Below are 115,343 nucleotides of genomic sequence, written 5' to 3' on the forward strand. Positions count from 1 at the left end.
GTACCCACGCTGTCGGTGTAACCGGCCACCGTCACGTGCACCTGCGGATAGCGCTTGAGCGTATCCACTGCCTGGTCCAGGATCGCCAGCGAATCGCTGCTCGGCACCGCCAGTGCCGGCTCGATGTTCGTCTCGCCCTTCTTCGGACGGTCGAACTTGAAGTTCACGCCCTTCAGGTCGATCACCACCTTCTGCGGGCAGCCATCCGGACCCACGATCGTGCCTTCCGGCAGGTCCGGGCACTTGTTGTCGCACAGGTTCACGCCGTTGCGGAACTGCTTGGAGCAGTCCGGCTGCTGCGGCGGCGGAGGCGGCGGCGGAGGCGCAGCCGGTTGCGGCGGCGGCCCCAGGCGGAACAACAGGCTGAAATCCACGAACTCGTCGCCGTAGCCGTTACGTGCCGGGAAGGTCTTGTCGTCCCAGTCGTAGCGATACATCGCTTCCACACGGAAGTCGATGTTCTCGGTCACGGTCTTGGAAAGGCCCACGCCAGCCTCGGCAGCGGGGTCTACGTTGTGATTGAAGGTATCGATGTGCTGGCTGGCCATGACGCCACCGACCAGGTAGGGACGCCATGCATTCCAGTCGCCGAAGAAATAGCGCGCCGCGACGCCGAGGTCGTTGCTCGCCCAGCGGCCGCCACCGACATAACCATGGAACGTGCGCCGGGTACGATCGGCAAAAATGTCGATCGAGACGTTAGGCGTAATGAATTTGCCCACATCGAGGCCGTAAAAAATCTGGTTACGGTTGGTGAGCCGCTTGACGTCGTTGTGGTAATAACCCACGGTTGGCCCGATGTACCAGCGATCATCGAATGTGGTGCTGGTAACGTTATTGTCCGGGCTGCCTTGGTCCGTACCACCTTGGGCAGCTGGCGTGTTGTCCTGCGCATGAGCGACGCCCACGCAACCCAGGGCCATAGCTATCAGAACTGACAAGTTCCTGTACTTCATGGACATCTCCTCTTAGAGTCATGCGAACGTCTCTTCCCCCAAAAGGACGCCGTTCGTGCAACGCACACACGGGCAAAAAGCGGTGTCATCAAAAAACTTTCAGCCGACCCCGCAATAACGTTCAAGTCGATTTGCCAACCTATAGATGACAAAGCCGCACAGGCGCGTGAATATCTCCGTTAATGGAAAAAAGCACGCATGGATTTAGTCCATGAAATAACAGGTTCGCAAATCTGCCTTGCAGCCGTTAGTTATCAATCATTCGGTGGAAGGGGGGTGAAAACCTGATTATTCAAATGCGAAAGCTGTCATGTTTTCCATACCTTGATAATTCGCGACGCTTGCAACCGTGCCCCCTATGCGGACGTCTCCTGATGAGGCCGCCCGGTTAATTCACCGGTATTGCGCGCAGGGGCGCCCCGGCGCGGCAACCGGGTTGTCATCCCCATTGAAAGGGAGAAACCGGCCGGTGAAGATGCCGCGAATCCATGGCACTCAAGCAAATCCAAATCCTGCCGATAAGACCTCCGAGAGGCTTGCTTGCCACCGCGGAGGATCGCGTCATGACCGTATCGATCGTTGAGGAATTGATGCTGCACAACCTCACCTGCTCCACGTGCCGGGCGGGCGAGCCATGTTTGCTGGCCGAGCACATCGCGGACAGCTGGCCACGGCGCGTTGCGGCTGAAGCGGCCGCCAATCTCAGGGAAATCACCACTCCGGTCGATCAGCAGGCAGCCGCCTAGGGATACTCTGATCAATGCTACGCAGGCGGCATGATGTCCAGAAGGCTCGCAGAGTGTGTTGTGCGGCGCCGGGAAGACTGGCCGTCTTGCCAAGCCGCGCGGCGCACTCTGCGAGCCTTCTGGACATCACCCCATCGCTTTAAATTCAACATGTTGGGGCCAGCTCTGTCTGTCCGCATCCCTTCCTCGCTCCTCAAAGCCGGGTACATCCATGTACCCTCCCCGCGTGCGCCGACGAACCTATGGTCTGCGAACAGACCGAGCTGGTGACGCCTACGTAGCATGGATCAGAGCATCCCTAGCGAAGCGGCCCAGGCTCGACGAGAGGGCGCGTCGCATCATTTTTGATGAGGCGTAGCCCTCTTCGGCCGCATCGAGCAGCCTTCATCATTACGCATCGTGCGAACCGGCCTGCTCGAGGGCTTGTTCGTCCAGCGCCTTCGCCTTTTTTTCCAGCGAGCTTACGTTGAAGCGCATGCCGACGCCGATCAGTGTTGCCAGCAGAGCCAGCACGTGCCAATGGAGGCTATATAAGGCTGCGGCAGCAAAAAATACCGCGATGAAAAGATCCTCCAGCAGCCAGCCCCAGGCACGCGGGTGTGCCACGCTTGGCGCCAGGTGGCGGATGAAAGCGGCGTAACCCCACCCTATCGCCAGGCAGACATAGATAGCCATCAGCGAGAGTGCATAGACCAGCATGCCGTTGTTGGAGGATGCGTTCTGATCCTCCAGCAGAACGCGGATGAAGACCGGCACCAGCGCCACCAGGCTAAGCAAGACCAGCGTCGCCACAGTCACTGGCGCATCTACGCGATACAGATGCGCGAGCGTGCGGCGATGGCGCAGCCACACCACGCCAATCAGAAAAAAACTCAGGAAATACACCGCCAGCGGCCTGGCCCATACTTGCAGCAGGCTTTGCCCAGGCAGGGCTTGCGGGTGCAGTTCTACCGCGGACAAGGTCAGCGCAATGGCAAAAACGCCATCGGAAAGCATCACCAGCCGGTCGAAATGGCGCTGGTGAACGTGATGTTCCTTCACGTGATGCGGTATCCCCGGATCCATATCGCTCCCCTCTGATCGGACCGGCATATTCTGCCGCATCCGGCGGCCGGACTATGCGGGATAGGCAGAATCCACCGAGGGAACGATGCTTGTGCGCTTCCCGTCTTGGCAATAGGCCGCAGAGAGGATCCGCATCAGCATGGTGACCCGCATCGACGCCACGTCCGTCGCTTCAATGCAAGAAAAAGCCCCGCTTGCGCGGGGCCTCATGGGTTCAGGCGGAAACCGCTTCCATACATCGGCGTTGGCGATAGGTGGTTTCCATCTCCCGGTAGAGGCCGGACCAGGGGTCGAGCACGTAGCCTTCCTGCGGCGCGAACGATACGCGACGAACGTCGTCGGGCGACTCGATCGCAAGAACATCATGGGCAACGTGGTCCATAAGCACTCCTCTGTCGTTCATGGCTGATGGTCAGGCTATCGATCCGGTCGTTGGCCGGAGGTTAAGAGCAGCGTTCGTTCCGTAAACAGCATCTTTATATGACGGCAGGCTGTCGCGACACCGCCGCATCCAGACCGCCCGTTGACTGTTTCGCCACGTTTCATGCAGGTGCGTGTGGCTAAGCTGTAGGCGCATACCGCTCCCGGCGCTCGCCAGCCGCCAGCGGCCCCACGCGCTATCAGGGGGCGAGGCTGCAGAGGCATCCGCTCATGATCGATGCGCTGAATCCAAATGTGCCTGCACTCGACGACGAGCAGCAGGCCGTCTTGCTGCGCCTTGCCGACCTGACCCGTCCGCTTTCCGATCCCGCCGAGATCCAGCAACAGGTGACCCGGTTGCTGGGCGAGCGCCTGGCAGCCGACCGCGTCTATTACTGCGAGATCGACCAGGCCAACAGCCAGGTGATCGTGGCACACGACTTCGTGCGGCCCGGCGTGCCGAGCATGGTCGGGCGCTATCCCCTCGCCGCTTTCGACTGGGTAGGCCCTTCGTTCCACATGGGCCAGCACATGGTGGTGGACAATACCTATACCTCACCGCTGATTCCGGACGACCAGCGCGCGGCCGTAGTCTCGATCTGCATCGGCGCGTTCATCGCCATTCCGTTGATCAAGGACAATCGGCTGGTCGCGGCGCTGTGTGTGACGGAACTGCAACCGCGTGCCTGGGCGCGTTGCGAAGTCGAACTGGTCGAAGAGGCTGCCGAACGCACCTGGGATGCCGTCCGCAGAGCCAAGGCCGAGGCCGCCCTGCATGACAGCGAGGAACGCTTCCGCCAGTTCGCCGACGCCTCCTCGAACGTACTGTGGATCCGTGACGCCAGGACGCTGGAGCTTGAATTCGTCAGTCCGGCATTCGAAGCCGTCTATGGCATGAAGTGCGACGCAGTGATGCATCCGGGCGATGTGCGCCGTTGGGCTACGCTGGTGGTTCCCGACGATCGCGATGCCGTGTTGGCACAGTGGGAAAAAGTGCGGAACGGCCAATCGGTGGTGCATGAATTCCGCATTATGCGGCCATCGGATGGCAGCTTCCGCTGGATTCGCAACAACGATTTCCCGCTGAAGGACGAGCATGGCCAGGTGCAACGCATCGCCGGCGTCGCGGCAGATATCAGCGAACTGAAGCAATCGGCCGAGCACCAGGCGATCCTGTTGGCCGAACTGCAGCATCGGGTACGCAACATCATGGCGATGATCCAGTCCCTGGTCGTGCGCACCGGGCGGCATGTGCAGGACATCGAGGAATACAGCAGCTTGCTTACCGGAAGGCTGATGGCGCTGGCGCGCACACAAACCTTGCTGACGCGCTCGGCGAACCGTGGCGTGGACATCGAAAGCATCGTGCGCGACGAATTGAGCGCGCAAGCCATGTTCGCCGGGCAGTACACAGTGGCGGGCGCTTCGCTGGTCATTCCGCCCAAGGCTGCCGAAGTGCTTACGCTGGCAGTGCACGAACTGACCACCAACTCGCTGAAATACGGCGCGCTGTCCTCCTTCGAGGGGCGCGTGACCGTGAAATGGGATGCGATCTATCGCGATGAAGAGCCATGGCTGAGCTTTCGCTGGCACGAAGAGGGCATCCCGAAACCAGCGGCCGGCATGGTCACCGGACCGCAGCGGCGCGGCTTCGGAACGGAACTGATCGAACGGCGCATTCCTTATGAGCTGGGCGGCAGCGGCGTCGTTGCCATCGAAGGCAGGCAGGCCCATTGCCGGATCGAATTTCCATTGAGGCAGGTCGCCAGCATTCTCAGCACCGACGCTCCCGCCCGCGCTACCATCTTTGGCGGCGCACTCGATATGGCGGGCGAAATGGACCTTTCCGGCGCCAGCGTGCTGGTGCTGGAAGATGATTTCTATCTTGCAGGCGATGCGGAGCGCGCACTGAAAAAGGCGGGCGCCGCCATCCTCGGCCCGTTCGCATCCGAGGCGGTCGCGTTGGACGAGATTGCCCGGGAGCCACTGAGTGCCGCGCTACTGGATATCAACCTCGGCAATGGCCCGACTTTCGAAGTGGCCCATGTGCTGCATACCAGCGGCGTGCCGTTCGTCTTCATCACCGGCTATGACGACGCCGCGATTCCGTCGGAGTTCTGTCGCATCGAGCGCTTGCGCAAGCCGGTCGACCTGAAGCAGATGGTTCGCACGCTGGTGACGGCATTATCCTGAGCTTGAAAATATGCGCCGCCCGCTTTCTTCACGCCTCCATCACGGCGCTGGCGATGAGCTAAACCATAGCGACCCGGCCAGCACAATTACCCACGCTTTATTTCCCCCCGCCTGGTGCTAAATTCGCCGCAACCCGTCAACACCTACCGCCATAGACTCAAGGGGAAATTCCAATGCAGATGTCATCTCGCCGTGCCGTTCTTGCCGCAGTGCTGGCCGTGTGCATGTCGGGGGCCGCTGTCGCCGGCAGCCCCGCTCCCTCCACCGGCCTCGGCCAGGCATGGCCCAACGCCATCGACGTCAGCGTCAATCCGGACTACCACGCTTACGTGTTCGTGCTCGGTGGCATGCAATACATCCAGATCAACGATTTGAACGGCAACGTGCTGGGCAGCGTGGGCACCGCTGGCGGCCAGTTCATCACCCTGCCCATGGGCAGGTTCGCGCAGTACGTCTCCACTCCGCAGCAGCCGGCATCGGCAAACAACAATGCCACCCCCACCGCCTCGCCTGCCCCGGTCTATGACGATGGCACGACGGTGATAACCGCGACGCCGATGAGCGATGCGAGTACGCAGCTGAAAGCGGCGATGTGCGTGCCGTCCATCTGCGATGCGCATGGATCTTGAGCAGCGTTCAACGTTTCCGGGAACAGTCCGCGAATGCTGGGCCTTTTACGGCTCCAGCATCAGGCAGCTGATACGGCGCCCTTCTGGCAATTCACGTTCGCTGACAAGCCCTTCGAACGTGGCTACCCGTGCCTGCAACGCCTTGATCCCCAGGCTGCTGGTGGAACGTGCAAGCCGTAGCATCAACTCGTCCCACTTCACTTGCGCTAGACGAGCAGGCTGCCGACCAAACGATACCCTGATGGCGACCCCGCGGCGTTCTCCGACTTCGCCACTGCGCACGTGCAAGACAATATCGCTGATGTCCCTGCGCTGGCATCCTTCCGCGATGGCTTCGCAGATCACGCGATAAATGACCATGTGCAAGGTCATCGAGAGCAGGCTGATCGGTCCACGCAAATCACACACATAACGGATACCCGCTTCATCCAGCGCGCGAGCCACGGCGCCCTCGCGCAGGGCGGCCGGCAAGCCTCGCTCACGCCACGTGACCGGATGCAGACCGTCTGCCAGGCGGTATATCTGATCTTGGGCCACCAACGCCACGCGCTGGTAACCGCCGTCGTCGATGGCTGGCTGCAAGTGGCGCAAGCGGCCGAGCATCATCGCATAACCACTTCGCACCGTTTCGCGGATTTGCTCGAGGGCTTGCGAAGTCGCCCGCAACTGCAGCTCTCCCAAGTGTAAATTGTTCCGGGCGAGATCGAGTGCAACGCATACATCCTTGCGCTCCTGCTCCGCCCGCCCGTTAAGTACACCGATGCGCGCACCCACCAATAGCATGGTCGAGATGGCGAAGGCGATAATCACTTCAGCCTGCACGGTATGGTGGTCGAAAGACGAAACGTAGTTGCTGGCGAATTTCTCCGGCATCAATGCCAGGTTAGCCAAACTGGCCAGCGTGCCGCCCCATGCCGCGCCTTGCCAACCATGCCGCAAAGCCAGCCAGACGACCGGCAGGAACAGGCAAATCTGCGCGGCACCGCGCGCATGGGATACAGTCAAACCAAGCCATATCAATAGTGCAAATACAGGTAGGACCAGGAAGATCCCTTCGAATACGAAACGGCTCTCCGCCGCCCTATGCAATAGATTTTTCCATCCATACTCGGCCGATGCCTGATACAGAGCCAGCGCAAGCGGTGCCACGGTCAAGATGCCAATGAAGTTGCCAAGCAACCACTGTGATGCCATTTGATGATAGGGATGAATGGAGAGATATCCATCTGGAAGTGCTTCAACGGAATAAAGCAGCAGGTTGTAAGCAGTGCTTGCCAGCGACACAGCAAGCGCGCAAGTCAACAACACGCCGACATGCACCTGCTTCTTTCGAGCTTCCAATAGCTGGTGCTGGCGGGCGAGCCAGACGAAGGAGCCGACATACGTCGTCGCCGGAATCAAGTTAAGCAGCCCCCACAGCACCCCGAACTGCGACCAACATTCGACGGTCAGGGGAACCAGCCAGATTTCTTCGCCCAGTATGAGCGCAGGCCAGTAGCGATAGGGAGTCAACGCCAAGGTGGCGACACGCACGCCACTGAATAGCAAATAGTGCGGGAAAATAACCTGGCGACACAGAAAAATGCCAAAGCCATAGACCATGGCAACAGCAGCGTGCTTGCACGCGCCCTTGGCGATCAGTCCCAGACTCTTCCGCATCGTCTCCCACTCCCCAGAAGGATATTCCCCTAACGCCGGAACAAAGATCTCGTCATTCCGGGTTGGCCGATGAAAACCGTAGTGAAACCCCGGGCCCTCGCCGCATTCGGCGCCATCTTACCTCGGTCCAGGCGCCATGAAGGGCGGGCATCCCAGGCTGTGCGGTAGGTCGTGAATCGGCCATCACATCGGGTATGCGATAAAGAGGACGTCGAATGCTCCGCGCAATCCGGAATACCCCTGTTCCTTGCCGAAGCCGACAAAGCCGCCGCCATGGCGGCTTTCTTTTTGGCCTGCGCCGCTTGACCTGCGCCGCGCCGGAACCTGCCCTGGCGACTGTCGTTCCCGACGAGCCGGACTGACCGCACCAGCTTGGCGTACCAGGCTGGTGCGGATGATTGGAGATGCATCACACTTCTGCGCCGCGGAAACGTTCATCGTAGCCGCCACAATTCATCGCCAGCATCGAACACAGGGGGGCCTAATGATCGAGCTGGAAATCCAGGCTCTCTCGTTGACACGAGAGGGTCTTGTCATCGACGTGGGCCGGTCCATTGTCGCCAGCGGATTTACCTTGCAGCGGCAACGTCTGGCGCAGGACGCCAACGGCATCTTGCTGACCATGGTCGTGCGCGGTCCGGCGCGCAAGCGCCGGGCTCTCGAAACTGCCCTGGACGCCAATGAGCGGCTGGTGAGTTTTGAGATCGCACCGTTCGAAGACGGGCCGCCCAAGCCGCATTTCGCGGCGGCGCGCACTTATGTACATCCGCTGGCCGCGCCCTTGCCTGCCGTGCCCAGCGCACCCGCGCCGGTGGCCATGCCATCGGCCGAAGCCACTCCTCCGGTTGCGGTCGATGCAAGCCGGTCCAAGCCGATCTTCCAGGCAGCGCCGGAAATGGAGGTGGAAGCGGAGCCCGAATTCATTTTCATACGCCCGCCCACGCCGGCTCCGGCGCCAGCGCCGAGCCCCGAACCGTTCGTCGAGCTGATGGCGCTTGGGCCGGATGTGGATGCCGTCGACCAGGCGCTAGCGCGGTTGGCCAGCGACTATCCGCAGGTCTTCCCGCGCCTGTTGACGCTGGACGGCTCCGTGGCGCCGGCGGCGCGCGAGGCATCCCTGCTGCTGGCCGGACAACGCACCGGCACCTGGGTATTCGGGCGCGACTATGCGTCCCAGGCAAAGCTCGGGCTAGACGAAGCGATCGGGCGTATCGGCGCGCCCGCGCTGCGTGCGCTGGCCGAGATCGACTACAGCGCAGGCCAGTTGCATATCCGCCACAGTCCGCTGTGCATCCACGACGGGCGTTCCGGTTGCGCTTTCTTCAACGGCTATCTGGAAGGCTTGCTCGCCCCGGTCGTCGCTTGCCGCAGCCTGTCGATCTTCAACGTCTGCTGCCGGAGCTACGGCGCAGACGAATGTGTGCTGGCGATTACGGAAGGCTGAGCTTCTTTACGCGCAATGCCTGTCCGCTTGGCAGGACAAGTTGCTTGCGGACATGCGCCGCGCCGGGAAGAGCAAGCTGCCTGGAGCGCCGGCCACGGCCCATCGGCATTCCGGATGCGGCAATGACCAACGTTGTCATCGCATACGGCGCACATTTCCACCGCATGCATGACTTATGGTGATTGATCGCATTCGCGCCGCGCACTAAACAGTCCGGATACCTGATGCGCGCGATGGAGAAAACGATGGACAAACAGTTTGTGCCCTGCATGCTGGCACTGGCGACGTTGAGCTGTGCAACGAGCCTGTGGGCGCAAACCGAACCGGTGCCGTTGCGCTGGAATGCCGATCGCCTGGGCAACCATCGCTATAGCGTGCAAGTGGACGCACCGGCGACGGCGGTTCGCGTCGTCCTGCCGTGGCGTCGGCGCGACGTCCATCCTGAGCAGGTCGCCGCGATCGTGATCGGTCCCGACGGTCAAGTGGTGAACAACGTCGTGCGCGTGCATATCGACCAGGCTGATGGCGAGCTGGCATTCGAGGCAAAGCAAACCGGCGTGTATGCCATTTACTACCAGCCATACGTGACCGGCGGCCACCCCAACTATCCGACTGTGACCTACCCGACGCCGGCGAATACCGCCGATGCGCAATGGCTGCGGCGCAGCGGCGCCGCCGATCCTGGCCGCGAACGGACGCTGCCCGAGGCACATGTGCTGGGTTACCAGGCGGTAGACGATTTCGATGCCTATACCGACATGGAGCGCACGGCGACACCGCAAGAACGGCAGGCCTTGCTCGCCGCACATCCCGGCGCGCCGTGGCTGCTGTTTCCCGAAACCCGCGAACATCCCGTGCGCATGTTCCAGCAGATTCCCGAACGCTGGGCGCAACGCGGTGCCGGCGGCACGTTCGCCGACAGCGCCTTGCGCGGCGAATACCTGAGCTTCCAGGTCGGCATATGGACAGCGCGCGCTGCCATCCACCATGTGCAGGTGAGCTTCGCCGACCTGCACGGCCCCGGTGGCGCCACGATTCCTTCTTCCGCCATGACCTGCTTCAATCTTGGCGGCATCGACTACGCTGGCCAACCGTTCACCACCCACGTGGATATCGCGCAGGATCGCGTACAGCCACTATGGATGGGCGTGGACATTCCCACCACTGCGAAACCTGGCGTCTACCACGGCGTGGTGACGATCGGCGCCGACGGCATACCCGCGCAACAGGTACCGCTGACCATTACCGTGGGGGCGGCGCAAGCCGTCGCGCACGGCGATGACGACCCTTTCAAGCTCACGCGCCTGCGCTGGCTCAATTCCACGCTGGCGCAGGACGACAGCCTGGTCAAGCCGTTTACCGCGATAACGGTACATGGCGCCACGCTGGGCCTGCTCGGGCGCGACCTGACGCTGGCCTCAAGCGGATTGCCCCGACAGATTGACAGCCGCTTCGACGAACGCATGACCGGCTTTGCGAACAAGCCGATGCCCTTGCTGGCTGCCCCCATGCAATTACTGGTGCAGGACGGCAGCGGCACCCATGCCTTGCACGCACCGGAAACACCGAGCGTGCATAGCGACGGTCCGGCTAAAGTGCATTGGCAGGTGGACGGTCGCGCCGGCCCGCTGCATGCCGCCGTCGACGCCAGCCTGGAAGCGGACGGCACGCTGACCTATTCGATCGCGCTCACCGCGACGCAGCCAACCTCGCTCGACGACATTCGCCTGGAAATCCCGCTGCGCGACAGCGTGGCGCAATACGAACTCGGCCTGGGACGCACCGGTGACCATGCACCGGCGGATTTCAACTGGCGATGGAACGTCGAGAACAATCAGGATGGCGCGTGGATTGGCGCCGTGAACGGCGGCCTGGAATTCCACCTGCGCGACGAACATTATCGCCGCCCGCTCAATACCAATTTCTATCACCAGCAACCGCTGGTCATGCCCAGCTCATGGGATAACGACGGCCACGGCGGCGTGACGTTCAAGCGCGACGACGCGCGCTACCTGGTCCAGGCATTCAGCGGCCCGCGCCGCATGCAGGCGGGACAAACGCTGCATTACGACATGGTCATGCGCGTCACCCCGTTCAAGACCATCAAGCCGGCCGAGCATTTCGCCGAACGCTATTTCCATGCCTACGGCGACCTGGATGCGATCAAGGCGCAGGGAGCGAACGTGGTGAACATCCACCATGCCACGCCGATCAACCCATGGATCAACTACCCTTTCCTCGAACCGGCGAAAATGCGCGCCTACGTCGATGCCGCTCACCAGCGCGGCATGCAGGTGAAGATTTACGACACCATCCGCGAGCTATCCGACCGCGCGCCGGAACTGCCCATGCTCGAAAGCCTGGGACACGAGATCATCAGTGGCGGCAAGGGCGGCGGTTTCTCCTGGCTGCAGGAGCATCTCGACGGCGACTACATCGCCGCCTGGCACGTACCGGAGAACCGCGATGCCGCGGTGATCGATGCCGGCCAAAGCCGCTGGCACAACTATTACGTCGAAGGCCTGGATTGGCTCGCACGCAACATCGGCATCGACGGCCTCTACCTCGACGACGTGGCCTATGACCGCACCACCATGAAGCGCGTGCGCAAGGTATTGCAGGCACGCCGGCCGCATCCCTTGATCGACCTGCATTCGGCCAATCAATTCAACCCGCGCGACGGTTACATCAACAGCACGCTGCTTTACATGGAACTGTTTCCGTACATCGACCACCTGTGGTTCGGCGAGGAATTCGATTACCAGCACACCTCCCCCGCCTACTGGCTCACCGAGATTTCCGGCATTCCCTATGGCTTGATGGGCGAGATGCTGCAAGGTGGCGGCAATCCGTGGCGCGGCATGGTTTTCGGCATGACCAACCGCCTGCCGTGGACCGGTGGCGATCCGCGCGAACTGTGGAAGCAATGGGATGCTTTCGGCATCGAGCAGGCCGACATGATCGGCTGGTGGGTCCACGATACCCCGGTCAAAACCGGTCGCGACGACGTACTCGCCACCAGCTACGTGCGGCACGGCAAGACACTGATCGCGCTTGCCTCCTGGGCGCCGGCGAAGACCCAGCTGCGCTTGCATATCGATTGGAACGCACTTGGCATCCAGCCCCGCGCGGCGACACTGCGCGCACCGGCCATCGCCGGATTCCAGCCAGCGGCAGTGTTCAAGCCGGATGACGCGATTCCAGTCGAGCCAGGCAAGGGATGGCTGTTGATCCTGCAATGAAGGAGACCCGGCCTGCCATCGGGCTCGCATGGTGGTCATGGCGGTGGCGATGCCGCCAGCGGCCATGGCATCCGGCAACTTTCTACTCGCATCCCTTCGCACGCTTGCTGCACCGGTTGCCATGGCATTCGGGAGGCCGCGCCGCGAGACTTGAACAATATGAGGATATCCTCATATATTCGGCGACATAGTCGAGACAGACCCGGCTCGGCCTCAAGGCGAATCATGACCTCAGAAAAACCAGGCGACGCTGTCCATGCCACGGCGCGCGCTGCCGCAACCATGCCGGCACGACCCAACCTGATCCTCGGCATCTGTTGCATGAGCCTGCTGCTGGTCGGCATGGATGTCACCATTGTCAACGTAGCGCTTCCTTCCATCCAGCACGATCTGCGCGCGCCGCTTTCGGATCTGCAATGGGTGATGGATGCCTACACCATCGTGATCGCAAGCTTGCTGATGCTGGCCGGCTCGATGGCCGACCGGTTCGGCAGGCGCCGCACGTTCCAGCTGGGCATGGTGCTGTTCTCGCTGGGATCGCTGCTGTGCAGTGTGGCATCCAGCATCGAGGTGCTGATCATCTCCCGCGCGCTGCAAGGCATCGGCGCATCGATGCTCAATCCGGTCGCGCTGTCCATCATTACCAATACCTTCATCGAACCCAAGGCGCGCGCGCGCGCCATCGGCGTGTGGGGCGCCGTCGCGGGCATATCGATGGCGGTGGGCCCCCTGATCGGCGGCGTGCTGACGCAAACCCTGGGCTGGCGTTACGTCTTTCTGATCAACCTGCCGATCAGCGTGGCGGCGGTGATACTGACCGCGCGATTCGTGCCCGAATCGAAAGCCGCACGCGCACGGGCCCTTGATCCGATCGGGCAATTGCTGGTGTTTATCGCGCTCGCCTGCCTGATGTCGGCGATCATCGAAGGGCCGCGCATCGGCTGGACGTCCGGGCTGGCGGTGAGCCTGTTCGCCGCGACCGCCGCGTCGGTAGCAGCATTGCTGATATACGAACCGCGCCTGGCGGAGCCGCTGCTCGATCTGCATTTCTTCCGAAGCGTGCCCTTCAGCAGCGCCACCTTGATCGCGATCTGCGCTTTTGCCGCGTTCTCGGGTTTTTTGTTTCTCAACACGCTGTATCTGCAACAAGTGCGCGGCCTGTCGGCGTTCGAAACCGGCCTTTGCACCTTGCCGATGGCGCTGATGGCCATGCTATGCGGGCCGTTCTCCGGGCACCTGGTAGGTCACCACGGCACACGCCCTTCCCTGCTGATCGCGGGAACGGGATTCCTGGTGAGCGCGCTGATGTTGACGAATCTGGACGGCAACAGCGCGATGAGCATGCTGCTGCTCGCCTACGCCATTTTCGGCATCGGCCTTGGCACGGTAAACCCCGCCATCGCCAATACCGCCGTCTCCGGCATGCCCAAATCGCAGGCAGGCGTGGCGGCGGCCATCGCCTCCACCAGCCGCCAGATCGGCGCCGCGCTAGGCGTCGCCATCGCCGGAACGGTGGTGAATAGCAGCCGCGCCAGCGGCATGGCGTTCACGCGCGCCACGCATCCCATCTGGTGGCTGGCCGCAGGATGCGGAGCCATCATCATCCTGCTCGGATTCGTGACTCACACCGCCTGGGCACGCGCGAGCACGCATCGCGTGGAAGCGTCGCTGTTACGTGCCGAGGGTTAGGAGTTAAGCCGGGGCTGCATTTTCCGGGTTGGCGCTGCGTCGAAGCTCATCGCGAAGATCTAGCGCATGCCCCCAGGCCGTCATTCCCGCAAAAGCGGAAATGACGGCACCGGGCCATGGAACGCGCACGAAAACGCGGGGCATCTTGGACGCAACACCGTTACTCGTCCTTCTTGACGTTAACGGTATGCATGGGACGGCACTGGCCGCTGTCGCAATCGATCAACACGCCATAGCTGCCGCAAGATGCTATGAACGTTGTCGCGCTATGGGCTTGAACCGCTCCGCAACCCAATTGGATTGCGACGGATTGGGCAAGCGGCGTGGTCGCCGTGTCAGCAACGAAGCCCTGCGGAGCGGTTGCAGTCGCAACCGTCGAACCCGTGGCAACCGCGGCCGACGAGGCGGAAGGCGCAGGCGATGGCATCACTGTCGCCGGCGTCGCTTCGGCAACAGGCGTGGGCTTTGGCGCCATCGGTTCGGTTGCGGAAACATCGCCGGGAGCAGAAGCCTGCGAAGACGCGGAAGCTACCGGCGCCAGCCCGGCCGAAGGGGCGGCAAGCGTGTTCGCTGCCGTCTCGGAGATATGGGAACCGTCAAGGCCCCGCAGCCGGCGTGTCACTTCGGCGCGATAGGCATCCAGCCCCTGATCGACGACTTTTATCCAGGCGTCATCGGTCGCCGCCTGGCGCTTGTCTTCAACGTGGGTGCTTACCACCACCGGCGCCCCTGCGCCATGGAAGATCAGATCGGTCGCAATATTGTCATTAAGCGTGATCGCCCAGAAGCCCGGATCGAACCAAGCCCAGAACTTGGTGATGCGGACATCCACCACGAGCGGCGCAGGACCCGCGTCCCCAACACTCTTTACCTGGTAGCCCGCTTGCTGGAACGCCGCCATGAGGTTTTCCCGAATGACACTTTCAACGGTTTGTCCCGGCTGCAACAACACATCGCCCAGCGCCTTGCCATAGGTATTGCGCTTGCGGGCAACGGCCCGCGCCTTTACGTCATCGGTCGCCTTGCCTACGCCACCGAAACCCAGGGACGGCGTGCTCGGTTCGTCCGGCGCGTCCTCGAACACACGATCGTCGGTGATCTTGCCGATCACGACCACCTGCTGTGCGGACGTAGCCGTCGTCGCTGGCGCGACAATCGCCGGACTTTGAAGATTGATCTCGCTACGCGATGTGGCGCATCCAGCCAACAGCACGCAAGAACACAAAAGAACCGGCCTCAAATATCCTTGGATAAACAGATTGCCCTTGTTTATCACGACTTGCGGCGCCGCCGATTTGCGCGGCTTTACACCCGAAGCAATCCCGCCAAAGCAAAAATGGTGGGTAGCCGCCATGTCGTGGATGACCACCCCGTCTTATTCGAATTCCCCATGAAACACTCCTTTTCGAATGACTGCCGGCCGATGCCGGCGATAAAACCAAACATGGACGGAGCCACGCCTTCATCCCGCGTCAATTGTTGTGACGCTCATCGAGAGAACGGCAGCCGCGCGCCACTCATGCACGCAACCCATGGCAATGCCCCGCTACTCTTTAAACGGCATGACGGTTGCGTAATGAAACAGGAATGTTTTTCCGTCGCGCCAAACTTGCGCGAATCTGACATTCCGAGCGACGCCGGCAGAATGCGTTGCCAACGTGCCGACGCACCGCGCCATGAATGCCCTCTTCAGCCCCCTGATTCGGTCATGACCCCTGCGCGAATCGTGAAGGGCGAAACGATTCGGGTCAAGGCGCTTTCCGCACTTCGATGCCGCCTTGATCGGCCGGTAGTAAATCGTTCGACGTGCCCTCCCGAACCAACGGCAAAGCTCGAACCTGGACACCACCACGCCTTGTGCGGCCCTTGCTGATCGTGACCATCAGATCTCGCCTTCACCAACATCAAACCCATAGCGACTTCAGCAACCGCTGGCCATCCTTTTTCCACGACGATCGCGGCCTGTCCGTGGGCGCCTGCTCGATCGACTGGGAATTGATGCGGTCTATGGCCCTGCCGAGGTCAAGCCATATTTGGCGGCATGTGCGGCAATGTTCGGATTAATGGCGCGGGCGGCGGCCAGATCGGCGTTGCCGGCATCGGCCTGGCCGCTGCGAATTTCCGCCAAGCCAAGGCCATAGCGCGACCACGCCGAACGCGGCATTTGCGCGACGGCCTGCTGGTAGGCTTTGATCGAATCGGAATAATGTCCCAGCCGCAACTGCACCAGGCCAAGGCTGTCGAGGTAGGCCGGGTTTTCACCATCGCGCTTGATCGCCTTGCGGCAGTCATGCAACGCATCGTCGAGCATCTGGTTGGTCAAGCCGCGTGCCCAGCAGCGCTCGTTGAGCGCCGAACCAAGCGTGGCGTCATTGTCATGCAGGCGAATCCAATCATCGAGCAACGGCAGCGCCGCCGCCGGTTGATCGAGTTCGATATACATCGTGGCGATCGAACGGGCCTGCGGAGATCCGGCAGGCGCCAATGTACTCGCCGCAGTTATGTCGGCCGCCGCGCCCGTGCGGTCTTTGTGCATGACATGAAGCCTTGCGCGCAGCAGCAACGCTTCGAGGTTCTTCGGATCCAGGCCCAAGGACTTGTCCAGGTCGGTAAGCGCCGCGTCGGACTGTTTGTCCGCCCACAGTGCCTTCGCGCGGGCAACATAGTAATCGGCTTGCTCGGGCGCCAAACGAATCGCCTCGTTCAAATCGGCTATGGCAGCCTTCGGTTCACCGCGAGATAGCGAGGCTTCGCCACGCAGCGCGTAATCGGGCGCGGTCTTGGGTGCCGTGCCGTCGTTGTCGGCAGCAGCGCCGGCGCCGGGTTTGTCGCTATCGCCGGTCGCTCTGGCAAAGGCAAACACGCGGCCACCGTTATAGGTGAAATAAGCTTTTCGCTGGCTGTTGGCGATGAACATATGGTGGGCGAGGATGTAATCCAGGCCAAGCAACATGTCGGTCCTGCCGTCGCCAAGCGTTCCGTCGATGACCTGCACCTGGCTGTGCTGGATGGTTTCCGTGCCGACTGTAAATGAATCGATGGGCACGATCCATGCCCTGACCAACTTGGCGCCAAAGCCAAAACTGGTGAAGCTCCGCTTTACGTCCAGCGCATCGAGGTCGATGCCGGCGCGTTCAGCGGCGTGGCGGGTCAGCAAGGTAGCATAGGCTCCCGAGTCGAGCAGCGCCCGCATCTGCTTGCCGTTTACCGTCACCTTGATAAAAGTACGTCGATCGCTTTGCCTGTCGGATGGATCGAGATCGGCCATGAAGTAATTTCTACCCGTGGACCAATACGCAAGCGCCCGCTTGTCGCAGCCCTCCACCTGGAACAGCGTCAATTTGCCATGCGCCATGTCGATTTCCAGATCGGCCAAATCAAGCAGGTTGGCGCCCAGCAATCCATAGCCCGCGTCGGTACCGCCGACCAGGAAATCGATGTTCTTGAGTGTCGTGCCAAGGATGCCGAATTCCTTCACGCGCGTGTACTGGACGTCCGCAGTACCTCCGATACCGCTAATGCGAAAACCGAATGGCATGGCTCGCAGCCTGAGTCCCAGCGACGACGCGGCGGCATTCGACATGATGTTGAAGAAAGCCCCTGTATCGAGGGCGAAGCGTGTATCGCTCCCGTTGATCTTCACCATGGTCGTGGCGCGCCCGCCGTCCATGTCCACGGGCAGGGTGCCATAACGTTCCAGTTGGCAGCTGTCGGCCCAGGCCTGGCTTGCAAGCAAAAGGCCGATGCCCAGGCAGCACAAACGCAACATCTTCATCGCCCATGCATCTGCGATGGCTCGTATGGCACAGATCATAGCTTCCCCTGAAAAATACCCTGCCGGTCGCAGCTTGCCTGAGGTCCGCCATGTCTCAAAAGCGGAAATCGACTTAACTGCCTCTATCCTAATTTATCCAGATCGCACGAGGGGGCCGATGATCGAACGCCCGGCCCGCTGTCCTGCACGGGCTTCAGCAAGATCTGGCTGCCGATGAATCATAGGTCCATGCCTGGCCAATTTCAGCAACGGCAAGCCTCCTGCTGATCACCGGGTCACCGATCGCAAGTTGCTACGGCAACTGACTTGTCCTTGTCTCAAATTCGTCACGTGTTGCTGCTCCCATGGCCGCTTTAAACGCACAGGAGGGCAAGGCCATGGTAGTGAAGACGAAGAAACTTATCGCCGCGTCAATCGTCGCTATGGGCATCTGCGCAGGTGTGCACGCGCAAACCTCGCGCCCAGCCTGGGTCGTCAACGACGTCTATACCTACAACGAGCCCTATGCGGCGACGGATAGCGCCGATCTGGCGACGAAGATGCAACTGATGAGTACCAGCGCGTTCTATTTTTTCCGCGGCACTGCCGACATCTTCTATCAAGACATGAATACCTGGCCGGCATCCAACTATATAAGCGCCGAGACCGGCCTTACCTGGCTTCCCGGCGATGCCCACCTGGATAACTTCGGTGCGATGCAGGACAGCGCCGGCAATTATGTTTTTGCATCGAATGATTTCGACGAGGCGCATCTTGGTCAATACGTATGGGATTTAAGGCGCGCGGCGGTGAGCATTGTGCTTGCCGGCCAGGAAAATGGCCTGTCGACCAGCCAGATCACCAAGGCGATTGATACCTTCGTCGCCGCTTACGTCTCGCAGATGAATGGCTTTGCGCAGAACAATGGACAAGCAACGTTCCAGCTCACCACCAGCAATACCAGCGGTGTCGTCAAGGACCTGATCCAGGATTCGGAAGGCGACTCCCAGTCAAGCTTCCTGTCCAAGTACACGAGCACCAAGAATAGTGTGCGCAGCTTCCAGACCACGTCGGATCTGGTGGCGGTGAACAGCGCCACCTATACGGCCATCGCCAACGCAGTTGCGAACTATATACAGACACTCCCGTCCACCACCAAGAACGGTGCCAGCTACTACAGCGTCGAAGATATTCGCCAAAAGCTCGGTTCAGGCTGCGGCAGTCTGGGCAAGCTGCGTTACTGGGTACTGATCGAGGGCCCGGGCACGTCCGACAAGGACGATGTAATACTTGAACTGAAACAGGAAGCCACCAGCAACGTAGCGCTCGCTTCGCCGGGCAGCATGCCGGCCACCGACTACGGTTCCCATGAAGGCGAACGTGTCGCGATAAGCCAGCTTGGCATGCTTGAGAATCCCGACCCGCTGGCGGGCTGGACCACGATCAACAACGTGCCGTACTACGTTCATCAGAAATCTCCTTACGAGGAAGACTTCGACTACACCCAACTCACCAGCAGCTCAAAATTCGACACCGCCATGACCTATTTCGGCCAGGCATTGGCGAGCGCGCATGCGCGCGCCGACCAGGCTTACGACGCAGCGATCGTTCCTTACGATACCCCCATGCAAATCAGTGCCGTGGCCAACAGCAGCGGTTTGCAAACGGAGATCTCGAGCTTCGCCTTCAGCTATGCCCAGCAGGTAAACCTTGATTGGCAGGCATTCGTGGCTGCGTATAACGCGGGTACTCCGCTTTATTGATCCAGGCGTTTTCGGCTCAAACGCATGGCCTGGGCGAACCTCGCCCAGGCCATGCCTGCGCCACATGCCGATAGCGCACTCGCCTCCCTTGCCGGCGCCGGCCAGGCCCTGCAGTCCCTGGCGCGGAACGTGGTAGCAAGAAATCGACAGCTGGAGAGTGTTCCTATGCCAGACGCTCAGTCGACCTGTTTGCGAAGCCAGCTGCGGAACGCCTGCCGCGGGTTGAAGCAAACGTCCCTCAGGCATCCGCCTTGCCGACACGCGCCATCAGTTGCTCAAGATGGGAGAGGAATAGCTGGAGAATCGGTGACCGATTCGATGCGCTGTAGCCCACGACCAGGTCGATCGTGGGGGCGTCGTCCGCCAGCGGACGACTGACCACCGACCATGGCATGAGAGGCTCTACATAAGACGGTATGAGCGCGATACCGCGCGTGGACGCCACCAGGGACATGACCATCGCGGGATTGTCCACCAGCTGGGTGGGCGTGATCTGGACTCCTGCACGTTCGAGGTATTGGTCGATGACCGAACGCAGCACCTTCGCCTTGTTCGCCATGGCGATATAAGGCAGGCCGATGAGATCCTTGGCACGCACGGCGGTGCGCGTCGCTAGTGGATGATCGCTAGGCATCAGGGCCACCAGCGGTTCTTGCCGGACACGCTGGTAGATCAGGTCCACATCCGGTTCGGCACGCATGAAGGCAACGTCCAGCCGGCCGCGCGCCACCGCTTCGCCAAGGTCGGGCGAATAATCGCTGGATACCGTTACATCGATATTCGGCAGTTCCGCGCGAAGCACGTGCATGGCCTCTGGCAGCCATGTCATTTCCTGACCGGTCAGAAATCCCATGCTGAAACGCTGCTTGGCGGGTTGCGCGGCACGTCGGGCGGCCTCCATCGCGGCCTCCACCTGATTGAGCGCCAGCCGCGCGTGATCCAGAAAGGCCTTGCCGGCATCCGTCAGCGTGACACCGCGCGCACTTCGGCTGAGCAATGGCGTGCCGACCTGGTCTTCGAGGTCCTTGATCTGGCGACTCAACGACGGCTGCGAGGTGTAGAGCTTTTTTTCGGCGGCCACCGTAAGGCTGCCCGTCTCGGCGATGGCAACGAAATACCGAAGATGGCGAAGCTCCACGACGCCCCCACTCGCCCATGCCTCCCGGGCATGGGGCGGAGCTTACAAAGTCTTATTCAAAAGCGCCAGACAAGCTTAAATTTCGCGTCACCAAGCAACAAACGGCCCCAGGCCATACCTGGAAGGCCTTTCCAGGAGAGCTCGAGCATGAATCAGCAAGTGCACGTCCCCGCCCGTACCATCAAGCAACCGGGGCCGGATCATCCCATCGCCATCGTGCAGCATTCCCGCCGGGTCGTGGTCACCGTCGCAGGCCGGGTAGTTGCGGATACGCGGCGCGCCTTGACACTCCGCGAGGCCAGCTATCCGGCTGTCCAATACATCCCGCGTGATGATGTCGACATGTCCCTGCTCATTCGCTCCGATCGCAGCACGTACTGTCCGTACAAAGGCGAATGCAACTACTACAGCATCCCGTCCGGTGGCGAGCAATCGCTCCATGCGGTATGGACCTACGAAGATCCCTATCCCGCCGTCGCCGCCATCAAGAACCACGTCGCGTTCTATCCAGACCGCGTCGATGCGATCGAAGAGATCGCGTAAAGCCACTCCTCCACAACCGGACTTTTCGCTATGACCAATCTCACTGGCAAGACCGCCCTGGTAACCGGGGCTTCCCGCGGTATCGGCCGTGCCGCGGCTCTCGCCCTCGCCAAGGCGGGCGCGCAGGTGATCGTCCACTATGGCAACGCGCAGAAGGAAGCCGATGCCGTCGTAAAGGAAATCATTGCCGCCGGTGGCCGCGCGCAAAAGGTAGCGGCTGACTTGGGCAAGCCCCACGGCGCGCACGAACTGGCCAGACAGGTTCGCGACATTGTCGGCGATCGGCTGGACATTCTCATCGCCAACGCCGGCATCTCCAAAGCGGCATCGATCGAAGAACTCACCGTCGACGACTTCGATCAGCTGTTCGCCGTGAATGTCCGCGCGCCCTACTTCCTGGTGCAGCAGCTGCTGCCGACCCTGTGCAAGGGCAGCACGATCATTTTCACTTCATCACTGGTGGCACGCGCCGTGGCCGGCTCGCTCTCTGCCTACGCGGCAACCAAGGGCGCCGTCGACACGCTGGTGAAGCATTTTGCCGCCGCCCTGGGCGAGCGCGGCATTCGCGTCAATGCGGTAGCCCCGGGCGTGGTCGATACCGACATGTCCAATTTCACCAAGACCGAAGAAGGTCGCGACCGCGCCTTGTCCATGCAGGCACTCAAGCGCCTCGCGACGCCCGAGGATATTGCCGACGCCATGGTGTTTCTTGCCTCCGACAAGGCGCGCTGGATGACCGGCGAGACCATGCGGGTCGACGGCGGCTCCAAGCTTTGATTCTCGCCACTGGCACCCTTGCGCACGCATCAGTCGGCAAACGAAGCAACCCATAGTTCACGAACGTTTGAATGTTCCCAGTTGGACGAACCCCTTTCATCTACCCAGAAACCCAAGGAAATCCCATGTCCAAGTTAGCCCGGAAAGTTGCCCTGGTTACCGGTGGTTCGCGTGGCATCGGCGCGGCGATCGCCAAGCGCCTGGCCGCCGATGGCGCGAGCGTCGCCATCACTTACGCGAAAGACGCCACCATGGCATCGGCCGTCGTCCAGGCGATTGAAGCCAAGGGCGGAAAAGCGCTGGCGATTCAGGCAGACGCTGCCAACGTCGACGCCGTGAAGAACGCCGTGGAAAAAGCGGTAGCCGCCTTCGGCCAGCTCGACGTGCTGGTGAACAATGCCGGCACCGCCATCCCCAAACCGTTCGAAGAAACCACGCTCGACGAGTTGAATCGTGTCATCGACATCAACGTTCGCGGTGTCTTCGTAACGACGCAGGCAGCGTTGAAGCACATGAATGACAATGGCCGCATCATCATGATCGGTTCGTCCGTGGGCGAACGAGTGCTTACGCCCGGCCTCGTGCCGTACTCGGCGACGAAAGGCGCGGTAAAGATGTTTACCCAGGGCTTGTCCAGGGAAGTGGGAAGCCGCGGCATCACCGTCAACAACGTGCAGCCCGGCCCGATCGATACGGATTTGAATCCCGCCGCAGGCGATTGGGCGGTACCGCAAAAGGCGGCCACTGCGCTCAACCGCTATGGCCGGGTGGATGAAGTGGCCGCGCTGGTGGCGTTCGTCGCCAGCCCCGAGGCTTCCTACATCACCGGGGCGAATCTGACGGTCGACGGCGGCACCAATGCCTGAGCGCAGGCTCATGCGTCTTTGGATCTGAACCTGCTTGAGAATCGGCAAGCCGCCGATGCCGCTCTCAAGCAGGACGGCCGGCACAAAACCAACCAGACAAAAAGACCAAGGCTGAAAAACTCATTGGCGACTTTCCTCCGCCCCACCACAGAACGAGCTTATGATGCTCCTCGATCGAGATCATGCGGACAGGCAGCCTTACGCTAGGCGTGATCGATCAATGTGGTAAGCGCCATGTGCGTCAACGCTAAATCGGGGAGTGCGTCAGCGCTGCGACCGAAACCGCCATTGCCCGTTTGGCAGCTCAATATAAAAGCGGTAGCTGCTTGCGCATACGGAACGGGCATGTCCATGCGAGAACAACTAATCACACCCGCACACGTGGTTTCCAAATTCGGGGAAAGCGCACCTGCCGTAAGTCGAAAGCCAAAATTGGGCTCGGCCATGACTCGCACGAAATCCATCGTGCGAGACGCGATCGGGCGATTGCAGAGCTTCAACACGCCAATAGCCGCTTCCGTGTCTAGCACGTTGGGCGGCGTGCCATAACCGCCTTTCTCGCCTTCGCAGTTCAGCAGTGCCTGGATTATCTCATCCACCTCGAAAGGCATTTCGAAGTGCTGCTTCAACCAAAGGGTGCAACGCAATCGCTGCAGGCTCAAGGTAAGCGACGCATGGACAGCCGGATCGTGCCGGCGGATCTGCAACGAGCCAATTGCCCACCGTACGTCTGCGGCCATGGGATCGGCCACTCCTAGCACGCCGAGCGCCCGTACCCGGTAATACAGCGCAAAGGGTTGAGGTTCGACGGGCTGGGCGATGACAAAGGCTGCGTGACTATCGCCCTGCCATGGAACAGCACCCAAAGTACTCAGCGCGGCGAGGCCATGCCATGTATCGGCCAAGCTTGGTTCTTCCAGGTAGTAGCCGCGATAGAAGCAAAAGCCGCCATTTGGCGATTGCTTCTCAAGCACATAGGCCTGCGCTCGCGCTAACGCACTGGCGACCGCTTCGTCTGGGACTCTCATAGAAGCGGCCGGCATCATAAATTAGCCCCGCCGAATGGGACTGCCGTAGAAATAAAGAGGGATGCAACGAACCGGCGCTCGAGCATGGACATGAAATCACTCCTGGCTATAGGGCAACAAAGAAGCCAACAGGAGTCATTAGCCCAACGGGCGGTTCAGGTGAACTCCATCACCTGCGCCATAACGTAGCACGCCCGCGCATGGCAGGAAACCGGTCTATTCCTCTCGCGGGCATTCGTTACCCGCCGTGGAAATTCCGCCCCGAACAGAGGCCAGCGGCCTGGCAAGCGCAGCGCTTTGATCTTTTCGCGACAGGCACAAGCCAGTACACCCGCGGGCAGTCCTCGATGAGGCAGCGGCCAATCCGGATACAACGCCCAGTGAGGGATCGCCAGCGACAACAGCGACACCAGGAAAGCTGGCGCGCACACTTTCCTGCAGCAGTGGCGAGCGAGAGCTGCCGCCGGTCAAGAAAATACTGCGTGGCATCTCCACCATCCCATCCCTTGCTTGCGCAAGGAGTCGCCGCAAACGCTGCAGAAAGTCTTCCGCAGCCAACAAAAGATCAGGCTGTCCGACTTCTATGGTCAGGCCTTTCTCAATAAATGCGAGATCCACACCTGCGCGCGCCTGGGCGCCAAGCTCAATCTTGATGCGCTCAGCCAGTCGATTGAGGCGCGTGGTGGCACCTAGTTGCTGGAGCGAGCGTAATCGCGAACCGAACGGTTCGTCCACCAGGCGGTAGTTTTGGCGTCGGAATTCACGCTGCTTGGGAAGAATATGGACGCTGGCAGCTTCAACGAAGTGATGCACGGGAACCGGTGACACATCCTTACCCAAATGCGGCATGAAACTGTGGAGGCTGACGCCTATATCCAAGTCCGTTCCACCCTTGGGCAAGCCCCAACTGTGGTGAATGACAGGCTCCAAACCACCACCAAGCTCGGCATAAGCGACGTCCGTCGTGCCACCACCGATGTCGACAATTAATGCAAGCTGCCGCTCCGGCAAGCTCATGTGATAGTGCATGGCTGCGGCAGCCGGTTCTTCCAGGAACGACACTTCGTCAAAACCAGCAATCGTTGCCGCTTCGCGTAACAGTTCCAACGCCTGCTCGCCTCCGGCCGGCCCCATGGAACTTCGAAACTCCACGGGACGCCCGATGACCGCGCCACGCACGGGCACGCCCAATTGGCGCGTAGCGGTGAGACGGATATGCTCGAGAATATGCGCGGCAATGCTGACGATGATCCGACGCACCGGCGGGTCGAGCCGGTAGCCAAGCATCGATTTTGGCGACTCGATCAAGTGCCCGGTGCCTTCCACCAAATACGCCTCGACCGCATCTTCACCGAACAGCGCATCCTGAAAACTGGCAATCGATGCGGCGGCTACGCGCGTCTGCTCCTCCATCCATTGACGACGCACCACGCGAATCGCATCACGGCAACGTTGCGCCTCTGAGACCTGCGGATGTTCGCGGCGCATGCTTAGGAGAAGCGTGTCCACTTGTGCTTCGAGCGCCGGGGTCAACCTGAAATCATCCGGATTCGGCACCACTTCGGGAAAGAAAACGGCAGTACGGAATTGATAGGCATCGCCGAACTGAATGAGCGTCAATTCCCCGTTGACCATGGCGGCGGCAGCGGAGTAGCTAGTTCCGAAATCGATTCCGATACGCATGAAGACACCCAGATCTAAAAAAAAGCCGAATGCAGCCGCGCATTATGACATCCTGACGCCCGAGCCCGAATACCGCTTTCCTAGAAAGCTTGCTGCGGCCAGGCAGGCCGCGTTATCGTGTAGCAAGGGAGATGGCATTCCTCCCCGCACCACGAACCGCCCCCTCGGCTGATGATGCCTACCGACCGCGTCTCTCGTGTGTCGGCCATGTATGGGTGGCTGGCATACGGAACGCCGATCGACAGGCATCGATCACCGTGGCGTCGCCGTTTCTTGCGGACTGACCCAAGGCGCGCTGCCTTGCCTGGTGCGCCACCAGGCCGATCGATGGGCCATGGCGTCTTTTTGCGGTTCATGCATGTCTTCTCCCCCGTCAGCTTCCGCCATCTGGCATACCTATCGCCGACTGCTCCGGTATAGCGCCGCGCATGGCCGTATGGCTGCCGTGGCAGTTTTTGCCATGATCGTCGACGCATCCTGTATGACACTGTTTGCCAAACTGATCAGACCATTGCTGGACCGCCTGTTCATCGACAAGAATCCGTCGATGATCTTCTGGATGCCGATATGGATTATCGGCATTTTCGTCTTGCGCAGCTTTGCGTCGTTTGCGAGTGATTACGCCATGGCTTACGTCGGACGCGGCGTGGTCTATGCGATGCGCAATGACGTTTTCAGAGCCTATCTGTATACGCGCGTGGATGTCTGTACTGCCGAGGGCAATGGCATGCAGATCGCGCGCATCACGTACACTTGCGAACAAGTAGCGCAGGCAGCAACTGACGCGGTGAAAACCGTCTTGATTGACGGCATGACTACGATCGGTCTCGTCGCCGTCATGATCTATTACAGCCCGGAACTCGCACTGGCGCTATTAGTCATGGTTCCCAGCATTGCGTTAATCGCCACACGGGTGAGCCTCTCCTATCGCAAGATCAGCCAGCGCCTTCAAATTGCCATGGGGGGCGTCACGGCCATCGTGTCCAGCGCGGTGACCAGTTTCCGCGAAATCAAAACCTATGGCGCTCAGTCCTACGAAAAAAAAAGGTTTTATGAGATCAGCGAGCGAACACAGCGGCTCAATCTCAAGGTGATCGCTACCAACGCGCTTGCGACATCGCTCGTGCAATGCGTAGCGGCTTGTGCATTGGCGCTATTGATCTTTCTTGCCACGCAGCCCGCACTCCTCGACTCTGTGACACCCGGCACTTTTTTCGCGGTATTGATGGCCATGGGCGGCATTCTGCCATCGCTTAAGCACCTGACCGGCGTGCAGTCGAACGTTCAACGCGGTGTGGTGGCTGCCGAAGACTTATTCGCGGCGATAGATGTTCCCGCGGAGCCCGATCATGGTAAGCAAGTCGCCCGCAAAGTTCGTGGCGAACTGCATTTCAAGCATGTGCAATTTACTTACCCCAATGTCCCCATGGCTGCCTTGAGCGACATCACTCTGCACTGTAAACCCGGCACCATGACTGCATTAGTAGGACGTTCTGGCAGCGGCAAGAGCACCCTTTCAAGCTTATTGCCGCGTTTCCACGATCCGAGCAAAGGCAGCATCACGCTGGATGGCATCGAACTTCGCGACTACACCCTTGCTTCGTTGCGGCAGCAGATGGCCTGGGTGGGCCAGTCCGTGGTCCTCTTCGATGATACGGTGGCAGCCAACATCGCCTATGGCGAATTAAGCGGAGCTAGCGAAGCCGCCATCCGGGATGCGGCCGACGCGGCCAATGCGCTGGCTTTCATCGAACGCCTGCCGCATGGGTTGCATACTCGCATAGGCCAGGACGGCGAGTTACTTTCCGGCGGACAACGACAACGCATTGCCATTGCGCGTGCCATCCTCAAGGACGCACCGATACTGATCATGGACGAAGCGACCTCGGCGCTCGACGTCGAATCGGAACGATTGATCCAGGACGCACTCCTGCGCCTGATGCGCAACCGCACTACGCTGGTCATTGCACATCGTCTCTCGACAATCCAACATGCCGACCACATTGTCATGCTCGATCAGGGCAGGATCATCGAACATGGCACCCATACGGAGTTGCTGGATGCCGGCGGCGCCTATGCCATGCTTTATCGGCTGCAATTTTCATGAAACGAACGCCTCGGCTTCATGCGGAACCATGGCCGGAAGTGCCTGATTTGGCTTGAAGACAAGGCGCTGTTCCAGTATGTTTTCCCCGGGAGATGGCATTCCTCCCCGCACGATCAACCGCCGCAAGGCTAATGATGCCTACCCAATGCGCCATCCGGCTCGCGATGGTTGGGTAGGCGTGACTTTCCTCCCAAGTCCGACCCGGAGCGCGCTTTGACAGGTTGCGCTGCGGAGATCGTCATGAGCGACAAAAGCTGCCTTGACCCGATTCGGAAAACCAACGGCGGGCATTGCCATTTGCCTCGTCCAGTCGCGGGCATCGACCGTCCTCGAACGACGATTCCGAGCCATGGCTAGTCGGTTCCTGGTTGTCTACGATGGTTCGGCAAGCACTCGCAAGGCAGTCGAACATGCATTGCAACTCAGCCTGGAAGTGCATGCGAGCCTCTTCGTGCTGGCCATTCGATCGGATCCGGCGGCATCGCCCATTGCAGTGGGCCATCGACTGACCAGGGACCTGACGGCATTTGCGCAACGTGGCGTGCGGATGGGTACCGAGGTAGATGCCAGCTACCTGGATGCGCCCACGACGGACCTGATCCAGCAGGTGCTGCTGGCTCACGGCATCGACCGCGTTGTCATAGCGCGACCGGAAGCGGACGATGAATCGCCGGCTACCGCCATGATGCTGCATGCCCTGGGACAAGGTTGTCCGGTTCCAGTGACCGTCATCGGATGAAGCCATGGCCATGACCTCGCGACCGAATATCCAGCCATCAAATCGGACAGAAGAAGCGCGACGCCTGCTGATGGATGCTATCAGGCAATTGCCGCTCGCGTCGCATTTCAGCCGCGCCACGCTCAAGGCGGCCGAGGCATTGGCGCCTCGTAGCAAGGATTGGCAAAAACCATTGGCGTGGTTTCAACCCGATGGCAGCCAGGCCCAGGCGCTGCAGTGCGCGGTTATCGATAGCGACGGCACCCTTCAATGCGTCACCGTCTATCTGTTCACGCTATTCGGTCAAGGCATGCTCGAGTCCCAATGCAGTTGCAACCAACCGCAATGCCTGCACGCTGCCGCGATGCTGATACGTTTGCAGCAGCTGCTCGACTGGCCCCGGGCCATGACCCCGCTGCAGCGCTGGCAGCAAAATATCGGGACGCTGCACGAACTGCCGCCACCCCAAATCGAGCCGAGCGTGGGACGGGAATCGTGGCAGCTGGTATGCGTGTTACAGCCCGATAACGACCGCTCCCCGGCGAAGCTGGCCGTGCAATTGATGCTGACTCACGGCTCGGACTCCCAGCGCTGGCTATCTGCCGAACAACCGCGCGCGCAGCCGCACTTGTCGCGACAAGCGATGCTGTGGCAGTCGCAGCTGGCCATGACGCAAAAAAAACGACGCCCGAACGAGCCGTCCTATCTCCTGCACGGCCATGGCGGCGCCAATTTATTGAGCGAGTTTCTACAGGCCGGCATTTGCCGCCATACCCACACGCTGCAGGACATCCGGGCGGGGGAGCCGCGGCAGCCCCACTGGCAATGGACGCATGACACACAAGCCCGCGCGCGGATCGCGTTGCGATGGCCCGACTCGCCGGAGGTGCAACTGATCGAGCTGGACGGACTGCATTACCTTGATCTTGCGGCAGGCGAATTCGGGACATTGGATCTCTCGCGCACTACGTGGGAAATCGTCCAGCACATGCCTGCCGTACCACCCGCCGAAGCCATCGCCTTGGCTGAGGCGTGGCCGCCGCATCCGCTGCTGGCCTCGGTACCGCCACCGCCGACACCGCCGCCTGCGCGTCCGGTCAATGCGGCGTTGCGCCCGGTCGCGGTCATCGGCGCTTCCCGGCACGAACAACGGGGTGACTACGCTTTTTACGTGCACATCTATGCTGACTATGGCGGCCATCGATTGCCGCTTGCCGATGAGGCTTACCAGCAGGAAGTCATACGGCAATCGGGTCGTGGGTATGTCCTTATCCAACGCAACGTTGCTCAGGAAACGCTTGCGCGCCGCGCATTGGAAAAGGCCGACATCGTCGATATTGCCTCGCTGCTGCCGGATGCGCGCCGCAAGTTGACGCCTGCACCGGACGCTCATGCGTTCGTGCATCGGGAACATTGCCTGGGCGCCGCCGAGACCTTTGCCGCGCTGGAAACGGTGTTGCAATCGCTCACGGACGCCGGCTACGTGATCGAATATGATCCGGAACTGCCCTTTACCGTATTGCCGCGGGAAACAAGGCTGAAGGCGGTCTTGGACCAAGGCAAACGTCCAGGCTGGACGCAATTCGAGCTTGCCGCCACGATCGATGGCGAGCAACTGGATGTATTGCCGATCGTGCTGGGCGGCCTTTCGCGCCGCGCCTTTTCGCTGGCACCCACGCCTGGCGAACCCACCGATGCGCATTGGCTTGCTCCTGTCGGCAACCAGCGCTGGTTGCCGTTGCCGCTGAAACAATTGCGCGAATGGATCGGCCCTCTCGTAGAGTGCCTGGATCGTCCGCTGCGGAGCGATCAGCGCCATATCGACGTATCACGCTCGCAAGCGATGGCGTTAAGCGGCTGCCTCCAGCATCAGGGCATTGCCGTTGAAGGCAGTCAGGCGGCCAGCATTGCCGAGACACTCGCTGCGTTGCGCGCTGCGGCACAGATGGCTCCCACGATAACCTTGCCCGATGCCTTTCATGGCACCTTGCGTGGCTATCAGCGGGAAGGCCTGCAATGGCTGCAAGCGTTGCGTCAAGGTCAACTGGGCGGCGTGCTTGCCGACGACATGGGATTGGGCAAAACGGTGCAGATCATTGCCCACCTCTTGCTCGAGCAAGAGGCTGGCCGGCTCGAACATCCGGCCCTGATTGTCGCGCCCACCAGCCTGGTCTTCAACTGGCTGGATGAAGTGGCGCGTTTTGCCCCGGTACTGCGCTGCGTGAACTTTACCGGCCCGTCGCGCGCTGCGCTGCGCAACCAATTGAAGGATGCCCATGTCATCGTTACCAGCTATGCGCTGCTGGTCAACGACCTGTCGGTGTGGGAAAACATCGACTATGCGATGCTCGTACTCGATGAAGCACAGTGGATCAAGAATCCGCTGACACAGACCGCACGGGCCGTGCGGCTGTTACGAGCCAAGCATCGGCTGGCAGTCACCGGCACGCCTCTGGAAAACCACCTGGGCGAACTGTGGGCGCACTTCGATGCGGTGCTGCCTGGATACCTGGGCGACTATCGTTCGTTCAATCGCAGTTTCCGCCAACCGATCGAACAGCAGGAGGACGATGCGCGTAAAGCGATACTTCGCCAACGCATCGCGCCATTCCTGTTGCGACGTAGCAAGGCGGCCGTCGCACCCGAGTTACCGCCCAAGACCGAGACGGTGCTGCGTGTCGCCATGGGCGAGTCACAACGTCGGCTCTATGAATCGCTACGCCTGGCGCAAAATGAGCGGGTCCGCGAGGCCCTGTCCAGCTACAACAACGAACAATCGCGGATTGTGGTGCTATCCGCCCTGCTCCGCTTGCGTCAGGTATGTTGCGACCCGCGCTTACTCGACAACCTGGACGATCCACCGGAGTCGGCCAAGCTCGAAGCACTGTTGGAGCTGATCCAGTCACTACGCGAGGAAGGCCGCCAGGTGCTGGTCTTCAGTCAGTTCACTTCCATGCTTACACTGATTACCGCAGCGCTGGACAAAGCCGAGCTCGGCCATGCCGTACTGACCGGCGACACTGCCGACCGCGCAAAGCCTGTGCGTGACTTCCAGTCCGGTGCATCCCCCATCTTGTTGGCCAGCCTGAAGGCGGGCGGCGTGGGACTCAACCTGACGGCAGCTGATGCCGTGATTCACTACGATCCCTGGTGGAATCCGGCAGTCGAGATGCAAGCGGTCGACCGCGCGCATCGGCTAGGGCGTGAGCATCCCGTATTCGTCTACAAGCTATTGTGCGACGACACCATCGAAGAAAAGATCGAAGCCATGAAAGACCAGAAGAGCGACCTGGCCGGAGCGATGCTGGGTGACGCCGCATCGCCCTTGTCAAGGTTGAGCGGCAACGAACTTCGCCAATTGTTCGACCTGCCATCGTTGTGATGGCCTGAATTTTTACTAACGGAGCGAAACCCATGCGGATCACCCATATTGACGCGATCGAAGTCCTCGATTCTCGCGGCAACCCCACCGTCGAGGCCGCATTGCAGCTGGAAGACGGTTCCGAAGGCCGTGCCATGACGCCGTCCGGCGCTTCCACGGGCATGCACGAAGCCGCGGAATTACGCGATGGCGACTCGCATCGCTATGGCGGCAAGGGTGTACAAAAAGCCGTGGCGGGCATACGCGATGAGATTGCCGGTGCCCTGGCGAACAAGGACCCAGGCGAACAGCGCGCGCTCGATCGGCTGCTATGCGAACTCGATGGCACGCCAAACAAGGGCCGGCTCGGCGCCAATGCGATACTCGCCGTATCGATCGCCTACGCCCGTGCGGTGGCCGCGTCGCGCAAGTTGCCGCTGTATCGTCATTTGGGTGGGGACAACGCGGTAACCTTGCCCGTTCCCTGCCTCAACGTCATCAATGGCGGCCGCCATGCGGACAATACTGTCGACTTCCAGGAATTCAAGATCGTTCCGCATCATGCGGCCAGCTTTGCCGAATCGATACGCATGGGCGAGGAAGTCTTTCACGCATTGAAAAAGTTGCTGCAGAAACACGGCCTTTCCACTGGCGTGGGCGACGAAGGTGGCTTCGCCCCCAATTTGCATAGCAACGAACAAGCTATCGAGCTGATCATTGCCGCGATCGAAGCTGCTGGGTACCGTCCAGGAGAACAGGTTGCGCTGGCCCTGGATCCGGCTGCGAGCGAGATGTGGCATCACGGCCGCTATCGCTTCTTCAAGTCGAACCAGTCCGAAATCGATAGCCAAGCCATGACTGCCCTGTGGAGCGACTGGCTGCAGCGTTATCCCATCGTTTTACTGGAAGATCCGCTCTCCGAACATGACTGGGATGGATGGAGCGAGGCAACCCGGCAACTGGGCAATCGCGTGGAACTGGTGGGCGACGACATTTTCTGTACCAATCCGGAGCTACTTCAAAGAGGTATCCGCGAGGGCGTCGCAAACTCCATCCTGATCAAGCCCAATCAGATCGGCACGGTCACCGAGACGCTCGACTGCGTGGAACAAGCGAAAGCAGCCGGCTACGGGTGCTATGTATCGCACCGCTCCGGCGAAACTGAAGACACTTTCATCGCGGATCTGGTGGTGGCGATTGGCTGCGGCCATATCAAAACAGGATCAGGCTGCCGGGGCGAACGAACGGCGAAGTTCAATCGCCTGCTGCGCATTGAGCATGAACTCGGATCGCGCGCCCGCTTTGCCGGTCGCGCAGCTTTCGTGCGCTAGCTGGCCGAGGGTCCCGCAGGCGCTGGATGGTTGCCTGCGGGATCATGAAGCTGCTTCATGAGACGCCGAACGGCGTTTCATGGAAAACTTCCTGATACAGGTCCTGGCCGTAGCTCGTTTCCAGCGGCTTCCCTTCGACCAGCCGAAAAGTTCGCGTACCGTCGTCCAGCCGCTGCGCGCGCAAAAAAAGCGCATCTTCTCGCCCACTTTCAAAAAGACTGTGCGCAAACGTATACAGGTGCGTGACGAAATAAACCACGATGCGCCGCTCCAGCAGTGCCTGGGTGATCTGCCTGGCAATCTCGGCGCCTTCGCGTTCGTTGGTCGAGGCGAATGATTCGTTGAAGAGCATCATGGCATCCGGATGAATGTCCTCGGCAATGACATTCATCCGGCCTAGCTCTTCATCCAGTTTTCCGCTGATCATGCCCGGGTCTTCTTCGCGTTTGTAGTGCGTATACAACCCGTTGCACACAGAACCCGAAAAATGATCGGCGGAAACAAACATTCCGCTTTGCAACATGATCTGCGCCAGGCCGATGCTGCGCAGGAAACTCGACTTGCCGCCCTGGTTGGCACCCGTAATGACGACGATGCGCTTGTGCTCCATCGACAAGGTATTACCCACGACGGCATGCCCGCGCCCTACGCTAAGCGCCAGGCACGGATCGTACAGGCCGCTGAAATGCCGCGGACCGACCCCGTTCCTTGCAAGCTCCGGCATGGCAGTCGGCATGCCAGCCGACTCCAGGCGCTCGTGCAGATTCAAGCAGCCTACGTAGAACGCCAATTCCGTTCGCAACATCTGGAAAAACGCGAAAATGTGCTCCATCGATTGGGCAAGCGCGTTAGCGACCCGGTTGATACCTTGGTTTCTCATGGCCGCCACGGCCTTGGCGCCGGTCTCGTCGCGCTCGCTGAGCCGAAAGGTATAGGACGCCGGAGCATTACCCAGGATGCGCTGCAGGAACCCGGGGCCATCGTCGTTAGGCCGAAGCAGCACGAAATCGGTGCCTTCGTTGCCAGGCCCGAGCACGGCACTGAGCAGAATGCCTGCATCGAATTTCAGTTCCCTCAAATAGCCGTCCACGCTGGCAAAATAAGCGTCGCCAAATTCCACGCCAAGCATCGCTATAAAATCGGATACTCCGCTGGATTTGAACTGCCCTTCGCGCTGTTGATCGGCCAGGGCTTTCATTTTCTTGAGTACCTCCATGAACATCCGAAGCACATCGATCGACCCATGCAGGACCGACGAAGGATGTTCACTGGCAAAGCTCCAGTAGCTTTTCCGCTTGGCTTCGACAGCCTCCACCGAAAAAGCATACATCTGGCGAATCAGCGCAGGATATTTGAGGCTATCGCGCAAGACATCGTGCCGGTACAGGATCGTTTGCACATCGTTGCCGAAACCCAGGAGCACGACTTTGCGCGCGACCTCCAGAAGAAACTCGTCTTCGCCGGCCATCGCCTTGAGCAATAGATCCAGCTCCAGGTCCTGGCGCAATATCGCTGCATGACGCGGCAATGCCTGCGTCAAGTCAAAATTCACGGTGGGATGAAGCAAGAATGCTTTCACGGCCTTATCCGCCTGGCCAGCCAAGCATAGGTCACGCGATATTTTTCGGCGATCGCCAACGCATAGGCCAATCCGTCGGCCGGCTTGCGCTCTACCTTGAAAGTCCTGACCGCAGGATCGCTCGGGTCGATCGTACTCATCATGCTGACGGTCTTTTCGTTGAACGAGGCCAGTTCGGCGAGAAAAGTCACACAGACGCCAAGCGTATCGCGCTGCGAGAGCCCTGCCAGCACTTTTTCGCCGAGGAAGGTCGCATCGTCGAGCGTGGTGGAGGAAAAAATCTCGTTCATGATGACGATGCTGCGGGACGTGGCCTGGTCCAGCACCTGGCGAATACGCACCAGGTCGTCCTTCAGCTTGCCCCGCAAATTGGCGATGTCCTCTTCTTTCTCAAAGTGGGTCAGCAATTGGTCGAACAGGAACAGATCGGCTTCCCATCCGGGCACCGGACAGCCGATATTGGCGAGCCAATGAATCTGGCCAAAAATCCGTGCAAAAGTGGTCTTGCCCCCCTGGTTCGGCCCGGAAATGACATACAGGCGTTCGGGGTCGTGAAGATGGAAATCGTTGCGCACGATAGCCATGTTCTCGCGCAGCAGCCGGTCTGCGAGAGCCAGATCGAAAACCTCATTGCCGACCAGCTCCTTGCTGGTCTCCGATAGCCTCGGATAACAGAAAACCAGCCCCCGGGCGCGAAACTGCCCGATATAGCTCAAATACGCCACATAGAACTGCACTTCGCGATCGAACCGGACGACGGCGTCATCGACGAACTGCGCGTGTTCGACGCCATAGGCTTCCAGGGATCGAAAAATTTCCGGATAAAACAAGGCGACACGCTCAAGCACTTGCGCGTCGATATGATCAAGTCCTACCCGATGACTGAACTTGGCCAGATGGCTGTGCACAGCACCCTGGCGGAATTTCGCGAAAGTTTCCTCGATGGCGATGCTGGCATCAATCTCATTGTCATAGCGACGAACGGTTATATTTCTTCCCTTGATATGCAGCGCGTATCGGATACGCGACAACTCCGAGATAAGTTGTCGTGTATCCGCGACCAGCCTTTGGAAAGTTGCCGATTGTGCATAGTCGTCCAGGTAGTGAGCGAGCGCACGCAGACCACGCGAGTCTGGCTTGGCTTGCCGCAACGCCTGGACAAGCTGCTCCACGGCCATGCCATACAGATCGATGGCTCCCAGCAGCCAGCGCTCCTTTTCATACCGGTAATGCAGCTTGTTCGCCTGGAACAGGCGCTTGCGCATGTCTGCCATAGCGCTGGAGAACGCCGCAATTGCCCGCATGATCTCGTCGCGCTCCAGGTCGCGCATCACTTCCTGGCGGTAATTGATGCCGTCCAGCGTTTCGATCTTGCTGTAAAAGAAAGGCTCGAGGTTGTATTCCTCCCTGCCGGCGATGACAGCCGCCACGATCCGATGCAGATTCAGATCCTGAAAGCACGCCGGCTCGTCGGCCGCTTCGGTCGCATCGCCCGCTCCCGTTCCTGGAAACAGGATGCTCAGAAACGGCAGGTGATCATGGCAGGCATCGTTCATGGCGACATCAAGACGTTCAGTGGGACTCGCGCAGGTACGCTTGATAGCGATCAATGCAGGCCAGCACCTCTTCCCGTGCCGGGCCTACGTCACGCCAGCCTTCGAACCGCACCCACTTGCCTTTCTCCAGATCCTTGTAATGCTCGAAGAAGTGCTGGATACGGCCGCGCGTGGTTTCCGGGACGTCGCTGAGTTTTTCCCAATGGGCATAGCCGGCGAACGTCCGGGTGACCGGAACGGCGATCAGCTTGGTGTCTTCCCCGTTTTCGTCCGTCATGTCCATCACGCCCAGGGGGCGGCACACGATCACCGAGCCTGGAATAAGCGGCATGGGCATCACGATGAGCACATCGAGCGGATCGCCATCGCCGCAGAGCGTGCCCGGCATGTATCCGTAATTGCAGGGATAGCGCATCGGCGTGGACAGCACCCGATCGACGAAGATCGCGCCGGTCGCCTTGTCCACTTCATACTTGACCGGTTCGGCGTCCATGGGAATCTCGATGATCGCGTGGATGGCATCGGGAACCTGCGGACCGGGAGAAACTTTATCTAGTGCCATGACGCCTACTCGCTCTCGTTTAGATGCTGCGTTTCGTTAATGGAGCGGATCGTGAAGCGATCCTCGTGGAAATGAATTTCGCTGATGCCGCACGGCGATGGGGCTGTCAGCCAATAGCTCGCTGGCGACAAGCCCAACGCATGGCACAGGAGTAACCGGATGACGCTGTCATGGGTAACTAGCGCAACGGTGCCGTGGTGATTGGCGTGCAGGATCGTTTGCAAGGCATCCGTAGCACGCGCGAACACTTCCTGCAGGGACTCCCCGCCGGGCAAGCGCATCGTATGAGGCGCGCTATGCCATGCCGTCAGTTCGTGTGGCCATCGCTGCGCGACTTCCGTAACAAGTTTTCCCTGCCAGGTGCCATAGTCAATGTCGTTCAGCCCGTGATGCGGCATCACATCCAGCTTGAACGGGCCGGCGATAGTGTCCGCAGTCCGCACACAGCGTGTCAGCGGGCTGCAGTAGATCGCATTGAGTACCCATCGATCGCTGATGGCGTCACGTGTCAGTTCGGCCTGGCGTATTCCGCGCTCCGTCAACAGCAAATTGGCACGGCCACGAAAACGGGGCGGAATGATGCCTTCCACCTCTCCATGCCGAATGAGCAACAGGATAGTCATGGCTGTATCTCCTTCGTGGAAGTTGAGAGACCAGGAGCTCGCGCAAACAACAGCAACGGCACGCCCAGCACTTGCAGCGCAACGGATAACACGACGATGTTCCAGAGCGAATGCTCATAGGCCCATCCCAGCGCGAGGCTTCCAAGGAACCAAGCCACCCCAAATACGGTGTTGAAGACCCCAAATGCGGATGCTCGCCGATGAGGCGGAAACAATCGTGCTACCGCGGCGCGCATGACCGATTCGTGGGCCCCTACGCCGACACCCCAGAGCACGGCTCCGATGGCGATCCAGGTTGCGTCGCCGAGGAAAACACACGGTGCAAATAAGGCCGACAGTATGGTCGCACCCACCAGGGCGCCCACGCCGTAGCGATCGAAAAGCCGTCCGAACGCCAATGCACTGACGCCAGCAGAGAGCATGGCCAGCGCGTACAGCGGCGGAATCCACACATCGGGAATCAGATGCAAAGCGTGTGCATGAAACGCAATCAGCGAATAGTCCGCAAACCCGGCGGCCACCAACGATGTGCCGCACAAATAGAACAGGAAGCGGCGGTTGGCGTCGATTACGGGCACGTGCGATGTTCGCTCCAAATCTCCGGGCGTGGGAAATGCCAGGCGTGCCAGCATGAGTGCGAAGAGCGCCGCCACCGCGGGAAACAGCAGGAACGCATATGCCATGTGGTAATTGCCGCGCCAGAGCAATACTGTCGCCATCAGCAATGGGCCGATCGTGGCGCCCGCCTGGTCCATCGCTTCATGCAAGCCGAAAGCCCAACCACTGCCGAGGCTGCGGCCCGCATAAGCCAGCATCGCGTCGCGCGCCGGCGTGCGAATGCCCTTGCCCACGCGCTCGCCAACGATCAGGACACCCGCTACCTGCCAATGTCCGGCCAGAGCCAGGAGCGGGACCACCAGCAGGTTTACCGCAAAGCCGATCATGGTGATCAGCCAATAGCGCCCCGTGCGATCGGCCAGGTACCCGGTGAACATCCTTAGGCCATAGCCGGTAAGTTCGCCTACCCCGGCAATGGCCGAGACCCAGAAGCCGCTCGCGCCAAGCAGTCCAAGAAACTGTCCGTTGATGCTTCGAGCGCCTTCATAGGTCATGTCGGCGAAGAGACTGACAACACCCACCATGACGACGAAACGCAATGCACGACGTGCATGAAGGCCGCTGCGATAAATAGGCAGCGGCAATGCAACAGCGTCGTTGCCGGTGTCCATCAGGAGACGCCGTGGACCACGATGGCCGGAATACCGGTACTCTGCACGACGGCGTCGAGCAGTCGGCTGATCTCGTTATCCCCCTCCTGGCCGTCCGGTTTGGCAGTAATGATGCGATCGATCTTTCGCTTTCGAATTTCAGCGTTGATACGCTCGACACTTGGCTCGGCCATGACATCACCGTCCAATGCAATGCCATATCGCTGACCTATCCGTGCAAAAGCGATCAAATCGTCGGCGAGACGTTCGCACTGCATGGCATCATCGGCAATGCCGGGAACGGCCAATACGTGCAACGTTGCGTCCGCCTGTTCGCGGGCGACCTGGAACCCTGTTTCGACAGCCAGGTCTCCCAAGGCGGAGCGATCGTATAAAACTAGGATTTGTGTGGTCACGAAGCGTGCATCCAGCCTGGGGAAGAAAGAAATCGATGCCCGGCGCCCCTGTACGCCAGCCGGCACGATGCGGATACGGGAGAGAGGAACAGAGGACACGTGCGCACGTCGGCGCATGGCTGCGTTGCATACGCGCCAAGCTGCTGCAGTCCCGCCGAAGAGATGCATGACCCGACTCCAGAATCGCCGCCAATCGGACGCCTGAATCGCAGAATGCGTTGCGGGGGAATCGAGGACGCCCACCAAAACGCGCGCTACGGACAAGCGCGTTCGATAGGCATCATCAGCCTTGCGGCGGTTGGGCCAAGCCCAGGAGGAATGCCATCTCCTTGAGCCAAACGATACCGATTCCCGCCTTCAACGGCAAGGTGGCAACGATGGCATTCACTGCCCAAACGACGATGTTTTCACATCCAGCATCTCCGGATAGCGGACGTTCCCCAGTCGCGGAAACCGTGCTACCGTCCACGCAAAAGGGTGATGGTGTCCGCCTCAGACCGCCCGCAGGGCTGATGACACCTACAGGCAATTGATGGCTTTTTCCATGTCTGGAGCCGTGTCATGACCTGTATTGTCTTATCCTGCGTTTTCGTTCTATGGGGTGCCGCATTGGCGGCCAGCGTGTGCCGGCCCAAAGCGGCAGCAACGCTCTTGCGCATCAAGTCGTCTCCACATCGGCCGCAGCGCTGAGGGCGCGCCGTGATGTGGCGGGATATCGCCGCGCAAATCGCACAAGTGCTCGCGGCGTTGCTGCTATCGCCCCTTTTGCAAGGTTTCATTCATCGCTATGAGGAACGCGCGCAGCGTGCGCGCGGTCCTTCTTTGCTGCAGCCCTATCGCGATCTACGCAAACTGTTTCGCAAGCAACTGGTCATACCCGATACCGCCGCATGGATCTTCTGGACAGCCCCGGTGGTGGCATTTACCGCGATGCTGACGGTGCCCATCTTGATTCCGGTGTTGACGGACTATCCGCTGCCGCTTTCGGACATGGGCGACATCCTGGGCGGCGGCCTGATCTTGACGCTGGGCACATTCTTCATAAATCTAGCCGCGCTGGATACGGGAAGCGCCTATGGAGGTATCGGCGCGAGCCGTACCGTGATGATTACGATCCTGGCCGAACCCACCCTGATACTGGTATTCGTCGGCATCACGCTGATGGCGCACGCGATGCTGCCATTTGTCGTCAATCATCTCCTGGTGGCGCACCCGGAGGTCTACCTGGGTCCTACCCATCTTTTTCTGGTGGCGGCATTCTTCGTGCTGTTGCTTACCGAAACGGATCGCTTGCCGATCCATTCGAGCACGCACATCGAGGTCTACATGATCGAGGAGGCCCGCATCCTCGAGTATTCCGGTCCATTGCTGGGATTGCTGAAGTGGGCGTCCATGATGAAGCAATTCATCCTGTACACCATTTTCTGCCACGTGCTGTTGTTGCCGTGGGGGCTATCGCATCATGGAACCGTGATCGGCATCGGCGGTGCGGTGCTTGGAATACTCGTGAAGTTCGGTGTAGTGGCATGCGCCGTGATCGTGGTCGAAACCGCGCAATCGCGCCTGCGTTTCTATCGCTACCAGGAGCCGCTTGCCGCTGCATTCATGCTCGCCGTCCTGGCGATCGTGGCCAACCAGATACGGTGACGTCGATGCTCGCAGCCCATCTGGACCCCCTCGCCGCCGCCCTGTTCAGCCTGTTGGCCATTGCCAGCCTTTTGCTGGCTTTCGTGATGCTCGGCTCGCGCTGGCTGAAAGACTACATGTTCGCCTTTGGCGCGCAATCCTGGCTGATCGGAATCCTTTCCGCATTGATTGGCTATTACGGCGGCTATCGCGAACTGTACATGGTCGCGCTATTGACCGTGCTGTTCCGTGGCCTCGTGCTTCCCTGGCTGATCCTGCGCATCCTGCGGCAGATGCCGGCCCAACGCGAAGTGCATGAAATCGTCAGCCCGGCGAGCAGCCTGATTATTGGCGCCGCACTAGTGATTTTCGCTTTGCTGGTTGCCATCCATATCACGCAAAGCCTCGGCTTGAATTCGAATGTCGTGGTGCTCGCGCTCACCGTGATGTTTTCGATGAAGCTCATCGGGTTTCAGATGCTCACGCTGCGGCATGAAGCCATCAGTCACATCCTGGGCATCCTCGTGCTCGAAAACGGCATTTTCCTCGGCAGCCAGATCCTGGTCCCGGGCATGCCGCTGATGATCGAGCTGGTGCTGCTGTTCGACTTACTCGTGGCGGTGGCGTGCTTCGGCGTGTTGGTACGTTACCTGCTTACGCACATCGGCACGACGAGCAGTCGCGAATTGCGGCGTCTGACGGGATAAGCATGGAATCGCACATTGCCATCTTGCTGCTGGCTCCTTTGTTGCCGATCATCGTCGGCCTGGCATTGCGCCGACCGCGCGCGTCGGAATACTTGAACCTGCTGGCCAGCTTGATCGTATTAGGCGTGGCATTGCCGCTCCCTTTCACGATCCAGACGCCCCGGAAATTCTTGCACGGATATCTCTTGCTCGATCCGCTCGGTGCGTGGGTCGTGATGTGCGTAGCGATCGTTTACGTCCTCTCCTCGATCTATGCCATCGGCTATATGCGCCACGATGAAGCCGGCGAACGGCGGCTTCCTGTCTTCTATGCGCTGCAGGCCGGCTTTGCCTTGAGCATGCTGTTCGCCCCGCTGGTCAACAGTATCGGCGTGTACTGGATCGCCATCGAGCTGACGACGCTCGTCAGCACTTTCCTGGTCGGCTTCGAACAAACTCCGGAAAGCATGGAAGCAGCCTGGAAATACATCATCGTGGTTTCCGCCGGCATCAGTCTGGCCCTGCTCGGCACCGCACTGTTGTACTGGGGCGGCAGCTTCGTGCTGGGGGAAACCTACAGCCTTACCTGGCAATCGCTAACCCAGGTCGCCCCCAGGATGCCGCCGGTACTGCTCAAACTGGGCTTCCTGCTGACCCTGATAGGTTACGGCACCAAGGTTGGCCTGGCGCCGATGCATACGTGGCTGCCGGACGCGCATAGCGAGGGTCCTGCGCCAGTGTCCGCCATGCTTTCGGGCGCACTGCTCAATACCGCGATGCTTGGGATTGTACGTTTCCTTGCCGCGACAGACGCTGCCGGACAAGGACGCTTGCCACGCACGGCGCTTATCGTCCTTGGCGTGCTGTCGCTGCTGGTTGGCGCGCTCTTCATCGTGCGGCAACGCCAGATCAAACGCCTGATGGCCTATTCGAGCATCGAGCATATGGGCGTGCTTGCGCTGGGGTTCGGATTTGGTGGAACGCTCGGCGTAGCCGGCGCGCTCTATCACATGCTCAACCATTCGCTATGCAAACCGCTGTTATTCTTTGGCGCCGGCAACGCGATGCATCGCTACCACAGCAAGCGCATCGAAGACCTGCGCGAGGTCCTGGCCGTCTTTCCCGCCTCGGGATGGTTGTGGTTGTGCGGTGCCGTGGCCATCACCGGCGCGCCGCCGTTCGGGCTATTTCTCAGCGAGATCACCATTCTTCGCGCAGGTTGGGCCAGCCAGAATCTGTGGGCCGCCATGGTGATGCTGATCCTGTTGATCGTGATCTTCATCGCCTTCCTCAATCACTTTCGAGCCATGTATCTGGGTGCCCCCCTGGCCAAGTCCGCCGTCCCTGAACCTTCCGGGACAGCATGGCGGGTTTGGCCCATGGCGCTCGCTCTAGCGCCGTTGCTGGTGCTTGGCGTGTGGTGGCCCGCTGCATGGATGTCACTGTTTGAACGCATTGCCGCGACACTGGGGGCATTGCCATGAGCGGAGGCTTCGAGAAGCTGTCGCTGGAACCCGCCGCGCTGCTTGAGCGGGTCGAGGCCCTACTCTTGGCAGAGGGACGTATGCAGATGGCCTACGCCTGGTTTGTTCAGCCCGATCGCGTAGAGGTGCGTTACCTTGCCGCGCCCGGCGCCGGCCGTCCCTTCCAGATGTGGTGCTGCCTGGCACACGACAACACACTGCCCAGCCTCGCCACGCGCGCACCTTTGCTTGGCTGGTATGAGCGCGAGATCCGCGACCTGTATGGAGTGCAATTCACGGGCCATCCAGAGCCATACTCGCTGGTTACCGACGGTTGGAGCGGAACGCAGCCGCTGGTACGTGTGCGAGGCCTGCAGCAGCAATTGCACGCCCCGAATCATGTCCCCGACGTACATGGCGATGATGTCCAGCTACTGAGTTTCGGCCCGGTGCGTGCCGGCGTCGTGGAATCGGCCCAGTTTCTGTTCCACTATGTTGGCGAAGCGATTGTGCGTTACCAGCCGCGACTGTTCTTCAAGCATCGCGGCATGGAGCGCGCGTTCGAGGGGCGTGACCCTGCTACGGCCGCCACGATAGCCGAGCGTGTTTCCGGCGTGGGCAGCGTGGCGCATGCGCTGGCCTATTGCCAAGCGGTCGAGGACGCGGCGGGCTGCGAGGTGCCGCAGCGTGCGCGGCAATGGCGTACCGTGTTGGCCGAACTGGAGCGCCTTTACAACCATCTGCATTACTTCGGTCACCTGGCCGATACCACCACGCTGAAAGTGGGCCATGCCGAAGGGGCGTTGTTGTCCGAGCGCGCCAAACAGCTCAATGCACGCATTACGGGCAGCCGTTTCCTGCGCAACCTGCTCATGCCAGGTGGCCTGCGCCGTGACATCGAGATGACCCATGACTGCCTCAACACGCTGTACTTGCTGCGCAAGCAAGTCGACAGCTACCTGGTGCAACTGGAGCGCACCACCAGTTATCTGGATCGCCTCATCACAACCGGAGTGCTGACGCGGCAAGTCGCCTTCGACCAGGGCGCCACCGGCCCGGTTGAACGCGCATCGGGTCTGGATCGCGATCTGCGCCGCGATCATCCCTATGCCGCCTACCCACGACTGAAACTGGCCGTGCCCATGGCCGACGAAGGGGATGCCTACGCGCGGGCCAAAGTCCGCGCCGCCGAACTGCGCGCCAGTTTCGACCTGCTCGATGCGCTGATACCTTCCCTTGCCGCAGGTTCCGTGCGGACCGAGTGCCGGCCCAAGCCCGGATCGGAAGGCCTGGGCTGGGCCGAGTCGCCGCGTGGATCGTTGTTCTACGCCGTACATATCGGTACTGACGGAAAGCTCGCCCGGGTGAAGATCAAGTCGCCGTCATTCTCCAATTGGCGCGCGTTTCCGTTCACCGTGCACCGAACCAACATGATGGATTACGCCATCAACCAGGCCAGCTTCGGCCTCACCATCGCCGGCTGCGACCGCTAGGAGAACCCCATGCCGCTGTGGACATTGCGAGGATTGGGTCAAGGCATCGCGACCACGAACTGGCCGGATCGCTCCCAAAGCGATACCGGGCAGCAAGGGGGTTACGGCATGCCGATGATAAGCGCCGTGCCTTGCCACGATACTTGCCGCGCGTGCGCCGAGGTATGTCCCACGCGGGCTATCGAACTCGATACGCGCGGCCACCTCGCAACGCTGGATTATGGCCGGTGCATTGCCTGCCAGCTGTGCGTCGAAGCGTGCCCCAGCGACACCTTGCAGACCGGCACCGAATGGGCTTTCGGCGTGCGCGAGCGCGAGGATCTGGTGTGGTCGCTGGATCCCGATATGCCTTTGGCGCGAGCGCTGACGTCGCATATTGAAGCGAGTTTCCGCGGCAGCCTGCATATCCGCCACGTCGACGCGGGTTCGTGCAACGGATGCGAATCGGAGTTGCAGGCCCTGGTCAACCCCTTCTACAACCTGCATCGATTGGGCATTTTTTTCACGCCCTCCCCGCGTGCAGCCGATCTGTTACTGGTCACCGGCACCGTTACCGCGGCCATGCGCGAGCCATTGCTGGCCACCTGGGAAGCAATGCCCGAGCCGCGTCGCGTGCTTGCCTGCGGCACCTGCGCCGTGTGCGGCGGGGTAAGCGCGGATACTTACGCAGGCGGGCACGGCCTGGATGGCATTCTTCCGGTCGATGTGTGGTTGCCGGGTTGCCCGCCCAATCCGGCGGCCATCATCGAAGCACTTCTGCTGTTGCTGGAACGCAAACCGCAACGCATCCAGGGAGGCCGCGCCCATGCGTCCTGAATGGCTAGCTCCCCTCGCCGCAGTGTCGTGGTTGTTGTGCCTGTTACTGGCCTGTGCCGGGATCGGACGCATGCTCGCGCGCATCTGCCTGGCCGTGGGCGCCTTGTTGCTCATTATCGCCGCGCTATGGCAATTACCCACGGGGCTAGCGATGCCCGTCCTTGCCGCACCATGGGGACCGATGGGCAGCATGCGATTCATGCTTGCCCCCGACGCTCTTTGGCTGCTGTTGTTCGGCGCGATCGCCGCCTTCTTCGCCACGGCGCTGGGCACGACGTCATTTCGTTGGCGCAGTTGGTGTGCGGGCGCCGCGTTGTCCATGCTGGGCGCGCTGGGCTGCTTCGGTTTACAAGATGCGGTGAGTTTCCTGGTGGCCTGGGAAGTCATGAGCCTTGGCGGCGCCGTGTTGTTGATCGGCGAAAAACTCGGCGACACGTGTGAAGGCCATGGGCTCTTCTTCATGTTGTCCCTGCTGGAAGTCGGGGCAGTGGCACTGCTTGCCGCCATGCTTATGCTCATGCATAGCGCCGGCGCTATCGACTTTGACAGCTTCGTGGGCGTTGGCGCGGCTTTCGCGACATGGCGGCGCGTGGTGATCGGCCTGCTGCTCTTGATCGGTTTCGGTGCCAAGCTGGGACTATTGCCATTCTACGAATGGTATCCCGGCGCCTACGGGCAAGGCAGCGGCGCCAGTGGCGCGCTCCTGTCGGGCGTGGTTTTGAACGCGGCTTTCTTCGCCTTGGCACGGGCCTTCACCAACTGGCTTCCCAGCGACGTGGCGCTCGCCATCATCACCGTAGCCGTAGGCGTATTCAGCGCCATCCTTGCGGTGCTGTATGCATTCCAGGAAAGCGACTGGCGTCGCCTGCTGGCCTTTTCTTCGGCCGAGAATGCCGCGATCGCGGTGACCATGCTGGGCGCCAGCCAACTGTTCCGCGGCGAAGGGCTTGCGGCACTCGCGGGCCTCAGCTTTGCGGTGGCGCTGCTGCATCTGGCCGGCCATGCCCTGGCCAAGGGTGCTCTCATGCTGGCGGCCGATGGCGCTTATCGCGCAAGCGGCAAATACGAACTGATCCAGCGCGGATTACTGCGGCGCAGCCCCTGGCTCTACGGCATCGGCGTGGTGTTCGCCAGCATGAGCCTGGCGGCGATGCCGCCCCAGGCAGGTTTTGTAAGTGAATGGTTTACGTTCCAAACGCTGTTCCAGGGCTTCCATCTGGCTGGCATGGCCGGACGGCTTACCTTGTCGCTCGCCGGAGCGGGCATGGCATTAACGGCGGCGATTGCGTTCGCAACGTTCGTCAAGCTTGCGGGACTCGGCATACTCGGCGATGCGCCAAAAATATCGCCGGGTGCGGGACACGGCCATGCATGGGCCACCGGTTTGCTCGGCCTGGCCGTCCTGGCCCTGGCCGTCGGCATGCCTTGGTGGTTGAGCGCGGTCGACAGCGCGGTACATGCGCGTTTCGCCGATGTATCGGCGGTGCCTTTGCACGACGGCCTGATCCTCGTTCCGCTGACCAATACCTTCGCCTTTATTTCCCCCACCAAGCTGGTCATTGTCTGTCCGCTATTGGCGCTCCTGCCTCTGGCCTTGCTCGGACTTTCGCGTCGACGTCATCGTCTGCGCCGGGTCGGCGTGTGGTTTGGAGGCCTGCCCAAGCCCGCCCATGGCACCACCACGCCGCTGGCGTTTTCCAATGCCATGCGCACGTTCTACGCCTTCATCTATCGCCCCACGGACGACGTGGAGCAAGAGCAGAACCACAGCGAATATTTTGTCCAGGAGATGCGCCATAGCGCCAGGGTGTCACCACTATTCGAGGCCGCCGTATTTCGCACGCCAACGCGGATCGTACAGAGCATGGCCAAGGCACTTGGACCGCTGCAATCGGGCCATATGAACATTTACCTGGGCATGGTAGGGGTATTGTTGGTGCTCATCCTTGCGCTCGGCCTCACCTGAATCACCGGCGGGGCATGTTTTCCGATAACCACCGCCGCTATCTCGCCACCACTCTGCGCCATATCGAACGCGAGGTGGACGAGTCGATTGCACAACTGCGCGGCGACGACAAAGACGCGCTGTTCCGCCATTACCGCCATTTCCCTCCGCAAGAGCGTATCGACACCTTGATGGCCCATATGGCGCGGCTGCGAGCCGTCATGCGCCGCTTCATGGATACGTATCAGATCGATTACCAGCATGACGACCTGATCGAGGCGTCCTGGAATTTCGAGACCCGCCTGGCGCTAATCCGCAATGCGGTGTATGAGCTTCGCCCACGCAATTTGCGCGGTTACGGAGAAATAAGCACGGAAGACGAGCAAGCCTGCCGCGCCTTGTCCGCCGAATTGGCCATGCTGCTTAAAACCATGGGCAGCGAGCTCCGCCGGGAGCCATTGCGGTTACCGACAGGCACCGATGACGCCCCGCTTGCCGCGCTGGCGGAGATCATCGAGCGCCATCGATTGTTCGAATACCGCAGCCGCCTTGAAGCCTTGCTGGCTCGCGAGCAAGGCGATCGCATGGAAGTGGCCTTGCTCGGGCGCGTCAGCAGCGGCAAGTCATCCCTGGTCAATGCTCTGCTTGGCCATCCGTTGCTTCCCGTGGGAGCCGTGCCGGTGACGACGGTGGTCACACGCATTCGTTACGGAGAAACCCTTGACATTCGTGCCATGGATGTCGAGGGCGTAATGGAAACCGTTGCGCCTGAGAACCTGCGTAGCTACGTCGATGAAGCGGGCAATCCTGGCAATCGTCGTCGCTTGCGCGAAGTAAGCATCCATTTTCCCGCGCCGATACTTCAGGATGGGATCGTGCTGGCCGATACGCCTGGCCTCGGATCGCTGCATACGCACGCCTCCGCCCATGCGCTGGATTATTTGCCGCGTTGTGACATGGGCATCGTCGCCATCGACGCGGCAGCGACCCTGATGCCGCAGGACCTGGATATTGTCCGCGCACTTCGCGATGCGGGCGCGCATTGGCTGGTCGTGCTCACCAAGGCCGATACCGTAGCGGGCAGCGCGTTGGAACAACAGCGCGAGTACGTGACGCAGGTGCTTGGCGAGGCCTTGCAAAAACCGATAACCGTCTGCGCCGTCAGCGTAGAGCCTGAGCACCGCGCCGCGCTGAAAACATGGCTGGACAACGCATTCCGGAAAAATCTCCGGGAAGCCGCGGAGCAAGCCGGCATCCGCCACCGGCACCGCGTGCTGGATCTGGCCAATCGAGTGCGCACCACCTTGCAACAGGCGATCGCGGAGCAACCTGCATCCGCTTTCGTGAACGATGCACCGGCGGTCCATGCCGATATCCTGGCGGATCTGGAAGAGGTCCAACCCGCACTGCACAGCCTGATCCGCCGCCTCGCGGAACGCGGACCGGAGGTCATTATCGAAGAAATGGCGACGCAAACCCCCGCTGGCGTGACCCTGACAGAGAAAGACCTGTCTGATCGTGCGGCCGCCCTCGCCGATGCGGTGGTCCGTGATGTCCTGGATGAGCTGCGCCGCGTAACCCGCGACATGGATCCGGATACCGTTGCCCAGGTGCTACGTGGCGTGCCGCCCTTCGCCGCGGCGTTGCCAAACAAATTCTGCGTATCGGCAGGTTCGGGGCCGCGTCTATGGCGTCGTCCGTTGCTGCGGCGGCACCTGCAGCGTGTACTGGATGACCGGTTGACGCAAAGCTTCGATGGGTACGCCAACGAACTGAATCATTGGTTGGATCAAAGCGTGCTGCAGCTACGTCACCACGCCATGGAATCGGCGGACGCCCCGCTTTCCGAACGCCAAACCGACATCCATGTACTTCAAGCCGATCTCGAACGGCTCGTCACATGGCTAGGCGAACCGGATCCCCGAGCATCGGCAAGCATTTCGCAGCGCCCTGGCTAGGCCATGGCCGCCTCGAACGCTCTCCTCTGCCCCGAATGCCGTGCGGCGATCGCGCCGTGACGCGCCACGTCGACGCATTGCTGGCGGCAACTCCATGAGCGATCCGACTACTCCGGACGATACCGCCCAGGTCGCTGCATGGCTTGACGATTTGGCCCGGCGCGAAATGGCCATCGAGGCTATCGCCGCCCTGGGCTCTCGCGCCATCGACCCGCTGGCCAGCTACCTCGAGCACGGTCCCCAGCCGGTCTCCCAATCACGTGTGCTGGCAGTGGAGATGCTGGGACGCCTGCACGATGCGCGCGTACCGAAGCTGCTGCGCAAGCTCCTTCGTGCCCAGCCCTTGCACGATTTGCCGCCCGAACTGTTCGAATCCGAATACCGAGTCAAGGATGCGGCGATCAAGGCGCTGGTGACGCAACAGAATGCTACCGAAAACGACGTTGCCTGGGGCATTCAAAGTGAGCGATTGCCATCCGCCGTTCGTGCGGCGGGGACCTTGGGATTAGCGAGCTTGCTGCCATCGATAGTCGGCTTGCTGACCGATGATGTGCTCGCCGCCCCTGCCGAATCGGCGCTCCAAGCATTGCGACCAGAAAGCATCCGGCCGTTATTGGCAGCAATCCAGGCCTGGCTGGATCCTTCGCAGGACACGCCACGCATCCGTCTGGCGCTCATCCGTGCGTTCCGCTGGCTGGCCGCCGCGAACGTAACCGTAACGGAAAACCTAACGGACCAGGCACTCGACCATGCTAGCCCGATGGTGCAAGGTGCCGCGGCGCTGGTCGTGCGCGATAGGCAGGCTCCCTCCATCGTGGCGGCGCTTTTACATGGTGCGTTGAGCAAAGAGCCGCTATTGGCCTTCGACTGCCGTGATCGCCTTCAAGAAGTGGAGCAGCCGTTGGTTGAGCCGGCATTGGAGGCCTTGCACATCGATAGGGAAACAGACGTCTATGGCAATGCCCATGCTTCGGATATCTGGGGACGCTATTGGCTGTTGACGCGGTTGCTGCAATTAACCCGCCACGATGCCGCCAGTTTGTACCGCGTGATGGCTGTCGTTTCAGAAGGTGAGCTTGTGGCAGGCCTGCATCGATGGACTTCCCCCAGTGCGATCTCGCTCAAAGCGTTGCTACGACACCCCGATTCGCACGTGCGCGCCGCCGCCGCGGCAGCAGTCGAACGGCTGGAACCCTTCGAAACGGGACACTGGCTTGCCGATCGACTGGGCGACCGTGACCGCCATGTGCGGCGGCAGGCCTATGCCGTCTTGCGGCACCGCATCCAGGCGCGGCATATCCGCCTGTCCCGTGCGGACATACCGCTCTGGGCATGGTGTCTTCATCCCCTGAAATGCATGCATCTGCTACTGCTGTCCCGATGCCCATGACGTGGCGACGTCGGCCATTCCTGCAGCGGCGTTATTCCGCCGCGCCGGCGATACCGAATTCAGCCGGGAACTTGGCCCAGAACAAGGGCGCCCCGTCCTCGTGGACGATCTCCAGCAACTTGGCCGCGTCGGTGTCGTCCACGATGAACTCCACCAGGACCGTCATATCACCCGCCAGTTCGAAGAAATGTTGCTCGTGCATCACCCCGTGGCGCCCAAAGCCCGCGATGGCCTTAAAGACCGATCCACCGTGGACGTGGGTCGCCTTGGCCTTCTCCAGAACCCATTCGTAGAGCAGCATGCCGCGGTGCTTCTGGTTCTCGTGCATGTAGAAACGAAGGGAATAACCTTTCATAACGAGCGCCTCCAATGACGAAGTCAGCCAAAAACGCACCGGTATGCCGCGTTGCACCACGCACACTCGTCATGCCTGAACGCGCTCGCCAATCCACACCGGCTCAAGTCGGCATCAGGCAAAAAAGGGATAAAAGTCGGCATATCCAGGGGCGTGCAATACTCGGTGACAATAAACAGCGGCCGAGCTCACGGGTAGCGTCGATACAGCGCCTCCACCCGAAAGCACGGGTTGGTAGGCATCATCAGCCTTGCGGCGGTTCAGGGAGGCATGCCATCTCCCAGGTGCGTCCATAGTCGAGCAGCAAGACGGGATTACGTCAATAGCCGGGCCGTCTGCCGCGGCATTACTGGTTTGCCTGATCAATAATCCAGGGAGCCATGCCTGTATCAACAGCGCCTGTGCCCCCGGATAGACTGAGCAATAGTCGGTGATAAGGCTGCCTGGTTATCGCTTCACCAAGTTGCCGGCGCGCTTTCGCTGGTGTGGCCTGGGTACGCGGCCCTGCGGGGCAATGCAGGAATGCAACAGGGCTTAGCGCGGCTTTTTTGATTTTTCGCCAGTCGCAGGTTTCCTAACCGGCCTATGCGCCTTGCGAGCGCCAGCCGATGGCTCGAGATCCTTCCTTGATGACGAGCCCATATAACCCACCAGCTTCTGCCGCAACTCGTTGACGCTGCCGATACGCCCCATGACATTGCCGCTTTGTTGGATGGCCGACGCAATCAGCAGGCTGAAAAGACTGATCAGGCCACTGTAACTATGCCAAACCCAATTCGCCCGAACCATCAACACATGCGGGGTAAGTTCGCGAGCCCAGTAACAGTCGGTGTCCGTGATCAATACCAGCGGAATACCTCTCGCCGCCACCTCCGTGGCGAGAGGACGGAACTGCTTGAAGTAACGGCGCACATCAATCAGTACCACGCAACTTTTGCGCGTTGAATCGAGCAGCATGTCCAGATAAGCGCCATCGCTACCGGAATGGAACGAGACGTTGGGCCGGACCTGTTGCAGCATCTTGGCAAGCCCCTGGCCCAGGAAGCCCGCATGCTGAAAGCTCGCCACCGATACGCGATCGGCCGACACCAATTGCTTCACGACAGAGTTCCATTCATGCGTCCCCACCAGCGCATGGACTTCGGATAACGCGCGAATTTCTTCTTGCAGGTGCGCGGCCACCGCGTCGCTATCCTTGGATGGCGCCGGCTCCGTGTAGAGCTGCTGCCATGTGCCTTTTCCGCGCAGCGCCTCTTTCAGCTCGGCGACTCCGTCGTAGCCAAGGTTGCGCAAAAACCGCCCCACCGTCATCGCGCTGACGCCCACGTGCTCGCCCAGGGATACGGCCGTCTCGAACGGCACATCATGGATGTTTTGCAGCATGTAGCTGGCGATCTTCTGTTCGGACGCTGTAAAACCGTCCCAGCGGTCTTTGAGCTCTTGCTGCAAGTCCTTGATCATGGCCGTTCTTTCATCCGGAAGGCAGGGTGGTCAGGCCGGCGCCCGGAAGCTTTTCGGAATAGCCCGCGCGCAAGCCCACGACATATAAAAGCGTAGCGGCAAGACCCGCCACTGCGCCAATCATTGCGAAAAACCAGCCATGCGACAGTCCGCTCCACAGCGTGCCCAACACTCCCGCCAACAAATTGCCAAAGAAGCCGGCGAAGAACCAGATCGCAATGCAGGTAGCGCGAAAGCCATCCGGCGCCATGTGGCCGAACAGTCCCAGACCCACGGGCAAGATATACAGCTCACCCAGGGTCATCAGCACGAACCATCCAGCCAGCCAGGCCCAATGCGCATGGGTGCCGTGTGCTTCCGACCACGCTGCCACGAGCGCCAATAGCAAATAGGACACGCCCACTGTGGTGGCGCCGAATGCCATCTTGTGCAACCAAGGCGTTTCGATACCCCGTTTCGCCAAACGTGACCATCGCGCAAGCAGCAAAGGTGTCGCGATGAAAACCAAGAGCGGGTCCAAGGCCTGGAACCAGGTCATCGGGATGCTCCAGGTGGCGGTGACATGGCGATTCACGCCTTCGTCCGCCCACAGGGCAATCGTGTTGCCCACCTGTTCGTAGGCGCCGCGAAATACCACGACGATGGCGGCGATCCCAATTAGAAACAGAAGCCGTTGCATCGCACTACGGTCGAGCGGCGCGCGCGCGGGTATGGCCGGACCGCTTATCCGGATCGTCTCTGCCGGCAGATAACGGCTACCGGCCACATAGATGACCAGCGAAAGCAACATTCCTATGCCGGCCGCAGCGAATCCCCAATGCCAGCCATACGCTTCACCAAGGCTGCCGCAGACGAACGGGGCCAGGAAGGCACCGAGGTTAACGCCCACGTAGTAGACGTTATAGGCGCTTTTGCTGCGCGGATCGCCTTCCCGATACAAACCTTCGATCTGGCTCGCGAGGCTTGGGAGGAATAACCCGTTGCCGAGCGCGATCGTGGCCAATGCCGGATAAAACAACGCTTCGGAAGCCATCATGAAATGGCCAAGCGCCATCGTGGCGCCACCGATGATGACGGCTTTGCGCTTGCCCAGCCAGCGGTCCGCCACCACGCCGCCAAAAACCGGCGTGAAGTACACCAGCGCCGCATAAGCCCCGTAGATGAGCGAGGCGGCTTCCTGGTGAAGATCCAGCCGCTTGGTCATGTAATAGACCAGCAAGGCGCGCATGCCGAAGAAGGAGAACATCTCCCACATTTCGGTCAGGAACAGCACAGTCAGGCCGGGCGGATGTCCAAACCAGTTTCGTTGCCGCAGCGCTGGACTGGTGTTGGACATGGCGGCCGTACTCCTTGAAGACATTACGCGACAGCCGTGGCCGGCCCGCCCCACACGCTATCCGGACACCAGATGCGCCCGTCCCGGTAGCTGACCGAAGGCGTGCGATCTGCACTGATGAAAACCGGACCATCCAGATCCACCACCGAACACATGGCTCCCACCACGAACGCCGGCGCCATCGACCACGATGACCCCCCCATGTTGCCTACCATCAGCTCGAACCCACGTTCACGTGCGGCGTTCGCCAGACGCATAGCCTCGGTCAAGCCGCCGCACTTGTCGAGCTTGATATTGATCACCTTCACCCTGCCCTCCAGCTTGGGCAGATCGTGATGATCCTGCACGCTTTCATCCGCGGCGATGGGTATGGGACTGTCCAGTCCATCCAGCCAGGCTTCCTGGCCGACCGGGAAAGGCTGCTCCACGACAGCGACGCCGGCTTCCACGAAAGCGGGCATGGCCGCGGCAAGCGAATCGGGCGTGAAGCCCTGGTTGGCATCGGCCATCAGCCAGACATCCGGACGCGCCGCGCGCACCGCCCGCACGCGCTCCGCATTGCCGTCATCGTTGGTCAGCTTGATCTTGATGGCGCGCGCATCGAGGAGCTTGCGCGCTTCGTCGGCCATCACTTCCGGATCGTCCGCGCCCACCGTGAACGTGGTCAGCAACGGCCTGGGTGCCTGCATGCCGAGCAATTGCCAGACGGGTTGACCTTGGCGCTTGGCCTCAAGGTCCCAGAATGCGCAGTCCAATGCATTGCGCGCGCCGCCCGCCGGCAGCAGGTCCAACAATTGCTCACATGTGACACCCGACTCGATGACATCGCGCAAGGCTTCGATTTGCGGCTGCATCGTCGAGGGCGTGTCGCGGCGATAATAGACACCGATGCCTTCCCCGCGGCCGCAGACTTCGCCGTCATCGAGCTCCACGATAAGCATTTCGAACTCGGTGAAGGTGTAGCCGGTGATATGGAAGGCTTGCACCAGCGGCAATTTTTCAATGCGCACACGCAACTTCAAGCGGGCGTTCCTGGGCTCTGTCATGGTCGTTCCTCGTATCAGAAGTGCGTGTTGAAGCTGACCAGGCCAAAGGCCAGGATGAACCAGCCCAGGTACAAAGCCGCCAGCCCCAGCAGGGTTTCGCCCAGGCGTACCCACCAACCGCGCCTGGCAAGCCAGGCACGCACTGTGTTCAGCACGATCGCCACGACGCCCACCAGTGCGATCACGCCCACTACGTAAAGCAGACCCATCCACGGCGCTGCCGTACCGTGCAGCAATAGGTTCTCGTTCACGCCGGCGGCGACAATCAGCACGATCCAGCCCAGCAGAGCGACCAGCAGCGCAAGCGCGCCTAGCCGCGACAGCTGGCGCGTGACAAGAAGTTCGGCGGGCACGTTGAGGGATACGCGGTAATGGCGGCGCACGAACCAACCCGCCAGCCAGGTCACTACAGTCACCAGCAGGGTCGCCAGGGCCAGTCCCGCCAGCAGGCCGCCACCACCCAGACTCCTGAGCGTGGATACAGGCTGGAAGACTTCGATCGCGGGCAGGTAATCGGTAGCCCAGTAGCGAATGCTTCCGTCGGGACGGGTGACGAAGTCCAGCTTGTCCTGGCCGTTTACCTCGCGGTACTGCAAGGGACCCACTTCGCGCCAGTGAAGCGGCTTGCCAGCATCGTCCGTCAGCATGGATACGGCCAAGGTGCCGTCCGCCTGCGCCGTGACGCTGGTCTGCGCCAGCATGTAAAGCATGCGCAAGGCGCTTTCATTGCGGCGCGTGGCCTGGTACCAGCCCGCCACACGTTTGGCATCTTGCCTGGCCGAGGGCCACGCGGGTTGTGCTGCCGGCGCATAAGGGAAGTACCGGTCCAGGAAATCGTGGAAGATCGCCGCGCGGATCATCCGGGTTCCCCCCGCATCAGGGCTCCCGGCGCTGTTGAACGACATGAAGATACCCACGTGCTGGTCGAGCAACAGATGCAGGTCGCTATGGAACAACACCGTGTCACCGCCGTGGCCAATGATACGAAGGCCATTGCGGTCTTCCTGATAGAAGCCCAGGTCGAACCCGTTCAAGCCCGGCGCCGGCGTGTATTGCAGGCTATGCATCAACTGGACAGTCGACGGTTGCAGAATTTGCGTATCGCCGTAGTGTCCATCCTGCAGCTGCGCGATCATGAAATGCGCCATGTCCATCGCGCTGCTGCTCATCGCGCCGGCCGGCGCAGGATCGACCAGCTCGAATGGCTGGGCGACCCCGCCGGAGGCGGTCTTGTAGCCTTTGGCCATCAGTGGCGCCAACGCAGGCGGCAACGGTTGCGCAAAGGTGGAGTGCGCCATATCCAAGGGCTTGAAGATGTGCTGCCCGATGTAATCGTCGAAACGCTCGCCTGATATACGTTGCACGATGTAGCCGGCCAGACCGCAACCGTAATTGGAATAGGCAACGATCTCACCGGGCGGGAAAATGCGTGCCGGGATGTGGGTCTTGAGGTAGCGCTGCAGATCCACGTCCGCGATCGAAGCCGGCAGCAGGTCCCTGGCCTCGTCTTCGAAGCCTGGCGTATGCGTCATCAGGTTGCGCAAGGTAATGGGCTTGCCCTGGTAAGGCGGAATCTTGAAGTCCAGGTAATCGTTGATGTCCCGATCCAGGTTCAACCTGCCCTGCTCGACCAGTTGCATCACCGCCGTCCACGTAAACAGCTTGGAGGTCGACCCAGGACGAAACAGTGTCGCCTGCGGCGATACCGGCGTGCGTTGCGCCAGGTCGGCATAGCCATAGCCTTTGGCGAACAGCACGCTGCCATCCTTGACCACCACCACGACGCCGCCGGCGATGTCGCTGCGGCGAAGGGCAAAAGGCATCAAGCCGTCGAAGAAGGCGCCCAGGTCCTGTGCGGTCATGGCGGGCGCGGCGCCAGCAATGGCGGCAGGAGGCGCCTGCCCGTTCGTTGGCGATGTTTGCGCCGCGACGAGGCTGGTACTCAAACCGGCAAGCAATGCCACAAGGCATCGGACGTGACGATTCATCGTAATACTCCGTACTTGGATACGTTGATGGCGTGGATGCCTAGAAGTCGACGCTGGCCGATACACCGATCGTGCGCGGCCGCTGGTAAGCCGCCGAATACGGGCTTGCCAAGGGGATGATCGACTCCGACGAGACCGAGGTGAGTTCGCGCTCGTTGGCCAGGTTCTTGGCGTAGACCTCGAACGTCCAATTGTCGTAATTGGCGCCTACGTGCAGATCGACATTGCTGTAACTGGGCAATCGAATGCGCGGCCCGGGCACGGCGTTGAAGTCCGAGTAGCGTGTGCCGACGTAGCTGACATCGCCGCCCACGAAACCGGACCAGCCGCCGCCGATCGGAAAGTTGTAGTCCGCACCGATATTGCCGGACCACTTCGGCACGTAAGGCAGCGGATCGCCCTTGAGCCCATAAATGCTTCCGGTTGGCGTATTCGACGACAACTGCGCATTCGTGTACGAAGCATTGGCCCACACCGTGAATCCCGCCAGCGGGGTATAACGCCAGCTGGCTTCCGCACCGGCGCTGGTCGCCTTGCCGCCGTTGCCCAGGAAACTGATGCCATCTTCGGTGGTGGTGAGCTGGACCTTGCTCCAGTCGATGTAGAACCCGTCGACATCGAAACTCATGCGATGGTCGAGCAACAACGCCTTCAAGCCCGCCTCGTAGCTGACCAGTTTGTCGGGATCGAAGGTCAACGGCGCACCCAGGTCAGGCGGCACGCCCATGTTAGGCCCGCCCGGACGATAACCCGACGCTATGCGCACGTAGGCCATCAGGTCGTCGGTGAACTTGTAGCTGGGATTGAGCAGGTAAGTGACCGGATGGTCGGAACCATTGCCGTTTGTATCGAGCGTTCCCAGCAACAGGCCGCTGCCTATTTCCGAATAAGACGTGCTGTCGTTGCTGTAGCGGACACCCGCCTGGATACTCAACTTCGACGTTGCATGCCAGGTCAGGTCGCCGTAGCCGGCCCACTCGGTGAAGATGGCCGGTCCTACCGATACGAGGCCCAGTGCAGGCAGCGCGAGCGGCGCCCCGGTATTCGCGTCAAAACCCAAAATATCCTGCGTGTCGACCGTGTGCTCGCGCGTATAGAACATGCCCACGCGCCATTCCCACATCTGGTCCTGCGGCGATTGCAGGCGAAGCTCCTGCGTCACTTTATTCAGCGCGATATTCTGGAACTCCGAATAACCACCGTCGCTCAAGCCAAATACCGGGTTCAATACCGGCCCATAGATATCGGTAAGGTCGGTGTTTTCACTGAAACGCTGCGTGCCGTAACTGGTGGTGGATATCAATTTGGCCCAACCGAAATCCGCATTCACCGACAGGTCGTACAAGCGATACTTGACCTTGAACAGGCCTGTGCCGGCTGCGCGTGACTGATCCTGCCAACCATAGAGCGGTTGCAGCGTGCTTGGGTTGATATCCACCCCGCTGTTGGCCAGGCCGTTGCTGCTCAGATTCTGGGCGAGCGTCGAAAAACGGACAGACACTTTGTCGCTTGGCGTCCAAAGCAACTGGGCGCGGGCACCGCTTACCTTGGCCTCGTTGACGTTCGTCTGGCCGGTTTTGATGTTGTCGATGTAGCCCGGGTCATCGCGATCGTAGACATTGATGCGCAAGCCAAGGGTATTGGCCACCAATGGAAGGTTGACCATGGCATGGGTGCCGTAGCCATTGCCGCCGCCTTCCACACTGTTGGTATCGAAACCCACGCGCGCGCTGGCTTCCGTGGTATCCGGCGGCGTGGTGACGAATTTGACGAGCCCGCCCAGGGTATTGGCGCCATACAGTGTGCCCTGCGGACCGCGCAGCACCTCGATGCGCTCCAGGTCGCTGGGATCGATATCCGGCGTAAGCATGCTGCCGGCTGCATAGATGGTGCTTGAGCCGTAGGGCGTATCGTCGATATAGGTGCCTACCGTGGCATTGGGCTGCATGCTTCCGGACGTGATGCCGCGAAGCACCAGCTGCGTCCAGCCATCGCCAGAAGAAATGGTGTTAAGCCCCGGAATCTGCGCCGCGTAATCGGCAAAGCCGAGCGCATTCTCACGCTCGAGCTGGGTGCTGCTGAGCACCGACACCGCCATCGTTACGTCCTGCAAGCGTTCGGTGCGCTTGTTGGCGGTGACCACGATGGTGCTGAGCTGCGTCGATGCCGGACTGTTGTTTGCCGCTTGTGGTTTGGCGCCGGGCGAACTGCTGGCGGAGGCAGATGGTTGCGGCGCTCCGTTCGAGTTGCCCTCGGCGGGCGACACGGCTGGGTCGCCATTGCCGTTCTGGACTTGGGCCGCCATGCACGGCGCTCCCATCAATGAGAGCGTTACAGCGATGCAAATGCGACGACGCATGCACGAAGATCGACTCGTATTCACGACACCTCCCCCTGGCGAAATGGACAACCCGTGGAAGGATTGTTAGTTCATTCACATTTTTTTGTCAATGTTAATTTACTAACATCGCAGGCCGGGCGGATAAGGAGCTGGCGCAAAAGGCCGATGGCTTCCGCATGGATAGCAGGGGCAGGCAGCCGGCATGCCCCCGCGCAACACGTTCGGCTGATCCGCCCTGCCCCGGAAATCGAAAGGCCCGGTGCGCGCGCAAACGCGGACCGGGCCTTTCCAGCGCCGAAGATCTGATTGCCGGGCTGTGGGTCAGTCGCTGCTGGCTGCGCCCGACACCACCGGCAAAAGGACGGCGCTTTGTCCATCGGGCCCGTGCTCGATCGTCACTGTCGCCTCGCGGTAGTCCGATGGCTTGGCGAAGAGAATGTTGGGCACATAGGTCTGGGGATTGCGGTCGTAGAGCGGAAACAGGCTCGACTGGATCTGCACCATGATCCGGTGACCGGGCTTGAACTCATAGTTCACGGTCGGCAGGCGGAACTTGTATTCCTGTACTTTGCCCGCCGGGATCGGCGAGGGGTCGGCGAAGCTCTGGCGATAGCGCCCGCGGAAGATGTCGAGCGAGACCGGCAGCTCATAACCGCCCATCGCGGGATCGGTCGGGTCGACGCCGGGATAGACGTCGATCAATTTCACTACGAAATCGCCGTCGGTGCCGGTGGTCTTGGCCAGAATGTCGGCGATCGGCGCACCCTGGACCCACACCGTCCTGGTCAGCACCGGCGTGGTGTAGGACAGCACATCGGGCCGGTCCACCACGAAGCGCTGGTCATGGACCAGCCAGGTGCGCCACCGGTCCTCATCCTTGGCCGAGATCGGGCGCGGCAGGTAGGGCACGGGCTTGGCCGGGTCGGAGACGTAGCTGTCGCTGCCGCCGCCCGGGGCCTGGAAACCCAGGCTCATGTTTGCCTGCAGATAGAGCGGAGTGAGCTTCTGGTCGCTTGCCACCTTCCAGTGGGAGAAGCTGCCCCAGCGCTTTTCGACCGGGTTGTAGATCATCGCCCCGGGCAGCGGTGCGGCCAGCGGCGTGCCGCGCAGGTAGTGGTTGAACCAGGGGATCATCACCTGTTGGCGGAACTCGGCGGTGGTATTGCCGGGCCATTTAAGCGGCCCGATGTTCCAGCCGTCGCGGTTGACCTGGCTGTGCCACCAGGGACCCATCACGAGATGGTTGTTGGCGCCGTGACCGGCCTTCTGGAGTGCTTCCCAGGCGTGGACGGCGCCGTAGATATCCTCCTGGTCCCACAACCCCTGCAACCACATGGTGGGTACGTTGGAGGGGTGCGCGGCGAGCAGCTTGTCCAGTGCCTGGAGCTGCCAGAAGGCGTCGTAGGCCGGGTGCGCAGCGAAGCGGTTCCACCAGGGGAGCTGCCTGAAGCCGTTGGCATCGGCATAGGTACCGGCCGAACCCGCGTCGAGGAAGTTGGTGTAGTCGTCGTAGTTCTCGCGCGGAATGCTCTCTCCCGTGCCTTTCACCGTCGTCTGGTCGGTGAAGTAATCGAGGTTTATCTGGCGCAAGGCGCCGTAGTGATACCAGTCGTCACCCATCCAGCCATCGATCATCGGGCTTTCCGGAGCCGCGACTTTCAGGGCGGGATGCGGATCGAGCAGGGCCATGGCGACTGTCCAGCCGTCGTAGGACGAACCAATCATGCCAACGTTGCCGTTGGATTGTTCCACGTGTTTCACCAGCCAGTCGATCGTGTCCCATGCGTCGGTAGTATCGTCGGTCTTGGTCGGATTGAGCGGCCCCATCGGCGGGCGCGTCATGATGTACTTGCCTTCCGATCCGTATTTGCCGCGCACGTCTTGCCAAACGAGGATGTAACTGCCGTCGGCCCAGTCCTTGTCGCCGGACCACACCGCATCAGCCATGTGCGGACTGTTGTTCAGCACGAAGCCATCGGCGTTGTAAGGCGTGCGTTCGAGCAGCATCGGCAGGTCGCGTGCGCCCTTCGGGATCAGGATAACGGTATGCAACTTCACTCCATCGCGCATGGGGATCATGACGTCGCGCTTGACGTAGTCGAAGTTGCCCTGCGGCGGTGTCCAGCTGGCCGGGATGTCGGACCCGGTCTGGATCATGTCGGGCGTGACCTTTGCCGAATCCTGGACCGAAGCGGGCGCCGCGAACGAGACGGCTGATATAAGACAGGCAAGCGAAACGATCGCTGGGCCCCGAGCGGCTGTTTTCATGTCCAGAGGATCCTCATGATGCTGGTGGTGTCGGCAACCCGTCATGGCTGCGCATTGCACTATGCGAATGTCCGCAAGGAATTTGCAACCCCCGCTACCTAAGCATGCCGCGCAGCGCGGATGAAGGATCTTCTCGACAGGTGGCTAGGGCGCACGGCCGATGATCTGTCCTTGGCTGTCGTAGCAGATAAGGTTGCACTTGAGCCCATACTTTCTGATATCTGACGGATTGACTGGAAACATCTCCTTGGCGACATCGGCCACCGGGCCGAACGGCGTACCCGTGCCGTTGACGCACTGGCCGTTCTTCTCGCACTCCAGCGAATAGGCCGGATAGCCAAGGTAGTCGACATCATCCACGCTGAGCGAGGAGCTGATCTTGCTCAGGCCATCTGTCAGCGCATCCTGAGCTGATTCACCGGGAAAATAAGATGCCACTGCGTTACCGTAGGTATCGCGGGTCAATAACGGCGCCTGTCCCGGTGCTGCCGGCGATGGCAACTGGACTGAGGCCTGTGCTGGCGCGGGTGTTGGCGTCGACACCGCCTCCTGTTGGGACATTTGCTGCGAAGGGGCGCCCTGCTGGAACCGCGACGGCTGAGCCGGGGCCGCTGGCTGCTGACCGGTCGGCGTCGAGTCATCCGATAAGAGACTGGCGAGACTCGGGTCGTCCTGCGCGAGTGCAGCGGAGCCGTTGCTGCCATCGCCCGCCCAGCGAGGATAGGTGTTCGACAGACTGGAGAACGAACCGACCAGTACGAAGACACCGACCGCCAAATAGATCAACTGCTGACGTTTCACTCCCGCAGGATTCACCAGGCGCAGCGTCTTGGCCGGATCGATGCCAGGAGCACACGCTGCCACGCTGCTCCAGCCCAGGCGGACACCCACAATGGTCAAGAACACGCCGAAGAACACGGCTCCGCTCACCGCTACCTGGAGTGCTTGTGGCGCAGCCGTGTCGCCTGCGTCAGGCAGCAGGGCAGCGATCACCCCGATGTATAGGATGCCGACAACGCATGAAAGGAGGTACAGCACCTTCGTTGACAGACCCATGTATTTCGGCGCGGAAGAGGCCGGCTGGAAACCATCGATCGCTTGCAGGCGATGGCTATTGCTACCCAGGTTGAACCCCATGTAGAGCACCCATGGCAGAACGATGGGTGCCGTGAAGCCGAAGACTCCGCCACTCAATGTGAGCGACAGGAGAAGCAACGGAAGCACGATCACATTGCGAACAACACTGAGCTTCTGCAGACCCGTCATTTGCGACAGGATTTTCAAGAAGGACTGCATCATGGATCCTTTATTCGTTTAATGAAAAAAAGTGCTCTCTGTTCTTGCGGGTGCAAAAGGTCCGACACGATGAGCCACAGTTTTTTGAACTGGCCGCATCCAGGCAGTTGATTTCGAAGGCGCAGTGACTACACCAGGGCAGAACGCCCACCGATCCCACCGTTTACTGAATCATCAAGTCCAGGACAAAGCAGACGATCCACGTGATGAAATACGCCTTGCCCTGATTGAGATTTTTGGCGCGTTGAAACAAATAAACCGGAACGAGCCACGTCCACCCGCTGAAGCGACTCGTATCCCATCCGGCACGCTTCAACCGATGCTCATCGAGGTAGGAAAGACCGATGTTCAGCGCAAGGGTGACGAACCAGTAGCTGTTCGCATGGAACGCCGCATCAGCCATGCCGCCATCATTGAGCGTATGGGCAATGATGTTTTCCAGGAGCATGCCCAGGATTGGCGCGAAGGCCAAAACCCAGATAAGGGTATTGTTGATGTGACGCCCGGCAATTGGCGGCGGCACAGCGCTGTGAAGATGCGTATTGAGCGCTGTGTTTTCCAGCTTCAGCCACTCGGGAAATCCCTTCTTCCACACAAGTGTTCCGTATGTGATCCGCCCGAACCGGATGAGTTCGATCATCTGCGATTCTGAAACAGGGCCTTTCCTTTGCCCGCCTTCTTCGTAAAACCAATCACCATCACTTGTCTGCTCCGTATCCATACATTCCCCTGTTTGATTCACATCGACGATGTATTTTTCCTGATGACGTGCGCTATCGAATCGAACACGCACATCTGTCCTGGCACCGTTCTCTTCCGCATAGTGGGCGGCCGTTGATGACCGCCCTTCCCGCGCTTCGTTGTCAATAAGCACTCGTGCTTATGCGACCGAACGATGGATAGCCAGATGCCTATAAGGAACCAACGCATGCAAGGATTGAGGGCCCGCATGCGAGATGGATTCCTGTTATTCGGCTCGTGTTTCGAGATACGTTGCCAGGCCCAACAGGGCAAATCCGTAAACAACAACAGCGCCAATGATCTTGAACATAGCCAGACCTCTCTCTTGGAAACCCTTACCAGGGCGGTTAATGCGAGCACCGGTGGTGTTGCATTGCATGGCATCTTAGGAGGAGGCACTGACAGGTCATGTCAGCTTGAATGCGAGCGAGGTCGAGTCATTGCGACCCGTGCATGAATAGTTGTCAGCCACTTGCTCAAAGCAAGAGGCCACCTTCAGTGGAAGGCGGCCTCTTTCAAAATATCACCGCTTTGCAGCAGCGAGGATGACCGAACGGATTGACAGAAAGCTCCGGCCGAACGCGCCCGACTGGATATTTTCCGCACAAAAAAGCGCAGTGTTGACGCCTTTTCCAGTGAACCGGCCTGAGGCGACCCAGCTTGCGATGCGGTACCTCAATGCACGAAATGCAGTGCGATCGCCACCACACCGAGTACCAAGGCAACCGCCGGCAGAGCCTGGCGCTTGAGCCTGGCCTTTACGCTAGCCATGTCCCGCAGCTGCCCTTCCAGGAATTCCAGCCGCGTGATCCACTGCTGCTGGACGCGCTCGACCTCGGCGATCTTCTGCTGCTGCGCCAGCACTTCGCGCCGCAGTTCCTCGGCGGCCTGGTTCACCTGCGTAATGCGTCCGGCATGCGCGGCGTCGACGACGGCCAGTTCCGCGTGCGCCGCCTCGATCCGCGCATCGAGCGCCCTGTCCGCCTCGCCCAGTCTGGAAAGGTCGCTCTCCATGGCCTCCATGCGCCCGTCACGCGCGTCGTCGCCCGCATCCTTCGCCTGCGCATAGGCGGCAAACTGCACGAGCTTTTGCTCATGCACGTCCACCAGGTCCTGATAGCTGATCTGCGCGGCAACATGATCCTTCAGTTCGGAGATGATCAGGACGGCCGCTTCGCGCTGGTTGCTGTCGAGCGTACCGGTGTCCTTGCTCAACTTTTCGAGCTTGTCGGCCAGCGCCGCATGAAAGCCTTTCAGCACGCCATGCTTCTTGATCTGCAGTTTCATCACCAGCTGTACCGCCAGCTGGGTCGTTTCCAGGCTGGCGCCGAGATCCTGCACCATCCCCGACAGGTCTTTGGTATTGCGCCCAGTCATCCCACCCCATGCGCTTTGCAACCAATTGCGACCGGCAAGATCCTTGGCCAGTTGCCCGGCGTGGCGCGTTTCGCCAATCGACTTTTCCAGCTTGCCAAGCGTCTCATTGAAATCGGCGAGATGCTGCTCGGCACTTATCAGGTCGCCGGCATGGCTGTCGTGCGTATCGTCGATGATAAAGACCGGATCGGACTGGTTCGGCTGTTCGATATCAATGATCATGCAAGGGAATCCTTTTTACCCGGAAGTGCGCGCAGCATCGCTTGAATATCCAGCGGCTCGATGGCGCGATGCTGGCGCAAGGCCTCGGTATGCCGCTGGGTGTCTTCGATAAAGGCCTTGGTCGATTCAAAGTACTCGTAGGCCACGCCAATCAGCTCGATTTCCCGCTGCACCAGCACCAGCAGCTGGTCGCAGGCCGCCCGCTGCGCATCGAGCGCGTCGTGCCAGCCGGTACGCAGGTTGACGAGGTAGCTCACGATCGCCGGCACGGCCTGGCGCAGGAAATAGCTGGTGACGCCGAAACCGATCGCCGACAGCGCGGCCGCGAGGTACGGTGCCGCAGGTCCGACCAGCGGCACCAGGTTGGATTCCAGCAGCGGATCCAGCGCATCCCAGAACACCAGCGATGCGCTGATCAGGATGGTCTCGGAGATCTTCCTGATCAGTTCTTCCTTGCTCATGGTCTGCGAACCGCGGTACAGCTCCCACGCCGTGCGCGCCAGGTAGAACAGGTTGCGGGCCAGCATGTAGATTTCGCCGATCGCCTTGGACAGCGCATTGACCACGAACTCGACCGCCGCGCCAAGCAACTGCAGCGGTGCGCTGACCAGCGCCTTGAGCGCTTCGAACACCTTTTTGAAAAAGCGCTCGATGCGCGCACGCAAAGTCGTCTTACCGCCACCGACGATATCCACCAATTCGTCCTTGAGGGCAAAGCAGACCGCGTCGGCCATTTGCTCCAGGCCGCCTGCCAGTGCATGGATGCCCGCCTCCGTGGCCGCGCCCAGCGCCAGCGACGCGGTGCTGCCCGAGGCGTCCTTCATTTTCTTGGCTTCGATATTGCTGCGCTTGCCCTGCTCGGTCTTCAGTTCCTCGCGCGTATTGATCGGCGGTTCCTCGGTCCTGATCAGGTGCGCTTCCAGCGCGGCGGCGGTGGCTTCCGAGTCCATCACGATGTATTTCACCGTGCAGCCTTCGTCCAGCGCCGTTTCCAGCTTGTAGCTTTCGCCGGATTTCTTGCCCTGGCGATAGGCATTGAGATGGCCGGCCACCCAGCGCGTTTGCAACTTGGTGCTGTCGCCCACATAGAGCGGCTTCTGCGCCTTGTCGTAGACCACGTAGACGCCGGGTTGCTTCGGCACGTTCTCCAGGCCCTCGGCCTGGCCGTTCGTGACGGTGAATTCGCCATCGAACTTCATGCTCGACAAGGAGGAAATGCCGCTGCTCAGGCTTTTCTGGATCATCTCCTTCCAGGCTTGGCCGCGTTGGCCGACCGCCAGCACGCTGGAAGCGGAGGTGGCATCCAGGGTATCGGACAGTACTGCTCCCGGGTCGGAGGTCTTGGCGTTGGGCCGGGAATTTTTCTTGTTGCGATAACCGGCGACCAGCTTGCGCCGCATATTGCTCATGGCGCGTTCGACGATGGTATTGGCCAGATCGGGAAGAACCACCACTTCCCCGGCCTGGGGCGTTGCAGGTGTGCTCATTGAATCGTCTCCATAACTCTCTGCGATAATCGTCGGCAAACAGTCGCCGCGGCGACTGCATGACCCTGCCTCGTCATTTCAGATACTCTCTCAGCTCACCGTCCATAGCTTCCTTGAGCCACACCGGCTCGAGGATTTTCACGTGCGGAATCCAGTAGCGGATCGACGGCAGAATCTGGTTGGCATGCCCGATGTGGCTGCTGACGATGAGACCGCCGTTTTCGAGAGATTTGACCGTGGTTTGCTGTGGCAGCAGCTTTCGGCGCTGGAAGTAGTACGCCGCCTGCGGGGCAACACTAAGCAGCACCTCGGTTTTTTCTTGAGTAAACCAGACATCATCGTCGTCGTCGATTTGCCGATGGATATCCTGGCGAGGCGCGAACGTCTCGTCGTTTACATTGAGGTTCACGATACGGCTCAAAGCGTAGGACTTAAGTTGCCCATTTTCGGACGCCGCCAAGTACCAGATGCCTTTGTTATTCACTAATCGATAAGGCGCAACCGTGCGACGCTTATCCGCGTAAGTAAAAGTGCAACACTTGTGCTGACGAACCGCATCTTCAAGCTGCTGAAACTGCAGATCATGCGGCTTCAGTAATTCGTAGTGGTGTCCTCTAACGAGGATGCTGCCTTGACTAAGCGTCTCCAATAGCGCCACCAGAAAACGAGGGGTGCTGTTCGGAAACAGCTGATCAACACCCGTAAGCTTGGCAAACGTCGCCAAGTCTTTCGGCTTCAGCCGTCCACGATAGGTTGGCGCCAGCTGGTAACGCCCATCGCCTAGCGGCTCGGCGATGCCAGCCAGGCGATTCATATCGCGGTAGATGGTGCGCTCGCTGACGCCGAATTCGACAGCCAACTCCTCCAAGCTGAAGGATTCTTCCTGGTTCAACTTGATAAGGATTTCGGCCAGCCGGTAGGCCAGCGTGTCGTGCCCGGATGATTTCATTGCGATTCCGCACTGTCTTCGATGGAATCAAGCTTGGGGCATGGTTCTGACAGGGTATGACACAGCACGCCCATCTTGATCCGGCATGCTCGCCCGCCTCGCGACTTAACAGCGGGCAAGCCCCCATGGACTTGAGAAGCAACAGCGCGAATCCGTGGGTTACGAGTTTCGCGGGCACGCCCCGATACCCTGTCTGCTGAAGCCAACAACATGCCTGACACTTCAACCCCCTGTCGAAGGATTTGTATTGCTTCACTCTCTCGCAAACGATCCTTGATGCGGATTCGTGCAATTGAATCGGCAAAGATCCGGTAATCCCCCTTTCTTGCTCGACAGACTGCGCTCCAGATGGAGCACAACCCAGGCAGAAACACGCGGTATCGCTCCGCATGTCGTCCTTTAACTTACCGAATGACTGACGGCAACAACGCTCGAATCAGCAAGTTACATGCCATGGACGCAAGTGAATAATTTTGCGAGTAAATCAGGGCTTCCGCCTTGCACGGACGCTGCCCTTCTTTCCACTTTGTTGCCGCTGTGCGTCAGTCGCCCGCATGCCTGCGAGCATTGCCGTAACGGACGATCTCATCGCTCGCAAACGTACCGGCGACGCCTGCGCCCTTCTTTAGTTATTACCGAATGAGCCGCAAGGTCCGGTATGCGCATAAGCAGACCCGCCACCAAACCCAGGCAGAACCATGCTGCCTATCGGAAGTTTAATGTGGTGCGCGCCTTATTAATTGCATCCAAATGAGCCAGCGTCTCGCTCATTGTTGGAAGCCCCATAGCCTGCTGTTAAGCATCGGAAACAGCATTAGGATCGGTGGGAGCGTACCTGATAGCAGACATGTGAGATTTGAGGATACGCGGGATCCTGATGCCCAATTCGGTCAGACTACTCCGTACCAGAAGTGCCCACGTCCCGGACGCGGCACGGACTAGTCGGTGAGACCGTACCGCTGTCCTAGAGCGGTTCTAACCTCAAAATCGAGATTGTCAGCTACCCCAGCGCGCGGTGACGTCGTACTCGAACAGCGCCTTGTTGCTATTCCTCTTGCGGATGACCGTCGACTCGATCTTGTCGTAGCCCAGCATCCGCATAGATGCCCCTAAGATTGTCGGTGTATCTACCATGTGCCCGAAGAACGTCGAGTTGCCAACGATGTAGTGAAGCTCCGCCCCCGGCGCCAGCACGTTGGGCAGCGACGACAAGTGCAGGTGCATGTCGTAAAAATACTTCAGTACGTAGGTTGCAAGGATGCCAGCGTTCTTCGTGTCAGTGGCTGCGATCCGGCTCACCGTGTCGGTGAGGATGTCAGGGAGCAGATGGCCTTTCGACTCCCAAGTAGCAAGTCTACTGGTCGCAATACCCCACGTACCACCGATGGCCTTCCAATCCATCTCACCAGCTTCGCGGGCCTCCTCAAGGAACTTCATCCAATACATGTAGGGACGAAGCTCTCGGATGTAGCTGATCCGGTTCGGGTACGGTGGCGAGGTCACCACGAGCCCGAAGCGCCGCCCCATGTCAGGTATAGCTCGGGCGTCCACTTCCACGACCTCGCCCACACCCGATAGCGGCGAGTTGCAAGACGAGAGCACCGATTCCAGGATGGCCGAGTAGAGATGAGTTACGTGCTCGACCTCGTAGTGGGCAGTCTCCGATGAGAAGGACATGGAGACGTGGTTGAACGCCGCCGAGGACGTCTCGATAACCAGACGGCAGAATGCAACCCAAGCTAGTCCATCAGCACGATCCTCAGCAGGTTCCCCGAACTGCTCCACGAGCGCAACACGGAATGCCGCGAGTACCTCCAGGGTTGTCGAAGACCACCATCGCTCAATGTTGAACAGCGGTGGGCGCCAGTTGTCCAGCTGAAGCAAGGCCTCAGTCCTGGCGATAGCAGCAGCGCATCCTTTCCGAACCTCTTGCATCTGGATGGCCTTGTAAGACCTGCACTTGACGTTACCCAGCCAGATCAGGAAGGGATTGATGTCGAATGAGACCGCCGCGTTCCCGTGCTCAGCCGCCGTGAGTGTGGTGGTGGCGGTGCCGGAGAACGGGTCCAGGATATCCACACTCGTATGTGAGCCCGCGATAATCTCCTTTACGAGTTTCACCGAGTAGGCAGGTGTGAGGCGAAGCCAACCGTGCCGCCCAAGCGACTTGTTGTACTTGAAGGTTAGGTCCGACCGTTGACCTACGAAGTCGCGTTCGGCATTAAGCATTCAGCAATGCCTCCAGCGTCTCGTGCATCTCTTTCTTGATCGCAGGAGAGTTACTGCGGAAGAAGTCAGCGAGGTCGAATCCGAGCACCTCACGGCAGAAGGTAAACAAGGATTCCGTCGAAGTACCAGCGGTCTGTCCTACGAGGATGCCACCACGGCTGTTCCTGTACCGCAAGACAAGATCCCCGTCGATCTGACCTGAGAAGATAGCGAACACGGGCATGTACCCCTGCGCCCATGCCACGGCTATGTTGTCGATGTCCCCATTTTGCCGCTTGCTATCCTTACTTTTGTAGCCTTGGCGCACCTCGAACACTGCACCATGCACAGGCATTTCCGCTCCGAGGATTTTGCAATAATCAGCCACCCACGATTCAACCCGTTGCTTTACTTCACCATTTCGGATGTCATCAAACAATAGACGTCCATCCAAAGACAGCGTTTTGTCCTTACCTGCCCCGGTTTTCGTTTTATAGGACCAGGCAGCGCTGCTCCTATCCTTGTAGCCGGTGGCATTGATGATGATCTCGCGAAAGAGATGCTCGCACCCAATGCCGATTTGCCGATAGACCGAGGTCATGCCGCCAGCAGCCTTGTGTGCAGCGTACATGAGTTCGGAATTCAGGCCGCACCAAGCATAGAAAGGATCAGCACCGTACAGGTCGGTGAACTGCCGGAGGGAGACCCCCTCCTCCTTGTTGCCCTGGCCGAATTTTGGCTTGTAGCGCTTACAGACCTTAAGCGGATCTAGAAACTTCTTGAGTAGCTCCTTTTCTGTTGCCACAGCCTTTCCTCTCATCATCGGTCTAGCCCGGTAATCTCGGAATGTTACTGTAGCCAGAAGCAAGAAGGGCGAATGCTCCAGTAGTACTACGGTCGCCCGACGACTGCGCCGAAGGTCCCGGCGCAGCTCGTTGGACGTTCGTCAACCGCATTGGCAAAATGCCGACGCTTCCTCGCCAAATATCGAGATAAGCCGCCAAATGCCTTCGCTCCGCGTGTCGTGAAAGTGCAAGTCCGACACGGGCAGCTTGTCACGCCATTTGCGCCAGTTAGCGTCGCGCTGGTCGTCATCCATCGCAAAGCACGGCACACCATCCATGCGCGGGAGCGCTTTCAATATCTCAATGGCAAAAGGCGATAGCGGCACGTCCCGCTTATTGCCGTTTTTCGTTTTCGGTAAATGCACGTAGCGCTTATCCAGGTATACGCGCGGCCACTCAAGCGCACATATCTCGCCCGATCATGGCTGTCTCGATGGCAATCAAAAACGCCAAGCCTAAGCGGTTCATGATGATCACCGCTGCGAGTGATTCGCCCACTGAGCGCGTGACGAACTAGCTTGATTTCGTCTTCGCTCACCCGGCGCATGCGCGGGTCGGCGAAGCGCGGCGCCTTGAATCCAACGAAAGGGTTATGCGTCATCCATGACCATTCCTTCCGGCTTCGGCGAAACATTCCGCGCGTATCAGGTTTATCTCGCGCAGCACGGACACCGCCTCGACCTCCTGTTGCCGCTGTCGCGGTATTCGGCCAAGTGATCCTTAGTCACGTCCACAGGCGCAGGGCGGCGATAGGGTCATCCTGCAAACGCTTGGCACGGGAAAGGAAAGGCAAGACCGGCTCTTGCCTTCGTTGGTGTATAGGCTATGCACTTCTTTCAGCGCGTCACTCACCAGCTTGCCTGGCACGTTGAAGCCCCATACCCGCCTCTGCCGCTAACGCCCACTGTGAGGCAGCGGCCTTCGTCCGGCACACCTTGCTCCGACGCTTGCCGTTCACCAGTACTTGAGCGCGCCAGCCTTTTCCTATGGGTAGATCGTTGCCATGCATGGGCAATTCGTGGGCACAAGGTGCGACTTTGGGCAATTCACTGCAACCAAAAGCAACTTAGGCGCCCCTTGCGGAAGCGCCTAAGTGCTTGTTTCTTCCTGAATTGCGACTTTTAGCAACCTGTCGCAATTTCTTAATGGTGCCCAAGGGGGGACTCGAACCCCCACGACTTGCGTCGCTACCACCTCAAGGTAGTGCGTCTACCAATTCCGCCACCTGGGCAGGTGTTTTTCTATTTTAGTGCTTGCTGGTCGATGCCGCGGCCGGAGCCGAAGGGGCCGGAACCTCGCCCTGCTGCGCCTTGGCCGGTGCCGGCTGGGCGGTTGGTACTTCGCCATTACTACCGTTGCCTGCTGCCGGCGCGGGTACCGCGGTTTGCGGCTGGGCCGGAGCGGCGGGCTGTGCATTTTGCTTCGCGGCAGGCGCGTTGCCAAGGCCAGCCATCACGCCGAGGTTGCTGGTGGCCTGTTGCTGGCGGATCGCGCCGCCATTCATTTTCAGGTACATGCCCATGCCGAGGCTGAGTGCGAAGAACAGCGCGGCAAGCACGGCCGTGGAGCGGGACAGGAAATTGGCCGAACCGCGAGCGCCGAATACCGTTGCCGAGGCGCCGGCGCCGAAGCCGGAACCTGCGTCTGCGCCGGCACCGCGCTGCATGAGGATCAGCACGATCATCGACGCCGCGATCAGGATGTAGAACACGCTGAAGATGACGAACATGGTGTCTCGCGTAGGGTTCGGTACCGCTCAGTGGGCGGCGTTGCAGATGGCCAGGAAATCGGCTGCGATGAGTGCGGCGCCCCCGATCAGACCTCCATCCACGTCCGGCTGCGCAAAAAGCTCTGCAGCATTGGCCGCCTTGACGCTGCCGCCATAAAGCAGCCGGGTCAGACGGGCAATCATAGCATCCCCTTGCGCGAGTTGGCTACGGATGAATGCATGCACCTCCTGCGCCTGCTGCGGGCTGGCCGTGCGGCCGGTGCCGATGGCCCAGACCGGTTCGTAGGCCACGACCGCGGTATCGAAGCTGGCGATGCCATTGAGCGCTACCACGGCTTGCAACTGGCGGGCGATCACGGCCTCGGTTTCGCCGGCTTCGCGCTGCTCCAGGGACTCGCCCACGCACAGGATCGGGGTGAGTCCGGCGGCGCACGCGGCGGCGAATTTGCGGGCAACCAGTTCGTTGCTTTCCGCGTGATATTGGCGGCGTTCGGAATGGCCAACCAAGGCCCATTGACCGCCCACGTCCGCAATCATGGCGGCGGCGACTTCGCCGGTGTATGCGCCCTGCCCTTCGTGTTCGCTGAGGTCCTGGGCGCCGAAGCCCATCCCTGAACTCGCGTATGTCGCACTCAGCGCGGCCAGGTACGGAAATGGAGGGAACACGAGCACGTCGACGTCGGCCGGCTTGGCTTTAGCGATCTCCTGCACCAGGGCTTCGGCCATCGAGCGGCTGCCGTGCATTTTCCAGTTACCGGCGACAAGCTTCTTACGCATGACTGCATCCGCTGCAAAAGGAAAGCTGGCAAGCTTAACCATCACCAAGGGGCACGGCAACGCGCCGGCCCTGTTCTCTCACTTCCCGGAAGCACACCATGACGCAAGCCCGCCCGCTCAGCTTGATCACCGGCGCGTCCGCCGGCATTGGCGCCGCTTTCGCCCATGCCCTGGCCGCGCGCGGACACAACGTAGTGCTGACCGCCCGACGTACCGATCGGCTTGAAACGCTGGCGGCAGAATTGCGCGCGACGCACGGCATCGACGCCACGGTGCTGACCAACGACCTGGCCGAGCCGCACGCAGTGGAACAGTTATGCCGCGCGCTGGATGAACGCGGCTTGCAGGTGGACTGGCTGATCAACAACGCCGGCTATGGGGTGCCCGGCCGCTTCGACGAGAACGACTGGCCGGTACATGCCGATTTCCTGCGCGTGCTGATAACGGCGCCGACCGAATTGGCATGGCGGCTGATCGGCGGCATGCGCCAGCGCGGTTACGGGCGCATCATCAACGTGGCATCGCTGGCGGGACATGTGCCAGGCACCGCTCAACACACGCTGTATGCCGCCAGCAAGGCGTACATGATCAAATTTTCGCAATCGCTGGCGCTGGAAAACCAGGCGCTGGGAGTCCAGGTCTGCGCGTTGTGTCCCGGCTTTACGCGCTCGGAATTCCACGATGTCACCGGCACTCGCGCCATGATGAACAAGCTGCCGGATTTGATGTGGCAAAGTGCGCAGGCGGTCGTGCAGGAAGGCATCGACGCCGTCGAACGCGGCGAAGCCGTGCATGTCACCGGGCGCGTGAATCGCACCATCAAAGCCCTGTTCAAGCTGATGCCGGACCGCCTGGCATTGAAGATGTCGGCGCGGCAGTCGAAGCGTTATCGCGCGCAGGATTCTTCGACCTGACGCGGCGACGACGGTTGCGCTAACGCAACCGTCGTGCCCGCTGCGGATCAGCTGCTGATCCAGCGTGCGAGCAAGAAGGCGGCGGCGGAAGCAAGGCCACCGATGAACACGGTTTGCACGGCGCCGCGCACTATGCCGATACCGGTGAAGCGGCTCTTGGCCGCACCGAACAGCGCCAGCGCGATCAGCGTGCAGACGACGGAGACACGCAACGCCGGCTGCCATCCTTCGATCAGCATGTACGGCATCAGCGGCACCAGGCCGCCGACGATATAGGCACCACCGATGGTCAGTGCGCTGCGCAAGGCGCGGCCCGGTTGCGGTTTTTCCAGGCCAAGTTCGAAGCGCATCATGAAATCCACCCACGCCTCGTGATCCTGGTGGAAATGCGCCAGCACGGGTTTGCACGCTTCGCGGTCGAGGCCATATTGCGCGAAGATCTGCACGATCTCGCGCTCCTCTTCGCGTGCCAACTCGCGCACTTCGCGTACTTCGCGCTGGCGCTCGGCGTCATAGTGCTCGGCGTCGCCGCGCGCGGCGAGATAACCGCCCAATCCCATCGCGATAGCGCCCGCGGCGATTTCGGCTACGCCCGCCACCACTACGACCCGGCTGGCCACGGCCGCGCCGGAAAGGCCTGCCGCAAGCGCGAACGGCACGGTAAGACCGTCGGCCATGCCAATGACCAGGTCACGAACGACCTCGGAGGCGGTGAAATGCTTCTCGGTATGGTGGTGCTGCTTGGCGGCCATGGCTGGGTTCCTTGGGATGCGCGCCAATGTAGCCGCTTGCATCGATGAAGGTGCACAATGAGAAACACACGCATTGCGTTTTGCATCCGGCTGCGAACGGAATGCGCACCAACTCGCACGTTTTATCCGTTATCCCGGCAGGCGGAATAACGGACAGGAACTAGCAAGGCGTTCCTTCTCGCCGCAAGCGGCAAGCACTTCAGATCAGCTTGATCTCGCGCAAGCGCTGCATGAGGTAATCATGCGAACTGATCGGAGCGTCATAGCGGCGCGGGTTGTCGGCACTGATGCATTGGGGCAGTGGATCGAGCATCACATCCGGGTTGGGATGCAGAAAATACGGCACCGAGTAGCGCGGCTTGCGTGCGTTGTCGTTCTGCGGATTCACCACGCGATGGGTGGTGGATGGATACACATGGTTGGACAGGCGCTGCAACATGTCGCCGATGTTCACCACGATGGCATCGCCCTCGGTGGTAATGGGCAGCCACGCGCCTTCGCGGGTGAGCACTTCCAGCCCTTCCGCGCTGGCGCCGACCAGCAGCGTGATGAAGTTGATATCTTCATGCGCGCCGGCGCGCACGTTAGGAATGCTTGCCTCGGTGATCGGCGGGTAATGGATCGGGCGCAGGATCGAATTGCCCTGGTCGATCTTGTCCTCGAAATAATCTTCCGGCAGGTCGATGTGCAGGGCCAGCGCGCGCAACACGCGGCTGCCGAGCAGATCCAGCGCCTGGAACAGCTCATAGCCGAATTCGTGGAAACCCGGCACCTCTGCCGGCCAGAGGTTGGGCGGCATCACATCGGCGAAAGGCGAAGCGCGATCGATTTCGCGGCCGATATGCCAGAACTCCTTCAAATCGGGATACCGGCTGTCCTTGGCCGTTTCGACCTTGAACGGCGTATAGCCGCGCGCGCCGCCGGAACCGGGCACGTGGTACTTGAGCTTGGTTTCGGCCGGCAACGCGAAGAAACGCTCGAAGGCATCGTAGGCGCCGTCGATCAGTGCCTTGGCGATGCCGTGTCCACTGATGCAGCAGAAACCGAATTCGCGGTAAGCCGCGCCAAGTTCAGCCACAAAGGCTGCACGGTCGGTCTCGTAACGGCGGATGTCGAGGGTAGGAACCTTTTTGAACGGTGTATCCATGTCATTTCCACAGGTTGGCGTGCGGTCTATTTGTGTTCCGCCACCGCAGGGGCGGTGCACGTCGGGCCTGGAAGTCTGTCTATGCAAATGTCAGACAGGCTCCATTCCATGGCGACCTGGGGATCTGGGCGTAGCGCCGGCGATGCGGCGCTATTGGTTCACGAGCGTTCGGTGACGGATTTTACGACGTTCGCCAGGTGTTCGGCCATCTGCCTGACTTCGGCCTCGTCTGCCGCCTCCACGGTGACACGCACCAGCGGCTCGGTGCCGGAGGCGCGCAGCACTACCCGGCCGCGGCCGCGCAAGGCCTGCTCGGTTTCTTCCAGCGCCTTGCGCACGGCATCGCTGCCGAGCGCCTCACGTGCGCCAAGGGCACGCACGTTGATCATCACCTGCGGCATTTTCTGCAGGCCCTGGCGGGCGGCTGCCAGGTCTTGGCCGGCCAGCTTCAGCGCCTCGAGCACGGCCAGCGCGGCGACGATGCCATCGCCGGTGGTGGCGCGGTCCAGGCACAGCAGGTGGCCGGAGGTCTCTCCGCCCAGGATGCCGTCGTGTTCCTTCAGTTTCTGCAGCACGAAGCGGTCGCCGACGTTGGCGCGGATCAGCTCCACGCCCAGGCCGGCCAGCGCCTGTTGCAGCCCGAAATTGCTCATCAGGGTGCCGACTACCGGACCTTTGAGCAGTCCGCGTGCCTGCCAGCTGCAGGCCAGCACATAGAGCATGTCATCGCCATCGCCAAGCATGCCGTGGCGATCGACCACCTGCACGCGATCGCCGTCACCGTCGAAGGCGAAGCCGATATCGGCCTGCTGTTCCACCACCGCGCGCTGCAAGCCTTGCGGATACATGGAGCCGACGTTGTTATTGATGTTGAAGCCGTCCGGCTCATCGCCGATGACGTAAAGCTCGGCGCCCAGCTCCGCGAAGACCTTGGGCGCGACCTGGTAAGTGGCGCCGTGCGCGCAATCCAGTGCGATCTTCATGCCGGCCAGGCTGAAATCCTCCGGCACGGTGGCCTTGCAGAACTCGGCGTAGCGCGTGACCGCATCGGTGACGCGCACGACCTTGCCGAGATTTTCCGAATCCACGGTGGTGAATTCGGCGTCGGCTTCCTGTTCGATCGCCGCTTCGATCTCATCGGAAAGCTTCTCGCCATGGGTGGAGAAGAATTTGATGCCGTTGTCGTGGTGCGGATTGTGCGAAGCACTGATCACGATCCCCGCATCGGCACGCAGGCTGCGCGTCAGGTACGCAACGGCAGGTGTCGGCATGGGGCCAAACAGGCGCACGTCGGCACCTGCCGCGGCCAGGCCGGCTTCCAGTGCGGATTCGAACATGTAGCCGGAGACGCGGGTGTCCTTGCCGATCAACACCAGCGGGCGCCGGTGCGATTTTCTTTTCTGCCGGCCAAGCACGACGCCCAGCGCACGGCCCAGCCGCAACATGAAATCGGCACTGATCGGCCATTGTCCCACCCGGCCGCGGATGCCGTCGGTACCAAAGTATTTGCGTTCGCTCATTGCCACATCCTGCCTGCATTCCTACATCGCCACCGCGCGGTGGTTGATCAGCACCGCACAGCGAGCACATCACATTGTCGCGCCGGGTGGCGCCCACGCCGCCACCCGGCGCTCAATCATCGTCCGGCCAGCGCGGGGCCTTGGGTTCGTCCCGTCGCTCGGGTTTGTCGCCCGCCTGCACGGCATGCCATACCTTCAATGCATCGGCCGTGATGGCCACGTCATGGACCCGCACCATGCGCGCACCACGCTGCACGGCGATCAGTGCGGCCGCTGCCGATCCTGCCGCGCGCCCAGCCGGATCGCTGCGGCCGGTAAGCGTACCGATCATCGACTTGCGCGACAGGCCCACATAGATCCCGCTGCCCAGGTTGGCGAAACGTTCCAGCCGGCGCAGCAGGGTGAGATTGTGTTCGAGGTCCTTACCGAAGCCGAAGCCGGGATCGACCATCACCCGGCGCCGATCGATACCTGCCAGCTCGCAGGCAAACAGTCGATCGGTGAGGAAACGGTGTACGTCGCCGACCACATCGTCGTAGTGCGGGGCTTGCTGCATGGTGCGCGGCTCGCCTTGCATGTGCATCAGGCACACCGGCACGCGCAGCTCGGCGGCCGCGTCCAGGGCGCCCTCGCGACGCAGGGCGTAGATATCGTTGATCATGCCGGCGCCCGCGGCGACCGCAGCGCGCATCACTTCCGGTTTGGAGGTGTCCACCGCAATCGGCAGCGAGGTGCGCGCGACCAGTTGCTCGATCACCGGGATGACCCGCTGCAATTCTTCGTCAACGGAAATATCGGCCGCGCCTGGACGGGTGGATTCGCCACCGACGTCGAGCATGTCCGCCCCCTCTTCCACCAGACGCAGGCCGTGTTCCACGGCGGCGGCCGCATCGGCGAAGTGTCCGCCATCGGAAAACGAATCGGGGGTGACGTTAAGGATGCCCACCACGCGCGGTCGATCCAGCGTCAACGAGCGGCCGTTGCAATCAAGTACCGTGGCGAACGGATCCGTGGACATGGCTTACTCCGCGCCGCCCAGCGGCCCCATGAACTGGCGGTAGTAGCGCAATTCATCGATCGAATCGCGGATGTCCGAAAGCGCGGTATGCGCCGATTCCTTGCTGAAGCCGCGGGCAACCTGCGGCGCCCAGCGCCTGGCCAGCTCCTTCAACGTGGACACATCGAGATTGCGGTAATGGAAGAAGCGCTCCAGCAGCGGCATCTGCCGGTGCAGGAAGCGACGGTCCTGGCAGATGGAATTGCCGCACATCGGCGATTTGCCGGGGACGACCCACGCGCGGAGGTAGGCCAGCGTAGCCTGCTCTGCATCGGCATGCGCCACATTGGACTGGATTACCTGGTCCCACAGCCCGGAGCGGCGGTGCTGGTTGCGGTTCCAGGTGTCCATCGCTTCCAGCCGCTGTATGTCATGCCGTAGCGCGAACACCGGCCCTTCGGCCAGGATGACCAGGTCCTTGTTGGTAACGATGGTCGCGATTTCCAGGATTGAATCGTTATCCGTATCCAGACCCGTCATTTCCAGGTCGATCCAGATCAGATTGTCTTCATTGGCTTGGCTCATGCGCCCTCCTGCCGCGCAGTCTAGCTTTGGTTGGGGTGAATAGTGAATCAGCGGCAAGGGATGGCGAAGCGCCAGCCGACGGTGGCGAGCGCATCGCCAGCACGCAATGGCTGTTGCACGTGGCGCACCGGAAGCCGGCCGCGCCGCGCTTCGCTCGTTACTATTGCCCCTTCATGATTTGCGATTCCCTACACTGGTCCCATGCATACCCTTCTCTGGCACGACTATGAAACGCTGGGCATCGATACGCGGCGGGACCGTCCGGTCCAGTTCGCCGGCATCCGTACCACCTTGGAGCTGGAAATCATCGATGAGCCGGTGATGTTCTACGCCAAACCGCCGACCGACATGCCGCCCAGTCCGGAATCCTGCCTGATTACCGGCATCCTTCCGCAGCAGGCCGAGCGCGAAGGGCTTATCGAAGCGGAATTCGCCGCGCGCGTGCACGAACAATTGGCCGCGCCGGGCACCTGCGGGGTGGGCTACAACTCGCTGCGTTTCGACGACGAATTCACGCGCCAGCTGTTGTACCGCAATTTCTTCGAGCCCTATGCGCGCGAATGGGAGAACGGCAATTCGCGCTGGGACCTGATCGATCTGGTGCGCATGTGCCACGCGCTGCGCCCCGAAGGCATCGTGTGGCCCACGCGCGAGGATGGCACGCCCAGTTTCAAGCTCGAACACCTGGCCAGCGCCAATCACCTGCAGCAGGAGCGCGCGCACGATGCGCTCTCCGATGTGCATGCACTGATCGATCTGGCCCGCCTGATCCGCGTGCGCCAACCGCGATTGTGGGATTGGCACTATGCGCTGCGCCGCAAGCAGCGCGCGTTCGAACTCCTGGACGTTGTGCAGATGACGCCGCTGGTGCACGTATCCTCGCGCTACCCGGCCAGCCGCTGCTGCCTGGCAGTGATCGTGCCGTTGGCAATACATCCCAGCCGTCCCGGCGAAATCATCGTCTACGACCTGGCCCGGCATCCGGCGGACCTTCTTGCCCTGGAGGCCGAGGAAATCGCCGACCGCATGTTTACCGCGCGCGCGGATCTGCCCGAAGGCGTGGAGCGCGTTCCATTGCGCACCGTGCATGCCAATCGCTCGCCCGCGCTGGCGCCGTTGTCGGTACTGAAGGGCGTCGATATGCAACGGCTGCAACTGGACCTCGACAGTTGCCTTGCACACGCCGACCTGTTGCGCGCCGCCACCGGGTTGGGCGACAAGTTGCGCCGTATTTTCCAGCAAGCGGCCGAGCTGCCGCCGCCGGAAGATCCCGAGCTTGCGCTGTATAGCGGGTTCCTGCCGGATGCCGACAAACGCCTGCTGCGCGAAGTGCGTGCCACGCCGCCCGAACAATTGAGCCAACGCAGCTTCGCATTTCGCGATTCGCGCTACGCCGAACTGCTGTTCCGCTATCGCGCCCGCAACTGGCCGGAAACGCTGGCGCCGGACGAACGCGAACGCTGGGAAGCCTTCCGCACCGGGCGTCTTACGCGGTCCACGCCGCTCACCACGCTGACGCTTGCCGATTACTTCGCCAAGCTGACGCTATTGCGCAACGAACCGTCGGCAAGCGATAAATTCGCCCTGCTCGATCAACTGCAAGCCTGGGGCGACCGACTCGCCGCCGAGGCTGGCCTCCTGGCCTGACTGGACAATCCGACGCTATGCCCCGCTCCTATTTCTCACCCGCCACCTTCCGTTTCCTGAAAGCCCTGGCCCGCAACAACCATCGCGAATGGTTCCTGGCGCACAAAGCCGACTACGAACGAGACGTGCGCGATCCCTTCCTGCAGTTGATCACCGACTTGCAGGCGCCGTTGGCAAAGATCAGCAAGCACTACCGTGCCGATCCACGCAAGAACGGCGGCTCGCTGTTCCGCATCTATCGCGACACGCGCTTTTCCGGCGACAAGGAACCGTACAAGCCCTGGGCCAGTGCGCGTTTTTTCCACGAGCGCCGCCATGAAATTCCCGCGCCATCGTTTTACGTGCATATCCAGCCCGGCGATTGCTTCGTCGGCGGCGGCATGTGGCATCCCGAGCCGGATGCGTTGAAGCGCATCCGTGCGTTCCTGGCGGACAATCCGGCCGCCTGGAAACGCGCCACGCAATCCAAAACGTTCCGCGCGCATTTCGCGTTCTGGGGCGAATCGCTGACGCGGCCGCCACGGGGCTTCGATCCAGGTCACGAACTGATCGAGGACCTCAAGCGCAAGGATTTCGCGGCGGGCGAAGGCTTCGAGGAAGCGCTGGCCTGCTCCGCGGAGTTGCTGCCGTACATGGTGGAAAGCTACAAGCGGATTACACCGATGATTGATTATTTGTGTGCGGCGCAGGAGCTGGATTTCTAATGGCTCGTTGTTTGGCCTCTCATGCCGGGGAGAGGATCGAGACGGTTACATCGCTAGCGTTGCCGTGTCATCGCATGATGCTTTGAACAAACTTGGCGGCAAGGTTGGCCCCTCACCCCAGCCCTCTCCCGCAGGGGAGAGGGCGCAGAGCGTTACGCTTCCGGACGCATGTAGGGGAACAACAATACGTCGCGGATCGATGAGGAATTGGTCAGCAGCATGACCAGCCGGTCGATGCCGATGCCCAGGCCGCCGGTAGGCGGCAGGCCCACTTCCAGCGCGCGGATGTAATCGGCGTCGAAATGCATGGCTTCGTCGTCGCCCGAGTCCTTCGCGTCCACCTGGGCCTGGAAGCGTGCGGCCTGGTCTTCCGGGTCGTTCAACTCGGAGAAACCGTTGGCGATTTCCTTGCCGTTGATGAACAATTCGAAGCGATCGGTGATGCCCTTGTCGGTGTCGTTTTCGCGCGCCAGCGGCGACACTTCCACCGGATGGTCGATGATGAAAGTGGGCTGCATCAGCGTGTGCTCGACGGTCTTTTCGAAGATTTCCAGCAGCAGCTTGCCCCAGCCGTAGCCCGCCTTGACGTGCAGGCCAAGCCGTTTGGCGTGTGCGGCCAATGCCTCGCGGTTACGCAATTCTTCGCGCTTGATCTCGGGATTGAGTTCCAGCACGGCATCTTCCATGCGCCAGCGGCGGAACGCCGGGCCCACGTCGATGGCGGCGCCTTCCCACGACAGCTCGGTGGTGCCCAGGACGTTGCTGGCGGTATCGCGAATGACCGTCTCGGTGAGATCCATGATCTCGTGATACGTGGCGTAGGCCTGGTACAACTCCAGCATGGTGAATTCGGGATTGTGCCGGGTCGACACACCTTCGTTGCGGAAGTTGCGGTTGATCTCGTAGACGCGCTCGAAGCCGCCGACGACCAGGCGCTTGAGGTACAACTCCGGTGCCACGCGCAAGTACAGGTCGATATCCAGTGCGTTGTGGTGCGTGATGAAGGGTCGCGCCGTGGCGCCGCCGGGAATGATGTGCATCATCGGCGTTTCCACTTCCATGAAGCGGCGCGGCTCGGCTTCCAGCCATTGGCGCATGTAGCCGATGATCCTCGAGCGCAGCATGAAGGCGCGGCGTGCTTCTTCAGTGACGATCAGGTCGACATAGCGCTGGCGATAGCGCTGTTCCACGTCGGCCAAGCCGTGCCATTTGTCCGGCAGTGGGCGCAGGCTCTTGGTCAGCAGGCGCAAATGATCGGCCTTTACCGACAGCTCGCCGGTCTTGGTGCGCATCAATACGCCCTCGGCACCCACGATGTCGCCCACATCCCAGCTTTTGAACGCTTCGTAGGTATCTTCGCCGACCGTACCCTGGTGCACGAACAGCTGGATGCGACCGGTGAAATCCTGCATCTGCACGAAGCTGACTTTGCCCTGCACGCGCTTGAGCACGATGCGGCCGGCCACTTTCACGCGGCGGGCGGCGGCTTCGATGGCTTGCGCCGTATGCGTTTCCTTGTCCGCGAATGCGTCCTGCAAATCGCCGGCAAAGTGGTCGACCTTGAAATCGTTCGGGAACGCGATGCCCTGCGTGCGCAGCGTTTTCAGCTTTTCGCGACGCTCGGCAATCAGCTTGTTCTCGTCGATGATCGGGTTGTCGGTGGGTTCATTCATGGAGATTCCAATGGCTGACGACATGCGTGTCGACGGCCGAACGCTTCTTTATGTATCGCTTGATTGCCAAATGGGATCACTGCCTGGGGCAGCGCTCGTCAATCGCCCTTGTGAAATACCTGCTTGACCGCGTGCGTGGTTGCGTTCCAACCTGCATGCGCGCCGCGCGCAATACCGTGGCCTGCCTGTTTCGCACCCTGCCCTATCGACCTGCCGACCTGTGCGGTCGCGTGCCCCACGTCGCGGGCGCCATGGCCGATATCGTGCCCGACCGCTTTCGTATCCTGCCCGATAGCCTGGCCGAGACCGGCAGCCTGGGCATTTGCCACGAACATGCAACACGCGACCAGTGCGCACCCGCACAGCATTCCGCCCGTCTTCTTGCCGTTCATGCCGCGGCTCCCCGGTCGAAGGTCAGGCCATATCCACCGGTCATGCATCGACACGCCTGGCGCCGGCATCCAGGCCGGATTTCAGGCTTGCTTCCACGAATTCATCCAGGTCGCCGTCCAGCACTTTTTGCGTATCCGTGCGCTCGATGCCGGTACGCAGGTCCTTGATGCGGCTCTGGTCGAGCACGTAGTTGCGGATCTGGCTACCCCAGCCGATATCGGACTTGGACGCTTCCAGCGCATCTTTCTCGGCATTGCGCTTCTGCATCTCCAGTTCGTACAGCTTCGCGGCGAGCATCTTCATCGCGCGATCGCGGTTGGCATGCTGGCTGCGTTCGGTCTGGCAGGCGACGACCACGCCGGTGGGCACATGCGTGATACGCACGGCCGATTCGGTCTTGTTGACGTGCTGGCCGCCGGCGCCGGACGAACGGTAGACGTCGGTCTTGAGGTCGGCCGGGTTGATGTCGATGTCGATATCGTCGTCGACTTCCGGCGCCACGAACACCGACGTGAAACTGGTATGGCGGCGGTTGTCCGAATCGAACGGGCTCTTGCGCACCAGGCGGTGTACCCCGATCTCGGTCTTCAGCCAACCGTAGGCGTAATCGCCTTCCACGCGAAAGGTGGCGGATTTGATGCCGGCCACTTCGCCCGCGCTCACTTCCATCAGCTCGGTTTTCCAGCCGCGCCATTCGCACCAGCGCAAGTACATGCGCAGCAGCATTTCCGCCCAATCCTGCGCCTCGGTACCGCCGGCGCCGGCCTGGATGTCGACGAAGGCGTTGGCCGCATCCATCTTGCCGGAGAACATGCGCTGGAATTCCAGCTTGCCGATTTCCGCTTCGAGCCGGGCGACATCGTCGACTACGGATTGCACCGTGGCTTCATCGCCGTCGGCGGCGGCCATTTCCAGCAGCTCGCCGGCATCGGCCAGGCCCGAGGTAATGCGGTCGATACCGCTGACAATGGTGTCGAGACGGGCGCGCTCGCGGCCCAGTTCCTGCGCGCGCGGCGGATCATCCCACACGGTGGGACTTTCCAGTTCGCGGCTTACTTCCTCCAGGCGCTCGCGCTTGGTGGCGTAGTCAAAGATACCCCCTAAGCGACTCGATGCGGGCCTTGAGGTCCGCGATCTGCGCAAGGATCGGATTGGTTTCGATCATGTGGAATGAACCTGGGATGGCGACGCCCATGCGGACGCGAATCAAACGGTTATCCTAGCAAACCGCCCGCGCTGACGCCTAGACGACCAACGCGGCCTCGCTGCGAAATGCCCTGGGTGCAGCCTCCGCGGCCTTCGGCAGAGGCGGTTCCGGCTCCCGCCTCCGAGCGATATCGCCTCGAGATTGATCGCCTGGGCGGCGGAAAGCCGCCCATGGCTCGCCAACGTCTTTCGCATGCCCAGTCGCTTGAAAAAGCGTGCTGCTTGAGAAGTTACTGCTGGAGCGCCAACGCATGCGTGTGCACGTCCCGCACCGCGCGCCCCGATGGATCGGCCATGGTCGCAAAGGCCGGATCCCATGCCAGTGCCGCCGGCGATGAGCAGGCAATGGATTTTCCGCCGGGCACCGTCGCGGCGCAGGCTTCGCCTGGGAAATGCTTTTCGAAGATGCGGCGATACAGATAAGCCTCCTTGGTCGCGGGCGTGTTGAACGGATAGCGTGCCGCCGCGGCGGCAAATTCGCGATCGCTGACTGCTTGTTCCGCATGCGCTTTCAAGCCGTCGATCCAGCCGTAGCCCACGCCGTCGCTGAACTGTTCTTTCTGCCGCCACAGGATCGATTCCGGCAGCGCGCCATCGAAGGCTTCGCGCAGCACCGCTTTTTCGATCCGTCCCTTGCCGGCCATCTTGTGTGCGGCATCCATGCCCATGGCCACGTCCATGAATTCCAGATCGAGAAAGGGCACGCGCGCCTCCACGCCCCAGGCCATCATCGATTTGTTGGCGCGCAGGCAATCGTAACTATGCAAAGCGTCGAGCTTGCGCACGGTTTCCTCGTGGAAGGCTTCCGCCGAGGGCGCCTTGTGAAAGTACAGGTAGCCGCCGAAGATTTCGTCCGAACCTTCGCCGGACAGCACCATCTTTACGCCCATCGCCTTGATGCGGCGCGCCAGCAAGTACATCGGCGTGGACGCGCGGATGGTGGTGACATCGTAGGTTTCGATATGGCGGATCACTTCCGGCAAGGCGTCCAATCCCTCCCAGAACGTGTAGACGAAGCCATGGTGCACCGTGCCTAGCGCATCGGCTGCCACTTTCGCGGCGACCAGGTCAGGCGATCCTTCCAGGCCGATGGCAAAGGAATGCAGGCGCGGCCACCAGGCTTCACTGCGGTCGTCGTCTTCCACGCGCTCGCGCGCAAAGCGCGCCGCGCAGGCGGCGACCAACGAGGAATCCAGGCCCCCCGACAGCAATACGCCGTAGGGCACGTCGGTCATCAATTGGCGATGCACGGCCTGTTCGAAGGCTTCACGCAATCGGCCAGCTCCGGGCGCGCGGCCCTTGGTCATTGCGTAGTCGCGCCAGGGCCGGCTGTAGTAGCGCCGCAATTCGCCGCTGGCGCTGTCGTACACATGGCCGGGCGGAAATGGCGCGACGTCTGCGCAAACACTGCAAAGCGCCTTCATTTCCGATGCCACGCACAGTCGTCCCTGCGTATCGTGGCCCCAATATAGCGGGCATACGCCAAGCGGATCGCGCGCGATCAGGTAACGCTGCGTATCGCCATCCCATAGGGCGAACGCGAAGATGCCGTTGAGCCGGTCGAGGAAATCCGCGCCGTACTCGCGATACAACGCATTGATCACTTCGCAGTCCGAACCCGTAGTGAAGTCGTAGGCGCTTGCCGCACGCAGTTCGCGATGGTTGTAGATCTCGCCGTTAACCGCCAGCGCCAGGGATCCATCGCGAGAGCGCAGCGGCTGCGCGCCACTGGCCGGATCGACGATCGCCAGGCGCTCGTGCACCAGGATCACTCCTGCATCGACGAACACGCCGCTCCAGTCCGGCCCGCGATGACGCTGGCGCTGCGATAGTTCCAACGCCAGCAGGCGCAAGGCGGCGAGGTCGTCGCCCGGCTGCAGGTCGAACATTCCGAAAATGGCACACATGCTGGATTTCCTTGTAGTCGATGATTCAGACGGCAAAAACAAAAGGGCCCGCACTTGGCGGGCCCTTTTGCGTGTGTAGGTTTGTTGCTTTCGTCTACACGCCGGCCCACCCGCGATTGCAGGTACGGTTATTGGCGTTGTTATTCAGCAGCGTCGCGGCCACGGCAGCGCACGCCGCATAAGCGAGGCGATGTGCGAGAGAAAGGGTGGCAGGCACGTTCATGGTTTGAATAGATCACAGGCCGTTGCCCGGCGCAAGCGGCATGCATGGCCGGCCGATGGTTGCTGCGGAAACCATTGGGGCACTAGCGATAGGTGCGCCACGTCGCAACTTGCTCATCCGGCCATGGCATTTCACATTGTCTTAGCCTGGAGGTTGCTCTGATTTCGCCGGTCCCGCCCATGTGAGTACGTCCGGGATCGTGGGGACACAAGTCGTAGCAGCACGAATACATGGCATCGCCTGTAGGCCCGTGCATGTGGGCCGCCGTTCAAAAGGAGCGAACGATGGGTCGGATGAAGTGTTTGAGCGGCTTACTGATGTTTGCCGCCCTGTCGCCTGCCTTCGCGCAGGACCAGACGCAAAAGCTGCAACAGGAAGTGGATGATCTGCAAACCACGGTCAAGGCATTGCAGGCCCAGGTGCAGGCACTGAAGGCGGCCCGGCCGGCCACGCCGGCAACCGTGACCGCGGCTTCCCTGCCCGCAGCCTCCACTGTCACTATGGCGCCCGCCACGCCCGCAACATCACAGCCGGCACCGTCGCCGCTTACCGCGGTGCCTAGCGGCCAGGTCAATGCACTGGCGTTGAGCGACGCCGAACGCTCGCCCTTGCCGGCACAACAAAGCGTGTCGGAAAACCAGGATTCCGTATCGCGCATCGATAACGAGGCGCCACCTACCGACCCCGGCCTGAAAGGTTTCATGCAGATTCCCGGTACGCAAACGCTGGTGCGATTGGGTGGCTATGCCAAGCTCGATGCCATCTACGACGTCAACAGCATTAGCTATCCGGATGCCTTCGTCACGTCGGCCATTCCCGTTCCGGCCCCGCGCAATGACAGCGGCAACTTCACCATGCAGGCGCGCCAGACCCGCTTGAGCATGGAAATACGGCGGCCGACCATGTTCGACGAAAGCCTGCGCTTCTATTTCGAAACCGACCTGTTCGGTGGCGGCAGCGGCAACTATGGCTTTCGCTTGCGTCAGGCTTATGGACAACTCGGCAATACCTTCGCGGGTTTCGGCTGGTCCGCCTTCGCGGATCTCGACGCCGCGCCGGAGACGCTGGATTTCGAAGGACCGCCTGGATTGATCGCGCCGCGCCAGGCTGGCATCCATCAATTTTTCCACCTGGGCGACCACAGCAGCCTGACGATCGCCGCCGAGCAACCGGCTTCCGAGGTCAACGCATACCAGCCCGACATACCGAGCGTGACCGCCAATGCCGTGCATGGTACGCAGCACGTGCCTGATGTGATTATTGCCGCGCGCACCGAACACGCCTGGGGACATTTGCAGCTTGGCGGCGTGCTGCGCCAGATAGGCTATACCGATGGCGAACAAGGCCAGCGCGTGCTGGGCGGCGGCGCCCAGCTGACCGGTTCATTCAAAGTCGCCACGTTATCGCCATACAGCGATCTGCTGATGTTCGGCGCCGGCTGGGGCAAGGGCATTGCGCGTTACCTGGCCGATACCGGCGGCCTGAACCTCGATGCGGTAGTTGGGCCGGATGGCTGGTTGCATACGCTTGGCGGTCTTGGCGGACACATCGGTTATACGCATTACTGGAATGACAACTGGCGCAGCAATCTGGTCTATGGCATCGCACGCATCCAGCATTCGCCCTGGCTGGCCACCAACGATTTCCATGACAGCAACTACGCCGCCGCCAACCTCATCTGGAATCCCGTGCCCACGCTCACGATGGGCCTGGAACTGTTGCACGGCCGGCTGATGGAGCAGGACAACCGCTACAACGCCGACACGCGCATCCAGGGTTCAGTGCAATACAGCTTTGTCAGGTAACGACCTTGGCCGCGCCAATAGGCTGCGACCACTCGCGTTGGGTGGCCTTCGCACTTGTCGCGCTCAGAGCGAAGCCACCCATCGCACCGCGTCGTCAAACTCGGCGTTGCTGAAAAGCCTGAAGTGGGCGGGTATCGCAAAACCAAACATGCTCGATACCACGCGGAGCCAGCCCACATCGGTCACCAGCGCGGTACGCTCCCATCCGGTGATGTGCCGGAAGCCGAGTTTTACGTCGTCCCACATCGCGCCCGGGGCAAAGCCGATGAAGTCCTCGCCTACATGCACCAGGATGCGCAATTTGCGATTCAAGGCAAAAGCCGCCTCGATATCCGGCACCATTACGTTCTCGTAGTCGTCCGCGGTGACCGTACCGCGCATGCGAAAGCCGATGATACCTGCCGGCAGCGTGGGAAGTTGTTCGATCATGGCACCTGCCTCCTGCTTGCGATGGATGTTCTATACAAACGCCATTCCGGTTAAGGCGCAAGGGCGGCAACGTGAATGTCGCGTCAGGCTGATGCGATATCGAACACGAATACGCTCGACAGGGAAGAAAACGTGCCGCCGCCGTGCCAGCTCAGACTGGCTCGATATGCCGCAACAACAAGCGCGGCGATTCCCTGCCCTGCCAATCATTGATGGTCAGCTCATACGCCGCGCGGAGCATGGCCGGGGGCGGCCTTCCATCGTAGGCATTGAACATCACCGCTTCATGCACGGCGTCGTCGCGTGGATCGCGCAAATGGAGCCGCAGGTGACGTTCGCCCATCACCCGCCAACTGAAGCATTCGAATCGATTGTCGAACACCGGCTCGGGAAAGGCCTGGCCCCAGGGTCCGGCCAGACGCAGCTGACGTGCCATATCCAGGGTGAACATGCCGGCAGGCATTTCGCCGTCGGTATAGAGCACGGCCTGTAATTGTTCTTCGTTCAACCACTCCCGCGCTACACCATCAAAGGCTGCGGCGAAGCGCGGGTAGTCGTCCGTGCGCAAGCTGAGTCCCGCGGCCATGGCGTGCCCGCCGAAGCGTTCGATAAGGCCGGGATGGCGTGCGTCGATCACCGCCAGTGCATCGCGGATATGGAAGCCGGCAATGGAACGTGCCGATCCACGCAGTTGCCCGGGATTCTCTTCGCCGGCCGGCGCGAAAGCGATGACCGGCCGATGCAGCCGTTCTTTCAGTTTCGATGCCACCAGCCCTATGACACCCGCATGCCAGCTTGGCTCGAACAGCGTCACGCCGACGATAGCGGCATCGACGCTGGCCGCGCTCGCTACCATCTGTTCGGCCTCGGCCACCATGGCGGCCTGCAGCTCGCGACGCTCCTGATTGATGGCGCTGAGCTGTTCGGCATAGTGGCGCGCCAGCTTGGGATCGTCGGTAAGCAGGCATTCCACGCCAAGCCGCATGTCTTCCAATCGACCGGCCGCGTTCAAGCGCGGACCTACCGCATACGCCAGATCGCTGGTGCAAAGCGTGGATACGCTGCGCTGGCTGGCCTCGACTAAGGCGGTGATGCCTGCGCACCCGCGCCGGCTGCGCAGGCGCTTCATGCCCGCTTCGACCAACACGCGATTGTTGAAGTCCAGCGGCACCAGGTCGGCGACCGTACCCAGCGCCACCAGGTCGAGCAAGACGGAGAGATCCGGCTCTGGAACCGGACCGAAACATCCCTGCTCGCGCAAGTACGCGCGCAACGCCAGTAACACGTAGAACATCACCCCGACACCGGCCAGCGCCTTGCTGGGAAATGTATCGTCCTGCAAGTTGGGATTGACGATAGCATCGGCTGCCGGCAGTTGCTCGCCCGGCAAATGATGATCCGTGACGATGACCCGCATGCCGCGCGCCCGCGCTGCGGCAACGCCGGCCATGCTGGCGATGCCGTTGTCGACGGTGACGATCAATTGTGCATGTGCAGGCAGCGTGGACACCAATTCCGGCGTCAACCCGTAGCCATGCACGAAGCGGTTCGGCACGACGTAATCCACGCTGCGCGCGCCGAGCAGGCGCAGGCCACGCACCGCCACGGCCACGCCGGTGGCGCCATCGCAATCGTAATCGCCGGCAACCAGGATGGAAGCACCGTCACGAATCGCTTCGGCCAGCAACACTACCGCCTGCCGCATGCCGCCGAGCTGTTGCGGCGAAAGCAGGCGATGGAGACGATGCTCGGCCTGCGCCGGACCAAGCACGCCGCGTGCCGCGTAGATACGTTGCAAGATCGGATGCAAGCCATCGCCCCATCCGGCCGGTTCGCCCAGCGCGGGCCGCCGACGCAACTGCAAGGCTTTCATTCGGCAGTCCGCCGCCAGAATCGCAGGCGATGCCAAGGCCGCGAGAGCCACCGCTCGCCGCTGGCAAACGTGAACACCAGCGCCTGGCGCCGGAAAAGCTCCTGCAGCATCGGCCACCACGTCACCAGGATCGCATCCATTGGCTGATCCTGCAGATCGACCAGCCAGCCGGCACGCGCCGCGCGCACCGCAGTCTCGTTGCGCGACTGCGCCGGTATGCCAGCACGATGGGCGAGCGCAAGCAAGAGCGGATCATCGCCGAGGACGCCGGCGAGCTTCGTCGTCACCTGTTGCGGCAACGTGCCGCCGCCCCATAGCCACAGGCTGTTCACTGGCGGCAGGCCGCGCGCGCGACGTTCTGCGTTGACAGGATGCTGGTGCAGCAATACCTGCACTTCGTTGAGCAAGACGCGCCATCGACGTCCATCCGGCCCTTGCGGCAGATGCTCGAACAGATCTTCACCCAGCGCCTGCTCCGGTGCCGAGAAATCCGGCAGCGGGCTTGGCGACGGCAAGCGCAGGTGCCAGCGGTCGGGCGATGAGACTTCCAGGGTCATGCCCGCGTCGCCAAACACCGGCTTCAGCGGCTGCGCCAGCGCCAGCGCTTCATCCATGGTCAACGCCAATTGGCCACAGGCGAGCAGGCGCGCGCCATTGAGATCAGGCTGCACCCAGGCCGGATCGGCACAAAGCCAACATGCCTGCGCGGCATCGCCCGCCAGCAGTTCGCGCGTCAGCGCTGCGGCCGATAAGCCGCCGACACCATGGAAATGATCGGCCAGTCCGCCGAGGTAGCCGCGCGCGCCATCGGAACGGCGATCGGCACGGGCAAGCAAGGCATGACAGGGATGGCCGGGCGGAAAGCGGGATAAAGCGGGGAGCCAGATTTCCAATGGCGCAGGCGTGGATTCGTGCATGCGCGCAAGCCTGCCCGAAAAGCACGCCACTGACCAGAAAAAAGTGGGACGGGCTGAGCGAGGTTTTTTTTGCAACGCCATGACAGTCGGTTAACCGTGAAAAGGTGTAGAACGGCGGGGCCGGTCCATGGGCATTCGAACGCCACATAAAATATGTCTCGTCCGTCGCGCGTTATGCATAGGAGGTGCTACATGTCGTGCATCAAAATTGCCTGTGCCATGTTGTTCGGCGCACTCGTGCTGGTGTCGATGCGCCCTGCCGAAGCGCAAACGTTCGCGCAGAGCTGCACGGTGCCGTCCACGGTGCCCCTCGGTTCGTCCTCAAACCCCACCGATCCCCCTTCGATCACCACGTATCCCTACGCAAGCGATTACGCGGCCACCCAATACCCGATCGTCTTGCTTACGGGGGCGCTTGGTTCACCGAACACCGGAGAAAATAATTCGCAATACTGGTACCAGATTCCGCAAACGCTGAGTTACTACGGCGCCACGGTGTGCGTGCCGGATCTTTCTGGCGTCGATAGCGATACCGGACCGGACGGCCGGGGCCAGGAGCTGATCAATTACCTTGAGGGACTGAGGAGCGAACTCGGCAATCCTTCGTTGAAGTTCAACCTGATCGGCCATAGCCAAGGCGGGCTCACCGCACGGGTGGCGGCGTATACAGCTCCGGACCTGGTGGCATCCGTGACCACCATCGGCACGCCGCACCACGGATCGCCACTGACCGATCTGCTGGTTTATCCGGACTCGGTGTCCAGTTTATTGCTTCCGCTGGGAACGACCGTTTCGACACTGACCACAGCTGTCCTCAGCAGCGGGCTGCTCAGCGCGCTCTATCCCGGCCAGACCATCGATCCGGTGGACATGCTGGGCAAATTCACCAGCGACGGCATCGCGCAGTTCAATACACAATATCCAAGCCTTGGCTTGGGGAATTACCAGCAATGCACGTCCGGTGCCGCCCCAGGAAACGGTGGATGGCTATGTGCATTACCTTTATTCGTGGGCCGGCGACGCCGAACAAAACAGCGGCCTGCTGAGCCTGCTGGGCCTTCCTGTCGTGCAAGATACGAGCATCAGCGGGCTGTTGGATCCCGCCCTGGAAAAGGACGACACCACAGCCGCGACTGAAGTGACGGGCCAGGTGACCCTGACGGTCAGCGCGACCTTGCCCGGCAGCCCGCCGCAGGGAACACCGAACGATGGCATCGTGGACGAATGCAGCGCCAAGTATGGCGACTTCCTGGGAGCCTATCCCTTCAATCACCTTGACGAGGTGAACCGGGACAACGGGGTACTGGGCGCCAACGCGGCGACGGCCGATCCGGTCAACCTGATCCTGCAACATGCCAGCAGGCTGAAGCAGCAGGGGTTGTGATGCCTCGAGCGTGAGCGTTACCCGATCCAGGGCCTGTGCCCGATTCGCGTGGCCCGCGCCGAGAGCTGCTTGCTCGCCAGACAAGGAAGAGCGAGGTTTGCATCCGTACACGACGAAGTGACGACACCGTCTGGCGGGCAAACAGCCCCTAGGTGTGCTTATGCTTCAAGCAACTCATATAACGCCAGCCACTCGGCTTCGAGCGTTTCCTTTTCTTTGCGTAGCTCGGCCTGCCGCTGGCCGAGTTTCATCAGCTCGGCGGTTGAGCCATGGTACGTTTCGGGATCGGCGAGCTTCTGCTCCAGCGTGGTCAGGTCCTGGTCGATCGCAGCCACGCGCGTCTCGATTTTCTTGACGCGCTGGCGCGTGGCCTTTTCGTTCTCGCGCTGCGCGGCGGCAGCACGGCGACGCTCGGCAGCGGATTCGACCGGCGCCGCAGGGGCCTCGCTATTTTTCCTGGGCGCGTTGCTGCGGCTGCGCAGCCAGCGCGCGTAGTCGTCCAGGTCGCCGTCGAACGGGTCGACGCGGCCATCGGCGACGCGCCAGAAGCTGTCGCAGACCATGCCGAGCAGATGGCGATCGTGCGAGACCAATACCAGCGCACCATCGAAATCGGCCAATGCATCGGCGAGCGCTTCGCGCATGTCCAGATCGAGATGGTTGGTCGGTTCGTCGAGCAGCAACAGGTTGGGTTTGTCCCATGCGATCAGGGCAAGCGCCAGACGCGCGCGTTCGCCGCCGGAAAATCCGTCCACCGATTCAAATGCGCGGTCGCCGGCAAAATTCCAGCTGCCAAGGAAATCGCGCAGCGCTTGCGCGGCCACGCCCGCGGCCTTGTCCTGCAGGTGATCGAAGGGGCTGGCGCCTTCACGCAGGCTCTCCACGGTGTGCTGCGCGAAGTAGCCGATCTTCAGATCCTTGTGCGCCTTGCGTTCGCCGGCCAGCGGCGCGAGTTCACCGACCAGTGTCTTGACCAACGTGGACTTGCCGGCGCCGTTCGGGCCGAGCAGGCCAATGCGTTCGCCGGCTTCGAGGCGAAAGCGCACCTCGCGCAGGATCACATTCGGCCCTGCTTGTCCTGTTGGCTGGCGCGAAGCATTTTCCTCGCGGGCCGCTGCATCGTCGCCAACAGTCGCGCTTCCTTCAACAGCGAGCGGCTGAGAAAGGTAGCCTGCCTCCACATCTTCCAGTTGCAGCATCGAATCGGGCACCCGGTCCGGTACCGCGAATTCGAAGCGGAACGGCCGTTCGGCGCGCACGGCTTCCGTGCCAGCCATTTTTTCCAGCCGCTTCACGCGCGACTGTGCCTGCTTGGCCTTGCTGGCCTTGGCCTTGAAGCGATCAATGAACGATTGCAAGTGCGCGCGCTCGGCCTGCTCGCGCTCGTGCGCAATCTGCTGCAGGCGCAGTTGCTCGGAACGTTGCCGTTCGAACGCGCTGTAGTTGCCGGCGTAGAGCTTGGCCCTGCCCTCATTGAGATGCAGGGTATGCGTGATGACGCCATCGAGGAATTCGCGATCGTGCGAAATCACCAGCAAGGTGCCTTGGTAGCGGCGCAGCCATTCTTCCAGCCAGAGCACGGCATCGAGGTCGAGATGGTTGGTCGGCTCGTCGAGCAGCAGCAGTTCGGAGGGCGCCATCAGCGCGCGGGCCAGGTTCAGGCGCACGCGCCAGCCGCCGGAAAATTCGCGCACGGCGCGCTCGTGGGTATCCGGGCTGAAGCCGAGCCCATGCAGCAGCCGGCCGGCGCGGGCGCGCGCGTCGTAGCCGTGCAATTCCTCGATCCGGTGGTGGGCGCGCGCCATCGCCTCGGTATCGCCGCGCGCCTGGGCATCGAGCTCGTCGCGCAAGGCGGCAGCCAACTCCACGTCGCCGCCCATCACGTAATCGATAGCCGGATCCGGCAGCGCGGGCGTCTCCTGTGCCACCGAGGCAAGGCGCAGCTTGGCAGGCATGTCCAGCTCGCCGGCATCGGCTTCCAGTTGCCCCTGCAGTGCCGCGAACAAGCTCGACTTGCCGCAACCGTTGCGTCCGACCACGCCCAGGCGCCATCCGCCCTGGATGACCAGATCGATGTCGGAAAGCAGCAACCGGCTGCCGCGGCGCAGGGCGAAATGGCGAAACGCGATCATGGGATTCAGTGCCGATACCGGGCAGTCAGCGCCCGCAACCGCACATGATAACGGCTGCGGGATCACATCCGCCGGTTTTGCTCATGGCATGGCGCCAACACTTCTGCTACAACGACGCGGCAATGCAACGCTCCATGCGGAGAGGGGACCATGTTCAAGCATCGTTACATACTGCCCTTGCTGGCAGCCATTGCCGTCGGCGCAGGGCTGGCTGCAACACAGGCGGCCTGTGCCCAGGACACGCTGACCCAGCGTGTGCAAGAAGAAAAAGGCATGAACCTGCCGGCACGCGGCATGAGCATGGCCCAGGTCGAAAAGCAATACGGCCAGCCGCTGCGCAAACTGTCGCCGCGCGGCGGCGATTCAACCGTACATCCGACCATCAACCGCTGGGAATACGCCAGTTTCATCGTGTATTTCGAAAAGAGCCGGGTGATTCATTCGGTGTTGAATACGCCAGCGGGAAACAATCGCAATCCGGGCGCGGCGAACTGACCCAAGGGGGCCGCGGAAGCAGGCCGCGCGACCTCCCGGCCCGGTGTTGAACATCACGCCCGCCCTACTCGCTCCTCGCCCCGGCCTGTAAACTTCCGCACTTGTCGTGCCCGGCCAGGTCGGGCGTCTTCCCTCGCGCGAGTGCCGATCCATGACCGACTCCACCCTGCGCCTGCCGGCCGAATGGGAGCCGCAGGCTGCCGTCCTGATTGCCTGGCCGCATGCCGGCACCGATTGGGCCGAACGGCTGGCGGCGGTCGAGTCCACCTATGTAGCGCTGGCCGCGGCGGTGACGCGCTTCCAGTCGCTGATCATCGTGGTGGCCGACGCGCAACTGCACGCGCACGCCAGCGCAAAACTGCTCGACTCAGGGATCGATCTGGCGCGTATCCGCTTCGTGGAGCTGCCCTACGACGATACCTGGCTGCGCGATTCCGGGCCGATCACCCTGCGCGATGCCGGCCGCTTCCAACTTGCCGATTTCCGCTTTACCGGCTGGGGCGGCAAGTTCGGCGCCGAGCACGATGACGCGCTGATCGCCGGGCTGGTGCACGCCGGTGTATTCGGCTCGGCCGAGCACAAGCGCCTGGATTGGGCGCTGGAAGGCGGCGGCATCGAGAGCGACGGCAACGGCACGATTCTCACCACCTGGCGTTGCCTGGCGCAACGGCATCCCCGGCAGTCGCGCGAGGAAATGAGCGCGATCCTGCGCGACAGTCTGCACGCCGGACGTGTGCTGTGGCTCGATCACGGCTATCTGGAAGGCGACGACACCGATGCGCATATCGATACGCTGGCGCGTTTCGCGCCTGGGGATCGTATCGTCTACCAGGCCTGCCAGGATGCCGGCGATGCACATCACGATGAACTGCAACGCATGGGCGAAGAACTCGCTGCGCTGCGCACGGCGGACGGCAGGCCCTACACGTTGCACCCGCTGCCATGGGCCAGGCCGATCGTCGATGAAGGGCGCCGCCTGGCGGCATCCTATGCGAACTACCTGATCATCAACGATGCCGTGCTGGTGCCTGCATATGACGACGCGGCAGACGACGAAGCCGCGCGCATCATCGGTGAGGCCCATCCGGGCCGGCAGGTCGTGCAGGTGCCTTGCCGTCCGCTGATCTGGCAGAACGGCAGCCTGCATTGCATCACCATGCAACTGCCCGCCGGATTGATCTAGGGATTAGACTTCATTGCCCGAGTCAGGACATCCCATGAGCCGCAAGCCACTGAAAGTCGCGCTACTGCAGGAAATCCACCACGGTAGCCGCGATGCCAATCTCGACGCGATCGAAAATGGCCTGCGCGAAGCCGCCGCCGCCGGCGCCGAACTGGTGCTGTTGCAGGAATTGCACAACGGTGCGTATTTCTGCCAGCACGAATCGGTGAACGAATTCGACGCCGCGGAAACCATTCCCGGCCACAGCACCGCGCGCATCGGCAAGCTGGCCGAGGCATTGAAGCTGGTAGTGGTCGCGTCGCTGTTCGAGAAACGCGCGGCGGGGCTGTACCACAACACGGCGGTCGTGTTCGATCGCTCGGCGGTCATCGCCGGCAAATACCGCAAAATGCATATTCCCGATGATCCGGCCTTCTATGAGAAGTTCTACTTCACGCCGGGCGACCTGGGCTTCGAACCGATCGATACCTCGGTCGGCCGGCTTGGCGTGCTGGTGTGCTGGGATCAGTGGTATCCGGAAGCGGCCCGCCTGATGGCGCTGGCCGGCGCGGAACTGTTGCTCTATCCCACCGCCATCGGCTGGGACCCGAATGATGGGCAAGCGGAGAAAAGCCGCCAGCGCGATGCGTGGATCACCGTGCAGCGCGGTCACGCAGTGGCCAACGGCCTGCCCTTGCTCGCCTGCAACCGCACCGGCTTCGAACCCGATCCGGCAAAAGTAGGCGCCGGCATCCAGTTCTGGGGCAGCAGTTTTGTGGCCGGTCCGCAGGGAGAATTCCTGGCCCAGGCGGGCACCGAGGGCCGTCAATTGCTGCTGGCCGAGATCGATATGGCGCGCAGCGAACATGTGCGACGTATCTGGCCGTTCCTGCGCGATCGTCGTATCGACGCATATGGTGATCTGTTGCGCCGTTTTCGCGACTGATCGCCTCATCTGCGCATGAATCGCCAACCAGCGGCTTGCGCGTCGCTCCCGGCAACCCCATGCTGGCTTACTTCTCCACCGCAGTACCCATGGCATGAGCGCGACCGGAACCGATCTCTCTTCAACGTCTGACCTGCATGACCAGCCGATCGAGCGCGTGCAGCGCGACGGCGTGGAATACGTGGTGCTGGGCACTGCCCACGTGTCGCGCAGCAGCGTGGATGCGGTGCGTGCGCTACTGGCCAGCGAATCGTTCGATGCCATTGCGGTGGAACTGTGCGACAGCCGCGCCCAGGGCATGCGCGATCCCGAAGCGTTCAAACAGATGGATCTGTTCCGGGTGATCCGCCAGGGTAAGGCCGGCATGGTGGCGGCGAGCCTGGTGCTTTCTACTTTCCAGAAGCGCCTGGCCGATCAATATGGCATCCAGCCCGGCGCGGAAATGAAAGCGGCGATGGACGGCGCCGCCGAACTCAACGTGCCGCTGTGGCTGATCGACCGCGAAGTCGGCACTACGCTCAAGCGTGCTTGGCACAGCGTGGGATTCTGGCAGCGCTTCGGCTTGCTCGGTGGCTTGCTGGCCAGCGTATTCGAGCGCGAGACGATCGACGAGAAGGAAATCGAAAAGCTCAAACAGGGCGACATGCTGGAAAGCGCCTTCAGCGAATTCGCCAGCGAGTCGGCGCCGCTTTATCGCAGCCTGATCGCCGAGCGCGATATTTTCATGGCGGCGCGCCTGCGCGAGGAAGCCGGTCGTTCGGTCACTGCGAATCCGTGCCGGGTATTGGTTGTGATCGGTGCAGGCCACCTCAAGGGCCTGTGCGAAAGCTTGCGCACGCAACAGGCCGATCCCGCTGCGGCCGTGGCCGAACTGGCGCAGGTGCCGCCCAAGGCCAGATGGCCGAAGTGGCTGGCGATCGGGCTGGTGCTGTTGATATTCGTAGCCATCGGTTACGCCTTCCATCGCAATACCGCGCTGGGCGCGCAGGCGCTGCGCGACTGGATCCTGTTCACCGGCGGCTTTGCTGCGCTGGGCGCCCTGGCTGCGCGTGCGCATCCGCTAAGCATCCTCGCCGCGTTCGTTGCCGCACCGATCAAGCCATTCCGTCCCGGCATTCCGGCTGGCGGCATCAGCGCCATGGTGGAAGCATGGGCGCGCCGGCCGCGTGTGGCCGACTTCGAAAGCCTGCGCGATGACATCGTGCACTGGAGCGGCTGGTGGACCAACCGTGTTGCACGCACGCTGCTCAATTTTTTCCTGGTATGCCTGGGCACCATCATCGGCGAGTACGCCGCTGGCATCCATATTCTCAAGAGCCTGCTCTAGTCCGCGCTATCGCGTAGCCCGCGTTGCGTTGCGTGGCTGTCAGCTGCAGTGCGCGGCGCAGGCCTGGCTGGCGAGGCAAGCCTCGCCAGCGCATGGCGCCCACGCGACGCTAACCCGCAGGGCGGGTCTGTGTGTGCCGGGGGCGTTACCACTTTAGTCGTGTACGGACGTACATCCCTCGCCCTGCCTTGTCGAACAAACAACACTCGGCGGACCACGCGAACAATGCGGACAAGCCCCAAGTGTCGACAGCCGGATTGCAGCGCGGCTTTTTGTCGCTCCTGGCCCATGCCCCTCTCCCATTGTGAGCGCTCGGGGGCAACCTCTATACTCGGGTGAATACGTTGCATGCATCCGCTGGAACCGTGGGGATCCTCTTGATGACTCGATTGCAATTGTTTGGCCTGGCTGCCGCCGCCGTCCTGTTCTGCGTGGGTACCGCCCAGGCCAACGGCGACAAGGCCAATGGCCGGACGCTCGTGTATACCTGTAATGGCTGCCATGGCGTGCCTGGCACCACAAATGCCTATCCGCAGTACCCGGTTCCGAAAATCGCCGGCCAGAACGAGCAGTACATCATCAGCGCGCTGCATGAGTACAAATCGGGCGATCGCACGCATCCGACCATGATGGCGCAGGCGCAGAGCCTCTCCGACCAGGAGATCGAGGACATTGCCGCCTACCTGTCCAGCATTACTCCGAAGTAATCGGTCACCGTCATTCCATTGGGGATTGAACCTGCATGAAACGCGCGTTTACGCTGCTCTCGTTCGGTATGGCCCTCGCGCTGGCTTCGGCTCCGCTGCTTGCCAGCGGTAATGTCGACAACGGCAAGACCAAGGCGGCTGCCTGCTTTGCTTGCCATGGCGCGGATGGCAATGCGGTCGATCCGCAATATCCCCGCCTCGCCGGACAGTACAACGAGTACATCCAGCAGGCACTTCACGAATACAAGGATGGCCGCCGCAACAATCCCATCATGAAAGGTTTTGCCGGCACGCTTTCCGATCAGGATATCGAGGACGTCGCCGCGTACTTTTCGTCGCTGCCGACCAAGCTCGATACGTTGAAAGGCCATATCCAGGGCGATTGAGCACCACGGCACGCGGTCTCGCACCACGCACCAATGCAGCGTGCGTGAAAAGGAAAAGCCCGCCATGTCTGTTGCGGGCTTTTCTGCTTTTGCATGATCATCCACGCTGATTGCCTGGAGACTATGCCATGGGTTGCCTGCCCCTTCCTGTCCTGTTTTTGCTCGGCGCGTTCATTGGTCGCGCGTTCTGGGGCAACAACGGCATGCTGTGGGGTTCGGGCATCGGCCTGGCGACTGGCCTGCTTTCGGCCGGCGCCTTCATCTGGCTTTTGCGCAGCGACAGGAACAAGAAATAGCGGCGCAACGTTCGCAGCGATACATTCCACGATGACCCTGCCAGACAGCAGGGGCCGGCATCAGCCCATCGCCGACCGCCCCTCGTTCTTGCGATAGTAGGGATTGCTGCCGCCTTTGTGGTCGGTCGCATCGCGCACTTCGGTGATTTCCGGCACGCGCTCGCGCAAGGTCTTCTCGACGCCATGCTTCAGCGTGACATCGACCATGCCACAACCATGGCAGCCACCACCGAACTGCAACACGACCACGCCATCGGCATCGATCTCCAGCAGGCTTACGCGGCCACCGTGCGCCGCGATACGCGGGTTCACCTCGGCATCGAGCACGTAACGCACCCGCTCGACCAGGCCTGCTTCCATACCCGGCAGCTCGCCCTTGATCTTCGGCGCGCGGATATTGAGCTGGCCGCCGGTCTGGCTGGGTTCGAAATCGATGGTGGCGCCTTCCAGCCACATCGCGCTCTCGCCCTCGATGTGGAAATCAAAGCCCTTGCATTCGACCGTCCACTCGCCGCCGGCAAGCTCCTGCGGCTCGCAGAATTCCAGCTCGCAGTCAGCCGCCGGCGTGCCCGCCGCGATAACGCGCAGGCGAATGCCCAGGCCATCGCTGCCCTGTTGCGAGAGAAGGCGCAGGAAATGCTGCTGCGCACGCTCGGAAATCTCGATCATGCTTGCTCCAAAAACCATCGTCATGCCCGCTCGCCGGGCTATACCGAACCATTTTAGTCCTGTTTCGCGCCGAATGTTCGAGGTCCGCTTTTTCGCGTACAGTTTCGACGCTTTAGCGAACGACTACAGGAGATCGCCATGAATGCCCTTCCGCTATCCGTCCAGCACTGCCAGCCCCGCAAGGGCAAGGAACATGCGTTGGATGAGGCGGCCATCGCCGCGTTGCTGCCATTGGTGCCCGGCTGGAAACTGAGCGGACAAGGCGATGCGCTGGCGAAAGATTACCGCTTCGAGAATTTCCATCAGACGCTGGGGTTCATCAACGCGGTGGGCTTCATGGCCAACCACGAGGACCATCATCCGGATATGGAAGCCGGCTACGGTCATTGCAAGCTGCAATGGTCGACTCACGATGTGGGTGGGTTATCGCTGAACGATTTCATCTGCGCAGCGCGCGTCGACGCCCTGCTCGCACGTTGAACGATCCGCGGCGCGCAAGCACGGCGTTGGCTTGCATCAGCTACGTGCTGGCCGCCATCGCGCTATGCATTGCGCTGGGCTGGCTGGCAGCTCGCATCACCGCATCGCAATTGCTCGATCAGGCGCAACAGCAATTGGCCTGCATCGAAAATGGCCAGCCGCTCTGGCACTGGCGCCTGCAGCGGCCGCACGACTTGATCGCCGGACGCGCCTTCGGCAACGCCCGTCTCGCGCGTGATGGCGGCATGCTGGCGATCACCAGCATGGACGGCACAGCGTTCGAACTCGGCCTGCCGATCGCCTGGTCGCTGGATCTGGCGCACTGGCCCATCTTGGAGCTCTCCATGCAGAGCGACGCGCACGGAACGCTCGGACTGGTCCGGCAGGACAATGAGACATCGGCGTGCGTGGCATTGGCAGCTGCGCCATTGACGCCTGGCATGCGCGTCCTGCGGCTCGACATGCGCCAGCTTTCATGGCGAAGCGCGCAGGGAATGGCGTGTCCAGCGCCCGGCGTCGTGCGGATGCTGCGCCTGCGCGTGCAGATCCCGGCCGGAACGACCTTGCGCATCGCGTCTGCCGCGCTCCTGGCGGCCGAACCAATACCGCACGCGCAAAACATGGCGCTCGACCTGCCAGCTGGCGCCACGGAAGACGATGTAGAGCATATTGCTACACGCGCACAAACCTGGCCTGCACCCGTCTTCCGCTTACCGGCCGGTATCAGCGCGGATAGAATGCTGGCTCTGCGCGATCAACTGCGTGCCCATTGGCCAGCAGCACTGATCGTGCCCGCAGGCGCCAACCCGCAGGCTGCAAGACCCGCCCGTTCATATCCGCTGACGGCATGGGCTGCCTGTGTTGTTTATTGGCTGGCCCTGGCCGGATTGCTGCTCAATCCGATAAAGGGGCCGCTGCGCCCCTGGCTGGAAGTCGCCGGCTGCCTGGGCGGACCTTTGTGGCTGGTCATCGGCCTGCACTGGGGGCTCCATCCAAGCCTGTCCGGCATGTTCGCCTTTGCAGGCGGATTGGCGTTTGCGTTGGCGATCGAGCGACGGCACCTGCCCCGATTGTGGCGCTGGCCCGCCACATGGCGGGTCTGGCTATGGCCGCTCGCGCCAGTGCCGGTGGCCGCCGGGCTGATCATATTTTGGGGCCATCGGCTCCAGCCGCTGGCCCCGGTGCATGCGTTCACTTATTTCGGCTGGGCCTGGCTGCAGCAATGGCTGATGCTGGTGGTGTTGATGCAGCGCTTCGAACGGATGGGGCCGCGGCCGGGCTGGGCCGTCATCGCCATCGCAACGACGTTTGCTCTGCTGCACACGCCTAATGGCCTGTTGATGCAATGCTGCTTCGTGGCCGAACTGTGGTGGGCGCGCTGCTTTCTCCGCTCACGCACTGTGCTGCCCATTGCACTGGCCCATGCGGCGTGTGCCCTGCTGGCCGAATCCGGGCTGGTCGGCGGAACATTGCGCTCGCTGGAGGTCAGCGCGCGCTTCTTCCTCTAGCAGCAAGCTCATCCAGGAACAGCTTGAGGTCTTCCGGCAGCGGTGCCGAGAAGCCGTAGGCCCGCCCTTCGAGTTCGAATGCCATATGCGAGGCATGCAGGAACAAGCGATGCAGTCCCCGTTCGCGGAAGCGCTTGTTGGCGTCCCGATCGCCGTATTTGGCGTCGCCGGCCAACGGATGGCCGACATGCGCGGCATGCACGCGGATCTGGTGCGTGCGGCCGGTGCCTAGCGTGGCCTGCATCAGGCGCGCGCCGGGGTATTGCTCCATCTCGCGAAAGAAGGTGAGCGACGGCTTGCCCCCTTCGGACACGCGCACCATCCGCTCGCCGCCCTGCAGGATCGATTTCTGCAACGGCGCATTCACATCGAAACGTGCTTTGGACGGGTGACCCACCATCAGACATAAATATTGCTTGGTGACCTCGCCCGCGCGAATCGCCGCCTGCAGGCCGGTGAGGCCGGCGCGCGTGCGGGCAAACACCAGCACGCCGCTGGTATCGCGGTCCAAGCGGTGGACCAGCTCCAAATGGTCCTTGGGCCGGGCCTGGCGCAGCAGTTCGATCGCCCCGTGACTGACCCCGCTGCCGCCATGACTGGCCATGCCGGTCGGCTTGTCCATGACCAGGAAGTGCTTGTCTTCGAAGATCACCGCGTCGGCCGCCGCCGCGATGGCCCCTTGCGAAGCGCCCTGTTCCTGGCGCTCGGCCACCCGCACGGGGGGAATGCGCAGCATGTCGCCCTGGCTGAGACGGGTGTCGGGCTTGGCCCGCTTGCCGTTGACCCGTACCTGGCCGGTGCGCAAAAGCCGGTAAATCATGCTCTTGGGCACGCCCTTGAGCAGGGTTACCAGGGCGTTGTCGATACGCTGTCCGTCTCGCTCCGGACCGATCTCGAGTTGACGCACCCCTTGAGGTACATCGGGGGAAGTTGCCGTCTGCATTGAAAAAAACCTGGGGTGAGAGGATACTCGTACAGCGCTCAGCCCGGTCCGCCGACATTGCAGTAAGGACCAGGCGCCTGCCCGTTACGCCGGCGAGGTTTGAGCCGGCCGCCCTTTGGCAGCCGGTGGAAAACACCCTTTCATCGTAACGGTTCGGTAGTCGCTTGTCCGGTCCGTGTATGCAGACAGGCACAGCGGCGTGCGTGCCACGAATCACCCGGTATCGGGAACGGTGCCGTTTATTTTGCCGCTTACCGCAGCGGCGCGATCCCCGGACAGGCCGCCAAGCCAGGCGCCACCGCGGCGCGCGACGCGCGGCCAAGCCGAGGAATCACAATGAAAAGAATGCTGATCAACGCAACTCAGCGTGAAGAGTTGCGTGTGGCCATCGTGGATGGCCAAACCCTTTACGACCTAGATATCGAAATCCCCTCCCGCGAACAGAAAAAGGCCAATATCTATAAAGGCCGCATCACTCGCGTCGAACAATCCCTCGAAGCCTGCTTTATCGACTACGGCGCCGAACGCCACGGTTTCCTGCCGCTGAAGGAGATCGCCCGCGAGTACTTCACGCCGGGCCTGGATCCTTACAAATCCAATATCCGCGAGCTGCTGAAGGAAGGCCAGGAAGTCGTCGTCCAGGTCGAGAAAGAGGAGCGCGGCAACAAGGGCGCCGCCCTGACCACCTACATCAGCCTGGCCGGTCGCTACATGGTGCTGATGCCGAACAACCCGAAGGCCGGCGGCGTTTCCCGCCGGATCGAGGGCGAAGACCGGCAGGCACTCAAGGAAGCCCTGGAACACCTGAAGGTGCCGGACGATGTCGGCCTGATCGTGCGCACCGCCGGCATGGGCCGCGATGCCGAAGAACTGCAATGGGACCTCGATTACCTGCTGCAGTTGTGGAAGGCTATCTCCCAGGCCGCCAGCTCCCAGAAGGCGCCGTTCCTGATCTACCAGGAATCGAAGCTGTTCATCCGCGCCTTGCGCGACTACCTGCGCAACGACATCGGCGAGATCCTGATCGACGAGGAATCGCTCTATAACGATGCCCGCGAATTCGTGCAGCAGGTCATGCCCAACGCCCTGCGCAAGCTCAAGCTGTACAAGGACGACACCCCGCTGTTCTCGCGCTACCAGATCGAAACGCAGATCGAGAGCGCCTTCGACCGCAGCGTGCGCCTGCCTTCCGGCGGGTCGATCGTGATCGACCAGACCGAAGCGCTGACTGCGATCGACATCAACTCCTCCAAGGCCACCAAGGGCGGCGATATCGAGGAGACGGCGTTCAATACCAACTTGGAGGCGGCGACAGAAATCGCCCGCCAGTTGCGCATCCGTGATGCCGGCGGCCTGATCGTGATCGACTTCATCGACATGGACAGCCCCAAGCACCAGCGCGAGGTCGAGGAACGCCTGAAGGAAGCGTCCAAGCTGGACCGTGCCCGCATTCAGACTGGCCGCATCTCCCGTTTTGGGCTGATGGAAATGTCCCGCCAGCGCCTGCGCCCGTCGCTGGGCGAAGCCACCCAGATCGTCTGCCCGCGCTGCGAAGGCCATGGCCATGTCCGTGGCGTCGAATCGCTGGCACTGTCGACACTGCGCCTGATCGAAGAGCACGCCATGAAGGACAACACCGGCCAGGTGCTGGTGCAGGCGCCACCGAGCGTGGCCAACTTCATGCTTAACGAAAAGCGTGCCAGCGTGGTCGAGATCGAGCTGCGCAACAAAGTGCATGTGGTGATCGTGGCGGACGACAAGCTCGAAACGCCGCACATCGAAATCCAGCGCATCCGCGAGGCGGATATGGGCGAGCACAGCAAGCCCAGCTATGAGCGCCTTACCGCCGAAGAAACCAATGTAGTGCGCAAGATGGGTCAGATGCTGGGCAGCAGCGAGCAGCCGGCTGTCAGCGGAATCGTTCCCTCCAGCCCGGCGCCGATCCGCGAGGAAACGCCAGAGGCGGCAGCGCCCGTCGCTGTCCAGGCACCGAAGCGCCAGCCGGTGGCGGCCCCTGCCCCGGCGCCCGCTGCCAGTGGCGGTTTCCTGTCCCGCCTGTTCGGCATGTTCCGTGGCGCCGAAACCGCGGTCGCGGCGCCGGCCCCCGCTCCAGCGCCGGCCCGCAAGGAAACGCCGCGCAGTGGGAAGTCGCAAGACCCGCGCCGTACCGAGCGCGCTCGCACGGACGGACAACAACGCCAACCGCGCGATCCGCAACAGCAGCGCGGCCCCCAGGGCAAAAACCAGCAGCGTCAGCGCAATGAACAGCAGGCGCATGGGCGGCAGCAAACGCAGAACGCCAAACCCGAACGCCAACCCAAGCCCGCACACGTAGACGAAACCGCGATCCCGGAACAACGCACCAAGCCGCAGAACACGCCTGCAGCGAAGCCTCAGCAGGAACGCCAGCCGCGTCAACCGCAAGCGGAACGGGTGCCCCCGGTAAATGCAAATCCGCCCGCAGCGCCCAAGCCCTCCGAAACACCACAGCCGCAACCCGAAGCGGATGTACCTGTGCTGGCGGTGAACGAAGGCCTGGATACCTCCGTCGAAAGCCTCGAAGGCAGCCAGTCCCGCCGCCGTCGCGGCCGTCGCGGTGGCCGTCGCCGTCGCCGCCATGACGGTACGACTGCAACTGGCGCCCCGAACGAACAGATGAACGCGCAGGACGCGGATGACGAGGACCGTGAAGGCAACCATGACGCGGCCGAAGTGGTCCACGCACCGCAAGCGCAGGCCGAGCCGGCTATCGCGGCCCGCTCCGTTGCCGTAGCGCCTGCAACACCTGTGGCGGCTTCCGAATCATCGACAGAACGTGCGGCGCCGGAAACCCCATGGAACAACCATGATCCGGTGCACCCTGTCGTTCAAACGGCTGCCGACGTGCCCGTCGAATCCGGCCGCCCCGACTCGACGGCGAGCGAGAGCCATGCCGCCGCGCCGCTGATCGTTGCATCCGCACCGGCAACTGCTTCGTTCAACCTGCCGGTGTTGCCGCCCATTCCCGTGCGCGAAACATCGGAGGAAGGCGAATCAATGGAAGCTGTCGCGCACCAGCCTCACAATGAGGCGGCTCCCGCGCAGGCCGAAGTGGTAACGGTTACAGTGCCGCATGACGAAGCTGCCGCAGCGAACGAGGCCAACGTCGCCACGCCACTCGAATCTTTAGTTGCTTCGAAACCTACCGCCATGGATTCCGCTGCTTCCGGGTACGCTGCCGACAAATCAGCTGTCGAACCCATGCTGGCGCCGGCGCCGTTGATCCATCAGCCGGAACAGGGCGATCTGCTATCAACACCGATCCACCCGCCTGCGGCAGCCCCGACGCCTCAGATACACAATGAGGAGCGACCTGCCGCACCCGAGGGCGACGAAGACCTCCCCCCGGAGCAACGCGATAGCAAGCTCCACTGACGCTCGCCAGGCATAGCGGTACAAAACGAAAGGGGCCGGACAAGTGTCCGGCCCTTTCTGCTTGCTGGTGTAATCAAATTCGTTCAGCTGCCGACCTGATTGTTGTGGGTATCCAACAGGCCATGCACCGTCATCAGGTGTGCGAGGCTTATGACGTGATCCACCTGTAGCTTTTCCATAAGCCGTTGCTTGTAGGTGGACACCGTTTTCGGACTCAGATTTAGTTGTTCGCCAATGGCCGTGAGGGCCTTGCCACGTACCAGCATCATGGCTACTTCCAGCTCACGGCTGGAGAGCACATCGAAAGGCGAGCCTTCGCCATCCAGCGTCGCCAATGCCAGCTGTTGCGCCACGGCTGGCGCCAGATAGCGCCGGCCTCCCATTACTTGACGCACGGCGTTGAGCAGCTCCTCCGCCGCACAGCTCTTGGTCAGATAACCGTGTGCGCCAGCATCCAATAGACGCTTCGGAAAACGGGCGTCGTCGACGACGGTTACAACGATTACACGTGTAGGAAGGTTCGCTCGGGCCACACGTTCAGTCAATTCGATGCCGCTCATGCCGGGCATATGCACATCCACCAGCGCAATATGTGGCCTGGTCGCCCGGATCAGGCGCAGGCCGTCTTCGGCCGTACCCGCTTCACCGCATATGCGAATATCCGGCTGCTGTAGGATCATTCTGAAGCCGGTTCGAACAAGCTCGTGATCGTCCACGAGTACGACATCAATCATTTTGCGCCCCTCCCTGGTTAGGTACTGTGCACCTGCAAAGTAGGCGTCTGGCCGACACATTGCAAGCCCGTAACCCCGCGTTCGGCAAGGACTTTCCATATAGCTCCAACGCCCACAAAACTGGTAGGAATTTGCCTACAGACTAGTCCTAATTTTGATGCCATCATTACTGTATGCATTTCGCACGTCACGCAGGTCGAACACCCCAGCAAGGCTAGTTGGAACTAACCGAATGGAGCGTACCGATGGTGATCTACTCGCTCAGCCAGTCATCCTCGGGGGATTGGAATATCCGCCGCGAATCGGCGACCCTGTTCAGCCAGCTACGACTGGGCCCCGCTATCCAATTGGCGCGCGAAGCCGCCCGCGACGAACACAACCGTTCTGGACGCAGTACCTGCGTTGAAATGCCGGGCCCTTCCTCTACGATCCGCCTGGCCCAATACGCGCGCCCCGGTTTGCCGATCGAAACCGCCGTAGCCTGATCCGATCGGCCGACCGAGCGAACACACCTCCGCCAAGGGCTAAGCGCATGATACGATCCGCGCGCCTGCAGCCTGTCCCCGACAGCTGCCTCCTGCCCGGATGGCGAAACAGGTAGACGCAAGAGACTTAAAATCTCTCGACCGCAAGGTCATGCCGGTTCGATTCCGGCTCCGGGCACCAAGCGAAAACAGATACTTACATTCCGCCTCCTTCGCCTTACTCGCGGTACTTGTAAAAATCCGTGTAAAAAAGATTGGCAACAGTTGTAGTGGCGCGATGATGCACGGGCTTTTCCTACGCACGCTACCACTGGATCGACGAGGCGCTTTACTTCCGCCGGCATTATGATGCGCAACCCTTCTGCCGGGTCGCCAGCACCGGGCATGAGTGGGAGATCCCGTTCGCTCCAGGCAACGGCCACGAACCAGGCCCCTACGCCCCACTGCGCCACCAGCCTCAAACGGGCCATGCGTGGCGACAGACAGTACGCCAATTACCACGAGCGGGCTCATGGGGCAGCCAATAAAGGCTGGGCTACGGAACCGCATGCTCCTACATGCACATAACCGTTACGGTCGGCCGACGTCGTCGTCGGCATCCTTGGTTTTTCAGGATGGAGCACGACCATGACACACCCCTACCCCACGCCGCCCTTCGAAGCACAATCCCAGGATTACCCGGGTACCTTCACCAGCATGAAGCCGGTGCCGGATCATGGGGAAAAGGATTATCAGGGGCACGGCCGACTGAGCGGCAAAGTGGCACTGATCACGGGCGCCGACAGTGGCATCGGCCGCGCAGTCGCCATTGCCTTCGCGCGCGAGGGCGCCGATGTCGTGCTGTCTTATCTGGCCGAAACCGAGGACGCCAAGGATACGGTCAAAGTATGCAAACAGAGCGGCAAAGACGCTATCGCGATCGCAGGCGATATCGCCGACCCCGCGCATTGCCGCGAATTGGTAGAGGCGACCATTAAACGCTTCGGGAAGCTTCATGTAGTGGTCAACAATGCAGCCTTTCAAAAAGAAGCCAAGTCGCTCGCCGACATTGCCGACGAAGACTGGCAACGGCATTACAACGTCAACATTCATGCGATGTTTTACATCCTGCGCGCTGCCGAGCCGCACCTGAAACCCGGCGCGTCGGTGATCAACACGGCGTCCATTAACGCCAAGCGTCCACCTACTGCGCAACTGGCCTACTCCTCGACCAAAGGCGCCATTACCAATTTCACGACTGGCCTCGCTGGCCTTTGGGCGGAGAAAGGTATCCGCGTGAATGCCGTGCTGCCTGGACCGATTTGGACTCCGCTGATCCCTTCCACGATGGAGCCGGAGGAATACCGCGATTTTGGCAGTCAGGTACCGCTGCAACGTCCTGGCCAACCGGTCGAGCTGGCGGGTGCATACGTGTATCTGGCATCCGACGAAAGCAGCTATACCACGGGGGCCATGATTGCCGTAGCGGGCGGCGCGCCAAATCTTTAAAAACCCTTACGTTGGCATGCGATGGCCGGCACATTTGTTCACCGGCCGCCGCACGATGTATGCGGGTCGCCTTGCGCGTGAACCGGAATTTCATGCCTATTGCGCAACATTCATCTTGACGTCGCCCATAGCCAAGGCGAACACCTCGAGCTGATATCAAAAGGAATTGGAACCTGCATTCACGCATCCATCCGGTGAACTGAACCTGCACATCTTCTTCCGCATAGATGCGATTCACGCCATGTCCTCACGATAATGACGCGATATCCGTAGGGTTGGAAACGTCTATCCCACGGGAGTTCGGCATGCGTGATCCAGCCCACGACATCGACGTACTCAACGATCTCATCGAAATAACCATGGATAGTTACGAAGGCTATCGTGAAGCGGCAGAGCATTTGGAAAACACCGAGGTCGCCGCTCTCTTTTCACGCTGGGCGCTTAATCGTCGGCATGTACTTTGCGAGTTGCGGCACGCCGTGCAAAACCTGGGAGGACGCCCCGTCGCGGAAGGCACCGTCCTCGGATCCGCTCGACGGTTTTTCGTGGACCTTCGTACCCACCTGACTGCGAATCACGATGCGGTCGTCGAGGAAGCCGAGCGCAGCGACGAACACCTCAAGCATCAATTTGAGTCCGCCTTGAACGACTACAGGCTCAGCACTCCGGTGCGCGATGCCGTTGAACACGCTTACCTGTCAGTGAAAACCTGTCATGGCATCGTGCATGAATTGAAGCAGCCCTGTCCCTCGCACCCGCGTTGCGCTCGCTAGGGATGCTCTCGATATTCCGTGTATTTAGGGGTGTAGGTGAGATATAACAGTCCTCTTCTTGATGAAGGCGCCGATCCATGAATCGACGGATGTCTGAAGCTGGCTTTCTTCAAGGAGGGGGAGAACTCGGGGCGCTTATCCGATCCCGCGACTGGTCGCGCACACCGCTCGGCATTCCCGAGACATGGCCGCAGGCCCTTCGCACAGCCGTAAGACTCATCCTTAATACTGACCATCCCATGTATATCTTTTGGGGTGCCGAGGGTTATTGCCTATACAACGATGCTTATCGTCAGTCGATAGATTCCGAGCGCCACCCAGGGGCGCTTGGCAAACCTGTCCGCGAAGTATGGTCGGAAATCATGCCCACTATTGGACCGCAGATCGAACAGGTCATGCGCGGCGATGGAGCAACCTGGCACGTGGACCAATTAGTGCCCATCACACGCAACGGCATCAAAGAGGACGTTTACTGGACTTACAGCTTCTCGCCAATTGGCGACGACGAAGCGCCCACGGGCGTCGGCGGCGTTCTAGTGATGTGTTCCGAGACCACTGAGCAGGTGGTGTCGTGCCAGCAACTGGCGATCAGCGAAGAGCGCTTGCAGCTGGCATTATCGGCCGGCGGCGGCATCGGGACGTGGGACTGGGATATTCCCAACAATCGCGTTTTCGCGGACGAACGCTTTGCCAGGTTGTATGGCGTGGATCCGGAACGCGCCCAGCGTGGCGCGCCGTTCGAAGAGTTCCTCGCTTCCGTGCATCCCGACGATCTGCATGATTTGCGACGTTCCATCGATAATTGCGTCGCCACGGGCGAACCGCTTAGTAGCGAATACCGGCTTGTCCGGCCAGATAATCGCGAACGCTGGGTGCTCGCCCAAGGTCGATGCATCAAGGATGCACACGGGAAGCCAGTCCGATTTCCCGGAGTCAGTTTCGACATCTCCGGCCGCAAGCGCACCGAGCGTAAATTGCAACGACTATACGAGGTCATGGAGGATGAAGTGGCCCAACGCACGCGGGAGCGCGACCGCGTTTGGCAATCGTCCCCGGATCTCATTGCCGTGCTTCTCAAAGATGGAACGTTTTTCCGCACGAATCCCGCATGGAACACTTTGCTCGGTTGGACCGAAGGGACACTGAACGAATTGAAAGTGCAAGACCTGATTCATGCCGATGACCTCATGGCCTTCGATTTGCACATGCAGCGTTTCGCCGAAAGCCCAGGGCCTATGCGCTTTGAAAATCGGATCCGGTCCAAGCAAGGAGAGTATCGGTGGCAACAATGGGTTGTCGTTCCTGACGAGGACCAGCTGTATTGCATTGCGCGAGACATTCATGACACTCGCGAAAACGAAGCGGCACTCCAATCCGCGCAAGAAGCCCTACGCCAGTCGCAAAAAATGGAAGCGGTCGGGCAGTTGACCGGTGGCTTGGCGCACGACTTCAACAACATGTTGATGGGAATCAGCGGCAGCCTTGAAGTCATGCAGATCGACGTTCACAAAGGGAAGATCGAACGGCTCGACCATTACATGGCGATGGCCATGAAATCGGTCCAGCGGGCCTCTTCCCTCACCCACCGGCTGCTGGCGTTCTCCCGGCGGCAAACCCTTGCGCCCAAGCCTACCGACATCAACCGCCTCATCATGGAAATGTCGGACATGATCCTCCGCACCATGGGACCGAGCATAGCAACCGATTTCGCGACCGGCCTGGATACCCCGATTGCGTTGATCGATTCGCACCAGCTGGAAAACGCCCTGCTCAACCTGTGCATCAATGCAAGTGATGCCATGCCGGACGGCGGGCGGCTGACCGTCGAGACGAAGTCCATCTGGCTCGACTCACGCGCGGCGAAGGCCAACGATGTCGCTGAAGGGGGATATGCGCTACTGACCGTGACCGACACCGGAGTCGGCATCCCACCGGAAGTTGCCTCGCGCGTATTTGAGCCATTCTTCACGACAAAGCCGACGGGCGAAGGCACGGGACTAGGCCTGTCGATGGTGTATGGGTTCGCGCGGCAATCAGGCGGCCAGATCCAAATTGTTTCCGAGCCGGGACAGGGTACCTCCATGCACCTTTACCTGCCCCGGTTTATAGGCGTCGTGGAGCGCGACGCCGTGCCGGAAGTCTCCGCCGGACGGCAGGACTTCATCGATCAAAAGACCGTATTGGTCGTCGATGATGAAGACATCATTCGCTGCCTGATCACGGAGATGCTTCGTGAAACCGGTTACACCGTATTGGAAGCGGCGGATGGACCGACCGCCTTGAAGCGCCTGAAGGAAATGGATGAAATCCATTTGCTTATCACCGACGTGGGGTTACCCGGCGGCCTCAACGGGCGCCAAGTGGCGGATGCGGCCCGACTGCTACGTCCCGACTTGAAAGTATTGTTCATCACGGGCTATGCAGCGGGCGCTGCCGTGGGTACCGACCTTCAAGAGGACAACATGCAGGTGATCACGAAACCCTTCTTGATGGAAACCCTATCGAAGGCAGTCCACCAGATGTTGAACACACGACCCTAATTACCTGCTCGATGTTGCGCCCATTTGCTGGTGGATGTAGCAAGCGCCAACGGAAGCGAAGCCTGACGAGAGGCCGCGCCCAAAAAAACGGCCAATTCTTTCAGTCCAGCACCGCGCCATGGCGATGGCTCAGTCTCACGAAGCCTGGGCCAACAAGTGCCCTCGCGTCGCCGAACAACAGCCGGACGACACTGTCAGATGGCAGGTAGCGGCCATGGCAGGCCCAACCGATCGGAACCATAATCAGGCGCGCGCAGATTCCGGAGGCCATCATGAAAGCTTTGCGATTCGCCCGCCACGGCGGCCCCGAAGTACTTGAATACATCGACATGACCACGCCCGAGGCGAACGAAGAAAGCGCCCTGGTGCGTATCCACGGCGCATCGGTCAATCCAAGCGATGTCAAGAATGTCGCCGGCCATTTCCCCCATACGACACTACCGCGCATCCCAGGTCGCGATTTCAGTGGCGTGGTGGAACAAGGCCCCTTGGCCTGGCGCGGCGCGGAGGTCTGGGGTACCGGCGGTGATATCGGCTTCACCCGCGACGGCACGCATGCCGAATACATCCAGATTCCGATTGCTGCGCTGGCACGCAAGCCTGCTGCACTCGATCACGAACAAGCGTCCGCCGTGGGCGTCAATTTTGTGGTGGCTTGGCTGGGCGCGGTCGACTACGCGCAACTGCGCGAAGGCGAGACGATCGCCGTGATCGGCGCGGGTGGCGGCGTCGGCGGTGCGGTGACGCAGATTGCCAAATCGCTGGGTTGTCGCATTATCGGGATCGATCGCTCACCCGTGGATGCCAGCTCGCCAGCAGGAAAGCGCATCCATGATTTCGTGCCGTTCGACGAGCACGCCATCGCTCATGTACGCGATCTCGAAGGCCTTGCGGAAGGCGTCGATGTGGTTTTCGACAGCGTTGGCGGTGTCGCCTTCGACACTGCACTCGGTTTGGTCAAGCGACGCGGGCGTGTGGTGGAAATCAGTGCGACCGGGCGGCGCAGGGTGGAGTTCGACCTGATCGACTTCTATCACAACGAGACCCAGCTATTGGGCGCCGATAGCGCCAAGCTCGGGGTTGTCGAGTCCGCGCGATTGATGCAAGCCATTGCCCTTGGCTTCGACGCCGGCAAATTCGACGCACCGGTCATCGCCGAACGGTTCACGCTGGCACACGGGCGCGAGGCTTACGAGGCGGTCGCCAAAGGTACGTCCGGTCGCGTGGTCATCGTACCTGCATGATCTTTCGCACGTTCCATCCATCTGGAGCAACCATGAAGGCTTATCTTGTCTCGCTGGTGGTCGGCGTGATCGTTGGAGTGATCTACGGCCTGCTGCGCGTGAAGTCGCCGGCACCACCCACGGTGGCCCTGATGGGCTTATTCGGCATGCTGGCCGGGGAGCAGCTGATTGCGGTGCTCCGCGCCATGTTGCGCTAAGCAGCGTTCATCATGAGACGATTCAGCCTTCCGCCTTGGGCTTACGCCCGCGCCGCGGCTTGGCTTGCGCCTGGGCAATCAATCCCTGCAGATAGGCAATGCCCTCTTCTTCCGGGAAGAAGGACACCACATCGGCTATCGTCAATTTATATTGCTCGCGCAAGGCCAGGAATTCCTCCCGGGCTCGTTGCATCGCAGACATGGCGGCCTGTTTAGCCGTTTGCCTGGCCGTTTGCTTGGTGGTCGCGCGCTGCTCGATTTTCTGGTCGAGGGCCGCAAGTTCCTCCTGGAAGCGGCGGAAGGCGTCTTTGGGGAGAGTCATGGCTACTTGGGATATGACGGGACCACCGATTATCTCACAGGAAAGCCGGGCCCAAAGGCCAGGCTCCAGCCGGCCATGGAATGGGCCCTCCAGGCGATGCGATGCCGACCTACCTCATAGTTACGATGCACCGGCCTGCCCCTATTCGCACACATTGCGC

At 61.2% G+C, this 115,343-nt stretch carries 94 protein-coding genes, 2 tRNA genes and 6 riboswitches; of the genes, 45 read left to right on the plus strand and 51 right to left on the minus strand.

Annotated features, from left to right (window positions below):
• The coding region (locus ISP15_RS07385; RefSeq protein WP_404546569.1) for an OmpA family protein at window positions 1-956 on the minus strand (956 nt) is incomplete at its 3' end.
• A gap of 563 nt (window positions 957-1,519) precedes the next feature.
• Here ISP15_RS07385 and ISP15_RS07390 point away from each other — a divergent pair.
• On the plus strand, window positions 1,520-1,702 hold the full coding sequence (locus ISP15_RS07390; protein ID WP_404546571.1) for a hypothetical protein: 183 nt from the start codon (window positions 1,520-1,522) through the stop codon (window positions 1,700-1,702).
• A 390-nt stretch (window positions 1,703-2,092) separates the two neighbouring features.
• Here the strand turns inward: ISP15_RS07390 and ISP15_RS07395 are convergent, their stop codons facing one another.
• Both ISP15_RS07395 and ISP15_RS07400 read right to left on the minus strand, forming a co-directional pair.
• Window positions 2,093-2,743: a TMEM175 family protein gene (locus tag ISP15_RS07395; RefSeq protein WP_404546572.1), complete on the minus strand. Its 651-nt coding sequence runs from the start codon at window positions 2,741-2,743 to the stop codon at window positions 2,093-2,095.
• A 238-nt stretch (window positions 2,744-2,981) separates the two neighbouring features.
• Entirely contained in the window at window positions 2,982-3,149 is a 168-nt protein-coding gene (locus ISP15_RS07400; RefSeq protein WP_404546573.1) for a hypothetical protein, read from the minus strand.
• A 269-nt stretch (window positions 3,150-3,418) separates the two neighbouring features.
• On the opposite strand from ISP15_RS07400, the gene ISP15_RS07405 reads away from it, so the two are divergent.
• Entirely contained in the window at window positions 3,419-5,380 is a 1,962-nt protein-coding gene (locus tag ISP15_RS07405) for an HWE histidine kinase domain-containing protein (RefSeq protein WP_404546574.1), read from the plus strand.
• 173 nt (window positions 5,381-5,553) lie between these two features.
• Entirely contained in the window at window positions 5,554-6,009 is a 456-nt protein-coding gene (locus tag ISP15_RS07410) for a hypothetical protein (protein ID WP_404546575.1), read from the plus strand.
• A gap of 45 nt (window positions 6,010-6,054) precedes the next feature.
• Here the strand turns inward: ISP15_RS07410 and ISP15_RS07415 are convergent, their stop codons facing one another.
• On the minus strand, window positions 6,055-7,668 hold the full coding sequence (locus ISP15_RS07415) for an MASE1 domain-containing protein (RefSeq protein WP_404546576.1): 1,614 nt from the start codon (window positions 7,666-7,668) through the stop codon (window positions 6,055-6,057).
• Window positions 7,669-7,851: 183 nt separating this feature from the next.
• Window positions 7,852-8,106, minus strand: a complete 255-nt coding sequence (locus ISP15_RS07420) for a hypothetical protein (RefSeq protein WP_404546577.1) — start codon at window positions 8,104-8,106, stop codon at window positions 7,852-7,854.
• A 46-nt stretch (window positions 8,107-8,152) separates the two neighbouring features.
• Between ISP15_RS07420 and ISP15_RS07425 the strand changes: the two genes are divergently transcribed.
• The 3 genes from ISP15_RS07425 (at window position 8,153) to ISP15_RS07435 (ending at window position 14,043) form a co-directional block, all read left to right on the plus strand.
• The gene (locus ISP15_RS07425) at window positions 8,153-9,112 is read left to right on the plus strand and encodes a hypothetical protein (protein ID WP_404546578.1); all 960 of its coding nucleotides are present in this window, start codon (window positions 8,153-8,155) and stop codon (window positions 9,110-9,112) included.
• Window positions 9,113-9,357: 245 nt separating this feature from the next.
• The gene (locus ISP15_RS07430; protein WP_404546579.1) at window positions 9,358-12,354 is read left to right on the plus strand and encodes a glycoside hydrolase domain-containing protein; all 2,997 of its coding nucleotides are present in this window, start codon (window positions 9,358-9,360) and stop codon (window positions 12,352-12,354) included.
• Window positions 12,355-12,579: 225 nt separating this feature from the next.
• Window positions 12,580-14,043, plus strand: coding sequence for an MFS transporter (locus tag ISP15_RS07435; RefSeq protein WP_404546580.1), 1,464 nt, complete (start codon window positions 12,580-12,582; stop codon window positions 14,041-14,043).
• Between the two features lie 160 nt (window positions 14,044-14,203).
• Here the strand turns inward: ISP15_RS07435 and ISP15_RS07440 are convergent, their stop codons facing one another.
• Together ISP15_RS07440 and ISP15_RS07445 are read right to left on the minus strand one after the other, a co-directional pair.
• A complete protein-coding gene (locus ISP15_RS07440; protein WP_404546581.1) occupies window positions 14,204-15,397 on the minus strand; it encodes a YajG family lipoprotein in 1,194 nt (397 codons plus the stop codon).
• A gap of 651 nt (window positions 15,398-16,048) precedes the next feature.
• Window positions 16,049-17,818 (minus strand): aspartyl protease family protein, encoded by a 1,770-nt coding sequence (locus tag ISP15_RS07445; protein ID WP_404546582.1) that lies wholly within the window; start codon window positions 17,816-17,818, stop codon window positions 16,049-16,051.
• Between the two features lie 377 nt (window positions 17,819-18,195).
• Here ISP15_RS07445 and ISP15_RS07450 point away from each other — a divergent pair, with 377 nt between their 5' ends.
• Complete coding sequence (locus ISP15_RS07450; RefSeq protein ID WP_404546583.1) at window positions 18,196-19,560, plus strand: DUF2252 domain-containing protein; 1,365 nt, start codon at window positions 18,196-18,198, stop codon at window positions 19,558-19,560.
• Between the two features lie 238 nt (window positions 19,561-19,798).
• Here the strand turns inward: ISP15_RS07450 and ISP15_RS07455 are convergent, their stop codons facing one another.
• The gene (locus ISP15_RS07455; RefSeq protein ID WP_404546584.1) at window positions 19,799-20,698 is read right to left on the minus strand and encodes a LysR substrate-binding domain-containing protein; all 900 of its coding nucleotides are present in this window, start codon (window positions 20,696-20,698) and stop codon (window positions 19,799-19,801) included.
• Between the two features lie 147 nt (window positions 20,699-20,845).
• Between ISP15_RS07455 and ISP15_RS07460 the strand changes: the two genes are divergently transcribed.
• The 3 genes from ISP15_RS07460 to ISP15_RS07470 all read left to right on the plus strand — a co-directional run bounded on the left by ISP15_RS07460 (window position 20,846) and on the right by ISP15_RS07470 (window position 22,884).
• The gene (locus ISP15_RS07460) at window positions 20,846-21,241 is read left to right on the plus strand and encodes a DUF427 domain-containing protein (RefSeq protein WP_404546586.1); all 396 of its coding nucleotides are present in this window, start codon (window positions 20,846-20,848) and stop codon (window positions 21,239-21,241) included.
• Between the two features lie 30 nt (window positions 21,242-21,271).
• Window positions 21,272-22,018 (plus strand): SDR family NAD(P)-dependent oxidoreductase, encoded by a 747-nt coding sequence (locus ISP15_RS07465; protein WP_404546588.1) that lies wholly within the window; start codon window positions 21,272-21,274, stop codon window positions 22,016-22,018.
• Window positions 22,019-22,143: 125 nt separating this feature from the next.
• Window positions 22,144-22,884 (plus strand): SDR family NAD(P)-dependent oxidoreductase, encoded by a 741-nt coding sequence (locus ISP15_RS07470; protein ID WP_404546589.1) that lies wholly within the window; start codon window positions 22,144-22,146, stop codon window positions 22,882-22,884.
• A gap of 203 nt (window positions 22,885-23,087) precedes the next feature.
• Here the strand turns inward: ISP15_RS07470 and ISP15_RS07475 are convergent, their stop codons facing one another.
• Together ISP15_RS07475 and ISP15_RS07480 are read right to left on the minus strand one after the other, a co-directional pair.
• Complete coding sequence (locus ISP15_RS07475) at window positions 23,088-23,930, minus strand: prenyltransferase/squalene oxidase repeat-containing protein (RefSeq protein ID WP_404546590.1); 843 nt, start codon at window positions 23,928-23,930, stop codon at window positions 23,088-23,090.
• A gap of 104 nt (window positions 23,931-24,034) precedes the next feature.
• A riboswitch (Fluoride riboswitch) is annotated at window positions 24,035-24,095 on the minus strand.
• Between the two features lie 33 nt (window positions 24,096-24,128).
• A complete protein-coding gene (locus ISP15_RS07480; RefSeq protein ID WP_404546591.1) occupies window positions 24,129-25,595 on the minus strand; it encodes an Hsp70 family protein in 1,467 nt (488 codons plus the stop codon).
• Window positions 25,596-25,713: 118 nt separating this feature from the next.
• Window positions 25,714-25,783: riboswitch (Fluoride riboswitch) on the plus strand.
• A gap of 170 nt (window positions 25,784-25,953) precedes the next feature.
• Between ISP15_RS07480 and msbA the strand changes: the two genes are divergently transcribed.
• The 4 genes from msbA (at window position 25,954) to eno (ending at window position 33,112) form a co-directional block, all read left to right on the plus strand.
• Window positions 25,954-27,702 (plus strand): lipid A export permease/ATP-binding protein MsbA, encoded by a 1,749-nt coding sequence (gene msbA / locus ISP15_RS07485; protein ID WP_404546592.1) that lies wholly within the window; start codon window positions 25,954-25,956, stop codon window positions 27,700-27,702.
• 79 nt (window positions 27,703-27,781) lie between these two features.
• Window positions 27,782-27,850: riboswitch (Fluoride riboswitch) on the plus strand.
• A 201-nt stretch (window positions 27,851-28,051) separates the two neighbouring features.
• Window positions 28,052-28,441: a universal stress protein gene (locus tag ISP15_RS07490; RefSeq protein ID WP_404546593.1), complete on the plus strand. Its 390-nt coding sequence runs from the start codon at window positions 28,052-28,054 to the stop codon at window positions 28,439-28,441.
• A 10-nt stretch (window positions 28,442-28,451) separates the two neighbouring features.
• Window positions 28,452-31,802 carry a DEAD/DEAH box helicase gene (locus ISP15_RS07495; protein ID WP_404546594.1) on the plus strand — a complete coding sequence of 1,117 codons (3,351 nt, stop codon included), beginning with the start codon at window positions 28,452-28,454 and terminating at the stop codon, window positions 31,800-31,802.
• Between the two features lie 32 nt (window positions 31,803-31,834).
• Window positions 31,835-33,112 (plus strand): phosphopyruvate hydratase, encoded by a 1,278-nt coding sequence (gene eno, locus ISP15_RS07500; protein WP_404546595.1) that lies wholly within the window; start codon window positions 31,835-31,837, stop codon window positions 33,110-33,112.
• 55 nt (window positions 33,113-33,167) lie between these two features.
• On the opposite strand, the gene ISP15_RS07505 is transcribed toward eno, so the two are convergent.
• The 6 genes from ISP15_RS07505 to ISP15_RS07530 are packed head-to-tail and all read right to left on the minus strand — an operon-like array spanning window position 33,168 to window position 39,224.
• Window positions 33,168-34,691 (minus strand): MutS-related protein, encoded by a 1,524-nt coding sequence (locus ISP15_RS07505; protein WP_404546596.1) that lies wholly within the window; start codon window positions 34,689-34,691, stop codon window positions 33,168-33,170.
• Entirely contained in the window at window positions 34,688-36,301 is a 1,614-nt protein-coding gene (locus ISP15_RS07510; protein ID WP_404546597.1) for a MutS-related protein, read from the minus strand. Before ISP15_RS07510 ends, ISP15_RS07505 begins: the two co-directional genes overlap by 4 nt.
• Entirely contained in the window at window positions 36,264-36,809 is a 546-nt protein-coding gene (gene ppa / locus ISP15_RS07515) for an inorganic diphosphatase (RefSeq protein WP_404546598.1), read from the minus strand. The genes ISP15_RS07510 and ppa overlap by 38 nt, the downstream gene beginning before the upstream one ends.
• 5 nt (window positions 36,810-36,814) lie before the next feature.
• The gene (locus tag ISP15_RS07520) at window positions 36,815-37,432 is read right to left on the minus strand and encodes a histidine phosphatase family protein (RefSeq protein WP_404546599.1); all 618 of its coding nucleotides are present in this window, start codon (window positions 37,430-37,432) and stop codon (window positions 36,815-36,817) included.
• On the minus strand, window positions 37,429-38,661 hold the full coding sequence (locus ISP15_RS07525) for an MFS transporter (RefSeq protein ID WP_404546600.1): 1,233 nt from the start codon (window positions 38,659-38,661) through the stop codon (window positions 37,429-37,431). The genes ISP15_RS07520 and ISP15_RS07525 overlap by 4 nt, the downstream gene beginning before the upstream one ends.
• Window positions 38,661-39,224, minus strand: a complete 564-nt coding sequence (locus ISP15_RS07530; RefSeq protein ID WP_404546602.1) for a hypothetical protein — start codon at window positions 39,222-39,224, stop codon at window positions 38,661-38,663. Before ISP15_RS07530 ends, ISP15_RS07525 begins: the two co-directional genes overlap by 1 nt.
• 99 nt (window positions 39,225-39,323) lie before the next feature.
• Window positions 39,324-39,394: riboswitch (Fluoride riboswitch) on the minus strand.
• A gap of 129 nt (window positions 39,395-39,523) precedes the next feature.
• A riboswitch (Fluoride riboswitch) is annotated at window positions 39,524-39,585 on the plus strand.
• 173 nt (window positions 39,586-39,758) lie between these two features.
• On the opposite strand from ISP15_RS07530, the gene ISP15_RS07535 reads away from it, so the two are divergent.
• The 8 genes from ISP15_RS07535 (at window position 39,759) to ISP15_RS07570 (ending at window position 50,433) form a co-directional block, all read left to right on the plus strand.
• A complete protein-coding gene (locus ISP15_RS07535) occupies window positions 39,759-40,703 on the plus strand; it encodes a respiratory chain complex I subunit 1 family protein (RefSeq protein WP_404546714.1) in 945 nt (314 codons plus the stop codon).
• 5 nt (window positions 40,704-40,708) lie between these two features.
• Entirely contained in the window at window positions 40,709-41,389 is a 681-nt protein-coding gene (locus ISP15_RS07540; protein ID WP_404546603.1) for a hypothetical protein, read from the plus strand.
• A gap of 2 nt (window positions 41,390-41,391) precedes the next feature.
• On the plus strand, window positions 41,392-42,852 hold the full coding sequence (locus ISP15_RS07545; protein WP_404546605.1) for a proton-conducting transporter transmembrane domain-containing protein: 1,461 nt from the start codon (window positions 41,392-41,394) through the stop codon (window positions 42,850-42,852).
• Window positions 42,849-44,324: a hydrogenase large subunit gene (locus ISP15_RS07550; RefSeq protein WP_404546606.1), complete on the plus strand. Its 1,476-nt coding sequence runs from the start codon at window positions 42,849-42,851 to the stop codon at window positions 44,322-44,324. The genes ISP15_RS07545 and ISP15_RS07550 overlap by 4 nt, the downstream gene beginning before the upstream one ends.
• Window positions 44,325-44,333: 9 nt before the next feature.
• Window positions 44,334-45,140, plus strand: coding sequence for an NADH-quinone oxidoreductase subunit B family protein (locus ISP15_RS07555; RefSeq protein WP_404546608.1), 807 nt, complete (start codon window positions 44,334-44,336; stop codon window positions 45,138-45,140).
• Entirely contained in the window at window positions 45,130-47,106 is a 1,977-nt protein-coding gene (locus ISP15_RS07560) for a proton-conducting transporter transmembrane domain-containing protein (protein ID WP_404546609.1), read from the plus strand. Before ISP15_RS07555 ends, ISP15_RS07560 begins: the two co-directional genes overlap by 11 nt.
• Window positions 47,107-47,120: 14 nt before the next feature.
• Window positions 47,121-49,043: a dynamin family protein gene (locus tag ISP15_RS07565; protein ID WP_404546610.1), complete on the plus strand. Its 1,923-nt coding sequence runs from the start codon at window positions 47,121-47,123 to the stop codon at window positions 49,041-49,043.
• Between the two features lie 94 nt (window positions 49,044-49,137).
• The gene (locus ISP15_RS07570; protein ID WP_404546611.1) at window positions 49,138-50,433 is read left to right on the plus strand and encodes a hypothetical protein; all 1,296 of its coding nucleotides are present in this window, start codon (window positions 49,138-49,140) and stop codon (window positions 50,431-50,433) included.
• 31 nt (window positions 50,434-50,464) lie between these two features.
• Here ISP15_RS07570 and ISP15_RS07575 read toward each other — a convergent pair whose 3' ends face one another.
• The 18 genes from ISP15_RS07575 to tpiA all read right to left on the minus strand — a co-directional run bounded on the left by ISP15_RS07575 (window position 50,465) and on the right by tpiA (window position 72,859).
• Entirely contained in the window at window positions 50,465-50,788 is a 324-nt protein-coding gene (locus ISP15_RS07575; protein WP_404546612.1) for a DUF190 domain-containing protein, read from the minus strand.
• 228 nt (window positions 50,789-51,016) lie between these two features.
• Window positions 51,017-51,078: riboswitch (Fluoride riboswitch) on the minus strand.
• Window positions 51,079-51,322: 244 nt separating this feature from the next.
• Entirely contained in the window at window positions 51,323-52,249 is a 927-nt protein-coding gene (locus ISP15_RS07580) for a MurR/RpiR family transcriptional regulator (RefSeq protein WP_404546613.1), read from the minus strand.
• A 10-nt stretch (window positions 52,250-52,259) separates the two neighbouring features.
• Entirely contained in the window at window positions 52,260-53,585 is a 1,326-nt protein-coding gene (locus ISP15_RS07585) for a peptide MFS transporter (protein WP_404546615.1), read from the minus strand.
• Between the two features lie 23 nt (window positions 53,586-53,608).
• Window positions 53,609-54,631, minus strand: a complete 1,023-nt coding sequence (locus ISP15_RS07590) for a dipeptide epimerase (RefSeq protein ID WP_404546616.1) — start codon at window positions 54,629-54,631, stop codon at window positions 53,609-53,611.
• Window positions 54,632-54,645: 14 nt separating this feature from the next.
• Complete coding sequence (locus ISP15_RS07595) at window positions 54,646-56,619, minus strand: serine hydrolase domain-containing protein (protein WP_404546617.1); 1,974 nt, start codon at window positions 56,617-56,619, stop codon at window positions 54,646-54,648.
• Window positions 56,620-56,659: 40 nt separating this feature from the next.
• Entirely contained in the window at window positions 56,660-58,924 is a 2,265-nt protein-coding gene (locus tag ISP15_RS07600; RefSeq protein WP_404546618.1) for a TonB-dependent receptor, read from the minus strand.
• Window positions 58,925-59,281: 357 nt separating this feature from the next.
• Window positions 59,282-61,228: a CocE/NonD family hydrolase gene (locus ISP15_RS07605; protein WP_404546619.1), complete on the minus strand. Its 1,947-nt coding sequence runs from the start codon at window positions 61,226-61,228 to the stop codon at window positions 59,282-59,284.
• 144 nt (window positions 61,229-61,372) lie between these two features.
• Window positions 61,373-62,524: a hypothetical protein gene (locus ISP15_RS07610; RefSeq protein WP_404546620.1), complete on the minus strand. Its 1,152-nt coding sequence runs from the start codon at window positions 62,522-62,524 to the stop codon at window positions 61,373-61,375.
• A 163-nt stretch (window positions 62,525-62,687) separates the two neighbouring features.
• A complete protein-coding gene (locus ISP15_RS07615; protein ID WP_404546621.1) occupies window positions 62,688-63,398 on the minus strand; it encodes a DUF4339 domain-containing protein in 711 nt (236 codons plus the stop codon).
• Between the two features lie 542 nt (window positions 63,399-63,940).
• Window positions 63,941-64,864 (minus strand): hypothetical protein, encoded by a 924-nt coding sequence (locus tag ISP15_RS07620; protein WP_404546622.1) that lies wholly within the window; start codon window positions 64,862-64,864, stop codon window positions 63,941-63,943.
• Window positions 64,861-66,351 (minus strand): nucleotide excision repair endonuclease, encoded by a 1,491-nt coding sequence (locus tag ISP15_RS07625; protein ID WP_404546623.1) that lies wholly within the window; start codon window positions 66,349-66,351, stop codon window positions 64,861-64,863. Before ISP15_RS07625 ends, ISP15_RS07620 begins: the two co-directional genes overlap by 4 nt.
• Window positions 66,352-66,424: 73 nt before the next feature.
• Window positions 66,425-67,300 (minus strand): helix-turn-helix transcriptional regulator, encoded by an 876-nt coding sequence (locus ISP15_RS07630; RefSeq protein ID WP_404546624.1) that lies wholly within the window; start codon window positions 67,298-67,300, stop codon window positions 66,425-66,427.
• 996 nt (window positions 67,301-68,296) lie between these two features.
• Entirely contained in the window at window positions 68,297-69,529 is a 1,233-nt protein-coding gene (locus ISP15_RS07635) for a TRM11 family methyltransferase (protein WP_404546625.1), read from the minus strand.
• Window positions 69,522-70,313: a hypothetical protein gene (locus ISP15_RS07640; RefSeq protein ID WP_404546626.1), complete on the minus strand. Its 792-nt coding sequence runs from the start codon at window positions 70,311-70,313 to the stop codon at window positions 69,522-69,524. Before ISP15_RS07640 ends, ISP15_RS07635 begins: the two co-directional genes overlap by 8 nt.
• Window positions 70,314-70,454: 141 nt before the next feature.
• The gene (locus ISP15_RS07645) at window positions 70,455-70,718 is read right to left on the minus strand and encodes a site-specific integrase (RefSeq protein WP_404546627.1); all 264 of its coding nucleotides are present in this window, start codon (window positions 70,716-70,718) and stop codon (window positions 70,455-70,457) included.
• Between the two features lie 781 nt (window positions 70,719-71,499).
• A tRNA-Leu gene (locus ISP15_RS07650) sits at window positions 71,500-71,584 on the minus strand.
• Between the two features lie 15 nt (window positions 71,585-71,599).
• Window positions 71,600-72,082, minus strand: coding sequence for a preprotein translocase subunit SecG (secG, locus tag ISP15_RS07655; protein WP_404546628.1), 483 nt, complete (start codon window positions 72,080-72,082; stop codon window positions 71,600-71,602).
• Window positions 72,083-72,109: 27 nt separating this feature from the next.
• Window positions 72,110-72,859, minus strand: a complete 750-nt coding sequence (gene tpiA, locus ISP15_RS07660; protein WP_404546717.1) for a triose-phosphate isomerase — start codon at window positions 72,857-72,859, stop codon at window positions 72,110-72,112.
• A 98-nt stretch (window positions 72,860-72,957) separates the two neighbouring features.
• Here tpiA and ISP15_RS07665 point away from each other — a divergent pair, with 98 nt between their 5' ends.
• Window positions 72,958-73,773: an SDR family NAD(P)-dependent oxidoreductase gene (locus tag ISP15_RS07665; RefSeq protein WP_404546629.1), complete on the plus strand. Its 816-nt coding sequence runs from the start codon at window positions 72,958-72,960 to the stop codon at window positions 73,771-73,773.
• A gap of 47 nt (window positions 73,774-73,820) precedes the next feature.
• Here the strand turns inward: ISP15_RS07665 and ISP15_RS07670 are convergent, their stop codons facing one another.
• The 5 genes from ISP15_RS07670 to orn form a co-directional block, all read right to left on the minus strand.
• A complete protein-coding gene (locus tag ISP15_RS07670; protein WP_404546630.1) occupies window positions 73,821-74,525 on the minus strand; it encodes a VIT1/CCC1 transporter family protein in 705 nt (234 codons plus the stop codon).
• Between the two features lie 199 nt (window positions 74,526-74,724).
• The gene (locus ISP15_RS07675) at window positions 74,725-75,672 is read right to left on the minus strand and encodes an isopenicillin N synthase family dioxygenase (protein WP_404546631.1); all 948 of its coding nucleotides are present in this window, start codon (window positions 75,670-75,672) and stop codon (window positions 74,725-74,727) included.
• 158 nt (window positions 75,673-75,830) lie between these two features.
• On the minus strand, window positions 75,831-77,192 hold the full coding sequence (glmM, locus tag ISP15_RS07680; protein ID WP_404546632.1) for a phosphoglucosamine mutase: 1,362 nt from the start codon (window positions 77,190-77,192) through the stop codon (window positions 75,831-75,833).
• A 112-nt stretch (window positions 77,193-77,304) separates the two neighbouring features.
• Window positions 77,305-78,210 carry a dihydropteroate synthase gene (folP, locus tag ISP15_RS07685; RefSeq protein ID WP_404546633.1) on the minus strand — a complete coding sequence of 302 codons (906 nt, stop codon included), beginning with the start codon at window positions 78,208-78,210 and terminating at the stop codon, window positions 77,305-77,307.
• Window positions 78,211-78,213: 3 nt separating this feature from the next.
• Window positions 78,214-78,774: an oligoribonuclease gene (orn, locus tag ISP15_RS07690; RefSeq protein ID WP_404546634.1), complete on the minus strand. Its 561-nt coding sequence runs from the start codon at window positions 78,772-78,774 to the stop codon at window positions 78,214-78,216.
• Window positions 78,775-78,975: 201 nt separating this feature from the next.
• Between orn and sbcB the strand changes: the two genes are divergently transcribed.
• The gene (sbcB, locus tag ISP15_RS07695; protein ID WP_404546635.1) at window positions 78,976-80,421 is read left to right on the plus strand and encodes an exodeoxyribonuclease I; all 1,446 of its coding nucleotides are present in this window, start codon (window positions 78,976-78,978) and stop codon (window positions 80,419-80,421) included.
• Between the two features lie 17 nt (window positions 80,422-80,438).
• Window positions 80,439-81,125, plus strand: a complete 687-nt coding sequence (locus ISP15_RS07700; RefSeq protein WP_404546636.1) for a DUF2461 domain-containing protein — start codon at window positions 80,439-80,441, stop codon at window positions 81,123-81,125.
• A 152-nt stretch (window positions 81,126-81,277) separates the two neighbouring features.
• On the opposite strand, the gene lysS is transcribed toward ISP15_RS07700, so the two are convergent.
• The 4 genes from lysS to asnB form a co-directional block, all read right to left on the minus strand.
• Window positions 81,278-82,798: a lysine--tRNA ligase gene (gene lysS / locus ISP15_RS07705; RefSeq protein WP_404546637.1), complete on the minus strand. Its 1,521-nt coding sequence runs from the start codon at window positions 82,796-82,798 to the stop codon at window positions 81,278-81,280.
• A gap of 98 nt (window positions 82,799-82,896) precedes the next feature.
• Window positions 82,897-83,190 carry a hypothetical protein gene (locus ISP15_RS07710; RefSeq protein ID WP_404546639.1) on the minus strand — a complete coding sequence of 98 codons (294 nt, stop codon included), beginning with the start codon at window positions 83,188-83,190 and terminating at the stop codon, window positions 82,897-82,899.
• Window positions 83,191-83,230: 40 nt separating this feature from the next.
• A protein-coding gene (gene prfB, locus ISP15_RS07715) for a peptide chain release factor 2 (RefSeq protein WP_404546640.1) occupies window positions 83,231-84,356 on the minus strand; the annotation gives its coding sequence in 2 pieces (ribosomal slippage) (window positions 83,231-84,280 and window positions 84,282-84,356; 1,125 coding nt in all).
• Window positions 84,357-84,627: 271 nt separating this feature from the next.
• Complete coding sequence (asnB, locus tag ISP15_RS07720; RefSeq protein ID WP_404546641.1) at window positions 84,628-86,304, minus strand: asparagine synthase B; 1,677 nt, start codon at window positions 86,302-86,304, stop codon at window positions 84,628-84,630.
• Window positions 86,305-86,820: 516 nt separating this feature from the next.
• Here asnB and ISP15_RS07725 point away from each other — a divergent pair.
• A complete protein-coding gene (locus ISP15_RS07725) occupies window positions 86,821-88,332 on the plus strand; it encodes a DcaP family trimeric outer membrane transporter (RefSeq protein WP_404546643.1) in 1,512 nt (503 codons plus the stop codon).
• A gap of 63 nt (window positions 88,333-88,395) precedes the next feature.
• On the opposite strand, the gene ISP15_RS07730 is transcribed toward ISP15_RS07725, so the two are convergent.
• The 3 genes from ISP15_RS07730 to ISP15_RS07740 form a co-directional block, all read right to left on the minus strand.
• Window positions 88,396-88,761: a SpoIIAA family protein gene (locus ISP15_RS07730; protein ID WP_404546644.1), complete on the minus strand. Its 366-nt coding sequence runs from the start codon at window positions 88,759-88,761 to the stop codon at window positions 88,396-88,398.
• A 151-nt stretch (window positions 88,762-88,912) separates the two neighbouring features.
• Window positions 88,913-90,634 carry a single-stranded-DNA-specific exonuclease RecJ gene (gene recJ / locus ISP15_RS07735; RefSeq protein ID WP_404546645.1) on the minus strand — a complete coding sequence of 574 codons (1,722 nt, stop codon included), beginning with the start codon at window positions 90,632-90,634 and terminating at the stop codon, window positions 88,913-88,915.
• On the minus strand, window positions 90,631-91,551 hold the full coding sequence (locus ISP15_RS07740) for a phosphoglycerate mutase (RefSeq protein ID WP_404546646.1): 921 nt from the start codon (window positions 91,549-91,551) through the stop codon (window positions 90,631-90,633). The genes recJ and ISP15_RS07740 overlap by 4 nt, the downstream gene beginning before the upstream one ends.
• A 192-nt stretch (window positions 91,552-91,743) precedes the next feature.
• Here ISP15_RS07740 and ISP15_RS07745 point away from each other — a divergent pair, with 192 nt between their 5' ends.
• Window positions 91,744-92,688: an esterase/lipase family protein gene (locus ISP15_RS07745; RefSeq protein WP_404546648.1), complete on the plus strand. Its 945-nt coding sequence runs from the start codon at window positions 91,744-91,746 to the stop codon at window positions 92,686-92,688.
• Window positions 92,689-92,701: 13 nt separating this feature from the next.
• Complete coding sequence (locus ISP15_RS07750; protein WP_404546650.1) at window positions 92,702-92,935, plus strand: hypothetical protein; 234 nt, start codon at window positions 92,702-92,704, stop codon at window positions 92,933-92,935.
• Between the two features lie 158 nt (window positions 92,936-93,093).
• Here ISP15_RS07750 and abc-f read toward each other — a convergent pair whose 3' ends face one another.
• A complete protein-coding gene (abc-f, locus tag ISP15_RS07755) occupies window positions 93,094-95,067 on the minus strand; it encodes a ribosomal protection-like ABC-F family protein (protein WP_404546651.1) in 1,974 nt (657 codons plus the stop codon).
• 150 nt (window positions 95,068-95,217) lie between these two features.
• Between abc-f and ISP15_RS07760 the strand changes: the two genes are divergently transcribed.
• From ISP15_RS07760 to ISP15_RS07790, 7 genes are all read left to right on the plus strand, one after another.
• Window positions 95,218-95,562 carry a hypothetical protein gene (locus ISP15_RS07760; RefSeq protein ID WP_404546652.1) on the plus strand — a complete coding sequence of 115 codons (345 nt, stop codon included), beginning with the start codon at window positions 95,218-95,220 and terminating at the stop codon, window positions 95,560-95,562.
• Window positions 95,563-95,713: 151 nt separating this feature from the next.
• Window positions 95,714-96,745 carry an agmatine deiminase family protein gene (locus ISP15_RS07765; protein WP_404546654.1) on the plus strand — a complete coding sequence of 344 codons (1,032 nt, stop codon included), beginning with the start codon at window positions 95,714-95,716 and terminating at the stop codon, window positions 96,743-96,745.
• 34 nt (window positions 96,746-96,779) lie between these two features.
• Window positions 96,780-97,670 carry a carbon-nitrogen hydrolase gene (locus ISP15_RS07770; protein WP_404546655.1) on the plus strand — a complete coding sequence of 297 codons (891 nt, stop codon included), beginning with the start codon at window positions 96,780-96,782 and terminating at the stop codon, window positions 97,668-97,670.
• A 94-nt stretch (window positions 97,671-97,764) separates the two neighbouring features.
• Window positions 97,765-98,997, plus strand: coding sequence for a TraB/GumN family protein (locus ISP15_RS07775; RefSeq protein WP_404546656.1), 1,233 nt, complete (start codon window positions 97,765-97,767; stop codon window positions 98,995-98,997).
• A gap of 380 nt (window positions 98,998-99,377) precedes the next feature.
• Window positions 99,378-99,704 carry a c-type cytochrome gene (locus ISP15_RS07780; protein ID WP_404546657.1) on the plus strand — a complete coding sequence of 109 codons (327 nt, stop codon included), beginning with the start codon at window positions 99,378-99,380 and terminating at the stop codon, window positions 99,702-99,704.
• Window positions 99,705-99,739: 35 nt separating this feature from the next.
• A complete protein-coding gene (locus ISP15_RS07785) occupies window positions 99,740-100,090 on the plus strand; it encodes a c-type cytochrome (protein ID WP_404546658.1) in 351 nt (116 codons plus the stop codon).
• Window positions 100,091-100,218: 128 nt separating this feature from the next.
• Complete coding sequence (locus ISP15_RS07790; RefSeq protein ID WP_404546659.1) at window positions 100,219-100,386, plus strand: hypothetical protein; 168 nt, start codon at window positions 100,219-100,221, stop codon at window positions 100,384-100,386.
• Window positions 100,387-100,446: 60 nt separating this feature from the next.
• Here ISP15_RS07790 and ISP15_RS07795 read toward each other — a convergent pair whose 3' ends face one another.
• Entirely contained in the window at window positions 100,447-101,055 is a 609-nt protein-coding gene (locus ISP15_RS07795) for an NfuA family Fe-S biogenesis protein (RefSeq protein WP_404546661.1), read from the minus strand.
• A 138-nt stretch (window positions 101,056-101,193) separates the two neighbouring features.
• Here ISP15_RS07795 and ISP15_RS07800 point away from each other — a divergent pair, with 138 nt between their 5' ends.
• Together ISP15_RS07800 and ISP15_RS07805 are read left to right on the plus strand one after the other, a co-directional pair.
• Entirely contained in the window at window positions 101,194-101,535 is a 342-nt protein-coding gene (locus ISP15_RS07800) for a 4a-hydroxytetrahydrobiopterin dehydratase (RefSeq protein WP_404546662.1), read from the plus strand.
• The gene (locus tag ISP15_RS07805) at window positions 101,532-103,043 is read left to right on the plus strand and encodes a CPBP family glutamic-type intramembrane protease (protein ID WP_404546663.1); all 1,512 of its coding nucleotides are present in this window, start codon (window positions 101,532-101,534) and stop codon (window positions 103,041-103,043) included. The genes ISP15_RS07800 and ISP15_RS07805 overlap by 4 nt, the downstream gene beginning before the upstream one ends.
• Here the strand turns inward: ISP15_RS07805 and ISP15_RS07810 are convergent.
• A complete protein-coding gene (locus tag ISP15_RS07810; RefSeq protein ID WP_404546665.1) occupies window positions 103,021-103,986 on the minus strand; it encodes an RluA family pseudouridine synthase in 966 nt (321 codons plus the stop codon). The two genes, ISP15_RS07805 and ISP15_RS07810, sit on opposite strands and share 23 nt — an antisense overlap.
• Before the next feature lie 336 nt (window positions 103,987-104,322).
• Here ISP15_RS07810 and rne point away from each other — a divergent pair, with 336 nt between their 5' ends.
• Window positions 104,323-107,400, plus strand: coding sequence for a ribonuclease E (rne, locus tag ISP15_RS07815; RefSeq protein WP_404546666.1), 3,078 nt, complete (start codon window positions 104,323-104,325; stop codon window positions 107,398-107,400).
• An 83-nt stretch (window positions 107,401-107,483) separates the two neighbouring features.
• On the opposite strand, the gene ISP15_RS07820 is transcribed toward rne, so the two are convergent.
• Window positions 107,484-108,134: a response regulator gene (locus ISP15_RS07820; RefSeq protein ID WP_404546668.1), complete on the minus strand. Its 651-nt coding sequence runs from the start codon at window positions 108,132-108,134 to the stop codon at window positions 107,484-107,486.
• Between the two features lie 245 nt (window positions 108,135-108,379).
• Here ISP15_RS07820 and ISP15_RS07825 point away from each other — a divergent pair, with 245 nt between their 5' ends.
• From ISP15_RS07825 to ISP15_RS07855, 7 genes are all read left to right on the plus strand, one after another.
• Entirely contained in the window at window positions 108,380-108,619 is a 240-nt protein-coding gene (locus ISP15_RS07825) for a hypothetical protein (protein ID WP_404546669.1), read from the plus strand.
• Between the two features lie 94 nt (window positions 108,620-108,713).
• Window positions 108,714-108,800, plus strand: a tRNA-Leu gene (locus tag ISP15_RS07830).
• A 515-nt stretch (window positions 108,801-109,315) separates the two neighbouring features.
• Window positions 109,316-110,107, plus strand: coding sequence for a glucose 1-dehydrogenase (locus tag ISP15_RS07835; protein ID WP_404546671.1), 792 nt, complete (start codon window positions 109,316-109,318; stop codon window positions 110,105-110,107).
• Window positions 110,108-110,412: 305 nt separating this feature from the next.
• On the plus strand, window positions 110,413-110,880 hold the full coding sequence (locus ISP15_RS07840; RefSeq protein ID WP_404546672.1) for a PA2169 family four-helix-bundle protein: 468 nt from the start codon (window positions 110,413-110,415) through the stop codon (window positions 110,878-110,880).
• 77 nt (window positions 110,881-110,957) lie between these two features.
• Window positions 110,958-113,420, plus strand: coding sequence for a PAS domain-containing hybrid sensor histidine kinase/response regulator (locus ISP15_RS07845; RefSeq protein ID WP_404546673.1), 2,463 nt, complete (start codon window positions 110,958-110,960; stop codon window positions 113,418-113,420).
• Between the two features lie 272 nt (window positions 113,421-113,692).
• A complete protein-coding gene (locus ISP15_RS07850) occupies window positions 113,693-114,664 on the plus strand; it encodes a quinone oxidoreductase family protein (RefSeq protein WP_404546675.1) in 972 nt (323 codons plus the stop codon).
• 32 nt (window positions 114,665-114,696) lie between these two features.
• A complete protein-coding gene (locus ISP15_RS07855; RefSeq protein ID WP_404546676.1) occupies window positions 114,697-114,861 on the plus strand; it encodes a DUF1427 family protein in 165 nt (54 codons plus the stop codon).
• 22 nt (window positions 114,862-114,883) lie between these two features.
• Here the strand turns inward: ISP15_RS07855 and ISP15_RS07860 are convergent, their stop codons facing one another.
• Window positions 114,884-115,183 carry a 2-hydroxyacyl-CoA dehydratase gene (locus tag ISP15_RS07860; RefSeq protein ID WP_404546678.1) on the minus strand — a complete coding sequence of 100 codons (300 nt, stop codon included), beginning with the start codon at window positions 115,181-115,183 and terminating at the stop codon, window positions 114,884-114,886.
• Window positions 115,184-115,343: the final 160 nt, after the last annotated feature.

The organism is Dyella jejuensis (assembly GCF_044904675.1).
Classification (GTDB): Bacteria; Pseudomonadota; Gammaproteobacteria; order Xanthomonadales; family Rhodanobacteraceae; genus Dyella_B; species Dyella_B jejuensis.

Coding starts and splice junctions, on each gene's coding strand:
- ISP15_RS07630 (WP_404546624.1), bottom strand. CDS start 67,300: ATGAAATCATCCGGGCACGACACGCTGGCCTACCGGCTGGCCGAAATC.
- ISP15_RS07545 (WP_404546605.1), top strand. CDS start 41,392: ATGGAATCGCACATTGCCATCTTGCTGCTGGCTCCTTTGTTGCCGATC.
- ISP15_RS07675 (WP_404546631.1), bottom strand. CDS start 75,672: ATGGATACACCGTTCAAAAAGGTTCCTACCCTCGACATCCGCCGTTAC.
- ISP15_RS07635 (WP_404546625.1), bottom strand. CDS start 69,529: ATGCTTAATGCCGAACGCGACTTCGTAGGTCAACGGTCGGACCTAACC.
- ISP15_RS07825 (WP_404546669.1), top strand. CDS start 108,380: ATGGTGATCTACTCGCTCAGCCAGTCATCCTCGGGGGATTGGAATATC.
- ISP15_RS07430 (WP_404546579.1), top strand. CDS start 9,358: ATGGACAAACAGTTTGTGCCCTGCATGCTGGCACTGGCGACGTTGAGC.
- ISP15_RS07850 (WP_404546675.1), top strand. CDS start 113,693: ATGAAAGCTTTGCGATTCGCCCGCCACGGCGGCCCCGAAGTACTTGAA.
- ISP15_RS07575 (WP_404546612.1), bottom strand. CDS start 50,788: ATGAAAGGTTATTCCCTTCGTTTCTACATGCACGAGAACCAGAAGCAC.
- ISP15_RS07700 (WP_404546636.1), top strand. CDS start 80,439: ATGCCCCGCTCCTATTTCTCACCCGCCACCTTCCGTTTCCTGAAAGCC.
- ISP15_RS07415 (WP_404546576.1), bottom strand. CDS start 7,668: ATGCGGAAGAGTCTGGGACTGATCGCCAAGGGCGCGTGCAAGCACGCT.
- ISP15_RS07730 (WP_404546644.1), bottom strand. CDS start 88,761: ATGATCGAACAACTTCCCACGCTGCCGGCAGGTATCATCGGCTTTCGC.
- orn (WP_404546634.1), bottom strand. CDS start 78,774: ATGAGCCAAGCCAATGAAGACAATCTGATCTGGATCGACCTGGAAATG.
- ISP15_RS07410 (WP_404546575.1), top strand. CDS start 5,554: ATGCAGATGTCATCTCGCCGTGCCGTTCTTGCCGCAGTGCTGGCCGTG.
- ISP15_RS07540 (WP_404546603.1), top strand. CDS start 40,709: ATGCTCGCAGCCCATCTGGACCCCCTCGCCGCCGCCCTGTTCAGCCTG.
- ISP15_RS07775 (WP_404546656.1), top strand. CDS start 97,765: ATGAGCGCGACCGGAACCGATCTCTCTTCAACGTCTGACCTGCATGAC.
- ISP15_RS07445 (WP_404546582.1), bottom strand. CDS start 17,818: ATGAAGATGTTGCGTTTGTGCTGCCTGGGCATCGGCCTTTTGCTTGCA.
- ISP15_RS07585 (WP_404546615.1), bottom strand. CDS start 53,585: ATGTCCAACACCAGTCCAGCGCTGCGGCAACGAAACTGGTTTGGACAT.
- ISP15_RS07610 (WP_404546620.1), bottom strand. CDS start 62,524: ATGCAGTCCTTCTTGAAAATCCTGTCGCAAATGACGGGTCTGCAGAAG.
- ISP15_RS07480 (WP_404546591.1), bottom strand. CDS start 25,595: ATGCGTATCGGAATCGATTTCGGAACTAGCTACTCCGCTGCCGCCGCC.
- ISP15_RS07790 (WP_404546659.1), top strand. CDS start 100,219: ATGGGTTGCCTGCCCCTTCCTGTCCTGTTTTTGCTCGGCGCGTTCATT.
- ISP15_RS07785 (WP_404546658.1), top strand. CDS start 99,740: ATGAAACGCGCGTTTACGCTGCTCTCGTTCGGTATGGCCCTCGCGCTG.
- ISP15_RS07810 (WP_404546665.1), bottom strand. CDS start 103,986: ATGCAGACGGCAACTTCCCCCGATGTACCTCAAGGGGTGCGTCAACTC.
- rne (WP_404546666.1), top strand. CDS start 104,323: ATGAAAAGAATGCTGATCAACGCAACTCAGCGTGAAGAGTTGCGTGTG.
- ISP15_RS07625 (WP_404546623.1), bottom strand. CDS start 66,351: ATGAGCACACCTGCAACGCCCCAGGCCGGGGAAGTGGTGGTTCTTCCC.
- secG (WP_404546628.1), bottom strand. CDS start 72,082: ATGTTCGTCATCTTCAGCGTGTTCTACATCCTGATCGCGGCGTCGATG.
- ISP15_RS07535 (WP_404546714.1), top strand. CDS start 39,759: ATGTGGCGGGATATCGCCGCGCAAATCGCACAAGTGCTCGCGGCGTTG.
- ISP15_RS07550 (WP_404546606.1), top strand. CDS start 42,849: ATGAGCGGAGGCTTCGAGAAGCTGTCGCTGGAACCCGCCGCGCTGCTT.
- ISP15_RS07520 (WP_404546599.1), bottom strand. CDS start 37,432: ATGACTATCCTGTTGCTCATTCGGCATGGAGAGGTGGAAGGCATCATT.
- ISP15_RS07760 (WP_404546652.1), top strand. CDS start 95,218: ATGTTCAAGCATCGTTACATACTGCCCTTGCTGGCAGCCATTGCCGTC.
- ISP15_RS07600 (WP_404546618.1), bottom strand. CDS start 58,924: ATGGCGGCCCAAGTCCAGAACGGCAATGGCGACCCAGCCGTGTCGCCC.
- ISP15_RS07795 (WP_404546661.1), bottom strand. CDS start 101,055: ATGATCGAGATTTCCGAGCGTGCGCAGCAGCATTTCCTGCGCCTTCTC.
- ISP15_RS07425 (WP_404546578.1), top strand. CDS start 8,153: ATGATCGAGCTGGAAATCCAGGCTCTCTCGTTGACACGAGAGGGTCTT.
- abc-f (WP_404546651.1), bottom strand. CDS start 95,067: ATGATCGCGTTTCGCCATTTCGCCCTGCGCCGCGGCAGCCGGTTGCTG.
- ISP15_RS07570 (WP_404546611.1), top strand. CDS start 49,138: ATGAGCGATCCGACTACTCCGGACGATACCGCCCAGGTCGCTGCATGG.
- ISP15_RS07820 (WP_404546668.1), bottom strand. CDS start 108,134: ATGATTGATGTCGTACTCGTGGACGATCACGAGCTTGTTCGAACCGGC.
- sbcB (WP_404546635.1), top strand. CDS start 78,976: ATGCATACCCTTCTCTGGCACGACTATGAAACGCTGGGCATCGATACG.
- ISP15_RS07465 (WP_404546588.1), top strand. CDS start 21,272: ATGACCAATCTCACTGGCAAGACCGCCCTGGTAACCGGGGCTTCCCGC.
- ISP15_RS07605 (WP_404546619.1), bottom strand. CDS start 61,228: ATGAAAACAGCCGCTCGGGGCCCAGCGATCGTTTCGCTTGCCTGTCTT.
- ISP15_RS07405 (WP_404546574.1), top strand. CDS start 3,419: ATGATCGATGCGCTGAATCCAAATGTGCCTGCACTCGACGACGAGCAG.
- ISP15_RS07590 (WP_404546616.1), bottom strand. CDS start 54,631: ATGACAGAGCCCAGGAACGCCCGCTTGAAGTTGCGTGTGCGCATTGAA.
- ISP15_RS07530 (WP_404546602.1), bottom strand. CDS start 39,224: ATGCATCTCTTCGGCGGGACTGCAGCAGCTTGGCGCGTATGCAACGCA.
- ISP15_RS07555 (WP_404546608.1), top strand. CDS start 44,334: ATGCCGCTGTGGACATTGCGAGGATTGGGTCAAGGCATCGCGACCACG.
- ISP15_RS07835 (WP_404546671.1), top strand. CDS start 109,316: ATGAAGCCGGTGCCGGATCATGGGGAAAAGGATTATCAGGGGCACGGC.
- ISP15_RS07565 (WP_404546610.1), top strand. CDS start 47,121: ATGTTTTCCGATAACCACCGCCGCTATCTCGCCACCACTCTGCGCCAT.
- folP (WP_404546633.1), bottom strand. CDS start 78,210: ATGTCCACGGATCCGTTCGCCACGGTACTTGATTGCAACGGCCGCTCG.
- ISP15_RS07855 (WP_404546676.1), top strand. CDS start 114,697: ATGAAGGCTTATCTTGTCTCGCTGGTGGTCGGCGTGATCGTTGGAGTG.
- ISP15_RS07420 (WP_404546577.1), bottom strand. CDS start 8,106: ATGAACGTTTCCGCGGCGCAGAAGTGTGATGCATCTCCAATCATCCGC.
- recJ (WP_404546645.1), bottom strand. CDS start 90,634: ATGAAAGCCTTGCAGTTGCGTCGGCGGCCCGCGCTGGGCGAACCGGCC.
- ISP15_RS07475 (WP_404546590.1), bottom strand. CDS start 23,930: ATGATGCCGGCCGCTTCTATGAGAGTCCCAGACGAAGCGGTCGCCAGT.
- ISP15_RS07435 (WP_404546580.1), top strand. CDS start 12,580: ATGACCTCAGAAAAACCAGGCGACGCTGTCCATGCCACGGCGCGCGCT.
- ISP15_RS07800 (WP_404546662.1), top strand. CDS start 101,194: ATGAATGCCCTTCCGCTATCCGTCCAGCACTGCCAGCCCCGCAAGGGC.
- ISP15_RS07390 (WP_404546571.1), top strand. CDS start 1,520: ATGACCGTATCGATCGTTGAGGAATTGATGCTGCACAACCTCACCTGC.
- ISP15_RS07525 (WP_404546600.1), bottom strand. CDS start 38,661: ATGGACACCGGCAACGACGCTGTTGCATTGCCGCTGCCTATTTATCGC.
- ISP15_RS07710 (WP_404546639.1), bottom strand. CDS start 83,190: ATGAACGGCAAGAAGACGGGCGGAATGCTGTGCGGGTGCGCACTGGTC.
- ISP15_RS07765 (WP_404546654.1), top strand. CDS start 95,714: ATGACCGACTCCACCCTGCGCCTGCCGGCCGAATGGGAGCCGCAGGCT.
- ISP15_RS07580 (WP_404546613.1), bottom strand. CDS start 52,249: ATGATCAAGGACTTGCAGCAAGAGCTCAAAGACCGCTGGGACGGTTTT.
- ISP15_RS07665 (WP_404546629.1), top strand. CDS start 72,958: ATGACGCAAGCCCGCCCGCTCAGCTTGATCACCGGCGCGTCCGCCGGC.
- ISP15_RS07725 (WP_404546643.1), top strand. CDS start 86,821: ATGAAGTGTTTGAGCGGCTTACTGATGTTTGCCGCCCTGTCGCCTGCC.
- ISP15_RS07440 (WP_404546581.1), bottom strand. CDS start 15,397: ATGGCGGCTACCCACCATTTTTGCTTTGGCGGGATTGCTTCGGGTGTA.
- ISP15_RS07460 (WP_404546586.1), top strand. CDS start 20,846: ATGAATCAGCAAGTGCACGTCCCCGCCCGTACCATCAAGCAACCGGGG.
- ppa (WP_404546598.1), bottom strand. CDS start 36,809: ATGGCACTAGATAAAGTTTCTCCCGGTCCGCAGGTTCCCGATGCCATC.
- lysS (WP_404546637.1), bottom strand. CDS start 82,798: ATGAATGAACCCACCGACAACCCGATCATCGACGAGAACAAGCTGATT.
- ISP15_RS07450 (WP_404546583.1), top strand. CDS start 18,196: ATGGTAGTGAAGACGAAGAAACTTATCGCCGCGTCAATCGTCGCTATG.
- ISP15_RS07770 (WP_404546655.1), top strand. CDS start 96,780: ATGAGCCGCAAGCCACTGAAAGTCGCGCTACTGCAGGAAATCCACCAC.
- ISP15_RS07845 (WP_404546673.1), top strand. CDS start 110,958: ATGAATCGACGGATGTCTGAAGCTGGCTTTCTTCAAGGAGGGGGAGAA.
- ISP15_RS07860 (WP_404546678.1), bottom strand. CDS start 115,183: ATGACTCTCCCCAAAGACGCCTTCCGCCGCTTCCAGGAGGAACTTGCG.
- ISP15_RS07490 (WP_404546593.1), top strand. CDS start 28,052: ATGGCTAGTCGGTTCCTGGTTGTCTACGATGGTTCGGCAAGCACTCGC.
- ISP15_RS07495 (WP_404546594.1), top strand. CDS start 28,452: ATGACCTCGCGACCGAATATCCAGCCATCAAATCGGACAGAAGAAGCG.
- ISP15_RS07595 (WP_404546617.1), bottom strand. CDS start 56,619: ATGAATCGTCACGTCCGATGCCTTGTGGCATTGCTTGCCGGTTTGAGT.
- ISP15_RS07740 (WP_404546646.1), bottom strand. CDS start 91,551: ATGCACGAATCCACGCCTGCGCCATTGGAAATCTGGCTCCCCGCTTTA.
- ISP15_RS07470 (WP_404546589.1), top strand. CDS start 22,144: ATGTCCAAGTTAGCCCGGAAAGTTGCCCTGGTTACCGGTGGTTCGCGT.
- ISP15_RS07670 (WP_404546630.1), bottom strand. CDS start 74,525: ATGGCCGCCAAGCAGCACCACCATACCGAGAAGCATTTCACCGCCTCC.
- ISP15_RS07840 (WP_404546672.1), top strand. CDS start 110,413: ATGCGTGATCCAGCCCACGACATCGACGTACTCAACGATCTCATCGAA.
- eno (WP_404546595.1), top strand. CDS start 31,835: ATGCGGATCACCCATATTGACGCGATCGAAGTCCTCGATTCTCGCGGC.
- ISP15_RS07745 (WP_404546648.1), top strand. CDS start 91,744: ATGTCGTGCATCAAAATTGCCTGTGCCATGTTGTTCGGCGCACTCGTG.
- tpiA (WP_404546717.1), bottom strand. CDS start 72,859: ATGCGTAAGAAGCTTGTCGCCGGTAACTGGAAAATGCACGGCAGCCGC.
- ISP15_RS07780 (WP_404546657.1), top strand. CDS start 99,378: ATGACTCGATTGCAATTGTTTGGCCTGGCTGCCGCCGCCGTCCTGTTC.
- asnB (WP_404546641.1), bottom strand. CDS start 86,304: ATGTGTGCCATTTTCGGAATGTTCGACCTGCAGCCGGGCGACGACCTC.
- ISP15_RS07620 (WP_404546622.1), bottom strand. CDS start 64,864: ATGATCATTGATATCGAACAGCCGAACCAGTCCGATCCGGTCTTTATC.
- ISP15_RS07560 (WP_404546609.1), top strand. CDS start 45,130: ATGCGTCCTGAATGGCTAGCTCCCCTCGCCGCAGTGTCGTGGTTGTTG.
- ISP15_RS07400 (WP_404546573.1), bottom strand. CDS start 3,149: ATGGACCACGTTGCCCATGATGTTCTTGCGATCGAGTCGCCCGACGAC.
- glmM (WP_404546632.1), bottom strand. CDS start 77,192: ATGAGCGAACGCAAATACTTTGGTACCGACGGCATCCGCGGCCGGGTG.
- msbA (WP_404546592.1), top strand. CDS start 25,954: ATGTCTTCTCCCCCGTCAGCTTCCGCCATCTGGCATACCTATCGCCGA.